Genomic DNA, 115,343 nt, shown 5'->3' on the forward strand with positions numbered 1-115,343 from the left:
TCATGTAAAAAGAAAAGTGCAGCTGCTGACAAGAGAGGGAGGAATGACAAAGTGGAGACCCGGGATTTCTTAATCAAACCGATGTTAAATCAGCAATATCCTGTGGCTGTGAGAGGAGAGGGGATTTATTTATATGATCGGGACGGAAAAAAATATATAGATGGCTCATCAGGGGCAGTCACGGCAAGTATTGGACATGGCATACAAGAGATTATTGAGGCGATGACGGAGCAAGCGAAAAAGGTGAGCTTTACGTACAGGTCACAATTTACGAATGAACCAGCGGAAGAACTAGCATATGAATTGAGTACACTTTGCCCAGGTGATCTGAACTGGTCTTTTTTTGTAGGGAGCGGTTCAGAGGCAACGGAGACTGCTATGAAAATGGCGATTCAGCATTGGCAGGAGCAGGGGAAGACGGAAAAAAATCATATCATCTCAAGATGGATGAGTTACCACGGCATTACATTAGGGGCGCTGTCAATGTCAGGTCATATTGCAAGGAGGGAGCGCTTTGAACCACTGCTTGAAAAGTACCCAGTGCTGTCTCCGCCCTATAGTTACAGGTCATGGCTGCCAAAGGAAGACAGCAAGCAGGTCGAGTGGTATGTCCAGGAATTTAAGACCGTCATCCAGCGTATAGGAAAAGAGAGGATCGCCGCATTGATTGCTGAACCGATTGTTGGCGCAGCGGGAGCGGCGCTCCTGCCGCCAGACGGATATTTCGAAGCGATGAAGCGTGTCTGTGAAGAAAACGACATTTTAATGATCGCAGATGAAGTCATGACGGGCTTTGGACGAACTGGGAAAATGTTTGCGATGGAACACTGGGGCACGGTACCAGATATCATGGTTCTCGGAAAGGGCATGAGCGCAGGTTATTCTCCAATCGCAGCAGTTGTCTCAACGGATCGTGTGATGGCACCGATTATCAGCGGTTCCGGCTCTGTCATGGCAGGGCACACATATAGTGCCAATCCGCTTTCAGCAGCCGTTTCATTAGCGGTCATTCGATATATGAAAAAGCATCAGCTTCCCGAACGGGCTGAACTTTCCGGGCGATATCTGATGAATGCTTTAAAAGATCTGCAAGTAAATCATTCCATCATAGGGGATGTAAGAGGGAAGGGATTGCTTATTGGCATTGAATTTGTCGCAGATCGTTTATCCAAAACGCCATTTCCTGCACATGCTCAGATAACCAATCTCGTCGTTGAAACGGCAAAACAAAATGGACTGCTGGTGTATCCAGCAAGCGCTGGAGAGAATGGAGTTGGAGGCGCAGCGGTTATGATCGCACCGCCGCTTTCCATCACACAGCAGGAAATGGATGAACTGATTGATAAATTCGGCCAGACCATCACACAAGTCGAACAAGAAGTAATCAATCGAGGGTTTTTCCCATCTGCTATGTAAGGAGGAACGAACATGAACAAAACTGTGGGTTTGGATGAAGTGATGACGCGATTAAAAGATGGCATGACCATCATGTTTGGCGGATTTGGTGGCGTGGGTTCACCACCATCGTTGATTGATGCCATTTTGGAAGCAAATATTCAAGATCTGACATTGATCGGAAATGATGCAGGTTTCCCGCAAATTGGTGTGGGCCGGCTCATTACAGAAGGAAGAGTGAAAAAAATCATCGCCTCTCATATCGGCTCAAATCCCATTGCCGGACAGAAAATGCAGGCTGGTACATTAGACGTTCATTTTTATCCGCAGGGCATTCTTGCAGAAAAAATCAGAGCAGGCGGAATGGGGCTGGCGGGCATTGTGACAGATGTTGGGATGGATAGCCTGAATCTCGATGAGAAACAATTGGTTCAATTGAATGGTAAGAATTATATGTTAGAGCCTGCGCTCACAGCGGATATTGCCATCGTCAATGCCTACAAAGCAGATGAAGTGGGAAACCTGATTTTTGATAAAAGCGCACGGAATACAAACCCGATTGTGGCGATGGCAGGAGACTGGACCATTGCGGAGGCAGAAGAAATTGTGGCAGCGGGGCAGCTCGATCCAGAAGAAATCGTGACGCCAGGCGTATTTGTGAATCAAATCGTGCAATCAAAAGGAGTGAACTGGACATGGGCATGGGAGACATCGATTTAAGACACCGCATTGCCAAAAGAGCAGCACAAGAAATTGAAGATGGCATGATTGTGAATCTTGGGATCGGCATTCCGACCCTAGCAGCAGATTACATTCCATCACATTACGAGGTGTGGCTGCATGCAGAAAACGGCATTATGGGGGCAGGAGCCTCGCCTCTGCAAGGGGAAGAAGATCCGAATTTGTGCAATGCCGGTGGTTTTCCCATTACGTTGACAAAGGGCGGCTCGTACATGGACAGTACGACTGCTTTTGGCATCATCCGAAAAGGGATGCTGGATATGACGATTTTGGGTGCACTTGAAGTAAGCAGCCAAGGGGATCTTGCCAATTGGATTGTACCGGGGAAAAGAGTACCGGGTATGGGCGGAGCGATTGAGCTGGCGCAAAAAGCGAAAAAAGTGGTAGTGGTGATGAGCCATCTGGATAAACACGGTCGATCTAAAGTGAAATCTGCTTGTACATTGCCGTTAACCGCTAAAGCGTGTGTCGATTTGATTATTACGGATATGGCGGTCATTGAGGTCAAGTCTCAGCTGCTCATTTTACGTGAAGTCATGCCACCATTTCAGCCGGAAGATGTCATAAGGGCGACTGAAGCGCCATTAATTTTAGCGCCTGATGTCAAATCTGTTGTGTAGAAAGGGTGAACGACTTGCAGCCAATGACACGTATTAGAAACTGGATGAAAGACCATCAGGATGAAGCCATTACGCTTCTTCAGCAAATGGTGCAATGTGACAGCACCCAAGGAAATGAAGAAGACGTGCAGCAGATCGTGGCCAATAAACTGTCCGCCATTGGCTTTGATGTAGACGTTTGGGAAATTGGCGGCGATGAATTACTAGAGCATCCTTATTTTTATTCCCCGCGCCGATTTTTTCATGGGAGTCCCAACGTTGCTGGACGATTGAAAGGAAAAGGTGGCGGCAAATCGATTTTATTAAACGGGCACGTAGATGTGGTTCCGGCAGGAGATACAAATCAATGGACATATCCACCTTACAGCGGGCATATCATAAACGGGAGACTTTATGGACGCGGGGCAACAGATATGAAAGGTGGAAACGTTTCTTTACTCTTTGCGCTTGAGGCACTGCATGCGCTTCAGATTCCCCTGAAAGGAGATGTGGTGTTTCATAGTGTCGTCGAAGAGGAAAGCGGCGGAGCAGGCACACTTGCAGCAATATTGAAAGGGTACACAGCGGATGCTGCCATCATTCCAGAGCCAAGTCATATGAACATTTTTCCGCTTCAGCAAGGATCAAAGTGGTTCAGGCTGCATATTAAAGGAAGGGCAGCTCATGGCGGAACAAGGTATCACGGTGTTTCTGCTATTGAAAAGAGCACGGTGGTCCTTTCTCATATAGTGGCACTAGAAAAAGAAAGAAATCAGCGAGTGACGGAGCCGTTGTTTCAGCATATCCCGATTCCAATTCCAATCAACATTGGGAAAATTCAAGGCGGTGATTGGCCGTCCTCTGTCGCAGATCTTGTCACAATGGAAGGCAGGCTTGGTGTGATGCCAGGTGAGACAGTTGAGCAGGCAGAGAAGGAATTAGAAAATTGGATGACTGGACTCGCTGAAAAGGATGATTGGTTTCAAGAACATCCTGTGGAGGTGGAGTGGTTTGGTGCTAGATGGCTTCCAGGGTCAATCGACTCTGATCACCCGCTTTTAGGTCTATTGAAGGAACAATATGAAGAGGTCATGCAGTACCCGCCAAAGGTGGAAGCCGCCCCTTGGGGGACAGACGGCGGATTACTGTCACAAGCAGCGGATATCCCAATCATTGTGTTTGGACCTGGAACGACAGAGCTTGCCCATTTCCCGAATGAATCTATTGAGATCAAACATGTGATTGAAGCAGCAGAAATCATTGCTGGTACGTTGGTCAAATGGTGCGAAGCAGCGGAATGATTCACACACAAAAAAAAGAAGGCTGTCTACTCAGCCTTCTCCAGCGTGCAGATAAACCCTCGCATTCGTTGTCAGGTCTGTCCGCCGGTGCTCACGAATGTAACATTCGCTCCGCTCCGGTGCTCGCCCTTCCTAGACTTCAAAGGTTTTCATGTCACGCTGAAAGGAAGACAAAGGGCTAAAAGAAAAATCATTTTAGCCCTTTGCCAACAATCTGACGAAGGCTGTCTACTCAGCCTTCTCTTTATGTGTATTCTGCTGTTCACACATATAGGTCACTGGACAAAAACGAAGAATACCAGAGCCCAATTTTAATCCGCCGAGCATGATGCCAAAAAGCAGCATTTTACTCCATGGTTTTCGAGCATATAAGGATCCAGCTACAGTACATATCGTCATTCCGCAGGCAATTCTCATGAGCGCTTCCATTAAGCCAAGATTAGGTTTCATTGCAAGTGATTCTCCTTTTTTAAATTATTTTAAGTGTGATTTCAAGAAATTGTAACGTTTCATTAATGCGTAACGTGGTTCGTTATGTTACGATAGGGCTAATACAAATGAAGGAGAGTATGTGAATGTCCGAACGTACTTTTAATTGGAGAAACAATGACATCCGCACACAAATCGATGTAGTCGACTCAAAAACAGTTCCAACACTCCTTTTAACGAATGGACTCGTGCTAAACCCGTTTTTGAAGCAATGGGTGAAGGCAAATATTTGGATACATGATGATCGAATTGTTTATGTCGGAGCAGAGCTTCCTCAAAATAAATCAGCTAAACGTGTGATTGATTGTGAAGGTAAATACATTGTGCCGGGGTATATTGAACCTCACGCGCATCCGTTCCATATTTATAATCCCCAATCACTTGCAGAATATGTGTCTCAATTTGGCACAACAACGATGGTCAGCGATAACTTATTTCTTCTTTTGCAAAGCAATGAAAAGAAAGCGCTTTCCACTCTGTGTGAATTAAAAAAGCAGCCATTTCAGTACTTCTGGTGGTCCAGATACGATCTTCAAACCGAGGTCAGGTATGAAGATGAGATGCTTCCTATTAACTATCGGAAAGAATGGATTGATCATCCCGACGTCCTTCAAGGCGGCGAATTAACGAGCTGGCCAAGATTAATGGACGGTGATGATCTCATTTTATATTGCATGCAAGAAACGAAGAAGCAGAGAAAACGAATTGAAGGGCATTTCCCTGGGGCTTCTGAGAAAACGCTAACAAAAATGAAGCTGTTTGGAGCGGACAGTGATCATGAAGCAATGAATGCAGACGATGTGCTCAAACGCTTGTCTCTAGGTTATCATGTGTCCTTACGTCATTCTTCCATCCGCCCAGATTTAGTGAACATTTTAAGGGAATTGCATGAGCGTGACTTTAGGCACTACGATCACTTTTTCTATACAACAGATGGATCAGCGCCTCACTTTTATGAAGAAGGCATGATCAATCGTCTCATTTCCATTGCCCTTGAAGAAGGCGTGCCTACTATTGATGCGTACAATATGGCGACTTTTAACATTGCGAAATACTATCAAATTGATGACTTATTAGGCGTGGTCGGTCCTGGCCGATTGGCTTCTTTGAATATTTTAGATGATCCGATGAATCCAAATCCAGAAACGGTGATTTCTAAAGGGGTAATCCTGAAATTAGAGGGGGAGAACCAGCATCAATTCCAAGAGACAAAATGGGAAAATGGTGGGCTTGAACCATTAGATTTAAGCTATGACCTGACAATGAGTGACTTGCAATTCTCAATGCCGCTTGGTGTCAAAATGCGAAATTCTGTCATCATGGAGCCCTATACAGTGGAGATTGATAACTCTGTCAATCAGCTGTCCTGTGACCATGATCAAAGCTTCTTCAGCCTGATTGATCGAAAAGGCGAGTGGCGCGTGAACACAATGTTAAAAGGATTTGCAAACAAGGTGCAAGGGTTTGTCAGCTCATTTTCAACCACTGGTGACATTTTAGTGATTGGGAAAAATAAAGATGATATGATGCTCGCTCATAAGCGAATGAAAGAAATTGGCGGAGGAATCGTGCTCACAGAAAACGGAAAGATTTTGCATGAAATCCCGCTGCAATTATCAGGCTGTGCATCAGCTGAACCGTTTGAAACGGTTCTTCAGCAGGAGCAAACGTTACGCGAGCTACTCATTGAGCGAGGGTATCCATTTGACTGCCCAATTGATACACTTGTCTTTTTCCAAAGCACACACTTGCCGTATATTCGAGTGACACCAAGAGGAATATTTGATGTCATGAAAAAAACTGTACTCTTTCCGTCTATAATGCGTTAAAATATAACAGAGTGGAGCTGTATCATATTTGCTAGATTTCTGACCGCTGTTATAGGGCAGGAGTAAGCAAAAGATCTCTTCGCTGCTAGATATGGTGACAAAGCATAGGGCTTTGACATGACGAATGAAGTGCCCAATTGTAAAATGAATCTGTCGGTTACGCTGGCCGACCAACATATTTTGAATAATTAAGCAAGGCGGGGCGCAGGTTTGTCGTCTCGCCAAGCTTTCTACACATACTGTTTTTTAGGGAAAGACTTAACAGAGCAGAAGTGTTCTAGATATCGGAGACAAACAAGTTTGTCAGATTGTCGCACAAGGAATATGACAAAACTTGTCGAATTTGTTTACGATAAAGAAGCTTCGGCTTACGAAAGAACCTGATGGCATTTTCAGCGTAGAACCAAACCTGTCATGATTCGTTCAAAGCTCATTGCTGAGGTTGAAAAAAATGAGTCAGGAAAGATACCGCTTTCTCGGAAAAGTCAGTGCGGAGCGGTGTGCCAATAGTAAAGGAGAAGATGTATAAAGATGCAAATTGATAAATTAAGGGGCAAAAGCTTAGATCAGCTATTCAACTCCATCTTATCCCTTAAAGACCTGGAAGAATGTTATCGATTTTTTGATGATTTGTGCACCATCAATGAAATCCAATCTTTATCACAGCGTCTTGAAGTAGCGCGTATGCTTCGCGAGGGAAATACGTATCACAAAATTGAGACGGAGACAGGTGCAAGCACTGCAACCATCTCACGAGTCAAACGCTGCTTGAACTACGGAAACGATGCCTATACAATGGCACTTGACCGTGTAGCAGAGCAACAAGCAACGGACGAAACAAAATAAAGCAGCTTTCACTGCAAACATTCTTTATGATTTGTCGTTTTGAAGTTGAACAAGTAAGAGCCATTTCATTTGAAATGGCTCTATTTGATGTCATCAAGTTCTCCCATAAACCATCGTTCACCTTCATAGGACACTTTATCGTCATCAGTGATCACTTCCTTAAAACCGATGGTTCGCATATTTTGTGCAACAGATAAATCCCATTCTTTTTGAATATTTCTCTGATCGGAAAGGGGAAGCCATGTCTGATACTCATCTTGTCTGTTGAAGAAATCTTTCACATAAGAATCCCCTTTAAACACAATGATTTGTGAATGCCATAATCCAGGCAGATCGACTGCGACCACGACACGATATATGTCTCCGTCGTTTGGTTTCAAATCAATGAGATGCTCAGCTCTATTCAATAGAGTTTGAATGCATAGACGTTTGATCTTTTTCGGTGTTCTGTTGGAAGTCATAAAATCATAAGCCGCTGGTAGAGGCAGGTGCCAGTAGTCAGAAACATTCGCCGGAAACGACTGCGTATTTGCGTTCATTTCTTTTATGATCTGTTGAGTCTTTCGTTTCATACCGCGGACCTTTTTTTCACGCATACTCTTTCTCCTTATCAAAGATCTATTAAGTTCTTTATACGTGATTGAGCAAGAATGTCAATGAAAAAAGGTGCGGAAACGCACCTTTTAGATTGAAGACAAAGTGCTGAAATGAACTTTATTTTAGCACTTTGTCTTCTTTTCAGCGTGATAGAAAACCTTTGAAGTCTAGGAAGGACGAGCACCGGAGCAGAGCGAATTTGACATTCGTGAGCACCGAAGCGCAGAACTGACACCGAATGCGAGGGTTTGTCTACACGCTGAAAGGTGCGGAAACGCACCTTTTTAAGCTAGACAGACTGCTCTGTGCCTGAGAACATAGGGACTTCACTTGTCTGGCCGTTTTCTTGTCTAAAAATAATATGTTTTTCGTTAAAATGAATAGGTGATTCAATTCCAGCTGCTGCGCATAAATTAAACAAACCTTCTCTAAGGGACAGGATATAATTGCAGACGCGGTATTTCTTTTCTTCAATGGATAAACCTTTTTGCAGCTTTGGATCTGTGGTGGCAACCCCAACAGGGCATTTATTCGTGTGGCATACTTGCGCGCGAATACAGCCAACCGAGAACATCAAGCCCCGTGCGATATTCACAAAATCTGCTCCCATGGAAAGGGCAATTGCAATTTTATCAGGAGAGAGAAGTTTACCAGACGCAAACAGCTTAAGTTGATCTCGAACCCCATATTTCTTCAAAATTTGATGGACCATCGGCAGTGCGGTGAAAATGGGTAGGCCTGCGGAATCAGCCAGTTCATGAAAGGAAGCACCTGTGCCACCTTCTCCGCCATCCACTGTAATGAAATCAGGATGTTTTCCGCTTTTTTTCATATAGAGAGCAAGCTCCTCGATATCTTCTTTATGTCCAACAACTAGCTTGATTCCAACTGGTTTTCCGCCGATGTTTCGCAGTTGTTCAATAAAATCAAGCATGTCAGGAATGGAGTGAAACATCTCGAACCGGTTCGGACTGTCAATGGATTGGTGTGGCGGCAGTTTACGGATTTGGGCAATTTCTTCTGTGACTTTTTCACCATCAATGTGTCCGCCGCGTGTTTTTGCTCCTTGTGCCAGCTTGAGTTCAAAGGCTTTTACTTCATCATGCTCACTTTTTTTCTTAAACTCTTCAAATGAAAATGCGCCATCCTCTGTTCGAACCCCAAATAAACCAGGCCCAATCTGGCAAATGATATCGGCACCCCCTTTGAGATGGTAAGGCGAAAGCCCGCCTTCACCTGTGTTCATCCACGTACCGCCAGCCATCTTTAATCCTGAGGATAATGCTGTAATGGCCCTGTCGCCTAAAGATCCGTAGCTCATGGCTGACTGACCAATCAGGCCTTTTACACGGAAAGGCTTTTGACATGTGTGCTCGCCTATCACTTGTACATCGTCTTGATGGAGATAGTAAGGTTTTGCTTCGACCTCTTTTGTATGTTCACTTCTTCTCAGTAAATTGTCTTGATCGATCTGATACACTTTTGTTTGGATTTTTTCAGATTGATCGATGCGTAACTCATCTCGCTGCTTTGGAAATAGGACGTTGCGAATATAGTAACCAGGCTTGTCAAAATCACGTTTTGATCCAAAGCCCATTGTCCGGCTTTTGTACTTCCCAGACATGACAGCTTGCTCGTATTCTCTTCTTGAGAAAGGAAGCTCCTCTCGATCATTTAGAAACAGATATTGACGAAGCTCAGGTCCTATTTTTTCAAAAATAAACCGTAGCTTTCCAATGACAGGATAATTTCGTAGGACAGAATGCTCTTCCTGTTTTTCATCTCGCATCCAAATCCAGATGAATAAAATGATTGGTATGATGAAAAAAATCACTAATAATGCGCCAATGACAATGAAAGTTGTTGTCACGAAAATCCCCTCTTTTCTCTATCATTACTGTTGTTATTCCACTTTTCATTGAAAGAGAAACCACTTCAACAGATTGTGACGTTTAGAAATGAAAAGGCGGGGTAACTTACAAATAAGATCATAAGGGGAGGGAACATACATGAATAAGCGTCCGAATGCGTATGTACTTGCAGGATTAGGGGTTGGTGGTGCAGTGTTATTAGCAGTGAAAAATAAACAGCATCTCAAAAAATGGGCAAGCATGTTCCGATCAGATGAAAAGGTTCCTGAAAAAGCTGGTCACCCTGATCCGTTAGATATTCAAGACAACAAGATGGTCGATGAAGGGGCCATGACATCTGTTCATTATTTTAATGAAGTGAGACAATAGTTTAGAAAAACCGTTTTGACCATTCAAAACGGTTTTTTCTTGTCTTTTTTTGATGTGATATCGAAGAGGATCGACAATCGTAAAACCGATCAACCCTTTGTGATCAGGCGTCGAGAAAAGAAATTCAATGCCCGATAAATGATAGGTTGAGAGAACTTCCTGATCCGTAAAACGTAACGAAAGCTCGTCCTCATAAACGGGTGTGTGCTTCAACACCTTGGCTTCTTCTGCAAATAACTCCAGCCCAGCCACTCGGCCCTCTTTGTCGATGTCTACGTTCACACATTCATTCACGTCTAATTCAATGGTTTCTTTGATTGTCCCGATTCGAGGCGGGATGAGATAGATGTATCCGATGTCGATCGTTTGATCATATGTGATGGTTTTTTTCAAATCATTCACCTGCTTGGTCGATAGTAAAATGTTCCTTTCATGTATAATATCATGTGATGAGATGAAGTAGCTCTCATTTCAGTTCAGCATCCATCTATTGATCTCCCTCGGCTCCTCTTGAAGTGGAGCTTTTCATATAGTCTCCATTCACCTCGCCTAAAGTGAAAATCGACTATTTTCAAAAGAATGAAACTTTTAGCTGAAGGAGGTTACCCATTTTTTGCGGTGTCTGATTTTGTTATAATATTTAAATGGAATGAAACGAATGGAGGAACGTTTTTCATGTATGATGTTACCGAGTGGAAGCATGTCTTTAAACTCGATCCAAATAAAGAGATTTCCGATGAACAACTTGAAGCGATTTGTGAATCCGGTACGGATGCCATTTTAATTGGCGGCAGTGACAACGTGACAGAAGACAACGTGCTGCAACTGATGTCAAAGGTGCGCCGCTTTCTTGTGCCATGTGTCCTTGAAATCTCGACACATGAGATGATTGTGCCTGGCTTTGACCTGTATTTTATCCCCACTGTGTTAAACAGCGCTCATCCTGATTGGATTGTTGGTCTGCATAAGGATGCGATGAAGGAATACGGTGATTTGATGTCAATGGAAGAGATTGTCCCGGAAGGATATGTCATCTTAAACGAAGAGTGTAAAGCGGCTAAGCTGACAGAGGCAAATACGGCACTGGATATAGATGACGTAAGGGCATATGCGAGAGTGGCAGAGCACTTGATGAAACTGCCCATCTTTTACTTAGAATACAGCGGGACACTTGGAGACATGGAGCTTGTGAAAGAAACCAAAGCAGTGCTACATGAAACGGTTCTATTTTATGGCGGCGGTATTGAAAGCGAAGAGCAGGCGAAAGACTTTGCACAGCACGCAGACGTTGTCGTAGTGGGAAACGTCATTTATGACAATTTTAAAGAAGCGTTAAAGACAGTCGACGCAGTGAAAAAGTCATCATAGTCAAACAAGACGAAACGGGTTAAAATAGAACATAAGTTCGAATTGGCGGTGAATGAAATGAATGAAATATCGAATCATCTATTAGAAGGGCTGAATGACGCGCAGAAAGAAGCGGTCAAAGCAACAGACGGGCCGCTGCTACTGATGGCAGGAGCAGGTAGTGGAAAAACACGAGTGCTCACGCATCGAATTGCGTATTTAATGGCAGAAAAGCATGTGGCACCGTGGAATATTTTAGCGATTACCTTTACAAATAAAGCAGCAAGAGAAATGCGTGAGCGTGTACAAGCCATTTTAGGGCCTGGTGCGGATGACATTTGGATCTCTACGTTCCACAGCATGTGTGTGCGCATTTTACGACGCGATATTGACCGTATTGGTGTGAATCGCAACTTTTCTATATTAGACACATCTGATCAGCTTTCAGTCATTAAAAACATTTTAAAAGAACGAAATATCGATCCTAAAAAGTTTGATCCACGTAGCATTTTAGGTTCAATCAGTAGTGCAAAAAACGAACTCATTGACGCAGAGGAATACGCAAAAACAGCCGGTGACTTTTACGATCAAGTCGTCAGCGACGTCTACACAGATTATCAAAAACGATTACTCAAAAACCAATCACTCGATTTTGATGATCTTATTATGATGACGATTCGTCTGTTTGAGCGGATCCCTGAAGTATTAGAACACTATCAGCGAAAATTCCAATACATTCATGTCGATGAGTATCAGGATACAAACAGAGCGCAGTACATGCTTGTGAAATTGCTCGCTCAGCGTTTTCAAAATATATGTGTGGTCGGTGACTCGGATCAGTCTATCTATCGCTGGCGTGGAGCGGATATTACAAACATTCTTTCCTTTGAAAAAGATTATCCGTCCAGTGAAGTGATTTTGCTTGAGCAAAATTACAGATCGACTAAACGTATTCTGAATGCCGCAAACACGGTCATTCAAAACAATTCAAACCGTAAGCCAAAAAACCTTTGGACAGAAAATGACGAAGGAGCGAAGATTGCCTATTACCGTGCAGATAATGAATTCGGTGAAGGTCAATTTGTCGCTGGCAAGATTCGTCAGCTCCATCAGAGCGGCAAGCGTAAGTTATCTGATTTTGCGATCCTCTATCGAACGAACGCTCAGTCACGTGTCATAGAGGAAACGTTAATGAAGGCGAACATTCAATACAACATCGTCGGCGGCACGAAGTTCTATGACAGAAAAGAGATCAAGGACATTTTGGCTTACTTACGCCTTGTGTCAAATCCAGATGACGACATTAGTTTTGCGCGCATTGTCAACGTACCAAAGCGTGGAATTGGGGCGACTTCTGTTGATAAAATTGCCGCATACGCAGAAATGAATGATCTCTCTATGTTTGAAGCACTTGGTCAGGTGGATTTCATTGGACTCAGTGCAAGAGCAGCCAATGCACTTGATGAGTTCAAACAGCTCATTGACCAAATGACAAACATGCAGGATTATTTATCTGTCACTGAATTAACGGAAGAGATCCTAGAGAAAACAGGTTACCGTGAAGCGCTGAAGATTGAAAAAACGATTGAAGCACAAAGCCGTTTAGAAAATATTGACGAGTTTCTATCGGTCACTAAAAACTTTGAAGAACAAAATGAAGATAAATCACTTGTCACCTTCCTGACAGACCTCGCCCTCGTCGCAGACATTGATAAGCTGGATGAGGCTGAGGAAGAAGATCAGGATGCGGTCATTTTAATGACCCTCCACGCAGCAAAAGGACTTGAATTCCCTGTTGTGTTCTTAATGGGAATGGAAGAAGGCGTCTTCCCGCACAGCCGTTCACTAATGGAAGATGCCGAGATGGAAGAAGAGCGCCGTCTTGCTTATGTAGGGATCACACGGGCCGAAGAAGAGCTTTATTTATCAAGTGCGAAGATGAGAACGTTATTCGGCCGGACGAACATGAATATGGAATCACGATTTATCAGAGAAATACCAGCTGATTTATTGGACAACCTAAATGAGAAAAAAGAAACGAAAACACCGTTTGGCCAAACGAGAGAAAGACCGCAAAGACGAGGGCCTGTCTCACGTCCCCAAACGCAAACCATTCAAAACACAGGCGGCGGCAGCATTGGCTGGGCTGTCGGTGATAAAGCCGCTCATAAAAAATGGGGCGTTGGCACGGTTGTGAGTGTAAAAGGTAGTGGGGATAGTACAGAGCTTGATATTGCCTTCCCAAGCCCTACAGGCATTAAGCGTCTCCTTGCCGCATTTGCGCCAATCGAAAAGCAATAAACTGATAGGACTGACAAAACGGATGAAGTGAAAGGAAGAAGCAGATGGATAAAGAAGCAGCGAAACGCCGGATCGAGGAACTACACCAGATTTTGAATCAATACAACTACGAATATCACACACTGGATCGTCCAAGTGTTCCTGACGCTGAATATGATGCGCGGATGCGTGAGCTGATTTCTCTAGAGGAAGAATACCCTGATTTAAAAGCAGCGGATTCACCCTCGCAAAGAGTAGGAGGTGCTGTTTTAGACGCCTTCCAAAAAGTACGTCACGGTACACCGATGCTCAGTCTCGGCAATGCGTTTCATGAACAGGACCTTCTTGATTTTGACCGCCGGGTTCGTCAGGCAGTCGGTGACGACGTCGCTTACAATGTCGAGCTGAAAATTGACGGACTCGCTGTTTCTCTCCGTTATGAAAATGGCGTGTTTGTCCGGGGTGCCACGCGGGGTGATGGGACAACAGGTGAAGATATTACCGAGAACCTCAAAACCATTCGTTCCATCCCGCTCAAAATCAATCGGCCTCTGTCGATTGAAGTGAGAGGCGAGGCATTTATGCCAAAACCTTCTTTTGAAGCCCTAAACGAAAAAAGATTACAAAACGAAGAAGAGCCGTTTGCGAACCCGCGTAATGCGGCTGCTGGCTCACTTCGTCAGCTTGATACGAAAATTGCAGCGAAACGAAACCTTGATATCTTCGTCTACAGTATAGCGGAGCTTGATGAAATTGGTGTTGAAACGCAAAGCGCAGGACTTGATCTTCTCGATGAGCTTGGTTTTAAAACGAACAAAGAAAGACGGATGTGCCAAACCATTGAAGAAGTGATCGACCTCATTGAAACACTGAAAACAAAGCGTGCTGATTTCTCATACGAAATCGATGGCATTGTCATTAAAGTCAATTCATTGGCTCAGCAAGAAGAACTAGGCTTCACAGCAAAAAGTCCACGCTGGGCTGTTGCGTACAAATTTCCGGCCGAAGAAGTCGTGACGAAGCTGATTGATATTGAACTAAGTGTGGGGCGTACTGGCGTCATCACCCCAACAGCGATTCTTGAGCCTGTAAAAGTGGCAGGGACGACAGTGCAGCGTGCTTCTCTTCATAATGAAGATTTGATCAAAGAGAAGGATATCCGCCTTTTTGATCAAGTGATTGTCAAAAAAGCGGGCGATATTATCCCAGAGGTTGCAGGGGTCCTTGTTGATCAGCGAACAGGAGAAGAAAAGCCGTTTCACATGCCGACTGAATGTCCAGAGTGTCATAGTGAGCTGGTCAGAATTGAAGGAGAAGTGGCGCTTCGGTGCATCAATCCACAATGCCCCGCTCAAATACGTGAAGGACTCATTCACTTTGTGTCTCGTAATGCGATGAATATTGATGGGCTAGGCGAGCGAGTCATTACACAACTTTTCAAAGAACAGCTTGTCTCTCGTGTATCAGACCTTTACCGTTTAACAAAAGAAGAGTTGATTCAGCTAGAACGAATGGGCGAAAAATCTGTCGATAACTTACTACGTTCGATCGAGCAATCGAAAAAAAACTCTCTTGAACGTTTATTATTTGGACTTGGTATTCGATTTATTGGTTCTAAAGCAGCGAAGACGTTGGCCATGCACTTTGAGGATATCGATCAGTTAAAACAAGCAACGAAAGAACAATTACTTGAAGTAGATGAAATTGGTGAAAAAATGGCCGATGCAGTTGTCACGTACTTTGAGAAAGAAGAAATACTAGATCTGCTAAATGAACTAAAAGAACTTGGGGTCAATATGACCTACACAGGGCCAAAACCGGTGAAAGTAGAAGAAAGTGATTCCTACTTTGCAGGAAAAACGATTGTGCTGACGGGGAAATTAGAAGAAATGTCTCGTAATGATGCAAAGGCAGCGATCGAAGCATTAGGTGGCAAGTTAGCAGGTAGCGTAAGTAAAAAAACAGACTTAGTCATTGCCGGCGAAGCAGCTGGAAGTAAGCTGACAAAGGCAGAAGAACTCAATATTGAAATTTGGGACGAAGCCAAAATGCTCGAGGAGCTAAAGAAATAAGAGGAGTGTTTTCTATTGAAAAAGTTGCTATTGCTGCTGACAATGCTCACACTGGTATTGTCAGCGTGTGCACCTTTTGGGGGAAAGGATGAGGAAGAGGTCACACAAAAAACGGATGAAACGAAAGAAACAGCGATCATCCCAATGTACAACATCTCTGATTCCTATTACAAAATGGTGCTGCCGTTTAAACAAGGAGCGGCAAGAGGACTAACAGCAGAGCGTCTCAATACACGCTTAGACATTGATGAATTTGAAACAGGACTCATGCGCCTGGCAACAGAATCATTCAATACAAACGACTATCTGTTCCAAGAAGGACAGCATTTAGATGAAGATACTGTTCTCAGCTGGCTTGCCCGTAAAAAAACAGGCAGTGATCTGAAAAAAGCTGAAAAAGAAGACAAAGACTTTAAGAACTTAGGTTTAAACCCTGCTCTTCCAAACTCAGGTTCAACAAAGTCAAAAAATGAAAATAGTCCAATCTACTTAGCTTCCATGCTAGAACATAATTACTTAATCAGAAAAGATAAAAATAGCTTACAGCTTGGCGGGGTTGTCATCGGTCTTGCGCTTAACTCTGTCTATTATTATCGCGAAAATATCGGGGATCCTCAGCAAGAGGTGACCATCGATTCATCGAAAAATTCAAAGAAACTTTTAGCAGAGGGCGAAAAAATTGCGGAACAAGTCATTAAACGCCTTCGTCAAATGGACGGACTGCAAAAAGTCCCAGTCATGATTGCTCTTTATAAACAAGCACCAAAATCGTCTATTGTTCCAGGAAACTTCATCGCTAAAACCGATGTAAAAGCAGGATCAGCTGATATTGGCAGTTGGGATACGATTAAAGAAGAGAATGTCTTCTTCCCTTCTGATAATGCCAAGAGCAGCTACAAAGATGATTCAGAGCGATTTGACCGCTTCAAGACAAAGGTAGAAGACTACTTCCCGAATTACACAGGTGTGGTAGGCAAAGGTTTCTATAAAAACGGGAACTTGCAAAAAATGAAAGTAGAAATTCCAATGCAATTCTACGGAAAAACAGAAGTCGTGGCATTCACGCAATACTTAACAGGTGAAGTCATGGATTACTATAAGAGCACCAATATAGAAATCAACATCACCTCTTCTGATCAGCAAGAAGCCCTCATCACAAAAAATGCTGAAGACAAAGAACCAACGGTCCATATATATGACTAAATAAAAACCGCCTTTTGGCGGTTTTTAGCGTGTAGACAAACCCTCGCATTCTTTGTCAGTCCTGCGTGCTGGTGCTCACGAATGTGAAATTCGCTCCGCGCCAGTACTCGTCCTTCCTAGACTTCAAAGGTTTTCTATCACGCTGAAAAGAAGACAAAGGGCTAAAATCAAGTTCAATTTCGCCCTTTGTCAACCATCTGAAAACCGCCTTTTGGCGGTTTTTTATTTCTAATTAGAGGAATTTTTCAACTTTTGTCAAAGTATGTGAAGAAACCAAAAGGAAAGGCAGGTATGTTGATGCTCGTATAAATGCTGATTACCGTCATGTATAAGTAAAAAGACGATAAAAGGAGAATCAGCATGCATAAAGAAGTAAAAGCACGATACGATGAACAAATGGTCTTAAAGAAAGCGGCTCTACTCTATCATTTTCAGCCAGAACAGGTCACATTTCTAGCCGATGCAGAAAATTATGTGTATGAATATACGGATGAAAAAGGGTCGAGTTATATATTGAAAATTACCCATACCATTCGCCGCTCCCGCACATATATTCTAGGAGAAATGGACTGGATTCGGTATTTATCTCAACATGGAATCTCAGTAGCTAAACCGGTTTTATCCGCAAGAGGAAAAGATGTTGAAGCGATTCCCGATCAAGCAGGAGGCGCTTTTTTGCTGAGAGTGTACGAAAAGGCGCCCGGCAGAAAAGTGACCGAAGCAGATTGGAATGGACAGTTGTTTCAAGCGTTAGGAGCCTATACTGGGCGTATGCATCAAACGACTAAACAATATCAAGTGAAAGATCCTCGCTATAAGCGTCAAGAGTGGTATGAGGAGGAGCAATTAAAGCTTGAAACGTATATTCCTTCTGATCAAACGGTTGTGTTGCAGAGAAAAGATGAACTGATGCAAAAGCTTCACCAGCTCCGAATATCCAAGGATGTCTATGGACTGGTGCATGCGGATTTACATCACGGGAACTTCCATTATCATCAGGGAGAAATCATTGCATTTGATTTTGATGATTGTGGGTATCACTGGTTTATCAATGATATAAGCATTTTGCTATACAACGTTCTTTGGTATCCGGTGATTCCGTATGAGGATAAAGCTGAATTTACGGGTGAATTTATGAGCCATTTTCTCAAAGGCTATCGACAGGAGAATGAGCTTGATGACGCATGGCTGGCGACAATACCAGATTTCCTGATGCTGCGTCATATGCTTATTTATGGGCTTTTACATCAAGCATTTGATCTCCAAACACTAAGCGCTGACGAAAGTGCCATGCTGGCGCGTTTTCGAAAGGAGATTGAGGACAAAACCCCAATTACGCCTTTTGACTTTCATCAGCTAACAACATAAATAGAAAGCCCCTTGCTGTTTCACATAGCAAGGGGCTTTTTATCCTAAACCGTATCACACTTCACACCAACAACGCCTTCTAAATCTTTAATATCAAAGTACACATCGGTTGTATAGCGGTCTTTATGTACGCGAACACGTACTTCCATGATCGGATAGTCCTTTTCCTTTAAATCATCAATACGTACAGAATGAATACGAATATTGAGTGCTTTCATTTCTTTTAAAATCTCTGTCATGCGGTTTCGATCAGAAAGTGACATTCTGATGCGGATTTCTTTTTCCTGTAAGCGAATGGGTCCAATCCGCTGGAAGAGCCAAGGTAAAAATTCCACACTGACAAGAATAAAGAAAAGACTGAGGAAGGCTTCTTTATAAAAACCTGCACCTGTTGCAACCCCAAGTCCTGCTGCTCCCCAAATCATCGCAGATGTCGTAAGACCTGAGATGACGTCATTGCTTTTGCGAAGAATCACACCTGCTCCAATAAAACCAACACCAGATATAATTTGCGCCGGTAACCTGAGTGGGTCCATTTGAAGCTTAGAGACTCGAGGGAAATTGTAGGCTGCATCAATGCTGATGATGGTTAATACGCAGGAGCTGACAGCAATGACAATACACGTTTTCAGCCCAAGCGGCTTTTTCTTAAGTTCGCGTTCAAGACCGATGATCAAACCGATTAAGGTGGCAACGGCTAATTTTAAGACCGTATCCCATTCAATTGTCCAAAACATGCGTATCGCTCCTTTCACTTCATGTACGTTTCACATCATGTATATGATCTTCTCACAGCCCATATGGCTGCACAACTTCTATTTTATTCAGAAACGGGAGAAAGAAAAGCATTTTATTTAAAAATAAAGAGAGTCATCCGCATAATGCAGATGACTCCTCATGTCTAGTTATTTTGTTTCTTCTTCGAGATGGTCTTCCATTTTGCTAAATAGCTTTTTAGAAGCTTTAGACGGTTTATTTGTTAAGAGGCTGACAATAATAGCAGTCAAACCACTTAAAATAAATCCAGGAACCATTTCGTACAATCCAGTCGTGTTGTTTAAGCCTGTTGAAATCCAAACGAGAACGACAACAGCCCCAACAATCATTCCGGCTAAAGCGCCATGATGATTCATTCGTTTCCAGTATAGACATAACAAGATGACTGGACCGAATGAAGATCCAAATCCAGCCCAAGCATAACCGACAAGGTCAAGAATAGTATCACTTGGGTTTAGAGAGAGACAAATGGCAACAATCGCTACGACTAGTACAGAGATACGTCCAATCATCACAAGTTCTTTGTCAGAGGCTTTTCTTCTAAAGAATGTACGGTATAAATCCTCTGTCATCGCACTTGCAGTGACAAGCAGCTGAGAAGAAATTGAACTCATAATTGCAGCTAAAATGGCAGAAAGTAAAAATCCAGTAATATATGGATGGAATAACACTTTAGAAAACACAATAAAGATGGTTTCTGGGTCTGCCAAAGTGGTGCTTGTTTCATGAACATACGCCACGCCGACTAAACCGACAGATAGTGAACCAATGACAGACACAATCATCCAGCTCATACCGATACGACGTGCTGGCTTTAAATCTTTTACAGTCGTAATCGCCATAAAGCGAACAATAATGTGCGGCTGTCCAAAGTAACCGAGTCCCCAAGCGAGGAAGGAAATAATGCCAATGACGCTCGTTCCTCTAAAAATATCAAGCAATTTAGGGTCAATCTGTTGAATATCATTAAATGTGGCAACAGGTCCACCTAATTGAGTAAAGGCAACGATCGGCACGAGCACTAATGCTAAAAACATAATAGCTCCTTGAACAAAATCAGTTAAACTAACTGCCAAAAAGCCGCCGAATAGTGTGTACAAAATCACGATACTAGAAGTTAAGATTAAACCAAACATATAATGAGCACCAAACGCTGATTCAAATAAGCGTCCGCCTGATACCATACCTGATGAGGTGTAAAGCGTAAAGAAAATCATAATGATGACAGCTGAGACAGCTTTCAATAAAGTAGATGAGTCTTTAAACCGTTTGTCAAAAAAGTCTGGAATGGTAATCGCATCATCAGCAACTTCTGTATACGATCTCAATCGTGGCGCTAGGAATAGATAGTTTAAGTAAGCCCCACTAATTAAACCAACAGCAAGCCATCCAGATGAAAGACCGGTTGTATACATAGCGCCTGGAAGCCCCATCAGCATCCACCCACTCATATCAGCTGCACCAGCAGATAGAGCCGTTACATAAGGACCTAACCCGCGTCCGCCTAACATATAATCATTCAAGTCGTTTGTTTTTCTGAATGCATACCAGCCAATGGCAAGCATTCCAATAAAATAAATAGATAGAGAAATTACAATCTCAATACTCATGTTTCCATATCACCTTTTTCGTATTAATTTGACATCACCTCAATCAAAATATACAAAGAACAGCCTATTGAACTGTCTGCTCACTGCTATGGTTACTTAACCTATCAGAGTATTCCCAAGTGATCAACCTTCTTAAACATCTTTATCTTTAAGAAAAAATGCACGGATCGGTGATAAGCGTCTATATGTATGCGTTTACAAAAATAAACTAAAGTAAAAATTTTCTGAAAAATAAAAAGGTACCTCGATGAATATTTTAGACACTGGCTGCACCACAATGACATATTAGGGGATAAAGCCTTTCTAGGCGACCTCGTAAAGTTGCTTTAGAACAGTAAAATTTGATATGATAAAGTGTATATGACTTATGATCATGACCACGAACACGTATCATTTTTGGAGGTGAACCTGCATGTCAAGAATTTCAATAGAAGAAGTAAAGCATGTTGCGCATTTGGCACGGCTTGCGATTACAGAAGAAGAAGCTGAGATGTTTACAGAACAGCTTGATAGCATCATTTCATTTGCAGAGCAGTTAAACGAGGTAGATACGGAAAACGTTGAACCAACAACACACGTATTAAAAATGAAAAACGTCATGAGAGAAGATGTTCCGAATAAAGGTCTTTCCATTGAGGCAGTCATCAAAAACGCGCCTGATCATAAAGACGGCTATATTCGTGTGCCATCAATTTTGGACTAAAGGAGGCCTGAGGCATGTCACTGTTTGACCACAAAATTTCTGAATTAAAAGAGCTTTTACATAAAAAGGAACTGTCTGTTTCTGATTTAGTGGACGAGTCTTATAAACGAATCCATGAAGTAGACGGGAAAGTACAAGCATTCCTAGCGCTGGACGAAGAGAAAGCACGTGCGTACGCAAAAGAATTGGACGAGGCCGTTGGTGAAAAGGACGAGCTTGGTCTATTGTTCGGTATGCCGATCGGTGTCAAAGATAACATCGTGACGAAAGATTTACGTACAACGGCATCAAGTAAAATCTTGCAAAACTTCGATCCTATTTACGATGCAACCGTTGTGAACCGCTTAAGAGAAGCGGAAGCTGTCACAATCGGTAAATTAAACATGGACGAATTTGCGATGGGATCTTCTACGGAGAACTCAGGCTTCAAAGCAACGAAGAACCCGTGGAATTTAAATACAGTTCCAGGTGGGTCAAGTGGTGGCTCAGCAGCATCTGTTGCAGCTGGAGAAGTACCATTCTCTCTTGGATCAGATACAGGCGGCTCCATTCGCCAGCCGGCATCATTCTGTGGTGTTGTTGGTCTTAAACCAACGTATGGCCGTGTATCTAGATACGGTTTAATCGCATTTGCTTCATCATTAGATCAAATTGGGCCGATTACGCGTAATGTTGAGGACAATGCATATGTTCTTCAAGCGATTTCTGGTGTTGATCAAATGGACGCAACGAGTGCAAATGTCGATGTCCCAGATTTTCTTTCTTCATTAACTGGCGACATCAAAGGCTTGAAAATTGCTGTGCCAAAAGAATATCTTGGCGAAGGTGTTGGCGAAGAAGCAAAAGAGTCTGTTCTTCAAGCGTTGAAAGTATTAGAAGGACTTGGTGCGACATGGGAAGAAGTGTCTCTTCCGCATTCTAAATATGCGCTTGCGACTTACTACTTACTGTCATCTTCAGAAGCATCTGCAAACCTTGCGCGTTTTGACGGTATTCGCTATGGCTACCGTACAGACAATGCAGACAACCTGATTGATTTATATAAAAATACCCGTTCTGAAGGCTTTGGAGACGAAGTGAAACGCCGCATCATGCTTGGCACATTCGCTCTAAGCTCAGGATATTACGATGCATACTATAAAAAAGCGCAAAAAGTCCGTACGCTGATCAAAAAAGACTTTGAAGATGTTTTTGAAAAGTATGATGTCATTGTAGGACCAACAACACCGACTCCGGCATTTAACATTGGTGAAAAGACAAGCGATCCACTCACAATGTATGCAAACGATATTTTAACGATCCCTGTTAACCTTGCAGGCGTTCCAGGAATCAGTGTGCCTTGTGGATTTGCAAATGGTCTTCCATTAGGACTACAAATCATTGGTAAACACTTTGATGAAGGAACGGTTTACCGCGTGGCTCACGCTTTCGAACAAGCAACAGATCATCATAAAGCAAAACCTGAACTGTAAGGGGTGAATCAGAATGAACTTTGAAACGGTAATTGGACTTGAAGTCCACGTAGAGCTCAAAACACAATCAAAAATTTTCTCAAGCTCACCGACGCCTTTTGGTGCGGCTGCCAATACGCAAACAAGTGTCATCGATCTTGGTTATCCTGGCGTACTGCCTGTGCTGAACAAAGAAGCGGTGAACTTTGCGATGAAAGCAGCAATGGCACTGAACTGTGAGATTGCAACTGATACAAAATTTGACCGTAAAAACTATTTCTATCCTGATAACCCAAAGGCGTATCAAATTTCTCAATTTGATAAACCGATCGGTGAAAACGGCTGGATTGAAATTGAAGTAGACGGCAAAACAAAACGAATTGGTATTACACGTCTTCATTTGGAAGAGGATGCAGGAAAACTGACGCACACAGGCGACGGTTATTCACTCGTCGATTTCAACCGTCAAGGAACACCGCTTGTTGAAATCGTATCTGAGCCAGACATTCGTACGCCAGAAGAAGCGTATGCTTACTTAGAAAAATTAAAATCTATTATTCAATATACAGGCGTCTCTGACTGTAAGATGGAAGAAGGCTCACTGCGCTGTGATGCCAACATTTCTCTTCGTCCGATCGGCCGTGAAGAGTTTGGAACGAAAACAGAGCTGAAGAACTTAAACTCATTTGCTTTCGTCCAAAAAGGTCTTGAGTTCGAAGAAAAACGCCAAGAGCAAGTATTGCTTTCTGGCGGCTTGATCGAACAAGAAACTCGTCGCTATGACGAAGCGTCTAAAAAGACGATCCTCATGCGTGTCAAAGAAGGTTCTGATGATTACCGCTACTTCCCGGAACCAGATTTAGTGGAGCTGTATATTGATGACGAGTGGAAAGAACGCGTAAGAGCATCCATTCCAGAGCTTCCAGACGAGCGCCGCAAACGCTACATTGATGAACTTGGACTTCCTGCATATGACGCAATGGTACTGACGCTGACAAAAGAAATGTCTGATTTCTTTGAAGCGACCATTTCAGAAGGTGCTGAAGCGAAGCAAGCATCAAACTGGCTCATGGGTGAAGTATCTGCCTACTTGAACTCGGCTCAAAAAGAGCTGGAAGATACGAAGCTAACGCCGCAAGGACTGGCTGGCATGATCAAGCTTATCGAAAAAGGAACGATTTCTTCTAAGATTGCCAAAAAGGTATTCAAAGAACTTATTGAAAATGGGGGCGACGCAGAAACAATCGTCAAAGAAAAAGGACTTGTCCAAATTTCTGACGAAGGTGCACTGCTCAAACTTGTCACAGAAGCTCTTGATAACAACCCGCAATCCATTGAAGACTTCAAAAATGGAAAAGACCGCGCAATTGGTTTCTTAGTCGGACAAATCATGAAAGCATCGAAGGGCCAAGCAAACCCGCCGATGGTCAACAAGATTCTTCTCGAAGAAATCAAAAAACGATAAATTGCAAAAACCGCCTCATGGAAGAGGCGGTTTTTTTGTTGATGGATATGACAGGGTCTTATCACAGATTCAGACCACCGCCGTATATCAATTCATTGGTTCTTTTTTTATAATGAAGCATAAGCTTTAGCGCATATTCGAAGGGGATAAAGGTGAACTAAAGTGAACATCGCCACGTATTGTCATTGGAGGAATAGCTTCAATTGTTCCACAGCTCTTTGGACAGCGGAGTCCTCACACGTTTCTAAATTTGTCAGCATCCCTTGAATGACCGGCTTGCGAGGCTCATCTTTGGCCAATTCTTCTTCAATAACTTCAATGGATACAAGGGTATCATCCGAAAGCAGATGCTCAGATTTTAACAATCGAAGCTCTTCTTGAAGAGTAGCGGCATTTGGCGCTTCATCATCCCAAATGTTTTGCTTTAGAATCGGCTTCGCATGAGAACGGAGAAGCCCATGCACCAAATCATCAAATCGGTCGAGAATAAAGGATGAGAGCTCATCACATGATAATTGCATCTGATCTTGCAAAAGCAGTACCTGCACATAAGATTGGATAATTCCTTGAATCATGACTGACAGGTCAGTTATATATGGTTCGATCTCCTGTCCATACGTGGTCAAAATAGAAATTTGGATTTCATCATTCATCTGTTTTTTAACCGTTTTGGAATACTTTTTAATTTGCTGGTTTTCCGGAATAATGTTCTCGCTGAGGATCAAAATGATAAAATCCTTGTTCTCAGCAAAGTGCTGGAACTGTTCAGCGATTTGTTTCTGAAAGATATCTCTAGGCGCAAGATGTTGATTTTCTTTTCGAATCTTTTCAATACTTTGCATAGACGTGTCGATATAATATTCAAACGCTCTGTTGAAAAGCTGTTCTTTTGATTTGAAATGCAAATAAAATGCACCTTTAGAAATTCCGCATTCATCTGCAATTTCCTGAATGGTCGTAGAAGAAAAACCTTTTTTCGCAAACAACTGAATGCTTGCTTTAATGATTTTTTCTTTTTTTTCGTTCATGAAATAAGGCCCCTTCAGCTTTAGAATGTTACGTCAAACGCAAGTGAAATGGTTGACGGCATTGTATATCACCGTTTATTATGATATAGAATGACCAGTCAGTCAATACATAAAGGAAAATGGAGGACATAATGAATTCGATCATCAATTTTGTATTAAAGAACAAGTTCGCTGTATGGCTCATGACGATTATCGTAACAGTTGCTGGTCTATATGCCGGATTGAATATGAAACAAGAATCAATCCCGAATATCAACACTCCAGTCATTACGGTTTCTACAACGTATCCTGGCGCAACGCCGGACGAAGTATCAGATAAGGTGACAGATCCAATTGAGAAGTCGATACAAAATCTCAATGGGGTGAATGTGGTCACTTCTAATTCTTTTGAAAATGCCTCATCGATTCAAATCGAGTACGATTACAATAAAGATATGGATGAAGCAAAGAAGGAAATTGAAGATGCCATTAGCAATATCAATTTTCCAGAAAATGCAGAAAAACCAAAAATCGCACGTTTTAGCATCAATGCGATTCCAATCTTAGCTCTTAGTGTCTCCGGTGATAAAGAATCATTACAAGACCTGACACAAAAAGTGGAAAATGACCTTATTCCTTCTCTTCAAGGTTTAGATGGTGTCTCTTCTGTCGAAGCTTCTGGACAACAAATCAAAGAAGTAGAATTTTCTTTTAAACAAAAGAAATTAAAGGAATATGGTTTAGATGAAGAAACTGTCCAAAACATGATCAAAGGCTCTGATGTCAATGTACCTTTAGGGTTATACACATTTGGCAACAAGCAAAAATCAGTCGTAGTGGATGGCAATATTTTAAGTGTTAAAGATTTGAAAAACATGCGAATTCCTGTTACACCAAGTGCAAGCGGCGGTGCGGGAAGCGCAGGAGCTGGAGCGCCTTCTAGCGGCTCAGGAAATGCAGGAGCTCAAGGTGCTGATCAACAGGCTGGTAGTGCAAGTCAGCAGCAGGCAGCAGCTCAGCAGCAAACTGGTGCAGGTGCAGCAAGCGGTCAATCGGTAGAGCTACCGACGATCAAACTTTCTGAGATTGCAGATATTAAAGTCGTGAAAGATGCAGAATCGATTTCTAGAACGAACGGAAAAGACAGTATCGGTCTGCAAATTGTCAAAGGCTCTGATGCCAACACAGTGAGTGTAGCAGAAGCAGTCACAAAAGAACTTGAAACATTCAAAAAAGACAATAAAGGAATCAAAGTCAGCACGACATATGATCAAGCAGAGCCGATTAAAGAATCTGTCAGCACAATGCTGAACAAGGCGATCATCGGAGCAATCTTTGCGATCATTATCATCATGTTGTTCCTTCGAGATATCAAATCAACATTAATTTCGGTCATCTCTATTCCGTTATCCCTGTTGATTGCTGTTTTATTATTAAATCAGCTAGATATCACATTAAATATCATGACACTTGGTGCCATGACAGTCGCCATTGGACGTGTTGTCGATGACTCGATTGTCGTCATAGAAAACATCTATCGACGAATGGCGTTAAAAGATGAACCGTTAAAAGGCAAAGCACTCGTTAGAGAAGCAACAAAAGAAATGTTTATTCCGATTATGTCTTCGACGATTGTCACAATTGCGGTATTCTTGCCATTAGCGCTAGTGGGTGGAATGATTGGTGAACTATTCATCCCATTTGCATTAACCATTGTGTTTGCTCTAATGGCTTCATTACTTGTCGCCATTACAATCGTTCCAATGATGGCTCACAGCCTGTTTAAAAAGAACCTGTACGGCAAAGCGAAAAAGGTAAAAGAACACAAACCAAGCAAACTTGCTGGTGGTTATAGACGTGTACTCAATTGGACATTGAACCATAAATGGATCACGTCAGGAATTGCGATTTTGATGCTGGTCGGAAGCTTATTCCTCGCACCACTTGTCGGTGTCAGCTTCTTACCACAGGAAGCAGAAAAAACGGCAATGGTGACATACACGCCAGAGCCTGGACAAACGAGAGAACAAGCCATTGCTGAAACGAAAAAGGCAGAAGATTACTTAATGAAACGGGATCATGTCAATACGGTTCAATATTCATTAGGCTCTTCAAATGCACTGACAGCAAGTGTTGGTGGAAACTCTAACGGTGCATTATTCTTCGTACAATACGACGAGGACACACCGAACTTTGATAAAGAAAAAGATCGTGTGGTTAAAGCCCTTCAAGACAAAACGTCTAAAGGGGAATGGAAATCACAAGACTTCTCATCTGCTGGCGCAAGCAATACAGTGACGTACTATGTGTACGGTGACAAAGCAAGTGATATTGAAGGCACAGTCAAAGATGTCGAGAACATTTTAAAAGATGAGAAGAACTTGAAAAACGTCAGCACAAGTTTATCTGAGAAGTATGACGAATATACGTTTAATGCAGATCAAGAAAAACTGGCGAAACTAGGCTTGACCGCTTCACAAATCGCACAGGCGATCGCTCCTCAAAGTAATGAAACAACGTTGACGAAAGTAACAGAGGACGGCAAAGAACTAGATGTGAAGCTTCAAACGGAAAAAGATGAATACAAGAGTAAAAAAGATCTAGAGAATAAAAAGATCACAACACCAACAGGACAACAAGTCCGAATTGGCGATGTGGTGAAAGTGAAAGATGGCACAACAGCAAACACTGTGACAAAGCGTGATGGGAAGATTTACGCTGAAGTATCTGGTGACATGACAACAGACGACGTATCAAGTGTGACACAAGATGTCCAGAAGAAAGTTGACAAGCTTGATTTAAAATCTGGCGTTACGATTGATACAGGCGGTGTAAGTGCGGATATTGAGGAATCCTTTACACAGCTAGGACTCGCAATGCTTGCAGCGATTGCTATTGTATACCTCGTTCTCGTCATTACATTTGGCGGAGGTCTTGCACCATTTGCGATTCTGTTCTCACTTCCATTTACGATTATTGGTGCACTCGTTGGATTGTTTGTAGCGAAAGAAACCATCAGTTTAAATGCCATGATTGGATTGCTGATGCTGATCGGAATCGTTGTAACAAATGCCATTGTCTTGATTGACCGAGTGATTCATAAAGAAAAAGAAGGACTTTCAACAAGAGAAGCCTTACTTGAAGCAGGTACAACAAGATTACGCCCAATCTTAATGACGGCACTTGCGACAATTGGTGCATTGCTGCCACTCGCATTAGGTTTTGAAGGCGGAAGTCAGATCGTATCAAAAGGACTTGGCGTCACCGTTATTGGCGGTTTAACAAGTTCTACACTTCTCACATTGGTCATCGTGCCAATCGTGTATGAAATCTTAAGCAAGTTTAGACGTAAGAAAAAGTACGCTGAAGAAGAGTAAGAGGAAGCCCCGCTAATAAGCGGGGCTTTTTTATGATGAAATCTGACAAACCGCTTTTCTCATTAGCTCTTCAAAGGCTTGGAAAAAGGCATCTCGATCAACGTGGTCAATGACTTGAATCGATTTTCCATCTGGATGTTCTTCAGTACGTCCTTGTCTTGGCGATTCGGTATAAACAATTGCATTCATTTCTTTTGAACGGGTAAATGAGGTGGATGCAAGAGTAATGGTTGTCAGCACATCCCATAAGTAGTAAGTCGAGTTCGTTTCGTGATGAATGAGAGGCGGACAAAAGGCATAACATTGTCCAATAAAGTCAATCCCGATGTGAGAGCGAAGGGAAGCCCATCGTTGACGGACATCGAGTGTGAGCGGGACTTGATTCGTGCTTTCCAGTGCGACCATTTCAATTGGAAAACGCTCTTGAAATACGGTGCTCACAGCATAAGGGTCCCAAAAAGCATTCCATTCTGCTGTTCCATCATGCTCTGGTTCTTCGACATTGCCTTTTTCAAGGAATGTGCCGCCCATCCACACCAGTTTCTCAATTTTATTTGAGATGGAAGGATCTTCTTCTAAGGCGCGTGCAAGGTCTGTGAGCGGTCCTGTAAAGAGCAGCGTAACAGGTTCGGTTGACTTTTTCACTGTTTCAATCAGGTGAAGATGTGCAGGAAGCTTAGATGCTTTTGTATCAACAGCGCCTTTTTCATTTAAAATCGGCAGGGCATCTACATAAAAAGCATGCATACGCCATTCCTTTGGAAATGGATTCACACCTCTAGAATTGGAAGCGGCTACTTCAATCTCATATGGGCTAAAACGATCAATAATTTTCTGAGAGGCGCTCAGCGCAGGCTCTAAATAACAATCAGCAGGAATCACAGACGTCCCGATCACTTTCAGGTGTTCCATTTGAAGAAGCAGAAATAAGGACACGAGATCATCAACACCGCCGTCATGATTGAAATAGACAGGCTTTTTCATGGCATACCATCCTTTTCATCGTTTTCTTTTATCTTATCAGAATGCTGATCTGCTGAGGGAAACGTACCGTGAGATTTCAAATATTAGGGGGTTGTTCTGTTGCCATTTTCAAATCTCATAGTATAATTAAAGGTTGTTAGTGGTGAAAATAGATTGCATAATGATAATAGGATGATGATGAATGAAACGTGCTCGAATTATATACAATCCGACATCTGGACGTGAACTCTTTAAGAAGAATTTACCGCAGGTTTTGCAAAAATTTGAACAGGCTGGCTATGAAACATCTTGTCATGCGACGACATGTGCAGGAGATGCAACACAAGCAGCCGAAAAAGCCGCACAGAGAGATTTTGATTTAATTGTAGCAGCTGGTGGAGACGGTACGATTAATGAAGTCGTCAATGGATTAGCACCGCTTGAAAAAAGACCAAAATTAGGAATCATTCCAGTTGGAACGACCAATGACTTCGCAAGAGCACTTGGCATTCCAAGAGAAGATATTTTAAAAGCAACAGATGCCATCATTGATGGTGTAGCAAAGCCGCTTGATATTGGTAAAGTGAATGGACAGTATTTCATTAATATTGCGGGAGGCGGCCGATTAACAGAGCTGACCTATGAAGTGCCTAGTAAGCTGAAAACCATGCTAGGACAACTTGCGTATTATTTGAAAGGCATGGAGATGCTTCCTTCCATTCGCCCGACAGAAGTCGAAATTGAATATGACGGCAAATTGTTTCATGGAGAAATCATGCTGTTTCTTGTTTCACTAACAAACTCAGTAGGCGGCTTTGAAAAGCTCGCACCAGATTCCATTCTAGATGATGGGATGTTTGACCTGATCATTCTAAAGAAGGTCAATCTAGCAGAAGCCATTCGAGTGGTCAGCCTTGCACTTCGAGGCGAGCATATTCATGATAACAATGTCATCTACGCAAAAGCGAATCGCGTGAAGGTAGATGTAAAAGATAAAATGCAATTAAATCTAGATGGTGAATACGGCGGCATGCTGCCAGGTGAATTTGAAAACCTGTATCGCCATATTGAATTTATTGTGCCAAAAGCAACAGCTGAAAAAATAGGGTGAAGACTGAACTTGGTTCCTTATGGCGACCAAGTTTTTCTTTGCAAATGAGGTGATAAAATTGGTGAAAATGAAACCGCCTGTTGAAAAGAATGAATACTACAATGTAACCTTCGAAGATTTAACGCACGAAGGTGCAGGTGTAGCGAAAATTGAGGGTTTCCCTGTGTTTGTACCGAATGCCCTTCCTGAGGAACAAGGGAAAATCAAAGTCACACGTGTCAAAAAAGGATTTGCTTTTGGACGACTCATGGAGCTGACAAAGGAAAGTCAGCACAGGCAAGATGCGCCATGTCCTATCTATAAGCAGTGCGGAGGCTGTCAAATTCAGCACATGAGCTATGAAGGCCAGCTGCTTTTTAAACAGAAACAAGTAAAGGACGTATTGGAGCGGATCGGCAAGCTTGATATGAGCCGTGTAAAAGTTCATCCTGTACTCGGCATGGAAGACCCTTGGAATTACCGAAACAAAGCACAAGTACCAGTTGGCGAACGGGAAGGCGGACTTGTTGCTGGATTTTATCAGCAGCGTACCCATGAAATTATTGATATGGAAAAATGCTTGATCCAGCAATCAGAAAACGATGAAGTCGTTCAAGCTGTCAAAGAAATATGCCAAGCGTTCGGTATCAAAGCATATAACGAAGAACGTCATAAAGGCTGGCTTCGCCATGTCATGGTTCGCTACGGTATTGCAACAGGTGAAATGATGGTTGTGTTTGTCACAAGAACGGCTGATTTTCCGCAAAAGCAACAAGTGATTGAGCAGATTATAGCACGCTTCCCACACGTTCGGTCAATTGTGCAAAACGTGAATTCAAAGAAGACAAATGTCATTTTCGGAGACGAAACGACCGTTTTATGGGGAGAAGAATACATTTATGACACGATTGGCGACATCAAATTTGCTATTTCAGCCCGCTCGTTTTATCAAGTAAACCCAGCTCAAACAAAGGTGCTTTACGACAAAGCGCTTGAATATGCCGAGCTGCAAGGAGAAGAAACCGTCATCGATGCGTATTGCGGAATCGGTACAATTTCCTTATTTCTCGCACAAAAAGCAGGCAGAGTCTATGGCGTAGAAATTGTGCCAGAAGCAATTGAAGACGCAAAACGCAACGCTGCCTTAAACGGAATCACCAACGTCGAATTCGCAGTCGGCGAAGCAGAAACCGTTATCCCAAACTGGTACAAAGAAGGCATCAAAGCAGATACGTTAGTTGTCGATCCGCCAAGAAAAGGCTGTGATGAAGCACTGCTTGACACCATTTTAAAGATGAAACCAAACCGTGTTGTGTATGTGTCCTGTAATCCAGGGACGCTTGCTCGTGATTTGCGTATTCTTGAAGATGGTGGGTATGTGACGGAGGAAGTGCAGCCGGTGGATATGTTTCCGCATACCTCACATGTGGAATGTGTGGCGCAACTTATTTTAAAAGAAGGCAACTAACCTGTATGGGGGTTGTCTTTTTTTTATAGTAGGGGGATTAAAAAAGTTTTAGTTGAAGTTCCCTCAAACTCTTTTTTGGTAACTATTGGTACTTAATCAGCCAATTCACAGAAAATTATTTTAACTTTTTGATATAATAGGAATATGAATAAAATGTAAAATTGGTAATTAAAAGGATGATGAGAAGGTTTGTTATTGGAATATAAGAAAAATAATGGTCGTCGATTAGGGGGGAATAATAGTGAGCATTTTAGCATATATAGCTGGAACTTTGATAGCCCCAAATTTTGCGGGTTACCTGTTGTCAAAAGGTTTAACAAATCGAAATAAAAAGAGATTAATTAAAGACATAGAAGATATAGTTACTGAATTTAATCGTAAGTTTGATAATACTGAGGTTGATAGTAACTATTTTATAGAATTTCTTGAACAGAGCAAGACTGTTGAAACAATAATACAAAGAGTATTTTATGCATATAACACTTCAAAGGAAGATTACCAAGATATATTTAAGAAACTAGCAAAAGAAGCGGTTGAATTTGTCAATATTAAAAAAGATGAATTTAAGCATACGCCTATTAAGAAACCGACCGATTTTGAAGAGTACTTCTCTGATTTGTTTGATATACTAGTAAATTTTCGAGAATCGTTATTAGACATTAAAGACAGTGCGATTGTATCAATGGTTGATGAGTCAATTGGTAAATCAGAAGGGGAAATTATCAGAACAATTGAGGAGATAAGAGACAATTATTTGTTAGGAAGGAATAAACATCTTTCGTCTAATGAACAAATCAAGCGTAGGCTAGAGGAGTTGAATCGCGAATATAAATCAGCTTTTATTCCGTTGGACAATAGTCTTATAAAGAGAAAAGAATTTTCTATATGTAGAGAAGCATTAGTCTCAGAGAAATCTCTAATAATACATGGAAAGGCTGGAAGAGGGAAAAGTGGATGTACTGAAGATATTATCAATTATTGTGAAGAAAGTGAGATACCATACTTGGCAATTAAATTAGATAAACGAGTTCCAAGTATGACTGCGGAGAAGTGGGGAGAAGATTTAGGATTACCTGCATCAATCACTCATTGTATCCACAGTGTTTCTAAAAATAAAAGGGCAGTAATTATTTTGGATCAGTTAGATGCCCTGCGTTGGACTCTGGCGCATTCTAGAGATGCTTTATTAGTATGCTCTCAGATTATTAATCAAATAGAGGTATTGAATAATGATAGAGCAAACAAGATATCTGTTGTTTTTGTGTGTCGAACTCATGATTTGGAAAACGATAATAATATTAGATCATTATTTAAAAAAGATGATTCAAAAGAGGACGTTATTCAATGGGATAGGGTTCAGGTTAATGAGTTGGACGAGGATTTAGTTGAGGGTATTGTTGGAAAGCGTTATGAACAACTAACAAGTAAACTGAAAGAGATACTAAGAATTCCAAGCAATTTATATATTTGGAAACAGCTAGATCCTGGTAAAGTATATGCAGAATGTTCTACAGCAAGCCATTTGATCTCTGAATGGTGGGGGCAGTTATCAAATAAATGTTTTGAATTTGGATTGAGAGAAGACAATCTATTTCAGATTAAAGATAAAATAGTAACTTTTCTAGAGAGGTCTAGTAAAATATTTATTCCTTTAAGTATATTAAACGAAAATAAATCATCTTTAGAATTTTTATCTTCAAATTCTTTCTTAATTATTCAAGGAAAGAAAGTTTCGTTTGCCCATCAATCTATATTAGACAGTTTTTTAGCAGAAAAGATGCTTCAGAGATATTATGATGGTGAAGATATTGTAGATATTATTGGTACTAAAGATAAACAAACACCTGGTAAAAGATATCAAGTGCAAATGTTTATGCAAAATTTATTTGAATTTGATAGCCGCGATTTTATTATTGTTGGACAAAAAATGTTTGAAGCAAAACAAATCAGATATTTTGTCAAATTTGTTTTTTTCGAAGTGCTAAATCAGATAGATAAAATAGATGAAAATATACAAAACTTTATAGTGAATAACTGTGAAAATGAAAGTTACGGCAATCACATTATTAATAACGTTATATTTTCAAAGCCCAATTATATTAAGTTGCTTAGACAATGTGGCATTTTAGAGAAATGGTTTAACACCCCATCTAAGAAAGATATGGTTATCAATTTTTTTGTAAGTATAAGCCCAAATTTTGAGGCTGAGGATATTACGTTAATTGAAAAATATTCATTTAATTCACAGGAAGACGATAATAAATTCTCTAAATGTTTTTTGCGAGATATAAATCAGGATACGGATGAGTTATTTGAATTAAGAATGAAATTTTATAAGCGATATCCGCGAATGACTGATAACTATTTTGATTTTAAGTCGATGCTTAAAAATAGTGAATTAAGAACAATACGGCTATTAACTTTTTTATTGGAAAATAAAATTAAAAGCAAGGGGAAACAAATTTATTATTACGAAGAAACATTTCTCTATGAAGACTCTGAAATTCTAATCAATAATGGAGAAGAGGTTCTTAATTTATTATTACCACTCGTTCCAATAGATAAAGACGTAAGCTTTATTTATAGTGATTGGTCTGGGAAATATATTCATAAAAGAGGGCTAGAAAGGGCTTGTATTCAAATTATAAAGAAAGCGAATGCAGCAATAATTTCTCAACACCCAGAAAAATTCTTTGATTATTATAATAAATACATGGGGAAAGGTAATGATTTATTTAATGAAATTATATTGGATGGATTATTTAGATTGTCAGAAAATTATAGTGATGTTGTAATTAATTATTTATGCACCGATTTAAACAGTAACGTATTCGATAATACAAGTGGCAATGGTGATAAATTACTTCTTGCCAAACAAATATTAGAAAAACATACGAGATACTGTAGTGAGGATATTTTCAATTTATTAGAAGAGAGAGTTCTAAGTTATCTTTCTCCGCAAGCTAAAGACGTATATCGTCGTAGAATTAATTATAATAGAGAAAAAAATGGTCGTACAGTTTATTGGAGTTTTTGGGGTGATTTTCAAAAAGAAATTTTAGAAGTTCTTCCCTATAATCGATTGAGCATTCAAGCAAAAAATTTGTTGCGTATTTTAAGACGTAAATTCCCTAAAGGGTCAATTTTATATAAATATACAGATGGACATAGCGGATCGATAAGCTCACCCGTGGCGGGGAAAAAATTAAATAACAAAAAGTGGATAGAGATTTTAACTAATAAAAAACTTATTCAAAAAGATTCTTCCAGATGGATAGAGGTTCCAGAAGGTTTTATTAGCTCTTCTATTGAAGAATTTGCAAGTAGTTTTAGTAAAGCTGTTTCCGAGGAACCTGAAAGAATGATAAATCTAGTTCTTTCAAATAAAGAGAAAGTTCTGGAATCATACGTAGATTCCTTATTTAGTGGCGTTGCATCTAGTAAGGCATTGGGGGATGTGCCGATAGAGTTATTGGAAAAAATGATTTTGACCTATCCATATGATTATACCTCATATCGGGCGAACGAAATTTGCTCAATCATTAGAGACAGGAAAAACGTAAATTGGTCTCAGGAGATTTTGGATATTCTAAAGGATATTGCGATTAACCATGATAACCCAGAATTAGGAATTGTGAATGTAACTAATAATGAGGATAAAGAAATGCGTAGCTATGCCATGCTACAAAGTAATGCGATTAACTGTGTAAGGGGTAACGCAGCTCAAGCAATAGCTGAGTTATTATGGAATGAAAGAACTTTGTTTAAACAGTTTAAAGATACAATTGAAAGATTGGTATTTGATGAAAATCCGGCAGTGAAGTTAGCTAGTTTATTCGCATTATGGCCTGCCTATAATATTGAAAGAAAGTGGGCATCAGAGATAATATTAAATCAATATGCTAAAGATTACAGGTTAGCAGGTTTCTATGATACGAAAAATATGCTCTTTTTGCTTTATCCTAAATATCGTGAACAAGTACTGAAAACTATAAAAAAATGCTACGAATCCGAAGATAAAGACCTAATTGATATGGGTGCAAATTGTCTTTCAGAAATGTTTATTCGTAATAATGAATTTTCCGAAATAATTAATAACGTAGATGCAATGAGTGAAGCACAAGCAAAAGCCATACTTCATATGGCTACTAACTATTTTAACAAAGGTGAATTTAATTCAATAGTAAAAGATTTAATACGTAAATTTAAGGCAAGTGCATTAGATCTCGAGATGCCAATTTCACGATTATTTTATGATGATCTCATTGATTTAAAGAGAGATAAGGATTTTATGATTGAAATAATGAATTCTGGTTTAAACCGTAGAATAGTACATGCTTTTGTTCATTATCTTGAAGAAAAATCAAAATCATTTGTTGATTACAAAGATATTATATTTTCAATGAGTTACCACTTACTTGGAAACGAAGTTGGTAAGTTTGAAGAGATTTGGGGAATAGAAGATGAAATTTCTAAATTGATTATTAGATTATATGACGAAACCTCTAACTCAACTATCCCTGAGATAAAAGATATTGCAAATGAATGTCTTGATATATGGGATTTGATGTTCGAAAAGGAATTTGGTCAAATTAGATACTTGAGCCAAAAACTAATGGAAAGGTAAGAAGATGTTGTATAACTCCTATGTATATCAGTTTTACTTTAAGTACTTCATTTTTCTCAAGTAATTTAAAAGAAAAAATTCAGATATCTTGAGTAATCTATATTCGTCCCTTATGTTAATTAGATAAATTCTATATATCAATAAACCCCCTTCTCCATTATAGGATAGGGGGTTCTTCTTCTATATTCTGATTTTTTTGATCTAGTGCGGAGGATATGATATCAAGTCCGATGTATAAAAAGCTAACAAAGAAAGATAAAATTAATACACCATTCCCCCATATAGAAACTTCAATTATCTTTAAATTGAGTACATATTTAATCGTGAAGTAAATAAGAGCCCACGAAGCAAAAAATTCTAAAATATAGGTTATCCATTTTGGGACCTTCAACAAAAAAGTGATTCCTTTCCCTATAAATAAAACTATAAATGACCAAAAAACTACGATGATGCTAACTAACAACGAAAAGGTAAACAAAGAAAAAAATGAATCATAAGTTATGTATTCGCCGAAAAGAAAATTCACTCCCAATGATACTAGGTAAAGCATGAAAGTTGGAAGAGCAATAGCGAAACTTAAAGAAAAAAGTAATAGTAAAATAAAAAGAATGGCAGCAATAGCGCCAGGAGGTTTATCTACAACATTTTTCTTCCTTAAAAAAGTATAAAATATGATAGATACTAAAAGGAGTATTAAAAAAGTCAGTGAAATCACATAAGAAAAAGACATGCACACCCTCCACAAAAAAGTGCTATTAGAAACTAATAGCACTTATTTTTATATTTAGATAAGAGCAATAATGAACTTTGCCAATGTTTTAGCAACATCTTTAGGCGCACCAATTTTAGTGAAAGCTTTTGTGAATTGTTTTTCAGTCCATTTTTCACCTTTATCCATTATCTTTGCGACTTTAGCAGAATGCTTTCTGACCCAAGCAGCCGCCTTTGGACTTAAGGGTTTCAATGCTCTTGATAGTAACCACCCACCAGAACGACAAGCAGCTCTGAATGCTTTATATGTCCATGAAACAGCTCCTTGAGTAGAAACTTCCCCGTTTACAGCTGTTTGAGTTGATAGTGCATTAGACTGAATAGGACTAGTCCTATTATTTGTTGCAGCTTGTTGTAAAGAAGTTTTATATACTTTCGTATGTACTGGTGCTGTTGATTTAGCCGGCTCTGCTGCAAATGCAGTAGTCGCACCAAGGCCAGAAGTCAATAAAGTTGCGCTTAGTAGTACAGGAACAAATTTTTTTCTAAAAGTCATGTTAATTTCGCCTCCGAAAATTTAATGAAGAGGCTGTTTATAAGTTAGAAAATTCTTGTTGTTCAAGCCTCAATTATAAAATACTTCTTAAGAAAATCCAGTGAAATATGACTTAAACACGTATAGGTCTTTTATATAAGAAAATCACTCCTTTTTATAACATACATAAAATTGTAACAAAAACCATATTAAGGATAAATAGTAATTTTGTTCTATATTTTTGTGGTGTGATATATTCGTGTAGCTAAGATTGCGGTTTGTTTTCAGCGTGGAGAAACTTCTTTCTTCTCAAGTTGGTATCTTGATAAATGATTACTTGCTGTCCATCGCGTGACACGTTTCCTAGCAGGAACGGCATTTACGTCTCTTCAAATTTTTGATATTTTATTAAGTACGATAGCATTTATTAATGTTCATTTTATGGTCCTTTTGCGTATAATGATTAATAATGTATATAAATGATATTTTACAGAAGGACATGCCCTTTAGGCGCTATGTCATGAGAGGAATTGGATGAAAGATGAGTAAAAATTTCTGGCGTGATTTACCACGGCCATTTTTTATATTAGCACCAATGGAAGAAGTGACAGATGTTGTGTTTCGTCATGTTGTGAGTGAGGCGGCGAGACCTGATGTTTTTTTTACAGAGTTTACGAACAGTGAGAGCTACTGCCACCCTGATGGCATTCAAAGTGTGAAAGGCCGTTTAACATTTACAGAGGATGAGCAGCCGATTGTTGCTCATATTTGGGGAGACAAGCCTGAGAACTTTAGACAAATGAGTATTGGAATGGCGGAGTTAGGATTTCAGGGGCTTGATATTAATATGGGCTGTCCTGTCCCAAATGTCACGCAAAACGGGAAGGGCAGTGGATTGATTCTTCGTCCAGACGTTGCGGCAGAGCTGATTCAAGCGGCAAAAGCAGGGGGATTACCTGTTAGTGTGAAAACAAGACTAGGGTTTACAGAGGTCGATGAATGGCGTGGTTGGCTCAGACACATTTTGGAGCAAGACATTGTGAATTTATCGATTCATCTTCGTACTAGAAAGGAAATGAGCCAGGTAGATGCGCACTGGGAGCTTATTCCTGAGATAAAAAAACTGCGTGATGAAGTAGCACCTGATACGCTTTTGACGATCAATGGTGATATTCCTGATCGTCAAACGGGCTTAAAGCTCGCTGAGCAATATGGAATAGACGGAGTGATGATTGGGCGCGGAATTTTCCATAACCCATTTGCCTTTGAAAAAGAGCCGAAAGAGCATACGAGTGACGAACTGTTAGGTCTTTTAAGATTACATCTTGATCTTCATGATCAATATTCTTCATTAGGTTTGCGTCCATTTAAGGCACTTCATCGTTTCTTTAAGATTTATGTGAAAGGGTTCAGAGGAGCGAGCTTCCTAAGAAACCAATTAATGAACACATCATCAACAGATGAAGTGCGTGCAATGCTAGATGAATTTGAAGCGAGAAATCAAGAACAATCATGATCAACAAGAGGAGGGGTAACCCTTCTCTTTTTTTATGAATAGGACTATTAAACTAGTTCTCTCAAATGATAAAATGAGATAGAAATAACAATTGGAGGTATTTTATTTGAAACCATTTTGGGACACAGACAGAGAAAGTGAAGAGACTTTTAAGAAAATCAATGAAAAAGGCATTGCAAAAGCAGAAAAGAAACTAGGCGTCACCTTGCCTGATACATATAAGAAGCTTATCCTCGAACAAAATGGCGGTTATACCCTACATAATGCTTTTCCAACAGACCAGCCGAATGGATGGGCAGAGGATCATGTGTCATTTGATCATTTAAGAGGAATCGCGAAAGGCGAAGGTATCATGGATAGTGATTATTTAATAGAAGAATGGGAATTGCCTGAGGGTCTTGTGCTTATTTGTGGGGATGGTCATACGTGGATCGCTTTGGATTATAGAGAAACAAAGGAACATCCGCCGATTCATTACTTTGATCTAGAATATGAAACGGATTTCAAATTAGCGGATTCGTTTGATGAACTAATTGCAGGGCATTATACCGCAGAAGATAGCGAAGAAGATGGGATGTCAGATGAAGAGTGGCAGGCTGAATATGAAAAGCAGAATCCGCCATTATCAAAAGAAGAAGTGAAAGATATCTTTTTAACCAAAGACCCTGAACAGCTTTCAAAAATCTCGAATTTCCAAGTGGAACAAATTGATGATATCAAGTGGATTTTTTCTGAAGTAGAAACATATATGGAAACCCTTCAGGACGAAGAAATGTTAACGACTGTTGGCTGGGCAATCAATACGATCTTTATAATGAATGACGAAATGATTAAGCAGCATGCTGATGTTGTCGAGCATGCACGTCGTTTTGCGAAGCATTTGAATCAATCAGAAATAGATGAAATGCCCCACATTGCCTTTAATATATCAATCGCATTGGAATTTGATTTAGAAGAATAAGTATCTATCATTTTTTAAATAGACCCCCTTATCAAAAAGGGGGTCACCAATTCCTTTACTCTGTACTCTCCTCAACATCACGGCTATCTTCTGTTTCACCAATATAAATAGGACCGTTTGCATGGTCGATTCGGATTGGCCATTCGTATGGGACTTGCAGGCGTCGTGCGATGGCTCTCCAAAATTTTGCAGAATCAAATTCTAGTTCTTGAAAGTCTTTAAGCAATTCTTTATAAGAAGATCCATCAAATTGAATGTACGAGTCTTGCAGACGCATAAAGGCGTAATGTCTCACTTCTAATGCTGCCGCAGCTTCCATTTCTTCTTCTGTTGCTTCGCCAATGATTGTTCCTGCGGGTGGAAGCATGTCGTATACGTTAAATTCCTCTTCTTCTTCGTGTGCTGCATTGTGCTGTTGATCTGACATTTTTTTCACTCCTTCTAGTCTTCATCAAGCTTTTATTCGTGCTTACTTCTATTATCGGAAGGAAATGCGAAATGTGGAATGAAAAAAGAAGCAGATCCACAATACTTGCTTTTTCTTCTTGAATCCTCTATGATCAATTACAGATATAAAAGGTCTACAATAGATAGAAAGGAATGTTTCTATGAAATATTCTAAAGCGACCAACTATGCGCTTCATACGATGGTCTTTTTAACCCTTGCACCAAAGGGAAAAGCAATAGGCGTCGAGCCTCTCGCCAAGATGCAAGATCTTTCACCTACCTATTTATCTAAAATTTTAACAAAGCTTGTGAAGGCGGGATTGATTGAATCAACACCTGGCGCAAAAGGTGGTTACACCATTCTGAAAAAGAAGGAGGACATTTCGTTTCTAGACGTCATTCAGGCGGTAGAAGGACAAACCCATTTATTTCGTTGTTCTTTAGCACATGATTCTTTCATGCCTCACGATGACTGTTTGATTGAACAAGTCATGCAAGATGTTGAAACAAAAATGCAGGAGACGTTAAGTCAAAAGCGGTTAGTTGATATTGCAAGCCAAATAGAGCAGACAGAAAAAAATCCATTTTTCAACATGTGATTTTTTTGAGCGAATTATAGATATTAAGAGTCTTTAAAGTCTTGGATGAAAAGGAGCGGTTTATATGATATTAGATTGTGCCATTATTGGAGGCGGGCCAGCCGGATTAAATGCAGCTCTTGTTGTGGGGCGGGGCAGAAAACAGGTCATGATATTCGATGACGAGATGCCAAGAAATCGAGTGACTCATGAATCACATGGATTTATTACAAACGATGGAATGACACCGTTTGAGATCAGACAAGCGGGAGAAGCGGATCTTCAAAACTACCCCAATATCCAAATCAAACGAAGCAGAGTTGTGGAGATACAAAATCATGAGGATAACTTCGCGTTACTGACACAAGAAGGAGAAAGATTCGAAGCGAAAAAAATCATTTTGGCCACAGGACTTCAGGACATATTACCAAAGATCAACGGGATTCATGAAGTGTATGGAAAGACGTTGTTTAGCTGTCCTTTCTGCGATGGCTGGGAGCTGAAGGACAAGCCACTTGCCCTGATTGCAGAGAACCAGCGCGCTTTGCATATGGCGAAACTTCTTTCCAATTGGACAAACGATTTGATTGTATTTACAAATGGACAGCAAGTGTTAGCTGAAGAGGAGAAAGCACTGCTATCAGCACATTCTATTCAAGTTATTGATGTGCCAATTGTAGCGATCCATCATGACAATGGTCAGCTACGCTCTCTTCAGCTTGTAAATGGAGAGATAGTGATAAGAGAAGGCGGATTTGTCGCAAGTGATTTCAAGCAGTCAACCCCTTTTGCTGAAAAACTAGGCTGTCAAATGACGAAAAATGGGGGCATTGAAACAGATATTCTTGGGCGTACAACCGTCAGCGATATTTTTGCATGTGGTGATAATTTAGGCGGACCTGCTCAGCTTGTTCTTGCAGCAGCAGCTGGAAGTCAGGCAGGAATGGGCGTCATTCATGAACTTGTGCAGGAAGAGTTTCAACAAAAAACATCTCTGTAAAAAGAGATGTTCAGCGATGAGCGATTTTCCGTTTTACTAAGACGTGAGCAGTCCATTCAAAAAGTGCGTAGATGACAAAGAAGATTAGGATCCAGCTACTGACATCGACCCATACATTGTTGATATGAATGATGTTCGCCTGATCAAGTCCAGCCTGTATCCACATCGTGATCAATGCGGTGAGGAACACCTGTAAAAACCATTTTTTCAATTGGTCACACCTCCATCTCTTTCTATCATATAAGAAATGACAGTTTATTTCCAATTGAATTTCCATCAGTTTCAACGGTAAAATAAGAAATAAAACCAATGGAAGGACATGAGATGAGCGATCAAACCAATCGTTTTTTAAAAAGTCATTTTCCTGATCTTGTCCTCACGCCGTCTCTTTTTTATAGGTGGCCTTTTGGTCTTCGCTTTGAAGTGGCAGATTGGTCATTAGGAGAAGAATCGGTTGTATTAGAAAAAGCAGGCGATCGGGCTTTGAAAATCGTTAGATATGCTTTTGATCCAGAAGACGATATTCTACTTGTCACGGATGTCTATACGCAGCATGAACATGAATTAACGAAGCAAAAGCTCCTTGTTTATCAAAAATATGCCGACCGACAAGTGCGTCACCGATTGCGTCACGAGCGTTTGACCTATATACAACCAAAACAAGAAGAAACAATGAAAATAGAGAGATTTACACTCAAGTGTCAGTTGCAAGATATTCGATTGCGCCCGCTATTACAAGCCATATGCCAAGAGGATTTCTACAAACCGAATCAAATCATGAAAGGAAAGCTTGGTTATGACATTTATCTCATCAATCTCTCAAAACAGATGATTTTCCACTTATATGATGATCGAGGCTGTGATCTTATTGCGGCAGATCCAGAACATCTGTGTCCAGTTTATGAAGGTTTACAGCACTGGCTCTTAGACTATGACCGTGCTCAGATGGATCAGTTGTTTGCCGGGAAATAAGAAAAACCGCACTTTGACAAGTGCGGCTTCTTTTTATGCTTCGACTTTATTGAAAAACTGTGGTAGATATTCTTTATGTGCTTCTAGCATTTCATCTAGGATGCTTTTTGCAATGGCATCTGATGGGACGAGCGGATTGATGGTCATGGCGACAAGTGCTGTGTTGTAGTCGCCTGTCACGGCTGCTTCAGCGGCTACACGTTCAAAGGATTTAATTTGAGAAATAAGTCCTTTGACAGCGACCGGCATTTCACCAACAGCAATTGGTTTTGGGCCGTCTTTTGTGATGACACAGTTCAGTTCAACGGCAGAATCATTTGGAATGTCACTGATGGCGCCATTGTTGATTGTGTTTACAGGCTGAATGTCATGCTTGTCGTTATAAATGGATGCGATCAAGTTACATGCTGCATCACTGTAGTAAGCACCGCCTCGTTTTTCAAGTTGTGGCGGCTTAATATCAAGATCAGGATCTTTGTAAAGCTCGAACAGGTCATTTTCTAGTGCACGGACGACTTCTGCACGAGTTCCTTCATTCTCTGCTGCTTTCTTTTCTTCAGCCAACATATCACTTGTTTTGTAATAGTAGCGGTGGTACGGACAAGGGATTACGCCAAGCCCTTTTAAGAAATCTGCATCCCACGGAATGGCGTGAATGTTGTTCATCGACATCGTAGAGTTTGGATCTGCCATGTCTTCGATCACTTGATCCATGATGCTTTTGCCATCTAAGAACACGTTCAGTCCAAATACCATATGGTTTAATCCAGCAAAGCTGACTTCGACTCTGCTTGCGTCGACATCAAGTCCTTTGGCGATGCCCATGCGAATGCCGATTGGTACGTTACATAAGCCAACGACTTTGCGGTGGTTTGAATAGCGAAGTACGGCTTCTGTGACCATACCAGCTGGGTTGGTGAAATTCACAAGCCAAGCATCCGGGCATAATTCTTCAATATCTTTCACAATCTCAAGAATGACAGGGATGGTACGCAGACCCTTGAATAGACCGCCTGGACCGTTTGTTTCTTGACCAATGACATCATATTTTAAAGGAATGCGTTCATCCTTCATACGTGCTTCCAGTAATCCGACGCGGAATTGTGTTGTGACGAAATCAGCGTCTACCAGTGCTTTCCGGCGATCTAAAGTTAAATGAACCTCGATTGGAAGTCCCGCTTTTTTCACCATGCGTTTTGCAAGATTTCCGACGATCTCAAGCTTTTCTTTACCTGCTTCGATATCGACGAGCCAAAGTTCGCTAATTGGAAATTCCTCGTACCGTTTAATGAATCCTTCGACAAGTTCTGGTGTATAGCTTGATCCTCCGCCGATTGTGACAACCTTTAATCCTTTTGCCATGTTCTGCACCTCCGAATAATGTAACGCACAATGTTATAATAGAGTGAATCAATCTTTTATCATTTGTTTGTACATCTATAGCTTATCGTGAGAGTACCTTGTGCGTAAACGGTTTCAGCGTCTTTAGGCAAGGGTGCCCTATTTAGAGATTTGTTACATAAAAGAAACGTGTTGTGTCATGTTGTTGGAGAAAGGGGAAGTCAGATGTTTTCAAGTGAGGTCATTTCCAGCTTTAATGAACTAGAAAGCGCTTTATACCGATACATTATGGAAAACAGTGAAAAAGTCGTCTATATGAGAATTCGTGATTTGGCAGATGCCGCACATATATCGACCTCATCTGTCCTTCGCTTTTGTCGAAAAGTGAATTGTGAAGGCTTTTCAGAATTTAAGGTGAAGCTCAAAATGTATTTAGAAGCAGAACAAACACCTTCTTTGAAAAGCACGCAGCATTTCTTGTATGAATTTATCGAACGGACACTTAAAGGAGATTTTGAGGAGAAGATTAAAGAGGCAGCGAAGCTCATTGCGGGTGCAAAGAATGTGCTGTTTATTGGGACGGGCAGTTCTGGTATTTTGGCGCAGTATGGGGCAAGGTACTTTTCGAGTCTTGAGAAATTTTCATTCTACATCAACGATCCGTTTTTCCCGATGAATATGCAGTATTTAGACAATAGTGTCACCATTGTGCTGTCGGTATCAGGAGAGAACAGTATTACGATTGATCATATTTCGAAACTTAAAAGAGAAGGCAGCACGATCATTAGTATTACTAACAATCAGCACTGTACAATTTCTCGTATTTCTGACTTAAATATTGCTTATTACGTTACAGACGAACGAGTCCATAGAGCCAACATTACTACACAGACACCCGTTGTGTATATCCTAGAAGCAATGGCGCGTGACATGTTTGCGATGTTAAAAGAAAAGTAAAAGAGCCGCTGCCTTAAACAGCGGCTCTTTTTTTCTGCATCATGAAAGTGGTGATGGCAATGCTTGAGCAGATGAGTACAAACAGTCCGCCTAACAAATACACAAATCTCGCTCCGAATGTATCCGCAATTAATCCAACAAAGAAAATAGATAAACTGACAGACATAGAAGAGAGAACGTATTGAGCCGAATACACCTTTGATAACTCATGGACTGGCGTTTCCGTTTGGAGGATGGTTTGCTGCGAAACATCCCGAATTTGATAGGCAGGCCCCATTAAAATACAAAGCAGCAATGCAAGCCATGGCAGGCTGTTTAGTGAAAATAGGATCGTCAGCACTGCATAAATAAAAGAGCCCGCTGCCATAAAGAGGAGAAGTTGTTTTTGAATAAACTGACTTAGCCATGCAGCCATGAGTCCGCCTATAATGGCACCTATATAATATGCGGCATTGATATATCCCCACCATTCCGCACCTTCATTTAAAACAAGTGTGACAAAGGCAAGCGTAACCGGTCCGACCCACAAAGCACCTGCAATATTTTCACTAACATCCATGAAAGTCAGGATGCGAACCGTTTTGTTTGTCCAAATGATCTTCCAGCCATCCTTGAAACCGTTCATCTTATTTTCTTTTTGAACCGTGTCTTCTTGCTTGAGTAGAGAAAAAACAGGGATGATCAATAGATAGGACAACACAATCATGAAACAAGAGGCCCACATTAAATAAAATGGACCAATCAACAGGACGAGCATTCCAGTAAACGAATAGCCGGCGATTTGAACAGATTGATAAAAAACGGAGACTGTACTGTTCGCTTTCACAAGCTGATTTGCTGATACAAGCATCGGCATGATGGCCTGTAATAAAGGGCTGATGAACCCGCCTGTGATGGAAATCAAAACGAACGCACTAAACAGCCAGATCAGGTGCTGCTGAAAGAAATCAAATTGGGTCGTGAATACGACGAGCATTCCAATACGTAAAAGAGGGACCCATTTCAATAGACGCTTGGCTTGAAAGAGTTCTGTCAAAACAGGAGAGAGGAGCCCAGCCAATAGCTGACATAGTGTTCTTATGAGCGGAAATACAGCCGCATAGGCGACAGATTGTGTATCTTGATAAATAACCAATGTGACTGTCATCAAAAATAGAATATCACTTAGCATGAGAAGGCTTTTACTGCCTGTATAACACCAAAACTTATTTCCCATATCCAACCGACTCCTTTTCAAAAACAAGTTCAGTATAGCATGAGAGTGAAGGAGCTAGAGGTTTTCCATTGAAAAATACATCTTAAGGATGAGAGGATTGTGATAAGCTAAATGAAAGGACATTGTAAGGAAAGGGGTTCAATCCATTGAAAAAATTACCAGCGCATGACTTTTTGGACAAGCATGGCATCCCGTATGACATCAAAACATTTTCTGCCGAAACAGAGAAGGGCGCATCGAATGTAGCGGCTGCTCTTGGTTTTAGAGAAAGACAAATGATCAAGACATTGATCTTTGAAACAGGGGAAGGGGAGCAGCTGCTTGTAATGGTTGGTGCTGACCAGCACATCAAATCAGGGAAACTAAAGAAAGCCGCAGGCTCTCGCAATATCAAAATGGCTTCACCAGACACGGTGCTTGAAGTGACAGGCTATCGGATTGGCTCTATTCCGCCATTTTGTTGGCAGCCTGAAGGGTTCCGCACGATTATCGAAGCATCGCTATTAGAAGAAGAGATATTAGGCGTTGGAGCGGGAGAATGGGGAAATGAAATACTCATCACACCAGAACAATTAGTGATAGCCTCAAAAGCGGTCCCATTTGATCTTGTTCAGCCATCCGAATAGAAAAAGTGCCTGTTGCTGAAGCAGGCACTTTTTTAATTGGAGTCAGGTGCTATAAAGGGTCCGATGTCTTTCATTTGCAGAAAAGCATTCACCGTCCTATTTTCCTCAAGGTCATTCGCCCGTTTGCAGACCACAACAGGTCTGATAATGTCTATTCCTTCGATATACACGCGCCCAATCTCTCCACGTTCTAAGCTTCGCTGAACAGCGTCACGAGGAACAAGGGTAATGCCATAGCCAGCTTTGATCATTTGAATGGCTTCGTGGACACCACTGAATTGTAAATCAACGGTCGGTTTTTTAATTCCTTTAGCGGTAAAAAGGGAAAAAAGCTTGTCTCTCGTCGAACTGCCTTCTTCTCGCATTAAAAAGGGTTCATGGCTTAGGCGTTCTAGGGGGACGGTTTGTCCATTTAACGGGTGATCCACAGGCACGATAAAGTCATAACTTAAATCAGTCAAGTGAGAGGTGTGAAGATCTTCGTGGTGCAGATCCTCTATTACGGCGATCGCCACATCTGATTGATATTGAAGCAGGCTTTCGATCACTTGAGCGGAGTTTCCGCTTTTTAATTCAATGTCTGTCTGTGGCGATGATGTTTTAAAAGAGGCAAGCCAATCAGGCAGCAAAAAGTTAAGTGGTACGTAGGTAGAAGCTATTCTGAGTCTTCCTTTTTTTCCGTTTTGCAGAAGAGTAATCTGATATTCTACTTCTTTTTCCGCCTCGAATACTTGCCGGGCATATGGATACAGGATCTTTCCCATCTCCGTCAGTGTAATCCCCCGGCCGTTTCGTTTGAAAAGACGAAAGCCGATCTCTCGTTCAATGCTTCGTAATTGTGCTGTCACAGCCGGCTGTGTCAAAGACAGCACGTCTGCCGTTTGTGTGACACTTTTTGTTTCGGCTACCTTTGCAAAAATACGGAGGGCATGTAAATTCATCTTTGCACCGCCTATCAATTATTTTGATGATTCAATCAAAAACATTCATTAGATTTATTATAAGGTATCCCTTATCGTAAAGGTAGCGAAGGGGGAAGAAAAAATGGATCGTCGTCAAAAGCAAGTTGTGTCAATTTCGCTCATCACAGCATTTGCCCTTATTGGGGATTCAATGCTCTATATTGTTCTCCCGGTCTATTGGAAAGAGATTGGTTTATCATCCATTTGGGAGGTGGGGTTACTGCTGTCTATCAACCGATTCATTCGTATCCCGCTAGCACCTGTCGTATGGTGGCTCTATCGATATATCCCAATGAAGACCGGTGTACTGATCGCAATTTTGATCGCGTCAGTGACCACGATATTATATGGTATGAGTGGATTTTGGATGCTATTGATTTGCCGCTGTGCATGGGGTCTCGCTTGGACGTTACTCCGTATGAGTGGGATGAGGGTCTTGGCTGAAATGGACGAAGGCTCACAAGGACATTTGACGGGTCTTTATAATGGGCTTTACCGGCTTGGCAGTTTATTTGGCATGTTATTTGGTGGAATCTTTGCCAGCTTGATCGGTTTTCAGTCCATGACGCTTGTCTTTGGCTTACTCACATTGATGGGCTGCATTTTTTATGTATCGTTGGATGAAATTGAAAAGAGAGAAGGCACGCAGGTGTATCATGGTATCAAACAAAAGTGGTTTACACGAGATGTGGTAAAAGTACTGATAACAGGCATGCTGATCGCACTGATCATCCAAGGTTTATTCGCATCCACGCTGAGTCATGTCATTGAAGCAAAGATTGACCAAGATGAATTGACTCTGTTTGGCTTTGTCATCGGAGCTTCGGCTTTAAGCGGTGTTATTCAAGCACTCAGGTGGGGGTGGGAACCATTTCTCGCACCGAGAACGGGCAAATGGTTTGATCGTCTTGTGATGAAGGAACGAATGTTATGCTGGATGTTTCTTTCATTTGGAGGGCTCAGTTTTCTTGTGATCATGCTGAAGGTAAGCGGCTGGTTCCTATTGATGCTGCTTTTGATGCAACTGATGGCAACAATTGTCACAACATTCACCGATACACTTGCCTTTCAAAAAGCTTCTGCTCAAACAGATAAGAACCGCTTTCTCGCCAGCTATTCTTTTGTTCAAGATATGGGGGCTGCTTTAGGACCTTTGTGTGGGTATACGTTGATCCAGTTTTTCGGAACAAACAGCGTCTTTTGGCTGATGCTTATCATAAGTTTCATGCTCGTCAGCATGTGGATAAAAAGCGGGCAGCATGTTTCTTCTAGTGCAGTGTAAGAAATAAAGCGTTATATAAAAAACTGCCTCATGCAGCTAATCGCAGGAGGCAGTCATATTCTCTTATTCTAAGTCTGAATCATAGGCTTTTTGCGTGAGTTGGCTGACGACCTCTTTCAAGCCATTGGGTTTATGGAATTCAACAGGTGTGCTTCCTTTTTCAAATACAATTTGATCTGCTTCAACGAGCACGACATATCGATTGTTGACCTTTGCAATATGAATCGAGTGACCGAAGTCGGCTAAAAGTCCTTTAATTTCTGTTTCGCCTAGACGCATCTTCATCGTGATATCAGGGGTTTGTTCAACAATGTGTGAAGCCGCTAGCGTGACCTGTTCTGTATCGAGTGTTTCCCGAATCTCCCGTTTTTCACTTGCTTCCCATATTTCAAGGTCCTCTTCAAATTGTTTTAATTCTTCACTTTCATCCTGAAATGTTTCAAATACATGTTCCTGCACCATATTCATGACCTGTGATTTCATGATTTCAGGCATCGATTCCCCGTATTCGACGAATTTTAGAAAGTCTTCAAAATAACGAGCGTGTGAGGATTGGTGAATTTTCACTTCGGCTTCCTCTGTCATGCCCTCTTCTGGCATAAACGGGTATTGAATCGATTTCATGTTTTTTGTTGTAATCGCCATTTCGACTTTTTTGATCAAGGTAGATGTATCAGCAATAGAAGCGACTTTCTGTTCAAAATCGCATTTCATGATAAAGACAAAAGAGTCATCGAAATACTTTTTAGGAACCGCAGATGCAACCAAAAACACGCCGCCTCTGACAGCACTTGTATCTAAATAAGTGCGAACAAATTGTTCACTGCATTCGTTAAATACTTCTTTTGTATCTGCAAATCTCGTCTGATGAAATAAATTGTAGTTTGGATTTGAATCGAGTTCATGCCCGGGTTCGACAATAAATCGGCCAATTTTAGTCGGTACTTGCTCAGACTTAGGGTGTCTGTCCACTTTTCGTTTGACGATTTTTTTAAGCTCACCGTCTAGAAAGTCTTTCAGCTCACTTTGTTCAAATTCCTCTTGGTCTAATGTTTGGTAATGTTTAAACCGTTTATTTGCTTGTTCCTCTTTGCCTTCTATTTCAACCACATAGAATGATAGAAAACGTATCGTAAAATCCACTGATTGGTCACCACTTTTTCTTCTTTGGATATGTTGAGTATAGAAAAAGGAGTGAAAATCGTCAACGAATGGAGAAATATCGTGTCATTATTTCCCGAGAAATGTTTCGTGAAAAACGCTTGATAATAATTATCATTCTTGATAGAATGATAAAAGAAAAGAAGGAACCTGCCAGTTCCTTCATCTCAGAAAATCATGTATTATTTTGTTTCAAATGTTTCGCAATCCGTTTCAGCATTGCGAGTCACGTCAGTCATTGTGCTTTTACCAATTTTAATGGTAGAAGCTGTACAGCTGTTGTCAGCCCAAAAACGGCAAGAGTTCACTTCACAAAGTACATTTTGTGCCATGGGAATTCACCTCCGTGATTCATATTAAGAATGAAGCAAGCTGCCACTTGAGTTCATTCAATCTAGTAGTCTCTTTATCGAAAGAGGCTGTTTGTGCTGTATATGCACATGTTTATCATACCATCTACCCTGAAAATATACAATTTAAACTTTGAAAGAGCGAGAATGCAAATCTCGCTCTTTTTTGTTTGTAAAAATAGTTAAATGCTAGGTGGCACCCTCTCTTATTCCGACATATGAATAGAGTAGATTCAAAACCTGATGTCGGACAAAGTATAAGGGTACATGTACTGATTTTCCGCATGAAGATAGGGTTTTCAATCAAAAATTTTCATAGAGAGATGAGGGGAGAAGATGAAAGCAGTCATTCTCTGCGGAGGAAAGGGAACGAGAATGAGTGAGGTCACACAAGCGCTTCCTAAACCACTTGCTATGATCGGAGATCGGCCTATTCTATGGCATATTATGAAAATCTATCAGTATTACGGTGTAGACGAGTTTATCTTATTGCTTGGATATAAAGGAGAGAAAATCAAAGAGTATTTTCTCAACTACGACTGGCGATATCACAGCATGCAGCTAGATATGTCGACAGGGGAAATGAAGCTTTTAGGGAAGTCGGAGAATTGGAAAATCACCTTTTTAGATACGGGTGAGGATACGATGACAGGCGGGCGGTTAAAGCAGGTACAGGATTATATTGGTGATGAGACTTTTATGATGACGTACGGGGACGGACTTGCCAATATCAATATGTTTCATTTGCTCAAGCGCCATCAAGAGCTTGGAGCAGCTGCCACTGTCACAGGAATTGAAAAGAAATCACAGTACGGCACGCTGAAGGTGTATAACGGGATGGCACAATCCTTCTCTGAGAAGACAGACAGTATCGGGATGATCAATGGAGGATTTTTTGTGTTGTCTCCAAAGGTTTTTGATTATTTAACAGATGATGATCAATGTGTGTTCGAAGCAGAGCCTCTTCAAAACTTGGCGAATGATGGAGAGCTAGCAGTCTATGAGCACCACGGATTTTGGACAGCAATTGATACGTATAAAAACTTGAAAGAAATCAACGGCATGTGGGCAGATGGAAAACAACCATGGAAGGTTTGGTGACAGCATGAGCGGATTTTGGAATGGGAAAAACGTATTTGTGACTGGGTGTACGGGATTGTTAGGGAGTTACCTCGTCAAGGAATTGATAGATCAAGGAGCAAACGTAACAGGGCTTGTACGTGATCAGGTGCCAAGATCGAACTTGTATCAAGGCAGTCAATTTGAAAAGATGAATGTCGTCCAAGGCGCACTGGAGGACATGCAAACGATAGAACGTGCGTTAGGAGAATATGAGATTGATACAGTTTTTCATTTGGCCGCCCAAGCGATTGTTGGGGTCGCAAATCGTCACCCGGTCTCTACATTTGAAGCCAATATTTTAGGAACATGGAATGTGCTGGAGGCGTGCAGAAGGCAGCCGCTTATCAAACGAGTGATTGTGGCATCGAGTGATAAAGCATACGGGGATCAAGAACAGCTTCCTTATGATGAAGACATGCCGCTTAACGGTAAGCACCCATATGATGTGTCAAAAAGCTGTGCAGATTTAATTTCTCACACGTACTACAACACATATGGTCTTCCGGTTTGTATTACGCGCTGCGGTAATTTATATGGAGGCGGGGATTTGAATTTTAACCGAATCATTCCGCAAACCATCCAGCTTGTGTTAGAGGGAAAGGCGCCAGAAATTAGAAGTGACGGAACCTTTATCCGTGATTATTTCTATATTGAAGATGCGGTCAAGGCTTATTTACTGCTAGCTGAAAAAATGGAGGAAAAAGGGCTTGCAGGAGAAGCATTTAACTTTAGTAATGAAATTCAGCTGACCGTGCTTGAGCTCGTTGATAAAATCTTAAAGGCGATGGGCAGTGAACTAAAAACTCGTATTTTGAATCAAGGAACGCATGAGATTAAGCATCAATATTTATCAGCAGAAAAGGCGAGAAAGCTGCTTGATTGGAAGCCTGATTACTCCATTGATGAAGGGTTAGAAAAGACAATTGAATGGTATCGTGAATTCTTTCAAAAATAGAGGTGTATACAGATGAACAGCATATATTGTACGGTTCTATCAAGTGGAAGACTTTATCAAGCTATTGCGTTTTTCTTATCGTTGAAGCAAGTAGAAGATGATGCTGTCATCAAGACGTTATGTATGGATGATGCTGCATTTGATTTGCTTCATCAAATGAATTTCCCGCATGTCGATCTTGTTCATGTGCGTGAGCTTGAAACGCCTGAGCTTCTAGAGATCAAAAAGGAACGAAATGATTCGGAATATTGCTGGACATTAAAACCGATTTGGATTGAGTGGCTATTTAAGCAGGACCAGGCGGAGGAAGTGACGTATCTTGATGCGGATTTGTTCTTTTATGAGAGTCCACAAGTGATTTTTCAAAACCAGCCTGATGCCTCTGTGCTTCTATCAAGAGGGGATATTGTCATTCCAAGCTTTGATCCAGAGGAAGTGAAGATGCTTCAGAAACTTTTAGGACGCTATAATTCAGGATTCCTGCATTTTAAAGGAGATGAAGCCGGCCAGAAGTGCCTGAGCTGGTGGAAAGAAGAATGTCTAAAAGAATGCAAAAATGCGCCTGGAGAAGGGAAATTTGGTGATCAAGGGTATTTGGATCATATGCCGGTGCTGTTTGAAAAAGTAGAAGATATTCAAACAAAGGGTGTGAATATTGGTCACTGGAATTATGGCCAGCATTCTTATCAGGAAGAGAATGGACGTATTTTGCTTGAGGATGGAAGCCCACTCATTTGCTATCATTTCAGTGGTTTTCGGATCTTAAGCAAAGATGATATGCAGCAAATCCATGAAAAAGGAAGAGATGACTTGCCATTTTTCCAAGAAGCCTATCGGGAAGTGCTGCGTCATGTGATTGAATCGGTAGAACAAGTCAATCCGATGTTTAACGGCTATGCCAAACTGGAGGAGGATGGCGCATGAATGAAAAGCCGAAGGTCAGCGTCATTATTCCGAGTTATAATGCGAAAGAGCGTTTAGAAGGGAGCCTTTTTTCCTTAACGCTTCAGGAAACCGATATTCCATTTGAGGTCATTGTCGCTGATAATGGGTCAACGGACGGCACGATGGAAATGCTCGAACACATTGAGGTGAACTTTCCATTCAAAAAGGTGCGTATTCCTGTCAATCAAGGAATTGCCAAGGGGCGCAATCATGCCATTCGTGAGGCAGAGGGAGACCTCTTAATATTCCATGACAGCGATATGTTGGCAGAGCCCCAATTTATTCAAAAGCACGCAGAGGCACATGCTGATCATGAGGACCGTGTCATTTGCGGTGTATGCTGGAAGCGAATCTACCGTTACTTTTACACCGGTTTTGATAAAGATCATGTGAAACGATTAAAAAAACAAGGGCTGTATCAGCGGAAAATGAAAGACAAAACGTCTCTTGTGTCGATGGAGGAAGTGAAAAGCGGCGCATTTCTAGAGAGAAGCTTCGACTTGCAGTCCGAATTTATTGATATCCTGAAAGACATTTTAAACACGTACGACTATGATTTAAGTTCTTATCAATTGCCGTGGCGATTTTTTATCACAAATAACTCTTCCGTCAAGCGAAAGCATGTCATGGAACTAGGGATGTTTGATGAAAAAATCGTTCGATACGGGTTTGAGGATTATGATTTAGGCATTCGTCTGCATCAGCTTGGCCTCTCATTTGAACTGCGTGAGGATATTTTGAGTGTGCATCAGGAACATCCAAGTAATTTAACGTCATTCGATGACATCAAATATAACATTTTGTATATGTGCGAGAAGTACAACAATATTGATTCGATTGATGTTCATTTGGCTTTCTCTGGACCATTTTCTCATACCGTGACAAATGATATCGTGAAAGACATTCGCCAGCTGCGTAAGAATGAAGCATATGATGATCTGCTCGCTTATTTTTTGGAGCTGCTTCATATGATCACAGAGCGGAATGTGGGCATTAAACGTGATCAAAAGGACGTGCTGACGGCAAAGCATTTCCCTTTGAAAAAGCTGTCAGAGGCGGCCCAACTTGCCAAGCAGGAACATGGATGCACGGTGCTGGCAGAGGCCATCCAAGGGCTCACAAAAGAGCTGCTGCATGTTGACTTGTTCCAAGTGGATGTGTTGTAGATGGCATCCTATCATTTCACAACCATTGTGTCGAATACCCATGTATTTAAGCTACTGGCGCTGATTCATTCACTTGAGCAGACGGCTCAATCATACAAACTTTCTGTCTTATGTGCTGATCCTTTGGCTTACAAGGTGTTAAATCAGTTTCCTCATCCACATGTCCAATATGAACAGCTTGAAGATGTGGAAGATGATTCGCTGCGAAAAGCAAAGGCGGATCGTACGTTCCACGAGTATTGCTGGACGCTTAAGCCTGCGTTTCTACTCAAAATTCTTGAGTCCTCTGATGCAGATTATCTTGCTCATTTGGATACAGATTTGTATTTTTATCATGATCCAGAGGCGATATTTGCAGAAAATCCACTCGCTCATGTATTTTTGACAGATCATATGAATTCCAAGCGATTCTATCACTTTTATGAATTATCTGGCCGTTTTAATACTGGGTTTGTAGGCTGTCGAAACACAGATGTGGCCAAACGAGCTGTGACGCAGTGGAAAGAGAACTGCATTGCGCACTGTACAGTAGAAATGGATACGGAAAAAAAGACATATGGTGATCAGCGGTATGTTGAAAGATGGGTCGATGATTTTGAGGGTGTCCATGTGGTGGCATCTAAAGGTGCCAATGCAGCGATTTGGAATATTGAAAACTATAAGCTCTCCGTTGTGAAAGGAGATATGTATCTCGACGAATGTCCACTGCTGTTCTATCATTTTTCTGCCTTTACGATCATTGATGAAAATACCTTTAATCTGAATTGGTATTACTATATGACAGAACACACTCTTGTGGATCATTTGTATATTCCGTATGCTGATTTGATTCATCTGAAAATTAAACAGGTGCAAAAGGTCTTTCCAGACTTTCAGCAGGGGTTTATTGCAAAGAAGCATGTTCCTGATACGCATTTTTATGAGATATGAAAAAACCGCTCATTTATTGAGCGGTTTTTACCTTTTATGATTCATTCCATTTCGCTATGGTCTGATCGCTTGGCAGTAAGAAGGCTAGGATGCCTAATATCGGTAAAAAGGCGACACCAATCATGGTAGGTGTTAAACCGACTGCATCAATTAATGAGCCGAGGGCAACGGATCCAATCGCTCCCATACCAAACGCAAGCCCAACAGTTAAACCAGACATTGTACCAATTTTCCCGGGAAATAGTTCTTGGGCATAGACCACGGTGACAGAGAAGCTTGAGGTCAGAATGATCCCAATGAGTCCAAGTAAAACATAAGCAAAAACTGGTCCGGCAAATGGGAGAAGCAGGGCAAGCGGAAAGGATGCTAATAAGGAAATTAAAATGACGGTTTTCTTGCCGAAGCGGTCTGCAAGCGGCCCGCCTAAAAACGTCCCAATCGCACCCAATATAAGAAATAAGAAAATATAAGTTTGTGATTCTTTAATCGTCAAACCATATTGCTCAATCGCATAAAACGCATAGAAATTCGAGATCGCATTTCCATACCAAGAACGTGCGAAAATAAGAAAGACGATAATGCCAAGTGCTGTGAGCGCTGATTTGCGGTGAAGTTCAGATCTTGCTGCTTTTGCAGGCGCTTTTTTCGCTTGTGCTCGAATGGTTTGAAGTCTTCCTGAGTACCATCTTGAAATATAAAGAAGGAAACCGACAGCAATCATTCCAACAATCGTAAACCAAGCCACACCTGGCTGACCGAGAGGGACGAGCATTAATGCAGCGATTAGCGGAGCAAAGGCTTGGCCTGTATTTCCACCGACTTGATAGATGGATTGAGCAAGACCCCGTCTAGGACCAGCTGCCATGTTAGCAACCCGTGAGCCCTCTGGATGGAAAATCGCAGAGCCGAGTCCAATAAAGACGACGCACAGTAGGATGGTCGCAAATGATGGCGCAAACGCAAGGCCGAGAATGCCGACAGCACTTGAAAATAATGCGATAGGCAGTGCATAGGGCATCGGCCGTTTATCTGTGTACCACCCGATCGCAGGCTGCATGACAGAGGAGACCATATTTAATGTAAAGGCGATTAGCCCTAATTGAGTAAAGGTCAGCCCCATTGAGCGTTCTAAAATAGGGAACATGGCAGGAATCACGGCTTGCAATGTGTCGTTGAGCATATGGCAAATACCAATAATCAATAAAATAGGATAAACCGTTGAACCGGTGACCGCTTTTTGAGGTTTATTCTTTGTTTGAGCAGCAATAGCCAATGAGACTTCCTCCTTTCATTCAACTTGTTTTCTTTTTTTCATTCTCCTCATTTTATTCATAAGGTGAACTATAAAACAATAGCAAATTGTCATGATTTAGAAAAAAAGAGACACATGCGCTTGATGGAGCGTGTGTCTCTTAAGGGTTATTTATAGAAAGAAGCGATGACAGGCTTCATTTTTTGAATGACAAGTCCACTGCCTCCACGGTTTTTCACACCTTCAATCATGCCGACGAGGACGTAATCTTCTTTTTTAGGATTAAACGCAAGTAAAAATCCATTTTCAGTACCGTCTGTCGCACCTTGTTTGCTCTTTAGTTCCGCTGTTCCCGTTTTAGCGGCTATATCAGCCCCTTTTATTTGCAACGAGTGAGCGGTTCCGTTTGAATTGGTGACGACTTGAGTTAGTGCGTCCTTCACCGTATTTGCTGTATCTTCTTTGATGATCTGTTTTGGTGATGCTGTTTTTTCATTCTGAATGACTCGAGGGTACACAAGCTTTCCCCCTGTTGCAAATGGAGAATAGGCATGTACTTGTTCAATTGGAGACATGAGTAATTCTCCTTGGCCATATGCTGAGTCGGCAAGTAAGATGTCTGATTGAATCCCGTCGTTAGACACTTGTGCTGGCTTCATTGTAAACGGCATGTTTAAATCATCACCAAACCCAAATGTTTTTACTTTTTTCTCGTAAGTATCTTTGCCGATTTCAAGGGCTTCCTGTCCAAAATAAATATTATCTGAGTACACGAGGGCATCGACCATATTGACTTGTTCTTTGTCATGAACCCGTGTAATGCGATAATTTCCCCATGATTGATCCTTTTGCCATTTCAGCCCATGAATGGTGCGCACTTTATTAGGTTTTGTGACACCTGTTTCCAGTCCAATTGCTGCTGTAATGGTTTTGAAAGTAGATCCTGGTGCATATCTGCTCGCATATCGAGCTTGGAATGGGAGATCAGGATTTTCACTGTATGCTTGGTATTGTTTAGGCGTGATCCCGTTGGTCATTAAATTGACATCGTAAGAAGGGGTGCTAACAAGCGCTAATAAATCACCTGATGATGGATTCATAATGGTGACAGCCCCTTTTTCACCTTTCAGCTGTTGATAGGCTTTTTTCTGTAAAGATGCATCAATGGTCAGCTTGACTGTTTTTCCGTCTTTTCGGTCTGTTTTTTGTAATGTTTCTTCAATACCTGTTTCATCATGGATAATGAGGATGCTTCCGCCATCTTGTCCTCTTAAGTTCTTGTCAAATGTGAATTCAAGGCCGGTTTTGCCGATGATTTGATCCGCCTTTAAAGCTGGATTTCTTTTGATATCATCCGCATTTGCTTTTCCCACATAGCCTGTCAGATGAGCAGCGGCTTCGTTATATGGATAGTAGCGCATTTCCTTCGTTTGATAGGTGACGCCATTTATGTCTTTTGGAATCGGCTTTTGCTCTAACATAGACTTTAGCGGGACAAATGTGTCATCTGTGACCCATGCTTGTTTCAACTGATTTTGAATCAGCTCTTCATCTATATCAAAAGCGCTGCTGATTTTTTTGATGTTGCTTTCTTTTTCCGTACCTGTCCCGAGCTTTCCAGGGATGATGCCAAGTGCGTGTCCACCAGTTGTTTCTGCTAACGTGCGCCCTTTTCGATCTACAATATTTCCGCGTACCGCAGGATCCGTTGTCACTTTGATGGTGTCACCCTTTTCCATTTGCGGGAAGATGAGATTTGGTTTCCAGTCTACTTTCCACTCGTTATCCTCTTCGGAGAGAACACCTTTGTAAGAGAGTTTGTTCAGTTTTCCAAGTGACGTTTTCATCGTGACTTCATAGGTGAATTGATACCCATTTCCTTTGTCCTGTTTTTCTACGTTGACGTTTGAGACGTTTAGATCATTCGCACCGATGCCGCTAAAGATATGATCGTATTTTTCGACAAGTTGTTTTTTAGAAAAGTCATTGGCTTTCAGAGAGCCGCTTGTGACCTCATCTGCCAATTTTGTGAATTCTTTTTTCTCCAGATGTTTCGTAAAGGATTCAGCGGCTTTCAGCGCCTCTTTTTCTTTGGAGAAAAGCGTATCTTTTAAGAAAAAGAGAGCAGCAGCAATCGCGATGATGCTAAGAAGGGGAATGATGACTTTTTTCTGTTTCCAAAATGATTTTCGTTGATCTGTATACAATGAAAACACCTCAATTTTTGATTAGATCCTCTATAGTTTACAGTTACTGTGTAGGATTTGTATAGTTTCTCCTATGAAAATAGACCAAGTCATGAAGTGGAAATATGAAGCAAGACACAGTTGCTACTTAAGGATCTCTTCATTTTTTCTTATGATTTAAAGGATTTTTTATGTGATCATCGAATGTGAAAAATTAGAAAAAATTAAAAGCGTTTTCATGAAGGAGGAATTGTGATCGTTTATAAAAAAGTGAATCTGACTGGACTTGTTCTTGGACCGATCTTCTTTTTGCTTATTTTTTTGCTCATTCCAGAAAGTGAATTGACCTATGCACCAAGAGTGGTACTGGGCGTTACGGCTTGGACTGCGACATGGTGGGTCACAGAAGCTTTGCCTATACCGGCTACCTCTTTATTGCCCATCATCCTTTTGCCAACACTTGGCGGGCTATCGATGGAGCAAACATCAAGAGCTTATGGAGACCCGATTGTTTTTATGTACATGGGCGGATTTATGATTGCCATTGCTATTGAAAAATGGAATTTACATAGAAGAATGGCCTTACATATTTTAAATATCATTGGCACAAGAAGTGACCGCATTGTATTAGGGGTTATGATGGCAACGGCCTTTTTATCTATGTGGATTTCAAATGCAGCCACAGCACTGATGATGCTGCCTGTGGCACTGGCTGTGATTAAAGAGGTGAAGGCGAACGATATTTTGTCTGGTGCATCTCTTGACCGATTCAGTAAAAGCATCCTATTATCAGTCGCTTATTCAGCCTCTATTGGCGGACTGGCGACACTCGTTGGGTCTGTGCCAAATGCTGTTTTTGCAGCGATGTCAAAAAAGCTGTTAGATCGAGAAATTATGTTTTTTGAATGGTTTTTGTTTGGTTTTCCGGTGGCGGCAGTTCTGCTCATTCTCTTATTTCTGTATTTGACCAAGATACAGTTCAAGGTAGAGCACACAGGGGAAATGGGAGCAACGTTTATACGGAAGGGTTTAGAGGATTTAGGCAAAATGAAACAAGAAGAAAAATGGGTTTTTGCTATTTTTCTTATGACGGCTTTTTTATGGATTTTTAAAATCTTTTTGTTTGGCGGGCTTCCTGTCTCGGATACGTCGATCGCAATCTTTGGGGCGATGCTGTTATTTCTCATTCCAGCGACAAATGGAGAGAGAATACTAGAATGGCAGGATATGAAGCAGTTGCCATGGGGGCTTTTGCTTTTGTTTGGAGGCGGGCTTTCGCTCGCTACAGGATTTGCGGAAACGAATCTAACAGGATGGATTGGGGAAAATTTACAGCATTTAAATGGGTTGTCGTACCTCATGCTGCTAATTATTTTAACGGCTTCTATTTTATTTATGACCGAAATTATGTCTAATACAGCAGTTGCGAACATGATCATTCCGATTACAGTAGGGCTTGGACTTGCAATTGGCATGGAGCCGTACGGCTTAATGGCTGCGGCTGCGTTAGCATCTTCATGTGCGTTTATGTTGCCAATCTCCACACCACCAAATGCGGCTGTCTTTAGTGCGGACGTGCTGAAAATATCTGATATGGTCAAGGCTGGCTTTTGGCTAAATGTGATCAGTATTGTAGCGATTGTGCTTGCGGTTTATTTCTGGCTTCCGGTCGTGCTGAGATGAAGACTTTGATCGAATGGAGACTTTTGGTGTTTTTGTTTCTTTTGGCTTCGGTACTGAAGTTGCCTTTTTGAGGTGCGGGTCCTTTGGCGTGTAATAGGTGGCTCCAATGTTGAGTCTGCCTTTAAGCTGATCAATGGAAAGCTCACCAAACTCTAAATGGTAGTCAATTTTGTCCACATGCAGTGATTCAATGTGAATGTGCGTATCCTCCGAGACAGGCGGAGCAGGTGCAGACATTTTCTGCTCAAGAGCGGTGAGTCTTTTTTCCAGCTCGACGACAGATGGGGATGGACTGGCTTCGGTTTTTTTAAAGAGTGATTGAATGAAATGTTTCAAGTGGACCACAACCTTTTCTTTCGCCTTGCTCTAGTCTATGGAAAAGCTGCCCGGTATATACTTATAGAGATACATGAAAGGGGAGAAGTGCATGCTGCCTACACGCATTCAGATTACCCATATGAAGACGAATACGATTGGTACAGGGTCCTCGATGACATTCGGTTCGACGATCGTACGAAATCACTGCTCGACGATCAAAAGAAACAATGGTTTTGGTGAACAAAATGCCGATGGCGTGATCACGATCTTGCCGATTGAAACGATTGATGATCGTGATCTAATAGACGCAGTCAGTATCAATATTCGTCATCTATGATTATCGCAGTTGCTTTTCCTTCATCCTTTTGCAGGCGAATGTATAGCACGCCGTCTTTAAAGGCCGCATTCATTTGACCAAGAATCATATCTGGGAGCCGAATTTTTCTTTCAAACGGACCATACTTCCCTTGTTTTTGGCGAAAATCCTGTTCGTTAAAAAAGGAAAAACGCTGTCCTTTTACAACTAAATATTCACCATATGACAGCACCTGAACATCTTCCTTCCGGTAGCCAGGCAGATAAATTAAGTACTGAAATTCAGTAGGGGTTTCCACAATGTCGACTGGTGGAAACGATGCATCTGTTCCTCGCTGATCTTGCTGCGAGAATGTAAAGGGAGACGGACCATTTGCCATAAAGGGAGATCTTTGCTCATCATCGAATATCATTTTCCAAAAATCATCTCCATGCATTTGCTGGGCAATGTCCATCCACTGCTTCATTTTTTCGAAGTCCATGTGAAGACCTCCTGTTAACATACTTGATGGGTGCTCGCATATACCTATAAAAAGGAGGTTTATCTGTGGTTCAACCAACTCCGTATATCAATATTAATATTTTCATGTTAAAAATTAATTCCTTTGAAAATGCGTCGGCGGTGAATGTCGGACAAAATTTGTTAGCAGAGTGGCAAAACTCAGATAAAAAAAATCAGGGGTACGGACAGAATTTTGGAGATGCCAGCGGTTTTGTCGGAACAAAGAGCCATGTAGATGATCGAGATCAAGTGGACTCACCTGCCTCTTTTTCGCCAGCAGCTAAACCTATTCCAAGGAAGTGATGTGTGATGTTATTCTCACCCTCAGTCGTCAATGTCGGTGCTTTTAAAATCAATGCAATGGATCGGGGGGCATCACTGACGCTAGGACCTTATCAGCAGATCGATTATTTTCTCTCGATGAAATTGAACCAGGGTTTTGGTGAGGACAATGGAGATTGTTCACCGCTTGTCATTCCAATTTCAAGCGTACTCGATCCAGATATGGTGGATTCGAATTCAGTGAAAAACAGTGTGATTTAAACAAAAAAGAGACCGGGATTCCCCGTGTCTCTTTTCTATTGTGTTTGATTCAGATGGCTTTTGCGTCTTGCGTAGGTAAAATACACAACGACACCAATGGCTACCCAGATGAGGAAGGCTCGCCATGTCTCCCATTTCAGTGTGGCAGCCAATATCATACAAATGACCGCACTAATGATGGGAAGGACAGGAACAAAGGGTACTTTAAACGCTGTTTTCATATTCGGATGTTTTTTCCGGAGTATGATCACAGCGATCGAGATCACTGTAAAGGCCGCAAGTGTACCGATGCTGACTAAATTAGCAAGTGTTGATAAGTTGACAAAACCAACGATACATGCCGCAACAGCGCCTGTCAGCCAAGTGTTGGCAACCGGTGTCTTCGATTTTGGATGAACGTTTGAAAAGATTTTCGGCATGAGTCCATCTCGGCTCATGGCAAAGGTTAAACGAACCTGAGCGTAGACAAGTGCAATTAACACGGTCGTAATCCCGATAATAGCACCTGCCGATATAATACCAGCGACACTATTCAGGCCAACCACTTGTAAAGCAAAAGCGACAGGGTCACTGACATTCAGCTTCGTGTAGTGAACCATGCCTGTTAAGACAAATGAAACCCCGATGTATAAAATCGTACAAACACCGAGCGCACCAATAATTCCGATCGGCATCGCTTTTTGTGGGTTTTTGACTTCTTCAGATGCATTAGCGATTGCATCAAATCCAAGGTAAGCAAAAAAGACAGTGGCCGCTCCAGCAATCACGCCATGGAAGCCCATTGGCATAAAAGGTGTCCAATTTTCAGGTTTAACGTAAGCAAAGCCTGAAATGATAAAGAGGAGGACAATGGCAATTTTGATGAGCACAATGATGTTATTCAGCTTTGTGCTCTCTTTTACGCCTCTTGAGACAATAAAGGTAATGAGTAAAATAATGAGTGCGCCTGGCAGGTTAAAGATGGCCCCATCAGCGGCTCCGGGTGCAGCCGATAAAGCCTTCGGTATGTGCAGACCAAATCCACTGAGTAGTGATTGAAAATAGGATGACCATCCGCTTGCCACAGCAGAGAGCGCAACAACATATTCAAGCATTAAATCCCAGCCCATTAAAAAGGCGAGGAATTCTCCAAGTGTTGCGTAAGAATACGTATAGACACTTCCTGACACTGGAATGGACGAGGAAAATTCAGCGTAGCAAAAAGCAGCAAGGGCGCATGCGATCGCAGCCAAAATAAAAGATATAATAATCGCAGGTCCCGCATCTTTCGCAGCCGCAACCCCCGTTATTACAAAAATTCCAGTCCCGACCACACAGCCAATGCCAAGCAAGATTAAATCAAATGTATTCAAAGAACGGCTCAGCCGCTTCGTTTGACTTTCAAGCATGAGCTGGTCGAGAGACTTTTTTCTAAATAAAGAACTCATGTTGACCTCCTAATGGATAAATCTTTTCGTAAGACGAATGTTAGTATATGCGTAAATGACAATTTAGTCAATTGGTTGAAAAACGCTTTAAATCGCTAAAGTATTAAATGTCACAAAAGGCTAATGTGTATCAAAAGACATCCGCCGTCATGTGACAGGCGGATGTGATAACAGGAGATTTACGTTTGTTCAGCAAATATTTTTTCATTGTACAGCACACTAGGATGGGTTGGGTAATGGGCTGAGGATGCAAGATGATGGGTTTTGGCTTGAGCCAAATCACCGAGCTGATAATAACAATAGCAAAGCTGAAGGTGAGGATACCATGTTTTATATTGTGTCAGTGTAAAGGCTGTTTCGATTTCAGGTGCCTTCAGTGCCTGCTCATACCAATAGATGGCCGCTTTGTATTTATTTTGTGCTTTGAAATGATCCCCAATCCGGCAGCAAAATTCTGGACGGGGCTGATCATATAAGAAGGATCGCAATAAGGAGGATAAGGCGGCTTCCTCAAAACCGACTGCATAATAGCAGTCAGCTAAATTTTGGCATGTGCGAATTTCATCCTCAATCCAGCATTGTTTTGTGGCTAAAAATTTGTGATAAAAGCGAATCGCCTTCACATGCTGCTTGTTATCTCGTAATTCATTGGCGAAGTAAAAGAGATCGCGAGGCGTCATCTCTTCGCCTTTTGCAAGCATGTTTTCATAAATGCGCAGATTGCGTCCAGGCTCTCCAGCGGTTGTTTTCTTACGCTTTTGATGGGTGACGGCGATATCAGCCGGTAAGATGTTGCCATACACCTGAAGAAACTCATGAACGGCCCCATACCACTGAAAGTTCAAGGCACGCTTGACGAGCCGATTTCTTCTATACTTAAAATTCACCTGACCGTCCTCACTAAATCCAACGTGGTAAAACATCGAGACGGCATCTACTGCGGGATCAAGCGTCTGTTTGAGCTGAAGCAGTTTTTGCTGGTCCTCTTCAAGTAGGACATCGTCGGCATCCAGCCATAAGATATACTCTTTTGTCGCATGGGAAAAAGCGAAATTGCGTGCTTTTGCAAAATGCTGGACCCATTCAAAGTCGAGTACCTTTGCTGAAAAGGAGTGAGCAATGTCCTTTGTTTGATCTGTTGATCCTGTATCAACAATGATCATCTCATCTACAATGTCTTGAACAGAAGACAGGCAGTCAGCCAAAACCTCCTCTTCATTTTTCACAATCATACATAAACTAATGGTTATCATCTTTAGATCACCTCTTCATAGTGTATCGAGCATCAAAAGGAAACATTCTTTTCAGCAGCGGGTTTTTTTAAAACTAGTTTTCTGCTACTGGCTGATTTAAAATAAAGGAAGAATCTATGTAAGGGCTGATAAAATGAGTTTATTGAATGTAGAAGGATTATATAAAACCTATGGCGAAAAAACGCTGTTTGACCATATCTCTTTTCATATAGAACCAAAGGAACGCATCGGGTTAATTGGACCGAATGGAACAGGGAAGTCAACGCTTTTAAAAGTCATTGCAGGACTTGAATCATTTGAGGAAGGCGACATCACAAAGGCAGGGACACTTGATATCGAATTTCTCGAGCAAGATCCTGAAATGAGCGGGGATGAAACGATTCTCGACTATATTTTTTCAGGAACAGCACCAATGATTCAAACGATGAAAGCCTATGAAAAGGCGCTGGCTGATTTAGAGCATGATCCACAAAACGAGGCAAAACAAGAAGCGCTTATGCGTATGCAAAATAAAATGGATCAGGACGACGCATGGGATGCGAACCTTTCGGCGAAAACGATTTTGACAAAGCTTGGCGTTAAAGATGTGAGCCGATCTGTTCATGCGTTATCAGGCGGACAGAAAAAGCGTGTGGCGATCGCAAAAAATTTAATTCAGCCTGCGGGTTTGCTGATTTTAGATGAGCCGACAAACCATCTAGACAACGCAACCATTGAATGGCTTGAAGGATATTTGAGTCAATACAGCGGGGCTGTCATTCTTGTCACCCATGATCGTTATTTCTTAAACCGCGTCGCCAATCGGATTTATGAATTAAATCAGGGGCAGCTTTACACATATAAAGGAAATTATGAAGTCTTTTTAGAAAAAAGAGCGGAACGAGAAGCAGAAGCTCAAGTAAAAGAAACGAAACGTCAAAACCTGCTTAGACGTGAGCTTGCATGGCTCAGAAGAGGGGCAAAGGCTCGAACGACAAAGCAAAAAGCACGTATCGGCAGAGTGGAAGAGCTGAAGGATCAAAAGGGACCTGATGCAAAGGGAGAGCTTGATTTTGCGATCGGTTCTCACCGGCTTGGAAAACAAGTGATTGAGGCAGAAGAGATCAGCATCACATTTGCTGGTCAAACCCTTGTGGACCAGTTCAGTGATTTAGTCGTGCCAGGTGATCGTATCGGATTTATCGGACCGAATGGAGTGGGCAAAACGACTTTACTCAATTGCCTGGCGGGTAAAATCGAACCGACGAATGGACAATTGACCATTGGACAAACAGTCCGCATTGGCTATTACACGCAGGACCATAACGAAATGAATGAAGAGCTGAATATCATTGATTACATCAAAGAAACAGCTGAAATTGTCAAAACGGCAGATGGCGTCATTGTGACAGCAGAGCAGATGTTGGAGAGATTTTTATTCCCTAGATCCATGCAGCGCACGTTTATCCGCAAGCTGTCAGGGGGAGAGCGCCGCAGATTGTATTTATTGAAGGTATTGATGGAAGAGCCGAATGTTCTCTTTTTAGATGAGCCGACGAATGATCTTGATACAGAGACGCTCAGCATTTTAGAGGATTATTTGGAGCAGTTCCCAGGCGTAGTCATCACCGTGTCGCATGATCGTTATTTCTTAGACCGAGTCGTCCATCGTCTGCTTGTGTTTGAAGGAAATGGACGTATTTCACACTTCCAAGGTGCTTACAGCGATTACATGGAGCAAGAAAAAGAACAGAAGCGGACAGAGACAAAACCAGCTGAAAATCAAGTAGAAGCTGCACCGAAAAAGAGGAAAAAACTATCCTATAAGGACCAGCTTGAATGGGATGGGATTGAAGATCGGATACAAGCACTAGAGGACAAACACCAGCAGCTCGAAGCCAGCATTGCTGAGGCTGGCAGTGATTTTGGGAAAATTCAAGAGCTGATGGACAAGCAAAAAGCCGTCGCTGAAGAACTAGAACAAGCAATGGATCGCTGGACAGAACTGTCTATGATGATTGAGGAATTAGAAAGTAATGAAAAATAAAGGCTGGTAAAAAAACTGTAGAGACATTCTACAGTTTTTTTTGATAAGAACATTTGGCATAAGCATCGTGCTGGTGAATGGATTCTTCATTTCGGCACTCAATTTGAAACCCTTTGATCCAGTTTTGTTCATATAGCTCTGCTGCAATTAACCTCGCAACATCCTCTACAAAACGTGGATTTTCATAGGCCTCTTCTGTCACGTGTTTTTCATCTGGTCTTTTGAGTACAGGGTAAAGGGGCGCACTCGCATTAGACTCGATGATCTGCAATAGATCTGCTTTCATGTCATTAGGGAGTTGACCTTGTTCAAACAGCTCTACCTGAATAGATACAGTGCCGCGCTGATTATGTGCGCCGTATTCACTGATTTCTTTTGAACAAGGACATAACGTTGTCACTTGAGCAGTGCAGCCAATATAACAAATCCATCCGTTTTCTTCATGAAAGTGGATGTCATATTGCACGTCTGCATGCATCAAACCGGACTTTCCGCTGATGGGACTCTTTTTTTCCATGTACCACGGAAAGGAAACTTGAATCGAGGCAGATGGCTGATTCATATGCTTGGCAAGCTGTGCTGTCAATTCTTTTAAGGAATCCACATCAACCGGCTTTCCGCTTTCATAAAATGAGTGAAGCTGCTCGGTGAGACGGCTCATATGAATGCCTTTTTGATGAGCTGGCAAATATGTACTCAGCGTAAAATTAGCGGAAGCGGTTTGGTGCTGTGGAGCCGTTTTAGACAAAATATGTACAGGGTACGACACACGGCAAATTCCGACCTGCTCTAGATCAAAATAAAAGTCCTGTTCGGTTTGTTGGATGTCTATCATGTCCTCTTTTTGACAAGGTTTTGTTCTAGCGCTTGGCGGGACAGAACCGAATTGTGCGTGTCGTTCTTTTTTGGATGGAAATGAACGCATAGGGTACCTCCTTTAAAACGTAATGATTCCTATTTATTCTGCATCAAACCACAATAGAAATCAAGTGATCAAACATTAACGTTTACGTTAAGGTCATAAAGGTGTATAATAAAACATGAATTGATGAGCAGGAGGCACTGGTGATGGAATGGATGAAAATTGATCAAGTGGCGAAAAGAAGCGGTCTGACGAAACGGACCATTCGTTTCTATGAAGAGATTGGTTTATTATCAGCACCAAAGCGGACAGAGGGCGGTGTCAGACTTTACTCAGAGGATGACATGGAAGAACTGGAGAAAGTGATGCAGGCCAAAGAAGTGCTTGGCTTTTCTTTACAAGAGCTTCAGTCGTTTATGGAAATTGGAAAACAGCTTGAGCTGAATAAAGAAGGCTACTTGTTGTCACTCGACCCGAAGGAACGATTAGAGAAACTGTTAGATATTGATGCGCAGCTGACTGTGCAGCATCAATTGATTACAAAAAAGCTAGAAACGATTCAATCCTTTAAAAAGGATCTTGAAATGATGAAAGAAAGAGCGGCTCATGCCATTGAGCAATTACAAAAATAAACACCTCAGTGTGTTTATTTTATTTTGTTAAACAACTGTAGGAAAGGTTCTGATGGAATGAAGGAAGAAGAAGTGTTGAAACAGCGTACGAGTTTGCTTAGACAGCCAAAGACCGTCTGGGCGGTGGCCTTTGCTTGTGTGATTTCATTTATGGGCATAGGGCTTGTAGACCCGATTTTGCCTGCCATTGCATCACAATTAGATGCATCTCCAAGTCAGGTCTCTCTTTTGTTTACGAGCTATTTGCTTGTCACCGGCTTTGTGATGTTTTTTACCGGTTTTATTTCTAGTCGGATTGGTGCGAAATGGACGTTATTAATCGGACTTATTTTTATTATTGTCTTTTCTGCTTTAGGGGGTACCTCTTCAACGATTAATGAATTAATCGGCTTTAGAGGGGGATGGGGCATTGGGAATGCCTTATTCATTTCAACGGCTCTCTCTGTCATTGTCGGCGTGTCTGTTGGAGGAAGTGCGAAGGCCATTATTTTATACGAGGCTGCACTAGGTCTTGGGATTTCGGTTGGACCGTTGCTTGGCGGAGAGCTTGGGACGATCTCTTGGCGCGGTCCATTCTTTGGCGTTGCGGTGTTAATGCTTGTTGCTCTTTTAGCCATTACGTTTATGCTTCCGCCGATGCAAAAACCCCAGAAAAAGGTGAAATTATTCGAGGCTGTCGGGGCGTTAAAATATAAAGGACTTTTAACGATGGCTTCTGCCGCTTTCTTATACAATTTCGGTTTCTTTGTGCTTTTAGCGTATTCGCCATTTGTGCTTCATCTGGATGAGCATGGTCTTGGTTATGTCTTTTTTGGATGGGGATTATTTTTGGCTGTGACATCTGTCTTCTCAGCGCCGGTCATTCATCGCAAATTGGGTACATTAACAGCTCTTGTGGTTCTCTTTGCTTCGTTTGCTGTGATTTTATTCGGCATTGGAATATGGACATCACATGTGGTCGTGGTCATTTGCGGTATTGTCATTGCTGGGGGAATCCTCGGCATGATCAATACGGTGCTTACGACGGCTGTGATGGGATCAGCTCCTGTTGAGCGTTCAATTGCATCATCTTCATACAGTGCTGTACGATTTATTGGTGGTGCGATTGCGCCTTGGATTGCGGGAGTTCTCGCTGAAACTTACACAGCAAGCACCCCTTATTATGTAGGGGCGGCTGTTGTTCTCTTAGGAATGGTCATCCTGCTTCTTGGCCGTAAGCATTTGGTGAATATCCAGGCAGGTCATTAATAGAAAAAAGCCTCATAACTGTTGAAAAGATATGAGGCTTTTTTGTCGTTATAATACTTTGGTTGTCCAGGATTCACAATTCCAAGTTTCAGTGGCCACATCTTGATAAAATTCAGGTTCGTGTGAAATTAATAGGACGCTGCCTTTATATTCTTTTAACGCGCGCTTTAATTCTTCTTTGGCATCGACATCCAAGTGGTTTGTCGGCTCATCGAGAACAAGTAGGTTGGTTTCTTCATTGATCAGCTTACAAAGGCGGACCTTCGCTTTTTCACCACCACTTAAAACAGACACACGGCTTTCAATATGTTTTGTCGTTAAACCGCATTTGGCAAGGGCGGCTCTGACTTCATATTGTGTGTACGATGGGAAGGTGCTCCACACCTCTTCGATACAAGTGTTGCTGTTTTGCTCTTTTACTTCTTGTTCAAAGTAGCCTATATGCAGGAATTCTCCGCGTTCCACCTCACCAGAAATGGGGGAGATTTCTCCAAGAAGACTTCGGAGCAGTGTCGTTTTTCCGATACCGTTGGCACCGTATAACGCAATTTTCTGCCCGCGTTCCATTTTTAAATTCAATGGACGAGAGAGCGGTTCCTCATACCCAATGACTAAATCCTTCGTTTCAAAAATCAATTTCCCTGATGTGCGTGCAGGTTTAAAGTGGAATTCTGGTTTTGGTTTTTCCGCTGCTAATTCAATCATGTCCATTTTATCGAGTTTCTTTTGACGAGACATCGCCATATTTCGAGTGCTGACACGTGCTTTGTTTCTCGCGACAAAATCCTTTAATTCAGCCACTTCTTGTTGCTGCCTTTTATACGCAGCCTCTAGCTGCTGCTTTTTCACTTCGTACACTTGTTTAAATTGATCATAATCACCAACGTATCGCGTGAGTTCTTGATTTTCGACATGATAAATCAAGTTAATGACACTGTTTAGGAACGGGATATCATGTGAAATGAGGATAAATGCATTTTCATATTCCTGCAAATAGCGCTTCAGCCACTCAATATGCTGTTCATCTAAATAGTTGGTCGGCTCGTCAAGAAGAAGAATTTCAGGCTTCTCTAACAGCAATTTCGCAAGCAGTACTTTTGTACGCTGTCCGCCGCTCAGCTCTGTCACATCACGATCGAGCCCGAGATCTGTTAACCCAAGACCTCTTGCAATTTCCTCTACCTTGGAATCAATGATATAAAAATCATTGTTCGTCAGGGCATCCTGAATGACGCCTACTTCTTCTAAAAGCTTTTCTAGCTCATCAGGATCTGCTTCACCCATTTTTTCGTAAATGTCATTCATTGCGGCTTCCATTGAGAATAAATAATGGAATGCATCTTGAAGGACTTCACGAATGGTTCTTCCTTTTTCAAGCACGGTATGCTGATCGAGGTAGCCGACACGGACATTTTTTGCCCATTCGACCTTTCCTGCATCTGGCTCAAGCTTGCCAGTAATAATATTCATAAACGTTGACTTTCCTTCACCGTTGGCGCCGATCAAGCCGACATGCTCGCCTTTTAATAACCGGAAGGAGACTTCGTGGAAAATGGCTCTGTCGCCAAAGCCATGACTTAAATCTTTAACAGATAATATCATTTTTTACACCTCAAATAGATTCAAAACGGCTAGTGCCTCTCATGATTATATCGAACTGTACGGCTCGATAAAAGCATCAAAAGAAAAATTGCGTTTCAAAGCTGATTTTGAGATACTTAAGGATAGATTGAATGAGGATAAAGGAGATCAACATGACGGAAAATTGGGCATTTTTGAAAGAAGCAAAGCCATTTATTCAAAAGAACTTTGAAGCGGCTGGCTTTGAGAAGCCAACAGCGATACAAGAACAAACAGCAGAGTGGATTACGGAAAAACGCGATGTGATCGCAGAATCACCGACTGGAACAGGGAAGACCCTAGCGTATGTTCTGCCGCTTTTAAATAAAATTGATGTGAGTATCAAACACCCGCAAGTCTTAATCTTGGCACCTTCAAGAGAGCTTGTGATGCAAATTTTTGATGTCGTGCAAGAGTTCAAACAAGGTTCAGACATCAAAGCTATTTCCTTAATAGGCGGGGCAAACATCAAGAAGCAGCAGGAAAAGCTAAAAAAACACCCGAATATCGTGGTGGCGACACCGGGTCGCGTACAAGAGTTAATCAAAATCAAGAAACTGAAAATGCATGAAGTGAAAACGATCGTGTTAGATGAGGCAGACCAGCTTCTTGTCCCAGAGCATATGAAAACGATCCAAGCGATCATTAAATCCACATTAAAAGAAAGACAAATCCTTTGTTTCTCTGCGACGTTGAAAGAGGAAACCGTTCAACAGATTAAAGACATTGCATCTGAACCAGAGGTATTGAGAATTAGCAGAAGCCAAGAAGAAGCGCAGAAGGTAGGGCATTATTTCCTGTTATGTGATCAGCGTGACAAGGTGAAATTATTGCAAAAGCTATCACGGCTTGAGGACATGCAGGCACTCGTCTTTGTGCGAGATATTACGAATTTGAGCATTTATGCAGAAAAATTAGCGTATCACCATGTCGACCTTGGTGTGCTTCACAGTGAAGCGAAAAAAGCAGAGCGTGCTGTCATCTTAAAGGCTTTTGAACAGCGTGAATTCCCGCTTCTTCTTGCAACAGATATCGCAGCAAGAGGGATCGATATTGACGATCTGCCTTACGTGATCCATGCCGACCTGCCAAACGAAGAAGGCTATATCCACCGTTCAGGCAGAACCGGCCGCGCAGGAAAAGAAGGGGCTGTTATCAGCCTAGTCACACCTCAAGAGCATTCAATGCTTAAAAAAATGGCGAAAAAGCTAAATCTTTCGCTTCAGGAAATTGTTTATAAGCAAGGTCAGCTGCACCTTGCGCCCAAGCAAGCATAAAAAAAGGACCCGCCAAACGGCAGGGTCCTTTTTGTGTTATGAAATTTTGACAAGTTGTTTTCCGACATTTTCCCCTTTGAATAGTCCAAGGAATGCATCTGGAATATGGTCAAAACCTTCGATAATGGTTTCTTTGTAAGTCAGTTTGTCTTCTTTTACCCATTGTGCGAGATCTTTTGCCGCCTCTTCAAAACGATCAGAGTAGTTGGCAACAATGAAGCCCTGCATCAATGCACTTGTTTTAATGAGTTTTGTTTGCACACGAGGGCCAATGTCTTCGCTTGCACTAATGTTATAAGAAGAAATGGCGCCGCAGACTGGAATACGTGCAAAACGGTTCAAATGATTCATCACAGCATCAGAGATTTCGCCGCCCACATTGTCAAAATACACATCTACACCGTTTGGACAGGCTTTTGCAATGGCGTCATCTAAATCATTTGTTGTTTTATAATTAATGGTTTCATCAAAGCCCAGTTCTTTTAAATAAGCCAGCTTATCATCAGATCCGGCAATTCCAACGACGTGGGCACCTTTGATTTTAGCGATCTGTCCGACAACAGAACCAACGGCACCTGCGGCTCCAGAAATGACAACAGTTTCGCCTTCTTTTGGCTGACCAATCGCAAGAAGTCCAAAATAGGCGGTTTGTCCTGGCATGCCCAAAATCCCTAAGTAATAAGATAACGGCGCAATGGATGGATCAATTTTTGTCAGAGACTCTGCTTTGGCAGTAGAATATTCCTGCCAGCCAAGGAATCCAAGTACAAAATCACCTTTCTCAAATTGAGGAGATTTGGACTCGACGACTTCTCCGACCACACCACCTTGAATGACTTCATTCAGCTTGAACGGAGGTGTATAGGATTTTGTATCTTGCATTCGTCCTCTCATGTAAGGATCTACAGACACATATTTCGTTTGAATCAAGACTTCGCCATCTTGCGGCGTTGGTATATCAACTGTTTCAAAATGAAAAACATCTTTAGTAGGTAACCCTTTTGGACGTTTTGCTAATTGAATTTGTTTTTGTTGACTCATGTCAAATCCTCCCTTTCACTTGCAACCTAGATTTACATTAACATGATGCTTCTTTTCGTTCAAAACATACGGTCTTTTCCAAGCACATACAAAAAAGCAGCCACCATCTAAAAGAAGGGGACTACTTTTTTTGAAGAGAGACAGAAAGGAGCGGCGGGAGACAACCAAACAGTTGATACTCATCCGCATCACGTTCTTTTAATAAATATTCATTTGCATTTTGCATGGAGGCTTTCATCATATCGTGCGTCACAAAAGGAAAAAGGATATTTAAATATGAGGACAACAGGTCTTGTGGATCTTGTTCGATTGACTCGATATCTCCAATGTTAATAATAATAGAAAAGAGATAATCGATGCAGATGTGAAAGTGCTGTTCAGCAAACAAAGTAAGCGGCTTTGCTTTTGATTCTTCAGGATTCCATTTTTGAAAAAGCTGTTTCACCAAATCACTGACAACCCATGCATTAAACTGCTGCTCAGCTGAAAAATAATACATCAGCTCCACCCCATTTCTAGCCTCCAGTATAAGAATTGTACAACAAATGACAAGGAATGAATACGATTTTTCAGAAAATTTAGTCATATTCACAGTCTTTTTGTCAAAAATAAGTCCATAGACGCATTAAGTTCACAGAGTAAAAATGGATGTGCTGGAGGAAGGTTTAATGACAAAAGTGACGGGTAAAAGATTCGTAAGACGTTAAAGGAGGAATAATAAATGAAACCTGTTGTAAGAGAGTATTCAAATGATGAAACACTTCAAAGAGATGTGGAGCAATTAAAACAACTCGGTGTTGCAAGAGAGGACATTTATGTTCTGTCCCATGACGATGATCGAACTGAGCGTATTGCAAGCAACACAGATGCCAATACGATAGGTCCAAAAGAAGTTGGACTCAAGCATGCGGTTGGAAACATCTTTAGCAAAAAGGGAGATGAACTCCGCAATAAGATTCACGAAATTGGTTTCTCAAAAGAAGAAGCTGAGACATTTGAAGAACATTTAGACGAAGGAAAAGTTCTTCTCTTTGTGACTGACCATGAAAAAGTGAAAAATTGGGCATAAACGCCATCGTAAAAAGCCTCTTACTTTTGTAAGGGGCTTTTTTTCATGCTGCGATAATTAAAATCTACCATCTGTCTTTTTCACTATAATAAGAAAGGTTGAAAAATTGGGATAAACAGTAAAATGTCTAATTGAAAATATAGAAATATCAAAGGGTACCATCAAAAAATGAAAAAAGTAGTGAAAATATCACAAAAAACCATTCGGGAAATAATTATGATATCTTTATTTTTATTTCAAAATGAAATAAAAATCTTGTGTAATTTAGTAGATAAATTTCTTAGTTCTATTGGTTTAAGTTGTATTTTTGTGTAGAAATAAGTGTTTTAAGGTCAAAAAACCACGAAATATACCTGTATTTTCAATTAGAAAATCATTCTAATGTTTAGGAAATAATTTGTTGACAAAATAATCTAAAAACAATATATTTGGCTTAATCAAGTCATTATGGAAGTAGTTGTTAAATTTTCGATAGGTGGATTTCAGGATCAATTCTGTAAATGATGATGCATTAAGACCTAAGGAAGAGCGCTTCTGAGGCAAAGCGATACTGAAGAAATATCTATTAGACAAAAAGAAATGGATGATAGATAGCTTAGAATGGTAGATTCGTTTTTCTACTATGCCTATTTCTCAATGATATGATTCAGGATATTCAGAGGATCATCTTAAAGAAAGCGCTTTCTAAACGCTGTTAAGGAGGTGAACCCATATGAAGAAAATGTATAACAAACTGAGGCGCTGTAATAGTTGAATGGCTGTGGTTGTATGTGAAGATGAGTGCTGAAAAAGAAGAGTGACATGTGGGATGCTTCTCTCCTTTTTCAGAAAACAGATTTCCTAAAAAATCCATCTTTCATTTTATCATAAGGCTTTTTGCTTGAAAACCACCTTTGTTAGGAAAGGTGATTGTGAATTGAAGGAGGTCACGTGATGAAAAAGGCTTTGTATCATGAAGACAGCGGGTTGTATTTAGAGAAAATGCGCATGGCTTTTCAAGAACACTATGAGCAAAGAACAGATATGTGGTCCACTGATCCATCATTAACAGACGCTGCTGTGATGTCTCTGAAAGCATGGCGTTCCAGGGAAAAGGATGCACTTGCTTCTGTGCTGGATATCGGCTGCGGGAACGGCAGGGCTCTTGAACATTTACAAGGACTGTCGGCATACACCGGTATTGATCTTTATGAGCATGAGGAATGGCAAGGATTAAAGAAGAGAAAAGAGGTTCCTGTCCATTTTTATCATCAAGATTTTATGTCCTGGTCGATGAATCAAGGGCGCGAGCTGACGTTTGATCTGATTTTAGATCATGGCTGCTTTCACCATCAGCACCCTGATGACCACGAACGATACTTAAAGCAGATTTCCTCGCTGCTTCATGAAGGTGGTGTGTTTTCCCTTGTTGTATGGGGAGAAGAGTGGAAAACAGGCTTAATCGGAGAAGATGGACGCTTCCATTTTTCATTCTCAGATACTCAGCTTGGAGAAAAGATTTGTACATCAGGACTTGAGCTCGTTTCGATTACACCATTACAAGCGAAGGCTGGGATCAGCCAGCATCATGTCATTGCTGTCAAAATCTAGTGCAAAGGAGGATAAACGCGATGTTTGATGTGATGGTTCTTGGTGCATACCTAGGCGGGTGTCATGCTTCAATCAATGTAGCTGAATTGAAGTACGGACTATTCATCCAATCAAAGGGTACAACCGGATGACGTGCATTTGAAGAACCAGAGCTTCTAGTAAAGGAGAAAGCAGCTCGAAGCTAGCAGAGATATTCTTTTAGAGAAAGAGCATGTCAGTTTCCATTCAAGAATCATCCAATGGTGTTGCTCTCTTACAGAGAATACAGCGTATGAAGCTCGATTTCTGCTCCTTTGTACTGGACAAGTGACAGCCTAAAAAGAGTCTTTATGAAAGGTACTGATGGATGATTGGCATCGCACATCTATTCAGCCAGTATGACAGGAAATTTCTCCTGAGCCATGATTCTAGCTGGAACCGGTGCTCAGGATGCAAAGGGAGTGCATACACATATTCATCACGCCATCACTGCGCTGAGAGAGTTCAATGGGGTGCAGTGATGAATAGGGGGAGACAAATGAACAAGTTTGTAGCTGAACTACAATCAATGATTCATCATTTTACATTTCAAGAAAAACACTATTTGCTCGTGGGGCCAGTGAACCTGCCGATCTCTATTGAACATGAAGAAGTGCAGTTTACATGGTATGCCTTTGCGTCTGTAGAAGCTGATACAACGCCAACGGTTGAGTCTATTGTACAAATGAGTACCGAGCAGCAAACATTTTCCTCTTGTCTCCTTTTTGGCGACTTTGAAAATGAAGTGCCGCCGCTTGTGCGAATTCATAGTGTCTGCCAAACAGGGGATGTGTTTGGGTCACTGAAATGTGATTGCGGTCCACAGCTTGCATCATCGCTAAAAAAAATCACCGATTACGGAAAAGGCATGCTTGTGTATATGGCCAATCAAGAAGGGCGCTCTATTGGGCTAATGGCCAAAGCCTTCACGTATAAATTACAGGAATTGAAACTGGATACATTTGAGGCGAACAGGTTGATCGGCTGCGGAGATGATGATCGGCATTACGAGGAAGCAGCGGCTGTCTTGCACTATTTAAACAAAGGTAAACCATTGCATCTCTTAACCAATAATCCAGATAAAGTCGATTCCATTGCTGCTTACGGTCTTCCGGTTTTACGGTTTGATCATACGGTAGAAGCCTCTCTCTATAATGAGGCGTATTTAAAGGCAAAAGCAGCATCAGGGCATATGGTCGATGAGAAGAAATTAATTAATCAGTAGATGAGTTTATTTAAAGAAGGCGGGAGAAAAGCGTGAAACCTGATATCAATTGGATTCAAATCCCAAGCGGCTATGCGACGATTGGAAGTAATGAAGAAGATATGAAAAAGGCATCAGAATTTTGGAAGGACAAACTTCTGAATCCAGCCTATGGCCGTGAGAAAAAATTTCAAAAATGGCTGTACAAAGAATTTCCATCTTATCAGCCGTATATGAGCGAATTTTTCATCTCAGATACGGTCGTCACCAATGAATGGTATCAAAGCTATTGCGACGAGACAGGAAAGCCTTATCCAGAGAGCTTGACGAACCTAGAACTTGGCGGGGGAAAAGACCATCCAGCTTGGGGCATGGACATCGAGGAAGCTTTCTCATTTTGTCAGTGGCTGAGCGGGAAGCTTGGATATGAGGTATCGATCCCTACTGAGGAAGAATGGGAATATGCTGCCCGGGGCAATACGAGACATCAATATCCTTGGGGAGATGAGTTTGATCCCTCTTACTGTAATACGCACGAATCAAATATTGAAAAAACGACACCTGTCCGTCATTACGAAAAAGGAAGATCTCTATTTGGACTATATGATATGGGTGGCAATGTCGAAGAATGGGTCAACACCAAGTATCACATATATGAAGGCGGAATTGAGGTTGTAGATGATTTAACCGAGACACTCGGCAGTGATTACTACATTTTAAAAGGTGGCTCCTTCGCAAGAGGCGGAGATTTATGCAGAGTCGCAAGAAGACACGGGAAACACCCAGACCCTGTTTTTCGATTTACTGGTTTTCGTGTAGTTACTCGTCAAAAACAACATATAAAGGTGGGAGTGTAAAACCATGCATAGAGGACCGATTACATCCGTTTTATCAACTCAGCATGACCAAATTGTCTACACAGGTGGCTATGACCGCTGTATTTATAAATGGGACCGTGCCACGGGAGAAGGAACATTCATTGGTAGTCACGAGCATATCATCAACTCTTTATCCCTTTCGGAAAATGGAACGTATTTAGCGAGTGCATCGTCAGACTATACCATTCAATTATATGATACTAGCACACATACAAGAATTCGTACGCTATATGGTCATGCGGATGACGTGGAAGCTGTCGCATTTGCAAAGCAGGATACGCTTCTTGTATCGGTGTCCAGAGACAGAAGATGCTTAGTTTGGGATATTGAAACGGGAGCCATTTTAAGAGAATTTCATGGACATAGCAAGGATGTATTAGCTGTATGGATTCATGAGGATAAAGCTTATACAACTGGTGACGATGGCTATGTCCTTGTATGGCTCTATGAAACAGGAGAAATTGTAGGTGAAATTGGCCCGTTTGATTATGAGCTGGATACCATCAGCGGCAGCAATCAAAAAGAAGTATTCGCCCTTGGTAGAGACGATGGCACGGTCATCATTTATGATGCCGCTACATTACAGGAGAAAAAAATCATCAAAGCTCATTTACAAGGTGTGAAACGTGTGAATTTTTCGCCGAGCGGTAACTACTTGCTTACAGCGGGTTATGACCATCTAATTAAGCTGTGGAATTATGAAACCGGTGATTTAATTGATACGTTGCTGCCTCATAAATATCAATGGGAACGCTCGCTTGTTTGGACAGAAGACGAGCAAGCCATTTTAGGAGCCAGCTTTGGGAAAACGTATTGTGAATGGTCAATTCAAGAAGGAAAAGTGATCTCTGATGAGCAGGAATTGGCGACACCTTCTATTAATGATATTGCGTTGACTGAAGCGGGTGATATTATCACTGCATCAGATGACGGAAAATTCAGAAAGAATGGAATCGAAATCGCAAAATCAACAGGTGTTCTCACAAATGGAGTGGCTGTTGCACGGGATGGAAGCTATTATGCATGGGGCGATCATGCGAGTCAGGTGCATATTGTACACGAGTCATTGCAGCAAATGGTCTCTTTTGATCTCAACACAGGTCCTGTCAATAGTGTGTATTTCCATGAGGAGGATCGTCAATTTTATATCGGCACTTATGGCGGTTATGTGCATGTCATTTCGACAGAACACTTAAAGGAAATCGGCCGTTCTAAAGCACATGATTGCGCAGTCAAAGCATTAAAGGTAGAAGGAGATCATATCATCACAGCGGCAGTTGAAGGAACAATCTGTCTTCTCGATAAAAAGAGTTTGTCCTTAACAGCAGAATATATCGGGGCGACAGAGCTGTTAAATGATGTATTTATTGATAGCAAAAGAGATCGTATTGCCATTGTCAGCCGTGATAAAAACGTCCGATTGTTTGATTTGCATACAGGCAGAATTTTAAATCAGCACAACGAGCATCAATATTCCATTAAATCCATCACTGTGACAGACTCTGGCTATATTGTGAGCGGAGACTATTGGGGATATATTGTGGTATGGAATCCAGAGCTAGATGTCAATACAGGTCCGATTCGAATTGCTAAGAATGGTATTAGTGCCATTAGACAACTAGGAAATGATGTGTATGCAAGCTCATATGACGGTGGTATTTATCATATTCGAGAAGATGGCACACATACGGAAGTACTGCGCTTATTTGAACAATTTCCGAAAGAAGTAATCTCTCATTAAGAAAAAGAATGTAAGCGGGGGATTCTCATGATAAGTGTTTGCAAGGAACATATGAAAAAAGGTCTGACTGTACTCAATTGTCCGCATGTGCTCCTCATTAATAAATATGAATGTCGCAAATGCTGTTTTTGTAAACAACGAGCATCATATAAACTGTTTTATTCCTTGCCTTACTATGATCGATCTGAAAAGAAACGGCTTGAGACAGTATAGCACATGAGAATAGAACTCCTTCATTTTCTGAAGGAGTTCTTTCCCTTGAGAGAAGAAAGGAGTCCGAGATGAAAGACGATGTTTTTTATATGAAGCTGGCGATTGCTAACGCGAAGGCGATGAAAGGACAAACCTCACCCAATCCGCTTGTTGGTGCAGTGATTGTTCAGAGCGGTGAGATCGTTGGGATTGGTGCGCACATGAAGGCGGGCGAGCCTCATGCTGAAATTCATGCGCTGCAAATGGCAGGAGAAAAGGCGAAGGGAGCTGACATGTATGTGACACTCGAACCTTGTACACATCACGGAAAAACAGGCCCTTGCACCGAAGCGATCATCAAAAGTGGAGTGAAGAAAGTGTTGATTGCCACCCAAGATCCGAATCCGGTTGTTGCAGGTAAAGGAATTGCCTTTTTGAAAAAGGCTGGAATTGAAGTGGAGCAAGGTATATGTAAACAGGAAGCAGATCGTTTAAATGCGCCTTTTTTTCATTTGATGCAAACGAACCTTCCTTATGTCATCTTAAAATCAGCTATTTCGATAGATGGGAAAATTGCCACGGCTGATCAAGAAAGCAAATGGATCACTGGAATAGAAGCGAGAACAGATGTGCAGCGCTTACGTCAAGAAGTAGATGCGGTGCTGACAGGAGTGGAAACGATTATTCAAGATGATGCCGGCTTAATTGTAAAGGATTCATTCAACCATCAGCCCATTCGTGTCATTTTAGATTCAACATTAAGGATACCGCTTCATGCCAAATGCTTAACAGATCATAGGGCAGAAACCATAATTTGTACATCACAAGATTATGATCATCAAAAGTATCAACAGTTGATACAAAAAGGTCATCAAGTATTTGTCACAAGCGGAGAACACCGGACAGATCTTCAGGATGTGTTACACCTGTTGAAGAAGCGCTCTGTGATGTCAGTGCTTGTAGAGGCAGGTGGCAGTGTGAGTGCGTCATTTTTAGAAGCATCCCTTGTGAACGAAGCTGTTATCTATATGGCACCTTTATTAATCGGAGGGAAAGATGCACCTACTTTTTTTGAAGGAGAAGGTGTGAAGAAACTAAAAAAGGCGATCCGTCCAGCGGATATTGAATATAGTATGGTAGGAAAAGATTTAAAAATGACGATGACATTTTAACGATGGAAAGAGGTCCTTGCACGTAGAGTGCAAGACCTTTCAAATTTTTTGATAAAAATAAAATTGTACATACACCTTTATCGATCATGATGAATACGATGGATGGGGGTGATTCTATGAGAAAATGTAGACAATGCGGAAAGATATACCCAACTCATTCGACAGACCACTACCAAAAAGGAAGCTGGTATGATGCGTATAAGGATGATGGCTGGGAATGTGATAGTTGTAAGAAAGGTAAATCAGACAAACCAAGGAAACCAGTAAAAAATCCATGCTGCGGAAAAGATCCTTGTGTGTGTGTCATTCAAGGACCGCCAGGGGGAAGAGGAAGGAGAGGCCCAGCAGGTCCGGCGGGTCCAGTGGGTCCAGTAGGCCCAGCGGGTCCAGCCGGCCCGGCAGGTCCACAAGGCCCAACAGGCGTTGGGTTAACAGGGATTGTAGCATTTGATCCAGCGGTAGCCCCGGCGTATCCAGTAGGTCAAGTGGTGACATATGATGGCAGTACGTATGTGGTAAATTCAGCACCACCAACAGGTACGCCTGATACATCGCCGGATTATACGCTTTTAGCAGCTGCGGGCGCAACAGGTACAGGACCAACAGGTGTCACCGGAGATCCAGGTCCGACGGGTGCAACAGGAGCCACTGGTGTAGGTCTAACTGGAGTCGTTCCTTTTGATGCGGCAGCGGCACCAGGATATCCATTGGGTCAAGTAGTGACATATGAAGGTGGAACGTATCTTGCAAACACAGCATCACCAACGGGTACACCGGATACATCACCAGATTATACGCTTCTAGCCGCTGCGGGTGCGACAGGAGATACGGGTGCAACCGGAGCAACAGGAACAGGAGCAACAGGAGATACAGGCGCAACTGGAGCGACCGGAGCCACAGGAGATACGGGTGCCACAGGAGCAACAGGAACAGGAGCGACTGGCGCTACTGGAGATACAGGCGCAACCGGAGCGACCGGAGCCACAGGAGATACGGGTGCCACAGGAGCAACAGGAACAGGAGCGACTGGCGCTACTGGAGATACAGGCGCAACCGGAGCGACCGGAGCCACAGGAGATACGGGTGCCACAGGGGCAACAGGAACAGGAGCGACCGGCGCTACTGGAGATACAGGTGCTACTGGAGCGACCGGAGCCACAGGAGATACGGGTGCCACGGGAGCAACAGGAACAGGAGCGACCGGCGCTACTGGAGATACAGGCGCAACCGGAGCGACCGGAGCCACAGGAGATACGGGTGCCACAGGGGCAACAGGAACAGGAGCGACCGGCGCTACTGGAGATACAGGTGCTACTGGAGCGACCGGAGCCACAGGAGATACGGGTGCCACAGGGGCAACAGGAACAGGAGCCACGGGAGCGACTGGAGCAACCGGAGCCACGGGTGCAACGGGAGATACAGGAGCGACAGGAGCAATCGGAGCGACCGGTGCAACGGGAGATACGGGAGCGACCGGAGTAACCGGAGCCACAGGAGTAACGGGAGATACGGGAGCGACCGGAGTAACCGGAGCCACAGGAGCAACGGGAGATACCGGGGCAACCGGAGTAGGGTTAGCTGGTATTTTGGCATTTGACCCAGCAACAGCTCCAACCTATCCAGTAGGTCAAGTGGTGACATATGAAGGTGGAACTTATATCGTAAATACAGCGCCACCAACTGGCACACCAGATACGTCTCCAGATTATACGTTATTGGCAGCCGCAGGTGTGACAGGCGCCACGGGAGATACAGGAGCGACCGGAGTAACCGGAGCCACGGGTGCAACGGGAGATACAGGAGCGACCGGAGTAACCGGAGCCACAGGTGTAACGGGAGATACGGGAGCGACCGGAGTAACCGGAGCCACGGGTGCAACAGGAGATACGGGAGCGACTGGAGTAACCGGAGCTACAGGTGTAACGGGAGATACGGGAGCGACCGGAGTAACCGGAGCCACAGGTGCAACAGGAGATACGGGAGCGACCGGAGTAACCGGAGCCACAGGTGTAACGGGAGATACGGGAGCGACCGGAGTAACCGGAGCTACAGGTGCAACAGGAGATACGGGAGCGACTGGAGTAACCGGAGCCACAGGTGCAACAGGAGATACGGGAGCGACTGGAGTAACCGGAGCCACAGGTGCAACGGGAGATACCGGGGCTACCGGAGTAGGGTTAGCTGGTATTTTGGCATTTGACCCAGCAACAGCTCCAACCTATACAGTAGGTCAAGTGGTGACATATGAAGGTGGAACTTATGTCGTAAATACAGCACCACCAACTGGCACACCAGATACGTCTCCAGATTACACGTTATTGGCAGCCGCAGGTGTGACAGGCGCCACGGGAGCAACCGGTGTCACAGGAGATACAGGTCCAACAGGAGCGACCGGAGTCACAGGCGCCACAGGTGTCACAGGAGATACGGGTGCAACAGGGGCTACAGGAACAGGCGCCACGGGAGCAACCGGTGCAACAGGCGCCACAGGTGCAACAGGCGCCACAGGTGCGACAGGTGTAACAGGAGATACGGGTGCAACAGGGGCTACAGGAACAGGTGCCACGGGAGCAACCGGTGCAACAGGCGCCACAGGTGCGACAGGATCAAGTGCGATTATTCCATTTGCATCTGGTACACCAGCTGTTTTAACCACAATCGCAGGCGGTCTAGTTGGAACATCTAGTTTGGTCGGATTCGGTAACTCGGCGACAGGTGTCAGTATTGTAGGAGGAATCATTGATTTAACCGGAGCAGCAGGAACATTGTTAAACATGGCATTCTCCGTTCCAAGAGCTGGAACCATTACGTCATTTGCCGGCTATTTTAGCACGACTGCAGCCCTTTCTTTAGTTGGCACGAGTATTACTGTAACTGCTAGTCTGTTTGCTTCACCGACACCAAATAACAGCTTCACTCAAGTAGCGAGCGTCACATTGGCTCCAGCGTTAACCGGGATTTTAACGCTAGGGGCTATTACAAACGGCATCGCTACTGGTTTAAATGTACCAGTCACACCAGAAACAAGATTACTTGTCGTATTCTCGGCATCAGCTACAGGTCTTTCTTTAGTGAATACTGTAGCAGGCTATGCAAGTGCTGGTTTATCCATCACGTAATAGGCACACAGGGATGACTCAATACTGAGTCATCCTTTTTTTGTCTGTGTGAATTTTCTCTTAACTTCATGAGAAAAAATGATATGATTTTCTTAGAGTCTATTCGGGTGAATCTACTGAATTAGGGGTTGTGGCGGTGAGGATGGGCAAAAGGAAAGTCACTTTACAAACAAAAATTTTGGGGTTAATTATTGGTCTTTTACTTGTTGTTATTGCCTTATTGACCATTTGTTTTGGTTTTTTGCAGACATCAGAAAGGCAGAGCCAAGCTGAACAGCTGGCGGTGCAAACTGCTAGAACGATATCTTATATGCCGCCCATTAAAACATCGGTGGCTACGGGAGATTCGCAAAATGAAGAACAGGCTGTGCTTGAGCAAATGAAAGAGCAAGTAAGAGCGCATGCCATTTTTATCACCAATCAAAAAGGAAAGGTTCTTTTTCATACGAATCATGAGGATGTAGGGAAAACCATCAGTGTGTCGGAAGGAAGAAGTACACTGCTATTTGGAGGAACTTCCATATCAACGGGTGATTCTGATGGTGAAACCGTTGTCAGAGGAAGTGCTCCGATCATGAAAGAAACTGGCAGTTATGAAGAGATTATTGGGACAGTCAGTGTCGAATTTTTAAAAAGAGATATCGACCAAGCGACAGCTCATCAACTCTTCAAATTAAGTTATATTGCCCTTCTTGTGCTCTTGCCTGGGGTTTTTGGAGCGATTTTTTTAACAAGGAGTATTCGAAAAGATATATTAGGGCTTGAACCGCATGAAATTGCTTCATTATATCGAGAAAGAGAAGCGATGCTGCATGCGATTAAAGAGGGAATCATTGCATTTGACCGTAAAGGTGCCATTACGATGATGAATACGTCAGCTGAACAGATGCTACGCGTCTCTTCAACGCTGCCTCTTCATATTGATCAAGTGTTGCCAAATGCCAATCTTCTTTTCTATCTAAAGGTAGAGACGATTGAACCTAACATAGAATCAGTCGTCAATGATAAAACCTTCGTGCTAAATGTCAAAAAAGTGGTGCAGGACAATCGAGTATTTGGAGGAATTGTGAGCTTCAGGGAGAAAACCGAGCTGACAAAGCTGTTGGATACATTGACAGAGGTCAGTCAATATTCAGAAGACCTTAGAGCACAAACACACGAATTTTCGAATAAGCTGTACGCTATTTTAGGCTTGCTTGAGTTGAAACAAGTGGATGAAGCCATTGAGTTAATTAAAGAAGAGTATACACTTCAAAATCGCCAGCATGATTTACTCATGAAGCAAATTCGCTCTCCGAAGATACAAGCCATTTTACTTGGGAAGTTAGGAAAGGCATCTGAGAAAAAGGTTCATTTTCACATTGATGAAAATAGTTCATTGGAGCCGCTCCCAGCCCATTTAAGTTTATCTCACTTTATTACCATCATTGGCAATCTCGTAGACAATGCGTTTGAGGCTGTATTGAATAAGGAGAAAAGAGAAGTCAGCTTGTTCATCACAGATATTGGATTTGATATTATCATAGAGGTATCTGATTCAGGGGACGGTGTAGATGAAGGAGCCATTTCACAACTTTTCACAAGAGGACATTCATCAAAGGGAGAAGGGCGAGGTTATGGACTTGCCAATGTCAAAGAAGTGCTAGATGAACTTGGGGGCTGGATTGAAGTTGCGAACCAAAAAGAAGGCGGTGCCATCTTCACTGTTTACATACCGAAAGGCACAAAGGGGGAATAGGTTGTGATAAAGGTACTCATTGCGGAAGATGATTTTCGAATCGCTGCGATTCATGAATCTTATATCCAAAAGGTACAAGGCTTTCAAGTGGCCGGCAAGGCAAAGAGTGCAAAGGATCTGTGGGAGGCACTTCAAAAAGAACAAGTGGATCTCATTTTACTTGATGTCTACATGCCTGATGAGCTCGGCACGAACCTTTTGCCGCTGTTAAGAGAGCGCCATCCTGAAGTGGATGTGATCATTATCACGGCTGCAACGGAAACGATGCTGTTAAGAGACGCATTGCATTATGGAGTGGTTCATTATTTAATCAAACCAGTGACCGCCCAAAAATTCACGCAGGTTTTAACCGAATATAAAGAGAAGAGAGAGTTAATCAATTCAAAAGAGGAAGTCAATCAAACGATGATTGATCTGTTTTTTGGTCAAATACAGGAAGAATCGCAGCAAAAGGATGAGCGAGACTTGCCAACAGGCATTAATTCATTGACTTTGGACAAAGTGAAAACATTCATGGCAACAGAGATGAACGGAATTACAGCGGAAGAACTCGGAGAAAAAATGGGCGCATCACGCACAACAGCAAGACGATACGTAGAGTATCTTGTGACAACGGGAGAATGCCGGGCAGAGCTGGCGTATGGAATCATTGGTAGACCAGAACGAAAATATTATCCCGCCAAAAAACAAACGGAGTCATAAAAATGAAAAAAGGAATACTCTTACTCATTTTGGTCTGCCTTTGTACAACGCTCACCTTTAATGAAAAAACAGCAAAAGATTCTTTCCTGAAGCACAGCCCATTATATATTGTGGTATCAGGTGTACCTGATGGCGGATTTGACCAAACAGCTCAAGTGATGAAAACCGTGCTAGAAGAAGAAAAGCTAGTGGAAGAGCCTGTGCATATTCTTTATCAAAGAGGCGGAACGGTTGATAAAGGATGGACCTATATGATGGAGCGAGATGCCAATTATATTAGTTTAAATTCGAGCTTATTATTAAGCCGTAATTTGCTGGGCAGCAGTAACGTGACCATGAATGATGTCACCCCGCTTGCTATTCTTGCGGAAGAGTGGCAGGTAGTCGCAGTGCCAGTTGATTCTCCTTTCTCAAATGGAAAGGAGCTATTACACGCATTAAAAAAGAAACCAGATTCCTTAAAAATTGGGTTTGCCCCGGACTTTGGAAATGATGATCAAATCTCATTCGCACGGGCTGCCGAAATGGCAGGAATTGATCCGTACCGCATTCAGTTTTTAAAATTTGATAGTGCAGATGATTTATTCCAAGCGCTCATTGACCATGAGGTAGATGCGGCAACTACGACCATTACGGAGGTTCGCCATGATTATGAAAAGAAAAGACTGAAGCTTGTTGCGACCACAACGAATCAGCGTTTAGAAGGATTCAAAGACGTGCCCACTTGGAAAGAACAGGGGATTCCGCTCATCTTCTCTCATTGGCGTGGTGTGATGGGACCAAAGCAAATGAATCAGCACGACATTCGAGCATGGGATCAGCTTCTTCAAAAAATGACGCAAACGAAGTCATGGAAAAATCAGTTAAAACAAAAAGGCTGGACAAGCCGTTATATGAACAGTAAAGAAGCAAAGGTCTTTATGGAAGATCAATTAAGGCGATATGAGCAATTTATACAAGGAGAACAAGCGGTCAAATAAGACCGCTTTTTTTCATGGAACCAACAAACAACAACAATTGCACAAAATGAACAAAAAGCATTTATCGATCAAAAAAGAATTAAAATTCATAATATTTACTTCAATTCAGGCGTCAGATATCATGACAGAAAGGGTTGGAAATGGGATACCAACATTTAATGAAAGCGTATACAACATAAGGGGTGAACAAAATGTTAGCGATCTTAGGATTTCTTATGATGGTTGTATTTATGGTTTTAATTATGACGAAACGTATGTCAGTTCTAACGGCATTAGTATTAACACCGATTGCATTTGCTCTTATTGCAGGTTTTCATTTTACAGAAATTTCAGACATGATTGTCAAAGGTGTACAGCAAGTTGCACCAACGGCGGTCATGATCATGTTTGCCATTTTGTACTTCGGGATTATGATTGATGCAGGTTTATTTGATCCGATGGTGGCAAAAATTTTAAATATCGTCAAAGGCGATCCATTAAAAATTGTGGTCGGAACAGCTGTCCTGACGATGCTTGTCGCACTTGACGGTGATGGAACCACAACGTACATGATTACAACAACAGCGATGCTTCCGTTATTTACACTGCTTGGCATTCGTCCGATTATTTTAGCGGGTATCGCCGGAGTCGGCATGGGGATTATGAATACGATTCCATGGGGAGGGGCAACACCTAGAGCGGCAAGTGCGCTTGGCGTTGATCCATCACTTTTATTTGGCCCGATGATTCCAGTCATTGGCGCAGGGGTTTTGAGCATGATTGTGGTGGCATATTTTCTTGGGAAGTCTGAAAGAAAACGTCTTGGTGTTATTGAGCTCGAACAGCCGATTCATGCCAATGAAATGGCAGCGGCACTGCAAGATGATATTAAGCGACCGAAACTTTGGTGGTTTAACCTGACACTGACTTTGCTATTGGTTCTCTTGCTAGTGTCTGGAAAAGTAAGCTTAACGGTTCTGTTTGTTCTTGCCTTCTGTGTTGCCATTATCGTGAACTATCCGAATTTAGAGCAGCAGCGTGAGCGGATTGCGGCTCATTCCACAAATGTTTTGGCGATTGCTTCGATGATTTTTGCGGCAGGTGTTTTTACAGGCATCTTAACTGGGACGAAAATGGTTGATGAAATGGCGATTTCGATTGTTTCAGCTATTCCAGAGCAGCTTGGCGGGTTTATTCCAGTCATTGTCGCACTAACAAGCGGGATCTTCACTTTCTTTATGCCGAATGATGCATACTTTTATGGGGTACTGCCGATCCTATCAGAAACAGCGGCAGCATACGGTGTCGATAAAATTGAGATTGCGAGAGCATCTATCATTGGTCAGCCGATTCATATGTTAAGCCCACTTGTTCCATCGACTCATTTACTTGTTGGACTCGTTGGGGTATCACTAGATCAGCATCAGAAATTTGGCATGAAATGGGCGGTTCTTGCAGTCGTCGCCATGACAGTGATGGCGGTTCTCATTGGGGCCATTTCGATCTGGTAATGAGAAGAGTGTCTGCTGCTTATGCAGGCGCTCTTTTTTAGGTCCTATTGCAGGGCAAGCTCCATTCATTTGCCCTATATAAAGCCATACATGATTCCTCCAAAAGATATATTTTTGAAAAATGCTGACACTTTTGCTGTTTTTTTCTTTATAATGCAAATCAACGAAGGGAGAGGATAGCATGTCCAAACAGAAAAGTACCATTCTTTTTGCTGCTGTATGCCTCATGGCAGGAAGTTTGTCGATGGTGATCCCAGCTTCAGCGAATGCAGAGACCCCTTATTATGGAAAAAGCTATGAGCAGCCAGCCTCGGTTCAAAAACTGTATCCTGAGCCTGATGAAACGTTTGATACCCCTGCTTTTCAGAAAAAAGGAAAAGCATTTACCACACAAGAAGAGCTTCAAGATTTTTTACGTGACATTGTCAGTAAAAGTCCTTACGCCACGCAGAAACAGATTGGAACATCCATTGAAGGCAGGTCCATTCCAGCCCTCTATTTTACAAAGGATCGCCACATCTCTCCACTGTCAAAAAAGCCAACGATCTGGCTTCAAGCACAAATACACGGAAATGAACCAGCCTCCGGTGAATCTGCCCTTGTCATCGCCAAACGACTAGCAGGTGATGAAGGAGAGCGTATCCTGAGCCATGTCAACGTCATCATTGTCCCAAGAATCAACCCAGATGGTTCTTATGCATTTGACCGCAGACTTGCAAACGGAATGGATGGCAACCGTGACCACATGACATTAGAATCTTCAGAGCTGACAGCCCTTCATCAAGAATTTAATCGCTATGCGCCCGAGGTCGTCATTGATGCCCATGAATATGATGTCGGTCAAAAGCAGTTCGAAGATATCGGTGCATCAGGTGCTCTCAAGTATCACGATTTGCTGATATTATCCGGTAAGAATTTGAACATTCCTGAAAGCATTCGTTTCACGTCAAATGAATTGTACGTCAACGGAGTGCGTGAAGCATTGACGAATAAGGGATTTTCCAACGATTTATATTATACAAACACAAGAGGAAAGGACGGAAAGATCGACCTTTATGAAGGCGGAACCGATGCACGAATTGGCCGAAATGCCCTGGCGCTTTCACCAGCTTTATCCTTTCTTGTAGAAAGTAGGGGGATTGGAATTGGTAGAGAGGACTTTACTCGGCGTGTGGCAGCACAAGTCACCACTCATGAAAAAATCATTGAGACAACGGTGAAGCATGCTAAGCAGGTGAAGCAGCAAATGGTGACGGAGCGGCTGAAACTTGTGAAAAAAGGTCTTCAACCAAATGATGATGATCAAGTAGTCATTCAAGATGCTTTCAAGGCGCCTGTGAACGATTCACTTGAAATGGTGGATATTGAGAAAGGACAAACCACCAATGTCCCAGTGCGTTTTCATAGTGCAAGTGATGCGGTTCCTGTATTGACAAGAGAACGACCGACAGCTTATCTCATTCTCCCAGGACATGAAGGAGTAGATAGAAAGCTCAGAACTTTAGGGTTAAAAAGTGTGACATTGCCTGTTGGCATGAAAGTGCCAGTTCAAGCCTATGAGGTGACAAAACGAGTGGAAACAAGCAAAACAGATATTCAGCTTGAAACGAGACTCGTTGAAAAGAAACGTCAACTGCCAAAAGGAACAAAGGTATATGTGACTGCACAGCCAGAGACCAATTTGTTGTCACTTGCCCTTGAACCAGAATCAAAAGACAGCTATATGTCATCAGGTTTTATTGCATCGAAAGTAGGCGATGAACTACCAGTTTACCGATTCTTGTTATCTCAAAAGACGTTAGGTATAAATAAAAAGGACTAAAATCAAGTTCATTTTAGTCCTTTGTCAACCACCCTAGAAGCGGCACAGTGCGTGCCGCTTTTTCTATTTTCGTCCAGCTCTGATCTCATCGGTCATGCCTTCATACGGTGCTTCTGCGATAATCGTTTCATCGTTTACCCCAGCATGGTGGATGTACGTAATGTCTGCGAATTCTGGTACGACATACTTCGGATAGGTTTCATATTTTTCACGGGATTCTTTCATGAGGTCGATATAGTCATTTTGATAGCAAACGGTGATATCTGGACGTTCATGCACCCATTTTGGGAAGAAAATGACGCCATGCATGCGTTTTTCCTCAGGCATAAAGTTTAAAGACACGTCTGTCCCAGTCGGTTCCGTCCAGGAAACTTTGTATACCCCTTTTGTCAGTTTCACAATATTCACTTCTTGATCACGAACCCAGCGGCCTCCAACCATTCCGCTATGAATGCGGTAATCAATGGTGTGATCATTTTTAATGTAAATCTCATATTCCCAGCCATTTTCATACGTATAAATCATATGAAGTCCAACGAATTGATCCATGTTTATTCCTTCTTTCAATTAAAATGATGTTGTTTCAAACATGTCATGATTTACATGTTTATTTTAGGGTGTATGGTATACTATTGTCAAAGAATATGCGTTGGAGGCATGTCATGAGAGTACTGAAATATGCCATTCTTGGCTTACTAGATCAGCGTGAGCTGACGGGATACGATATGAAGAAACACTTTGAAGATTCCCTTGGACAGTTTTGGAGTGCGAAGCATAGTCAAATATACCCTGAATTAAAGCGGCTAACAGAAGAGGGTTTTATTGAATTTGATATTCACATACAAGGAAAGAAGCTAGAGAAGAAGGTTTATCAAATCACTGATGCAGGAAAAAGAGAACTGCATGAGTGGTTAAGGAAAAAAGGCCCGATTCCAGACACAACAAAAGATGAATTTATGTTAAAAACGTTCTTTATCTCATCTATGGATCAAAAAGAAGCGGCCGGTCTCTTCTCACATCAGCTGCAGGAGCGAACAAAGAAAGTAGAGATGCTTGAACAGAAACTGAACGTTTTAACAGAAGAAGATCCATCTGCCCAATCACCGCATTCAACACAATTCGGGCATTATTTAGTGCTGACAAGAGCAATTGAAAGGGAAAAAGGGTATGTTCGCTGGCTCCAAAAGACCCTTGAAGTCATTGATTCATCCATTGTCTAAGGACAATCGTCGCACGATATGATAAAAAATGGTTTGAAACAAGTGAATTTATCATTAGAAACCGCTACAATGGATATATTCGTATTAAAGTGAGGCGAGTATGTTTGAGTAACCAAGAAGCGTTGTGGAATGAAGCAGAAGCTTTTATTTCTGTATGCTATGAAGAATTAGGCAAGTCAAATGAAGAAAAAGCAGCACGTCTGCATGAAATAAAAAAAGAAATTGAGTCTGACGGTATGTATACTCATACGCAGGAAGAATTAGCTCACGGGGCAAAAGTGGCATGGCGCAACAGCAACCGGTGCATTGGGCGCTTGTTTTGGTCAACACTGCATGTGCATGACTGCCGGCACGTGACAACAGAAGATGAGGTGAAAGAGGCACTCTTTCATCATATTGAGTATGCGACAAATGGGGGTAAAATCAAACCGTCCATTACCATCTTCCCACCAGAGAATAAGGGACGGAAGGAAGTCGTTATTTATAATCATCAGCTCGTTCGTTATGCGGGATATGAGTCGGAATATGGCATCATTGGGGACGAGGCATCACTTGAATTAACCAAGTTGTGTGAAGCGCATGGCTGGAAAGGCGAAGGCACGCATTTTGACCTTCTGCCTCTTATGTTTCAGCTAAAAGATCAGCCGCCGGTTTTGTATGATCTTCCGAGAGAGATCGTTCAAGAGGTAGAGATCACCCATCCTGAATATGATGGATTCGGTGATTTAGGACTGAAATGGTATGCTGTTCCGATTATTGCTGATATGAAATTAGAAATTGGCGGCATTCATTACAATGCGGCACCGTTTAATGGATGGTATATGGGAACAGAAATTGGCGCACGAAATCTAGCTGACGAAAACCGCTACAATATGCTGAAAAAAGTTGCTTCTATTTTAGGACTGGACACGACAAAGAATGCGTCACTTTGGAAGGACAAAGCCATTGTCGAGTTGAATGTGGCGGTTCTTCATTCTTACCGGGAAGCAGGGGTGACCATTGTGGATCATCATACAGCTGCCCATCAGTTCAAACAATTTGAAAAACAGGAAGAAAAGGCTGACCGTAAGCTGACTGGTGATTGGACATGGCTGATTCCGCCAGTATCACCAGCTGCTACGCATATCTTCCATCGTCACTATGACAATACGATCGTGAAACCGAATTATTTTTATCAGGAAAAACCCTACCACGGGACGGAAAGAGCCTAGCGAAAAGCTAGGTTTTTTTGTATGAAATGAGTCTTTTGAATGTTGTTTGATTTGGAAAATGATGGTTTAATGGCGGTGGAATCAAAAAGGGGGAATAGAGATGAAAAAAATGACGTTGCTCATATTTTTGGCTGTATTCGGTTTCAACGGATTTCTACTGCTAGGTGATGAGAGAGCTAAAGCAACTACTGGAACAATGGTTCAGAATGTCATTGATTTAAAGGTGACAACCGATCGTTCAACTTATACTTCGCTTCATCCTCAGGTCAACGTCAACATGACCGCAACAACAAATGAAACACTTTATTATACAGCTGCTATTCGAAAACTTACTTTCCCAGTGACACCAGTCTTTACACACGAAGGGTCTATCTCTGGACAAAACGCTTTCGCAGCACCTACTCGTTTATTACTTCCTAACAGTGGATCAGCCAACTATGATGTTCATGTGAGTCTCTACAAAGATGCTTCACGTACAACCTTGATTGGTTATTATGTTGCAAACCCATTTACTGTTGTGAAATAAAGGACACATATCAACTATCCTCTGATCCGAAAGTCTTGATAATGAGCGAACTCGGCGAGCGGCTCCATGTCCAAATGTTTGACTTTTGAAAAAGGACTGCCTTTACGGACGGTCTCTAAAAAGTCAAAAACCTCCTGCTGCTCTCCTTCTACTTTTAACTCCACGTGACCCTCATCTGTGTTGCGTACCCAGCCTTTTATCCCTCGATTGACGGCCTCTCCTTGAACAAAATATCGAAAACCGACTCCTTGCACTCGTCCTTTTACAATAGCGTGATAATGAACCAATGTCATCTCTCCTTTTTTCTCATCGTACCATAACCTGCCTCGTTCCTTCACGTACCGACTATGATTTGACTGTCAAACCATGTAAAATAAAAGCAATCAGACAATCAAAGGAGATGGCGAGAGTGGGGCAGACAAGGTACGACATCGAAGGAATTCAAGTAGGACAACCTATCACCACCTATGTGAATGGTAAAGAAATCAAAACAGCCATCAACAAAAAGCGTATTCACGAGCCTGTTTATTTGAGTAAGCTCAATTTTGATGGAGATGGCCAGGGTGATTTGGTCCATCACGGAGGTGATGATAAAGCCATTTGCGTCTTTCCATATGATCACTATACTTATTTTGAGCAATTTTTAGGAGTGTCGTTACAGGAGGCAGCTTTCGGTGAGAACGTGACCGTGCATCAGCTTGTAGAGACAGAAGTCCGTATTGGAGATGTATTTCAGTTTGGGGAAGCGATTGTTGAGGTCAGTCAGCCAAGACAGCCGTGTGTGAAGCTCTCTCTTAAGCATGGAAACATGAAGCTTGTGAAGGAAGTGCAGCAAACGGGATATACCGGTTTTTATTTGCGTGTGCTGAAAGAAGGAATGGTCTCTCCTGATGAAGCTCTTGTGTTAGTCGAAAAAGCGCCCCATCCCATCACAGTCCACGAAGTCAATGAAGTCAAATACCGTCAAGTAGATCAAAACAGGCTGAAAGCAGTTCTTGAAGTAGATGCCTTAGCAGATGTGGTCAGAAAATCTTTAGAAAAACGTGTTCAGCCCATATAAAAAAGCCGTACATCTGCTATGGATGTACGGCTTTTCAACATTTAAGAGCTCGTTTTCTTTTGCTCAAGAAGATTTGCAAGGAAATAAGTTTTAAAGCTTTGAAGCTTTCTTCCTTCATGCTTGGTCACACCAAGCTTCTTTAATTCTTCGACATACCAGCCTTTGCTACCATAATGCATGATAGAAAACTCCTTTCAATGGAAACTGCCTGCATTGTAACATCTCAAAAAAGGACGTGAAAAGTGTGCAGGTGTTTAGAAATGAAAACTGATTCTATCTGCCTATGATCCATGTATATGCTGGAAATAATTATTTATGAATTTGGCGGGTTGAGGGTAACGATGATCATGCCGACTGTCATAATCATGATGACAATACCGAGGTAGGTCATCATGGATTGTTTTTTCTTAATACCTACAACCGTTAAAATAATACTTTCAATAAAGAAGATAACACCGATGATGATGAACCACATATCAAATAAGACCCCTTTCGCATATCTTTGCCTATTTTACCACAGGCATTTTTGTTTAGTCGTGACAGATTCGTGAAACGAGCATGAAAAAATCCCCTCCAGTGAAGGAAGGGATTGCAGCGTGTAGACAAACCCTCGCATTCGGTGTCAGTCCTGCGCTTCGGTGCTCACGAATGTCAAATTCGCTCCGCGCCGATGCTCGTCCTTCCTAGACTGCAAAGGTTTTCTATCACGCTGAAAAGAAGACAAAGAGCTAAAATAAAGTTCATTTTAGCCCTTTGTCAACAAACTGAAATCCCCTCCAATGAAGGGAGGGTATCTGCTTGCTTACAGCTTTGTTAAAATAATCGGTTCGTCTTTTGTGATCACCATCGTATGTTCAATCTGTGCGACCAGGCTCTTATCAGGTGTTTTAAATGTCCAGCCGTCATCCGCTTGATATATCGATTCAGCATTTGTTGAAATGAAAGGTTCAAAGGCGATGACTGTCCCATTCTTAAACAAAGCATTATCGAATGGATCATAATAGTTCAAAATATGGTTAGGTGCTTCATGCAGGCTTTTCCCAATGCCGTGTCCTGTCAAGTTCTTAATGACGGTAAATCCTTGTTCTTTCGCTGTATTGTAGACCGCACGGCCAATTTGATTTTGTCTTTTACCGGCTTTCGCATGCTTTAATCCTTCAAGGAATGCATCCTCTGCACACTGGCATAATGCTTCAAGACGAGCATCTCCTGTACCTAAAACGAATGAAATCCCAGTATCGGAATAATATCCATCAAGCTCTGCTGAGATATCAATATTAATGAGGTCGCCCTCTTGTAAAATGGTTTTTTCACTTGGAATGCCATGTGCGACTTCATCATTGACACTGATGCAAGTCGTACCGGGGAAATCATATTCTTTTTCAGGAGCTGAATTGGCTCCATGCTCTTCTAATATTTTTTTCCCAATCAAATCTAATTCTTTTGTAGACATGCCTGGTTTCGCTTGGCTTTTCATTTCTTCTCTTGCCAAAGCGACAATTCGGCCGACTTTTTTTAAGGCTTCTAACTCATGATCATGTTTGACAATCACTGTTCATTCCCGCTTTCTATAACTTCATTCTATTCAATAGCTTACCACATTTTACGCCAAAAGACTAAAGGCTGAGATTCGGGTGAGATGTGGACAAATTGGTATAGATAACTAGATGTGCATATGATATATTTTTTATGAACATCATGAGAGATTTGTTCATGATGATGACGAAGGGGGGAGAAATAAGATGGTGTTTCAGTTTTTTCAAAAGTTAGGAAAATCATTTATGCTTCCAATCGCTGTGCTTCCTGCAGCGGGTATCATTTTGGCTATTGGGCGAGAAGATGTATTCAACATCCCGTTTATTCATGCAGCAGGAAATGCAATTTTTGCGAATTTGGCTTTAATTTTTGCTATGGGTGTAGCGATTGGTATTTCAAAGGACGGTAACGGGGCAGCGGCGTTATCTGGAGCGATCTCTTATTTTATTTTGTCAGCTGGTACCACGTCGATCAATTCGACCAACAATATGGGGGTATTGGGTGGTATTTTGTGCGGACTTTTGGCAGGTTACGTTTACAATAAATTTAAGGACACGAAACTGCCGGAATACTTAGGTTTCTTTAGTGGAAGACGGCTTGTGCCAATTATGACAGCACTTTTTACCATTCTATTAGCAGCCGTTTTTGGATATGTATGGCCTCCAATTCAAAGTGTGATCAATGATTTGGGAGAGTGGATTTTAAGTCTTGGAGCAACGGGTGCCGGGCTGTTTGGCTTCTTTAACCGCTTGCTCATTCCATTAGGACTTCACCATGTGTTGAATAATCTATTTTGGTTTCAATTCGGTGAATTCAGCGGAGCAACAGGTGATTTAGCGCGGTTCTTCAAAGGAGATCCAAGTGCAGGTGTCTTTATGACTGGTTTCTTCCCAGTGATGATGTTTGGGCTGCCGGCGGCATGTCTCGCGATGGTTGTGACCGCAAAGCCTGAAAAACGAAAAGCAACAGCCGGTCTTATGATTGGAATGGCACTGACGTCATTTATTACAGGAATCACAGAACCAATTGAATTCTCATTTATGTTTTTATCTCCACTTTTATATGGTGTTCATGCGATATTAACTGGTCTTTCGCTCTTTATTGTCAACACCTTAGGCATTCATAGCGGTTTCGCTTTTTCAGCCGGTGCGATTGATTACGTTTTAAGTTTTGGAATTGCGCAAAAGCCCATTCTGTTACTTGTAGTTGGGATCATCTATGGCGTGATTTACTTTGTTGTTTTCTATTTCCTGATTAAATTGTTAAAGCTAAAAACACCGGGCAGGGAAGATGATGACATCGAAGATATTTCAGGTGATGATACACATACTGCTGGAGCAAGTATGCTCGTAGAGGGACTAGGCGGCAAAGACAATATCACCACAATTGACCATTGTGCGACCCGTCTTCGTTTAACAGTAGAAGATACCAATTTATTAAATGAAGGTACATTGAAAAAAGCAGGTGCCAAAGGGGTACTGACGTCAGGAAAAACTTCCGTACAAATCATCATTGGAACAAATGTCGAATTTGTCGCCGATGATCTTCGTAAGGAAGTCGCTCAGGACTAAAAAAAGCGTTCAGCCAGATCAAATGGGCTGAACGTTTTTTTGTTTTCGCTGTTCGATCACCAGTACAATGCTGATGACAACAAGTAAAAACCATGAACTGATTTTACCAAGATGGACGAGAGACCAAGCATGCTGCTGATTTGGATATTGCCATGCTCCTAAAAAGGTCGTGACATTTTCGGCCACCCAAATAAAAAAGCCAATCAGCAAAAACGAGATAACAAGCGGCATACGAAAGGTCGATGAACCGACCTGAAAGGACACGGTTGTTTTTCGAAACACAACCAATAGGAGTAATGTCAGCCACCAGCGTAGATCATAAATCCAGTGATGAGTAAAGAAATTGAGGTAAATACATAAACTGATCCCCACTGAAAGATAAGGGTGAGGCCACGCCTTCACCTTCACGCGAAGCCGAGTCAGTGCCTGATAAATATAGCTTGCCACGCTCGCATACATAAAACCGCTATAGAGCGGAACCCCAAAAATTTTCGAATAAGCCTCTTCAGGATAGGACCAAGAACCCATATGTACTTTGTAGATTTCTAAGCCTATTCCAATCACATGAAAGAGACAAATAACCTTCAACTCTGTCAGTGTCTCAAGCCGCAGCATCAGCATGAGGAGCTGTGCGATAAGGCAAAGCAGAAGAATAACATCATATCGAGGAAGAAAAGGAATAGACACGATCTTTGATAGGGCAAGCGATGTAAAGATCATGACGGGGAATAGACATGAAATAGCCTGTAAATAAGCAAAATGAAATAATGTTTTCATACAAAATGTAACCCCTTTTTACTGTCTGAAATAACTAAGACGGAAATAGCAAGGGAAAAGTTTACCTCGACTAGATATTCATGAACAATTTGTGAATATATATGTGAAAAGGATCACAAATGATATTTACATAGTATAATAAGATCATAAAGAAAATGTGAAATAATTCACATAATTTAAAAGGAGGCATCATCATGTTTACAAAATTCTTACAAACGAATGTATGGGCAGCGGTTATCCTTTTGGCAGCAAGACTTTATATCGGATGGACTTGGCTGACATCTGGTATTGGAAAACTAACAGGCGGATTCGATGCATCAGGATATTTGCAATTTGCCATAGCTGAACCTGTTGTGAAAGATGGTCATCTTGTTTATCCGTTCTATGTTTGGTTTTTAGAAAATGTCGCGTTGCCAAATGCCGGACTCTTCAGTGTCATGGTCATGTGGGGAGAAATCTTAGTTGGTCTAGGACTAATTGTTGGATTGTTCACAACAACAGCAGCCTTTTTTGGAAGCGTGATGAATGTCTCTTTCTTACTAGCTGGAACCGTCTCTGTTAACCCGCTTCTTCTTCTGATCGCCGTCTTTATCATAGCAGCGAAAGGAAATGCCGGAAAATTTGGTCTTGATTATGTAGCAGGTCCAATCCTTAAGCGAAAACTGAAAAGAAAGCCGCATTTAGAAGTGGCATCATAATAAAGAAAAGCATCCTGAGCAAAAATTCAGGATGCTTTTTATTTAGGAACCGGCTTTGATGAGGTTAATATGCACCACAGTCAGCTCGTGCTGACTGATATCTGGATCATGTCCGACGATAAATTCGAGCTCATAATCACCGGTCTGATAAACGTATTTCTTCTCTTTTGTTTGCGGGATGGTGCTGACTGAATCTGCTGGTCCAAGCTGTTTCTTTAATAGGGAAGGAGTCATTCCTCCGATATTCGTTTCTTTTTCTACATTTGTTCCAAAATAACGGATTTCGTTAATCTTGCCTTTTTTGTCATAGTGAAAAGCAAATCCTGGGTTCCCCATCTCAGCATGATACAAATCAAAGCCGTTTTGACCCGTTTCTGGATAAGGCTGTCCTAGTTTATGCCGAACGTCTTTTTTTGTTTGAACCCCTATTTTGAGTCCTTCTGCATAGTATGGCATTTGTCCTTGATGTGCTAGCTGATAAATGCTGTTTAGCGCTGCTTTCGGACCTTGAGGAATGGACTGTTCTGCCTGCGTTTGGGTCAGGGCGTGCGCTGAAATCGCCGGGCTAAAACCGAATAAGGTAGAAGAAGCGAGTGAAGCGGTCACGACAAAAGCTGCTGTTTTTTTCATGATTAATCAATCCCTCCTTCTTCAACTATACCCGGTGCCATGTGGATCAAACGTAAAAAGCCCCAGCTGATCTTGGATCGGCTGGGGCCTTAAATGAGAAAGTTATTTGGAAGACGAGCTGGATTCATCTTTGGCGGAAGAGGAATCTTTTTCATCCTGTACTTTCTTTGTGTAGTCATAATCATTGCGTTCAATTGGTGTAAAGCCTTTAGGTTTGTAGAAACGGAGTAAATCTTCCGTGACAATCTTATCAGATGTCTCTAGCATCTTTTTCACCGTTTCGTTTTCTTGTGATGCCTTTTCAGTCGGCTCGATTTTTTCACCTGTTTTGTTGCTGTAATAGTTGTTGCCTACTTTCGTGTAGTCCTTAGACACGAAGTCTCCATTTCTAAATGGCACAAGCTCTTTAAAGTTCTTCGATAAGATATCAGAACCAGACATTAAATAGTTCTTCGTATCATCTCCGAGCAGGTGGAGAAGGGTAGGCGCAACATCGACTTCACCAGAGTATTTATGAATCTGTCCGCCTTTTACGCCTGGCACATGGATAAAGAGCGGCACACGCATAAGCTGGGCATTTTCATAGTCTCCAATTTTTTCGCCAGTCACTTTTTCCATCGCTTCATTATGGTTTTCTGAAATGCCGTAGTGGTCACCGTACATAATGACGACGGTATTGTCATAGAGACCAGATGTCTTCAAGTCATTAAAGAACTGTTCAATGGCTTCATCTAAATAATGAGCAGATTGGAAGTAGTTATCAACGACGGGGTCTCCGAAGTCGCCAGGTTCAAAATCAGTATCACCTTCATCCATACCAAATGGGAAGTGGTTTGACAGCGTAATGAATTTTGAATAAAACGGCTGTTTCAGATTTTCAAGCATTGGCATGGATTCTTTGAAGAACGGTTTGTCTTTCAATCCATAGTTCTTCGTATCTTGTTCATTCATATCGTAGTACTCAGAATCGTAAAATCTGTCATATCCAAAGGACTTAAACATTTCATTTCGGTTCCAGAACGTTTTCGTATTCCCGTGGAATTCTGCGGACGTGTATTGGTCCTTTTTCAAAATGCCAGGAAGCGCCTGATATGTGTTTTGAGCTTTGTTAATAAACACAGAGCCTTGTGATAATGGGAAAAGCCCCGTATCCATCATAAATTCCGCATCAGATGTCTTTCCTTGTCCTGTTTGATGGAAGAAGTTATCAAAATAAAACGTTTTGTTGTCATGGGCTAATGAATTTAGGAAAGGAGTGACCTCTTTTCCATTCACCTTGTAATCAATGACAAAGTTTTGCAGTGATTCAAGAGAAATCGTAATGACGTTCATGCCTTTCGCTTTCCCGTAATAAGCTGGGTTAGGATCAGCGCTGTTCGCCTTTAGATAATTCTCTACATCTGTTACGTCACTTGAATTTGCCAGGGCACGCTGGCTGTTTGATTTCACATTTTGAATGGCATCAAACACCGTAAAATTATAAGCACCCAAGTATTTGACTAAATAATTGCGGTCGAACGATCTTGATAAAAGCTCTGGGCGATCAATTTCTGCTGCGATTAAGTTGACAACAAAAATCAGAACAGAGGACACAAGAACGAGTCTAAACGATTTTGTTTTTTGAACAGGTACAGTCGCTGTACTTGTTTGCTGCTGTCTTTTCATGCGGACTGCGAGTACGATCAAGATGATGGTATCGAGAAAGTAAAACATATCAGTCCAACGCATGAGTGAAAATGCACTATCACCTAATTGTCCGCCATTCGTTCCTGCCTGCATCACTGTAGGCAGCGTGATAAAGTCATTGAAGAATCGATAGTACACGATGTTTGCGTAAAGTAAAAAAGACATGAAAAAGTGAATCACAATGATAGCGGCAGGCTGCCATTTTTTCTTGAACAATAAAGCAAAGCCAAGAAAGAACAAGCTGGAGCTAATAGGATTCACAAAAAGCAAAATATGCTGAAGCACATTTGATATACCAAGTTTAAATTCGATTAAATAAGCTGTATACGTCTTGAGCCATAACAAGATGGCTGCAATTACAAAGAAGCCGAGGCCCCTTTTTTGAATAAATGTTTTCATTTAAACACTCCTTTTCTCCGTTAAACGGAAGAGGCGGAACGAAAGAAAACGAACCATTAGAATATACCATGAAATGCACAAATAGAAAAGTCATAACTGGTGAGCACCTAAGGCAGCCTGTCCGAGCTAGAGTTGGGAAGACATCGAAAACATTCGATTTCCGAAAAACTTTTTGTGAAATCTATCCTAATAATTACAGAAAATTCTGTATTTTACCTGTTGTTATATCAATAAAACAGGTAAAAAGACACAAGTCTAAAGAATTAATTTGATTTCTACAATGGTGCATTTAGGCGGATTTCCAGTGTTTATTAATGTTTATGCAGGTTAAGTAAAAAAAATGAATGAATAAGCAGCTGAATTGTCTGGATAATAATTCCTTCATGGAAGTATATTAATATATTTTATTGTTTCACAAACATAATGGTTTTGATGTGTATTGTAGGGGTTTTATTCGTTTTGACGAGCGAACAAATTATCTAAATATACTTAAGCGAACAGTTCGACACTATAAACTTTTGAAACGGGGTCGATATAGACAGTGACAGGAAATCTTCCATTGAAAGGATTGATAGTATATGACTGTACGAGCACAGAACCTCGTTCAGAACTGGTTTCCGAGTGAGGACGGAAATGCAGAAGAGCGGAAAGAACTCATTAAATTAATGGAACAGATCATTTCAGGGGTCGATGACCTGAAGGATCCGAACCGTGCTCACCTAAAAGGTGAAAAGAATCGTGAGGAGGACTTTTACAAAAAGCTCACTGAAACAAGTCAAATTCCGATGAACGGACAACAAGCGGAACTTGTGAATGAAGAATTACTGAAGCTTTTACATAATCATCCATACCACACGAAGTATTTCTTCACGAACATTTTGCCAATGGCAAGTACACCAGGAATTCTAGGCATGCTGACGGCTATGCTGGTTAACGGAAACAACCTATGGGATGTGTATGGACCAGCAGGCGCAGAAGCTGAGGTCAGAGTGGTCTCAATGATGTCTAAGCTCATCGGATATGATCCAAATGTGAGCGGGGGCTACACAACATGGGGAGGTCAAGGGGCTATTTTCTCGGGGCTTCGTTTAGCAATTTCGAAAGTTGCACCGGAGTCATTACGAAAAGGTGTCCCGCAAAATCTTTATGCGTTTTGTTCTGATGCAGCACATTACAGCTTATTTAAGTCAATGGAAGCAACAGGGCTTGGCACAGACAACTTAATCAGAATTAAGACGAATAAAGATCATTCGATGGATATGGAAGATTTGCGTTGTCAAATGGAACGTGTTGCCCAAAATGGCGGAATTCCCGTTTATATTGTGGCAACAACCGGAACAACAGATGCCATTGCAATTGATGATGTAAAAGGGGTACGTGAAACGGCAGAAGCCATTGCTGAGGAGTATGGTCTCAAGGTGCCGCATATTCATGCAGATTCGGCGCTTGGTGGATTCTTTGCTTTCTTTAATGAGTATGATGTATCTGAAAACCCGCTGCAATTCTCAGACGGTGTTCTTCGTATGCTAAAAGAAATCAAAGCGAAATTCCAGCATCTTTCTCTTGCTGACACGATGTGCTTTGACTTTCAAAAGCTCGGCCAAACGCCTTACACATCTAGTTTATTCTTAGTGAAAAACGCAGCAGACCTAAAGCGTTTAGATCTGGAAGAACAAGAGACACCATACGTTGGTCATAGAGGCTACGGCGAATACCATACGGGTTATACACTGGAATGCTCAAGAATGGGAAGCTCCATCAGCATGCTAAGTGTGCTGTTAACGTTTGGAATTGAAGGATACCAGCGCTTGCTCGGTCAATTTTTAGAGGTGAACCTTGCATTTAGAGAAGCACTTCGTCAGGAAATTCCACAAGCAGAAGTCGTCAATGATGACAATGTCGGAATGGCTACATTGTTTAGAATTTACCTAGACGGCTCTCCTCGTTTTAAGGAAGAAGTGTCTGGAGAAGCAACTGCTATGGAAATTGAGCGCAACAATGATTTGAACAAAATCCTCTTTGAAAAGCTTGGAGAGAAAAGAGACGAAATGTTCTTTGGCGATACAACGAAGTTTTTACAAGTCAATGCCAAAGAAGGTCAAGAATTCTATCTAAGTGTGAGTAAATTTTTTGTGATTTCACCTTATACGTTACCGGAGCATATCCCTCATATCGTATCTTATTTAAAAGATGTCATTGCATCTGTTTGTGGACAATTTGAAAGTGTAGAGGCTTAAATTAAAATTGAGAGTGGAGATGTAGAAAAAAATGGCGAAACAAAGGAAGTTTGGAGGACTTACGATATCCTCCAAAATCATGTCAGTCGTTGTCGTAACATTACTCGCAACCGTTGCATTATTCGTTCTAACATTTTATTTAGTCAGCCAGGATTTATCTTCCCAATTATTAAAGCAATTTGATTATCGATTAACAACAGATATTGATACAGCGAAAAAAGAAATCGATAATATGGATGGAAATGTCCTTAGCATTAGCGGGAAGGATGATCCTATTTATGTGGAGATCAAAAAGAAATTCACAGAGCTGAAAGAAGATCATACGCTTGAGAACTTATACGTGTTATCAAATAAGGGCGGCAAAGAAAGAATCATCGTACTAACAGGGGAAGACAATGATTTTGATCAAGATTATGTCTTTTCAGATGAAATGAAACAAGCTCTTTCTGAAGATAAAATGGTCAAAAGTGACATTTACGTTGATTCGTATGGGACTCATAAATCCGTCTTTTTACCAATTAAAGATTCAGGCGGTGAACTCACGGGGATTTTAGGAATTGACTTAGATGCGTCTGTTGTTCCAGCAACAACGAAAAAGCTGACAATTTATATCACAGTAGCATCTGCGATTGTGCTCATCGGTGGATTACTCTTCTCATTCTTCATGGGAAGAAGAATTGCAAAACCAGCACGTTCATTAATGGAATCAGCAGATCGAATTGCAGATGGTGATTTAACTGGCATGGTAGAAGTTCAAAGTAAAGATGAGATCGGTCAATTAGCAGCTTCCTTCCAGAAAATGCAGGGACGGATCAAAGAGCTTATTGGAAAGATCTCAAACTCATCAAGTGAAGTGTCGAAAATGTCTTCACAGCTTCGCACAGTGACAACAGAATCTAGTCAAAGTGCACAACAAGTGTCAGAAGCGATGACGAATATGAGTGAAGGAATCAATGATTCAGTCGCAAACATTACAGACTGCACAACATCTGTTGCGGAAATCGATACTCAAATCGAAGGCGTGACAAAAGAAGTGGATGAAATGAAATCTGTTTCATCAGAAGTACAAGAGCAGTCAGAATCTGGTCAAAAATTGGTGCAGCATGTGCTTGAACATCTCAACATGTTACACGACATGATGACAAGCTCAAAGCAGGCGGCAGAAGAATTGCAATCACATTCAACAGAAATTGAAAGTGTCATCTCCATTATTACGGACATTTCAGCGCAAACGAATCTGCTTGCACTGAATGCTTCTATTGAAGCCGCACGTGTAGGAGAAGAAGGAAAAGGATTTGCTGTTGTGGCTGATGAAGTCCGTAAGTTAGCTGAACAGTCAGCTGATGCAGCTAAAACGGTCTCAGACTTAGTCATTGGCACACAGGAAAATAGTCAGCGTGTCCTTGAAAGCGTGGAGGAAAGCAGTAAAGCAGTGGAAGAAGGCCGTGAGCAAATGAAAGGCACCTCGCAGAACTTCGCTGGTATTTATGATGGAGTGTCTCAATTTGCAAGCAGAACGAACAATTTGCTTCAATCTATTAAGCAGGTAGAACGCGCTTATCAAACAATTTCTACATCGATTGAACAAATTTCGGTCGTGTCAGAAGAACATGCGGCAAGCTCTCAAGAAGTAGCGGCAGCAACAGAACAACAAAGTGCTGGCATGCAGCAAATTTCAAGTGCGATTGAACAGCTCTCTGACATGTCAGAGGACTTGGCACAAATGGTATCTACTTTTAAAATCGACAAAAAATAACGAGAAAGCTGGCTCTTGTGAGAGAGTCAGCTTTTTTGCTATGCTTAACCAAAATATCAGACGATCTGAAAGGAGACGTGTCATGGATTTTGCGCAGAGATTGTCAGAAGAACGGATCAAAAAGGCGATGGACCATGGAGCTTTTGAAGGACTATCAGGCTTTGGGAAACCTCTGCCAAAGGATGATGCTGCTCATGTACCAGAAGAGCTGAGGATGGGCTATCGAATCATGAAAAATGCTGGCTTTGCCGGGGAAGAAACAGCTTTGAAAAAAGAACTAATGACGGTCAAAGAGTTACTGAAAACGAGTATAGATGGAGAAGAAAGAAAAAAACTCTCTCTCGTATGTGAGGAAAAACAAAAACGCCTTGATGAACTCACATCCAAGCGCCAAACGTTTGCTCGACCAGCCTCCTCCTTTTATAAGAATAGGGTCTACGAAAAACTAACGGAGCATAAAAAAAGATGATGACACGCTGCCTCTCTGAGCACATTGAGGGAGCTTTTTTTATGAAAGCGCTACATTTTCTTGTTGACTACATGTATATACAAATATAAAATATGAAGTGAACATGTATATACAAGTTTTGATTCTTTTTTCTTATAAAAAAACGGTCTCGGAGGGGATAGCATGGCTGATTATCAGGCAGCGGCAGATCAGATTGTAAAAGCCATTGGTGGGAAAGAAAACATTGATCAAGCCACACATTGTGTGACAAGACTTCGTTTTGTGCTAAAAGATGAAGGTAAGGTGGATGAGAAAGCACTAGAACAAATTGATGAAGTGAAGGGATCTTTCTCAGCGAATGGCCAATACCAAGTGGTCATTGGTCAAGGAGTGGTGAATCGGGTTTATGCCGAAATGGTCAAACAGACGGGAATCGGCGAAGCGACAAACGAAGACGTCAAGCGTGCCTCTGATCAGAAATTAAACCCACTGCAGCGCGCGGTGAAAACGCTTGCAGATATCTTCATTCCAATCCTTCCAGCTATCGTGACAGCCGGTTTATTGATGGGGATTAATAATATTTTAACAGCTCCTGATATTTTCTTTGATCAAAAATCCATTGTGGATGTGTATCCGGCTTGGGCGGATTTAGCGAATATGATCAACTTGATTGCAGGCACTGCCTTTACCTTTTTGCCAGCATTAATCGGCTGGTCGGCTGTCAAGCGGTTTGGAGGTAATCCACTTTTAGGGATGGTCCTCGGACTGATGCTTGTACATCCAGATCTGTTGAATGCGTGGGGATATGGAGCTGCGGAAAAGACAGGTGACATTCCTGTCTGGAATTTGTTTGGACTTGAAGTACAAAAGGTAGGTTACCAAGGGCAGGTTCTTCCGATACTTGTCGCCTCCTATTTACTCGCAAAGCTCGAATTATTTATAACAAAAAGGACACCTGAAAGTATTCAGCTGTTAGTTGTTGCACCAATTACATTACTACTCATTGGATTTTTATCATTTATCGTCATTGGTCCCGTTACATTTGCGATCGGAAACGTTTTAACATCTGGACTCGTCACTGTATTCCAGCAATTCGCAGCACTTGGTGGCCTTTTATATGGCGGATTGTATGCAGCGTTAGTCATTACAGGCATGCATCATACATTCCTAGCGGTCGATATTCAGCTGATTAACTCAAAACTGCACGGCACGTTCCTATGGCCAATGCTCGCACTATCTAATATTGCTCAAGGATCAGCGGCACTTGCGATGATGTTTGTCTTAAAAGATGAAAAGCAAAAAGGGCTCTCGCTGACATCAAGTATTTCTGCTTACTTGGGGATTACTGAACCGGCGATGTTTGGGGTGAACTTGCGCTATAGATTCCCGTTTATTTTTGCCCTGATCAGTTCAGGGATAGCTGGTATGTTTATTGCCTCACAAGGGGTACTGGCAAGTTCAGTCGGCGTTGGAGGCATTCCAGGAATCTTCTCGATCATTCCGAAATATTGGGGGGCATTTGCCATCGGAATGGTGATTGTGCTGATCGTCCCATTCATTGGTACCCTTTTATATGCAAAACTTAAAAAGAAGGATGTATCACAAGAACTTAACTAGTGGTGGTGAAGGAAATTGAATCAACAAACAAACGAACCGTGGTGGAAAAAAGCCGTGGTCTATCAAATCTATCCGAAGAGCTTTTTAGACACAACAGGCTCTGGTACAGGTGATATCAATGGCGTGACGAAAAAGCTCGACTATATTAAAGAGCTAGGGGCGGATTGTATTTGGCTGACTCCTATGTATGAGTCACCACAGCATGACAACGGTTATGATATTAGTGATTATACAAAAATCCATGACATGTACGGCACAATGGCCGATTTTGAGCACATGCTGAAAGAAGCACATGAACGAGGGATTCGTGTCATCATGGATCTCGCTGTGAACCATACATCTATTTTCCATGAGTGGTTTCAAGCCTCCCGAGAGTCGAAGGAAAACCCGTATCGAGACTATTATATTTGGAAGGAGCCGAAAGCGGACGGCTCTCCTCCGAATGACTGGCAGTCAAAGTTTGGCGGGCCAGCGTGGGAATTAGATGAAGCGACAGGTGACTATTATCTTCATTTATATGATGTTACCCAGGCAGACCTCAATTGGGAACATGATGAAGTGCGCAGGAAAGTATATGCCATCATGCACTTTTGGTTTGAAAAAGGGATCGATGGATTCAGATTGGATGTCATCAATAACATTTCAAAGGATCAACGCTTTTTAGATGATGCCGGGCAATCAGTGCAAGGTGACGGGCGTATGTACTATACAGATGGGCCGAGAATTCATGAATTCTTGCATGAAATGAACCAGGAAGTGTTTTCGAAATACGATAGCATGACCGTGGGGGAAATGTCTTCAACGAATATTGCAGACTGCATTCGGTATACAAGACCTGATCGGCAGGAGCTGGATATGACGTTTAATTTTCATCATTTAAAAGTTGACTATCCTAACGGTGAAAAGTGGGCCATTGCGCCATTTGATTTTCTAGAGTTGAAATCAATTCTGTCAGAATGGCAGACGAAAATGCATGAGGGCGGCGGCTGGAACGCACTCTTTTGGTGCAACCATGATCAGCCACGCATCGTGTCTAGATACGGTGATGATGGCACGTACCATCAGCAATCAGCGAAGATGCTGGCGACCACCATTCATTTGATGCAAGGCACTCCTTATATTTATCAAGGTGAAGAAATTGGGATGAAGAATCCTCGTTTTGAGGACATTTCGTCATACCGCGATATCGAATCACTTAATATGTACGAAGTCATGCTTGAAAAAGGGAAAACAAAGGAAGAAGCTTTGGCGATTTTACAGGTCAAATCAAGAGATAACGCAAGGACACCTATGCAATGGACGTCGGAAAAAAATGTGGGGTTCTCAAAAGGTACGCCTTGGATTGAACCAGCTCAAAACGGCATTTCAGTAGAAGCTGCCTTAAAAGATGAGACGTCGATTTTTTATCATTATCAAGCCCTTTGTAGACTTCGCAAAGAACTTGATGTGATCACCTATGGAAGCTTTACTTTACTGCTTTCAGATGATCCAAAGGTGTTTGCATATGTCCGAGAAGGCAAAGATGAGAAGATCCTCGTGATCAACCATTTTTATGCAGGCGAGACGGACTTTACACTTCCAGATGAGCTTGCAAAGGATGTCAATGAAATGGAAGGGCAAGTCTTGCTGTCCAATTATGAGGATGTGCCGGCAGATATCAAGGGATTTACGTTGCGCCCATATGAGTCAATCGTTTATCATTTAACCAAACGCTAGTAAATGGGGCGGAAGGAAAATGAAAGAGAATAAGTTTCGAGTGATTTATGATCAGCTCGCAAGACGAATTGAACAAGGTGAATGGCAGGATAAAGGCATCCTCCCATCAGAACATGAGCTATCTGTCATGTATGACACATCCCGTGAGACGGTGAGAAAGGCATTAAACATCCTTGTGCAAAATGGCTATATCCAAAAAATTCGTGGGAAAGGCTCAGTATTGCTGAATCGAGAGAAAATGCAGTTCCCAGTTTCGGGTCTTGTCAGCTTTAAAGAGCTTTCCCAAAAGCTTGGGCGAAAGACGGTAACAACGGTTCATGAGTTCGGTTTAATCAAGCCAGATCAGTATATTCAGTCTCAGCTGAAAATCAGTGGGCAGGAGGACGTTTGGGAAGTCATTCGCTCTCGCAATATTAGCGGAGAAGAAGTCATTTTAGACAAAGATTACTTCTTGCAAAAACATGTGCCGTTCTTGTCTAAGGACATTTGTGAAGGATCGATCTACGAGTATATTGAAGGAGAACTTGGGGTCTCGATTAGTTATGCTCAAAAGGAATTTGTGGTCGAGCCATGTACTGAAGAAGATGAGAGGTATCTCGATTTGAACGGGTTTGATCATGTGGTGGTGGTGAAGAATTATGTGTTCTTGGAGGATACGAGTCTATTCCAATACACCGAAAGCCGCCACCGGCTAGATCGTTTCAGATTCGTGGATTTTGCTAGAAGAGAGAAGTAGACAGGGTCGAGGCTCTGTCTATTTCAGGTTTTAGGGAAACAAGGGATTAAACAATAGCGAGAGCAACATCTCAGGAGGAAAAATGATCAGACTGAATAGACCACTCAAATTACGAGATTTAGAAATTTTTAGCGTGATGAAAGATCACAGGATTTTATGTTATGTCATCATTGAAGACACGCGAAAACCGTTTACGGAAGAAGATAGAAAATTAGAGCCATTATGTTATATGGATGAAGAAGACATTCAAGCGATTTTGAATGTATTTCATATTTCAATTATCAGTGATGAAACATTAAATGAAGAAGATTTAGCCCTTGTGAAATCGTACTTTGCTGAATTTGTGAATAACACGAACTTAACGAATTTCATTACGAGAGAATATGTTCAAAAGGATTTATATGCCGTTGATGATGAAGATGATATCACGTTCTTTAATAGAATGCTGCGTCATATAGGGTCAGATGAAGTGAAAGAATTTGATGACCGTAATTGGATTTATTTATCCCAAGATTAATAGTGAGATGCAAAAAAGGACAGAGCAAATGCTCTGTCCTTTTCTATTAAGATGATACTTTGTTTCGTGTGCGCTTGCGCTGGTAGTAATAAAGGATACCGCCTGAGGCGAGCATGAGCAAGCCAATTAATACCGCTGTATACATCATCGTTGCCGTATTCGGCAGTGTGCCGCCTGGTAAGCCGCTTCCATCCTGACTTGGATCCGAACCGCCTGGAGCAGAAGTTCCACCGTCTCCGCCAGTTTGGTCTGGAGCTGTTCCAGCCGCTTCACTTTGATTGAGTACGGTGTATTCACTAAAGTGCTCCGTTTTACCTGAGACAATCCCGTTTTCGAATGAACCGTTACTTGTTTTGGCATAGCGGTTTTTCTCACGATCGACATAATAGACACCTGGTTTTTTCGCTTTTTCAGGCGCATCTAATGTAAAGAACAGTGTGACGGGATCTTTAAAGGTAGACACATTTTTCTGATCTTGTTTGATTTGGAAATCGTATGTGTCGGTTAATGCGTTTTTCACTTTATTTGTTTTTGCCATTGATATATCTGCTTGTTGCTCTGACAAATTGGAGAGCGGTAATGCTAGACCGACTTTGTCATGATAGATGGTGACGTTTGGATCTTGCTCTCGTTTCTTCAATTCAGCTACTTGCCCTTTTGATAGAGACAATCGAACCTTTTTCGCTTCGGTTGCTTTGTCTAAATAGAGCAATGCTTTGTTCGTATGCTGCACATACGTTTGGAATTTCTCATCATCTTGAATGTCATAGACGCCTTTTCCTTTCAAGCGAGGAAGGAATACTTCTTTCACTCGATGGTCGATGACTGGAGAAATATGACCGTCTGCCTGTTCAATTTGCTCTTTGAAAATTTCATAGTCAACATAGCCTAAGTCTTCACCATGAGACGCTTCTGTAAAGACGCTGTAGCCATCACCGCCTGTGCCGACAAATGCGTTAGTCGCCACGCGGTATGTTTTCTGATCATCAATGTCAGTCAGATTGCCCTTTTGATCTTTCAATTTGACATCAATCAGTCTACTGCCAGCTGGTTTACTCAGTGTAAACGTATATTCAATACCGGCTACATGAGGGAATGCGCCTCCGCCTTCTTCAATGCCTGAAAGACCTTGTTCAAGCGCTTTTTTAATTTGACTGCCTTTTAAATCTGCGACATATAGTGTGTTTCCAAAAGGCATCACGGTTAAAATATCCCCTAATGTGATATCTCCTTTTTCAATGCTGCCTCGAATACCGCCGCCGTTTGTAATGGCAAGGTCAGCCCCAGCAGATTCTTGTGCTTTCTTTAACATGCCATCTGCAATAAAGTTTCCAAGGTTCGTTTCCTTTGCACGGACGTGTTCACGCTGTCCATCTAAGAAGACATCTGATGTCCCGACTTTTTCGGTTTTTAAATCTTGGATATCTGCCTTGTACTGATCAAGAATCGCTTTTGCGTCCGCATCTTCTTTCACAGAGTCGTCGATCGTGATGAGGTCAAAAGTAGATTCTTTTGGCTGTACGACGCCTTTTTTGTCAAAGGCCACGTCTACTTTTCCTAAAAATTGTCCGTAGTCTTTTACTTGCGCAACAATCGTTGGTTCTTTTTTATTGATGACCTTTAATTTTTCAACAAGGGTGTGGGTGTGACCACCAATGATGAGATCAATGCCATCTACTTTTTGAGCCAGTTCTAGATCACGGTTATAGCCGATATGTGTGAGCGCAATAATTTTATTAATTTTTTCTTCAGTTTGAATGGTTTTGACTGTTTCTTTTGCTTTTTTGTATGCATCTTGAAATTGAATGTTGGGACCACTGCTGGATGTAATGGCTGTGTCTTCAGTGGTTAGACCGAATACAGCGACCTTTTCACCATTTACATCAAGTAGAATGTAAGGGTAAATGCCAGCTTCTTTTTTCTCACCAGCTTTAAATGTTGCTGGTTTTTTCACTAAGTCGCTTAACTGTTTTTCCTTAGAGACATTCACGTTTGATGACACGATCGGGAAGTTCGGTTTTTCAAACTGATGACGGTTTTTAGCATCTACACTGGATGCGTCACCTGTCAGGAATTGACGAAGGACAGATGGACCTTTGTCAAATTCATGATTCCCAAACGTCATGGCATCGTATTTCATTAAGTTCATCAGTTTCAGATCGGCAAGTCCTTGCCATTTTGTGAAATAGAGATCACCAGAGAAGACATCTCCAGCGTCTAATAAAATATTGTTTTCGCTTTGGGCGCGAACTTCTTTGATCTTGGTTGCGCGTCTTGCTGCATCATCCAGATGGGCATGTGTATCGTTTGTATGCATCACCGTTAAATGCCAATTGTCTGTTGCAGGTGGTTCTGTTGTACCATCATCTTTAAACGCTAGCTTGTACACGCCAAGTCCGTCTGTGCTGGCATTCCGAATAAAGTCGACGCTGCTTGATTTCTCTGCGAACGGTTTTGCTAAAAGAGAAGATTCAAAAGTGACGGTTGCGCCTTTTACTGGTGCAATGGACCAGTTTTGATCTGC

Annotated in this window: 101 protein-coding genes (1 of these 101 running past the window's edge); 65 read left to right on the forward strand and 36 right to left on the reverse strand. The window is 41.8% G+C overall.

The window, feature by feature from the left end; translation table 11 throughout:
• The first annotated feature begins 51 nt into the window (after positions 1-51).
• Genes NSQ70_RS03370 through NSQ70_RS03385 form a run of 4 tightly spaced genes read left to right on the forward strand, consistent with a single transcriptional unit; the run spans position 52 to position 4,036 of the window.
• Positions 52-1,416: an aspartate aminotransferase family protein gene (locus NSQ70_RS03370; RefSeq protein ID WP_144667846.1), complete on the forward strand. Its 1,365-nt coding sequence runs from the start codon at positions 52-54 to the stop codon at positions 1,414-1,416.
• A 12-nt stretch (positions 1,417-1,428) separates the two neighbouring features.
• Positions 1,429-2,115, forward strand: a complete 687-nt coding sequence (locus NSQ70_RS03375; RefSeq protein WP_039168513.1) for a CoA transferase subunit A — start codon at positions 1,429-1,431, stop codon at positions 2,113-2,115.
• A complete protein-coding gene (locus tag NSQ70_RS03380) occupies positions 2,091-2,756 on the forward strand; it encodes a 3-oxoacid CoA-transferase subunit B (protein WP_008344276.1) in 666 nt (221 codons plus the stop codon). Before NSQ70_RS03375 ends, NSQ70_RS03380 begins: the two co-directional genes overlap by 25 nt.
• Before the next feature lie 14 nt (positions 2,757-2,770).
• Positions 2,771-4,036: a peptidase gene (locus NSQ70_RS03385; RefSeq protein WP_144667849.1), complete on the forward strand. Its 1,266-nt coding sequence runs from the start codon at positions 2,771-2,773 to the stop codon at positions 4,034-4,036.
• A 228-nt stretch (positions 4,037-4,264) separates the two neighbouring features.
• Here NSQ70_RS03385 and NSQ70_RS03390 read toward each other — a convergent pair whose 3' ends face one another.
• Positions 4,265-4,486, reverse strand: coding sequence for a DUF2892 domain-containing protein (locus tag NSQ70_RS03390; RefSeq protein ID WP_008344274.1), 222 nt, complete (start codon positions 4,484-4,486; stop codon positions 4,265-4,267).
• A gap of 125 nt (positions 4,487-4,611) precedes the next feature.
• Here NSQ70_RS03390 and NSQ70_RS03395 point away from each other — a divergent pair, with 125 nt between their 5' ends.
• On the forward strand, positions 4,612-6,354 hold the full coding sequence (locus NSQ70_RS03395; protein WP_024719407.1) for an adenine deaminase C-terminal domain-containing protein: 1,743 nt from the start codon (positions 4,612-4,614) through the stop codon (positions 6,352-6,354).
• Between the two features lie 531 nt (positions 6,355-6,885).
• Positions 6,886-7,200 carry a YerC/YecD family TrpR-related protein gene (locus tag NSQ70_RS03400; RefSeq protein WP_007496879.1) on the forward strand — a complete coding sequence of 105 codons (315 nt, stop codon included), beginning with the start codon at positions 6,886-6,888 and terminating at the stop codon, positions 7,198-7,200.
• Between the two features lie 80 nt (positions 7,201-7,280).
• Here the strand turns inward: NSQ70_RS03400 and NSQ70_RS03405 are convergent, their stop codons facing one another.
• Both NSQ70_RS03405 and NSQ70_RS03410 read right to left on the reverse strand, forming a co-directional pair.
• Complete coding sequence (locus NSQ70_RS03405) at positions 7,281-7,796, reverse strand: DUF3916 domain-containing protein (RefSeq protein WP_041506658.1); 516 nt, start codon at positions 7,794-7,796, stop codon at positions 7,281-7,283.
• Between the two features lie 290 nt (positions 7,797-8,086).
• Positions 8,087-9,667: an FMN-binding glutamate synthase family protein gene (locus NSQ70_RS03410; RefSeq protein ID WP_024719408.1), complete on the reverse strand. Its 1,581-nt coding sequence runs from the start codon at positions 9,665-9,667 to the stop codon at positions 8,087-8,089.
• A 139-nt stretch (positions 9,668-9,806) separates the two neighbouring features.
• Between NSQ70_RS03410 and NSQ70_RS03415 the strand changes: the two genes are divergently transcribed.
• Positions 9,807-10,037: a hypothetical protein gene (locus NSQ70_RS03415; RefSeq protein ID WP_017366762.1), complete on the forward strand. Its 231-nt coding sequence runs from the start codon at positions 9,807-9,809 to the stop codon at positions 10,035-10,037.
• Here NSQ70_RS03415 and NSQ70_RS03420 read toward each other — a convergent pair.
• Positions 9,960-10,430, reverse strand: a complete 471-nt coding sequence (locus NSQ70_RS03420) for a DUF2283 domain-containing protein (protein WP_342502449.1) — start codon at positions 10,428-10,430, stop codon at positions 9,960-9,962. The genes NSQ70_RS03415 and NSQ70_RS03420 overlap by 78 nt on opposite strands.
• Positions 10,431-10,712: 282 nt before the next feature.
• Between NSQ70_RS03420 and NSQ70_RS03425 the strand changes: the two genes are divergently transcribed.
• The 5 genes from NSQ70_RS03425 (at position 10,713) to NSQ70_RS03445 (ending at position 18,307) form a co-directional block, all read left to right on the forward strand.
• Positions 10,713-11,405: a heptaprenylglyceryl phosphate synthase gene (locus NSQ70_RS03425; protein ID WP_144667855.1), complete on the forward strand. Its 693-nt coding sequence runs from the start codon at positions 10,713-10,715 to the stop codon at positions 11,403-11,405.
• 57 nt (positions 11,406-11,462) lie between these two features.
• Positions 11,463-13,685, forward strand: a complete 2,223-nt coding sequence (gene pcrA / locus NSQ70_RS03430; protein ID WP_138278189.1) for a DNA helicase PcrA — start codon at positions 11,463-11,465, stop codon at positions 13,683-13,685.
• Positions 13,686-13,729: 44 nt separating this feature from the next.
• A complete protein-coding gene (gene ligA, locus NSQ70_RS03435) occupies positions 13,730-15,736 on the forward strand; it encodes an NAD-dependent DNA ligase LigA (protein ID WP_327872509.1) in 2,007 nt (668 codons plus the stop codon).
• 42 nt (positions 15,737-15,778) lie between these two features.
• A complete protein-coding gene (locus tag NSQ70_RS03440) occupies positions 15,779-16,939 on the forward strand; it encodes a CamS family sex pheromone protein (protein ID WP_223255677.1) in 1,161 nt (386 codons plus the stop codon).
• A 360-nt stretch (positions 16,940-17,299) separates the two neighbouring features.
• Positions 17,300-18,307, forward strand: a complete 1,008-nt coding sequence (locus NSQ70_RS03445; protein WP_255836114.1) for a phosphotransferase — start codon at positions 17,300-17,302, stop codon at positions 18,305-18,307.
• A 44-nt stretch (positions 18,308-18,351) separates the two neighbouring features.
• Here the strand turns inward: NSQ70_RS03445 and NSQ70_RS03450 are convergent, their stop codons facing one another.
• Both NSQ70_RS03450 and putP read right to left on the reverse strand, forming a co-directional pair.
• Positions 18,352-19,050 (reverse strand): MgtC/SapB family protein, encoded by a 699-nt coding sequence (locus NSQ70_RS03450; protein WP_169476135.1) that lies wholly within the window; start codon positions 19,048-19,050, stop codon positions 18,352-18,354.
• Positions 19,051-19,212: 162 nt separating this feature from the next.
• Positions 19,213-20,694 carry a sodium/proline symporter PutP gene (gene putP / locus NSQ70_RS03455; RefSeq protein ID WP_061418249.1) on the reverse strand — a complete coding sequence of 494 codons (1,482 nt, stop codon included), beginning with the start codon at positions 20,692-20,694 and terminating at the stop codon, positions 19,213-19,215.
• A gap of 412 nt (positions 20,695-21,106) precedes the next feature.
• Here putP and gatC point away from each other — a divergent pair, with 412 nt between their 5' ends.
• From gatC to gatB, 3 genes are read left to right on the forward strand one after another with little or no spacing between them, the layout of a single operon-like run.
• Positions 21,107-21,397 (forward strand): Asp-tRNA(Asn)/Glu-tRNA(Gln) amidotransferase subunit GatC, encoded by a 291-nt coding sequence (gene gatC / locus NSQ70_RS03460; RefSeq protein WP_003213898.1) that lies wholly within the window; start codon positions 21,107-21,109, stop codon positions 21,395-21,397.
• A gap of 14 nt (positions 21,398-21,411) precedes the next feature.
• Positions 21,412-22,869, forward strand: a complete 1,458-nt coding sequence (gatA, locus tag NSQ70_RS03465; RefSeq protein WP_007496857.1) for an Asp-tRNA(Asn)/Glu-tRNA(Gln) amidotransferase subunit GatA — start codon at positions 21,412-21,414, stop codon at positions 22,867-22,869.
• Positions 22,870-22,882: 13 nt separating this feature from the next.
• The gene (gatB, locus tag NSQ70_RS03470; RefSeq protein ID WP_007496855.1) at positions 22,883-24,313 is read left to right on the forward strand and encodes an Asp-tRNA(Asn)/Glu-tRNA(Gln) amidotransferase subunit GatB; all 1,431 of its coding nucleotides are present in this window, start codon (positions 22,883-22,885) and stop codon (positions 24,311-24,313) included.
• A 182-nt stretch (positions 24,314-24,495) separates the two neighbouring features.
• Here gatB and NSQ70_RS03475 read toward each other — a convergent pair whose 3' ends face one another.
• Entirely contained in the window at positions 24,496-25,341 is an 846-nt protein-coding gene (locus tag NSQ70_RS03475) for a TetR/AcrR family transcriptional regulator (protein ID WP_017359798.1), read from the reverse strand.
• Positions 25,342-25,472: 131 nt separating this feature from the next.
• On the opposite strand from NSQ70_RS03475, the gene NSQ70_RS03480 reads away from it, so the two are divergent.
• Positions 25,473-28,697 (forward strand): efflux RND transporter permease subunit, encoded by a 3,225-nt coding sequence (locus NSQ70_RS03480; RefSeq protein ID WP_061418256.1) that lies wholly within the window; start codon positions 25,473-25,475, stop codon positions 28,695-28,697.
• A gap of 30 nt (positions 28,698-28,727) precedes the next feature.
• Here NSQ70_RS03480 and NSQ70_RS03485 read toward each other — a convergent pair whose 3' ends face one another.
• Positions 28,728-29,681 carry a nucleoside hydrolase gene (locus NSQ70_RS03485; protein ID WP_342502450.1) on the reverse strand — a complete coding sequence of 318 codons (954 nt, stop codon included), beginning with the start codon at positions 29,679-29,681 and terminating at the stop codon, positions 28,728-28,730.
• A gap of 181 nt (positions 29,682-29,862) precedes the next feature.
• Here NSQ70_RS03485 and NSQ70_RS03490 point away from each other — a divergent pair, with 181 nt between their 5' ends.
• From NSQ70_RS03490 to NSQ70_RS03500, 3 genes are all read left to right on the forward strand, one after another.
• Entirely contained in the window at positions 29,863-30,771 is a 909-nt protein-coding gene (locus NSQ70_RS03490; protein WP_007496845.1) for a diacylglycerol kinase, read from the forward strand.
• Between the two features lie 61 nt (positions 30,772-30,832).
• Positions 30,833-32,218 (forward strand): 23S rRNA (uracil(1939)-C(5))-methyltransferase RlmD, encoded by a 1,386-nt coding sequence (gene rlmD / locus NSQ70_RS03495; protein ID WP_342502451.1) that lies wholly within the window; start codon positions 30,833-30,835, stop codon positions 32,216-32,218.
• 241 nt (positions 32,219-32,459) lie between these two features.
• The gene (locus NSQ70_RS03500) at positions 32,460-36,845 is read left to right on the forward strand and encodes a hypothetical protein (protein ID WP_342502452.1); all 4,386 of its coding nucleotides are present in this window, start codon (positions 32,460-32,462) and stop codon (positions 36,843-36,845) included.
• Between the two features lie 157 nt (positions 36,846-37,002).
• On the opposite strand, the gene NSQ70_RS03505 is transcribed toward NSQ70_RS03500, so the two are convergent.
• Positions 37,003-37,575, reverse strand: coding sequence for a hypothetical protein (locus NSQ70_RS03505; protein ID WP_309173760.1), 573 nt, complete (start codon positions 37,573-37,575; stop codon positions 37,003-37,005).
• Positions 37,576-37,629: 54 nt separating this feature from the next.
• A complete protein-coding gene (locus NSQ70_RS03510) occupies positions 37,630-38,112 on the reverse strand; it encodes a hypothetical protein (RefSeq protein ID WP_309173759.1) in 483 nt (160 codons plus the stop codon).
• 520 nt (positions 38,113-38,632) lie between these two features.
• Here NSQ70_RS03510 and NSQ70_RS03515 point away from each other — a divergent pair.
• Complete coding sequence (locus NSQ70_RS03515) at positions 38,633-39,607, forward strand: tRNA-dihydrouridine synthase (RefSeq protein ID WP_035391414.1); 975 nt, start codon at positions 38,633-38,635, stop codon at positions 39,605-39,607.
• A 106-nt stretch (positions 39,608-39,713) separates the two neighbouring features.
• A complete protein-coding gene (locus NSQ70_RS03520) occupies positions 39,714-40,568 on the forward strand; it encodes an SMI1/KNR4 family protein (protein WP_217967462.1) in 855 nt (284 codons plus the stop codon).
• 55 nt (positions 40,569-40,623) lie between these two features.
• Here NSQ70_RS03520 and NSQ70_RS03525 read toward each other — a convergent pair whose 3' ends face one another.
• On the reverse strand, positions 40,624-40,995 hold the full coding sequence (locus tag NSQ70_RS03525; RefSeq protein ID WP_217967461.1) for a hypothetical protein: 372 nt from the start codon (positions 40,993-40,995) through the stop codon (positions 40,624-40,626).
• A gap of 181 nt (positions 40,996-41,176) precedes the next feature.
• Between NSQ70_RS03525 and NSQ70_RS03530 the strand changes: the two genes are divergently transcribed.
• Both NSQ70_RS03530 and NSQ70_RS03535 read left to right on the forward strand, forming a co-directional pair.
• On the forward strand, positions 41,177-41,614 hold the full coding sequence (locus NSQ70_RS03530; RefSeq protein ID WP_039168549.1) for an Rrf2 family transcriptional regulator: 438 nt from the start codon (positions 41,177-41,179) through the stop codon (positions 41,612-41,614).
• A 64-nt stretch (positions 41,615-41,678) separates the two neighbouring features.
• Positions 41,679-42,593 (forward strand): NAD(P)/FAD-dependent oxidoreductase, encoded by a 915-nt coding sequence (locus tag NSQ70_RS03535; RefSeq protein WP_342502453.1) that lies wholly within the window; start codon positions 41,679-41,681, stop codon positions 42,591-42,593.
• A gap of 10 nt (positions 42,594-42,603) precedes the next feature.
• Here NSQ70_RS03535 and NSQ70_RS03540 read toward each other — a convergent pair whose 3' ends face one another.
• Complete coding sequence (locus NSQ70_RS03540; protein ID WP_024718613.1) at positions 42,604-42,804, reverse strand: hypothetical protein; 201 nt, start codon at positions 42,802-42,804, stop codon at positions 42,604-42,606.
• Positions 42,805-42,917: 113 nt separating this feature from the next.
• On the opposite strand from NSQ70_RS03540, the gene NSQ70_RS03545 reads away from it, so the two are divergent.
• The gene (locus tag NSQ70_RS03545) at positions 42,918-43,565 is read left to right on the forward strand and encodes a DUF3885 domain-containing protein (protein ID WP_342502454.1); all 648 of its coding nucleotides are present in this window, start codon (positions 42,918-42,920) and stop codon (positions 43,563-43,565) included.
• 33 nt (positions 43,566-43,598) lie between these two features.
• Here the strand turns inward: NSQ70_RS03545 and NSQ70_RS03550 are convergent, their stop codons facing one another.
• Complete coding sequence (locus NSQ70_RS03550; protein ID WP_056408143.1) at positions 43,599-44,927, reverse strand: 6-phospho-beta-glucosidase; 1,329 nt, start codon at positions 44,925-44,927, stop codon at positions 43,599-43,601.
• 204 nt (positions 44,928-45,131) lie between these two features.
• On the opposite strand from NSQ70_RS03550, the gene NSQ70_RS03555 reads away from it, so the two are divergent.
• On the forward strand, positions 45,132-45,863 hold the full coding sequence (locus tag NSQ70_RS03555; RefSeq protein ID WP_045034443.1) for a MurR/RpiR family transcriptional regulator: 732 nt from the start codon (positions 45,132-45,134) through the stop codon (positions 45,861-45,863).
• A 13-nt stretch (positions 45,864-45,876) separates the two neighbouring features.
• Here NSQ70_RS03555 and NSQ70_RS03560 read toward each other — a convergent pair whose 3' ends face one another.
• Positions 45,877-47,079, reverse strand: coding sequence for an MFS transporter (locus NSQ70_RS03560; RefSeq protein ID WP_342502455.1), 1,203 nt, complete (start codon positions 47,077-47,079; stop codon positions 45,877-45,879).
• Between the two features lie 146 nt (positions 47,080-47,225).
• Here NSQ70_RS03560 and NSQ70_RS03565 point away from each other — a divergent pair, with 146 nt between their 5' ends.
• A complete protein-coding gene (locus tag NSQ70_RS03565) occupies positions 47,226-47,705 on the forward strand; it encodes a YbaK/EbsC family protein (protein ID WP_047946791.1) in 480 nt (159 codons plus the stop codon).
• A gap of 32 nt (positions 47,706-47,737) precedes the next feature.
• On the opposite strand, the gene NSQ70_RS03570 is transcribed toward NSQ70_RS03565, so the two are convergent.
• On the reverse strand, positions 47,738-48,646 hold the full coding sequence (locus tag NSQ70_RS03570) for a LysR family transcriptional regulator (protein ID WP_019743938.1): 909 nt from the start codon (positions 48,644-48,646) through the stop codon (positions 47,738-47,740).
• A gap of 103 nt (positions 48,647-48,749) precedes the next feature.
• Between NSQ70_RS03570 and NSQ70_RS03575 the strand changes: the two genes are divergently transcribed.
• Positions 48,750-49,949 (forward strand): MFS transporter, encoded by a 1,200-nt coding sequence (locus NSQ70_RS03575; RefSeq protein ID WP_286067079.1) that lies wholly within the window; start codon positions 48,750-48,752, stop codon positions 49,947-49,949.
• A gap of 63 nt (positions 49,950-50,012) precedes the next feature.
• Here NSQ70_RS03575 and NSQ70_RS03580 read toward each other — a convergent pair whose 3' ends face one another.
• Together NSQ70_RS03580 and NSQ70_RS03585 are read right to left on the reverse strand one after the other, a co-directional pair.
• Entirely contained in the window at positions 50,013-51,092 is a 1,080-nt protein-coding gene (locus tag NSQ70_RS03580) for a DUF3900 domain-containing protein (RefSeq protein WP_017360425.1), read from the reverse strand.
• Between the two features lie 200 nt (positions 51,093-51,292).
• Positions 51,293-51,442, reverse strand: coding sequence for a DUF1540 domain-containing protein (locus NSQ70_RS03585; RefSeq protein ID WP_008344201.1), 150 nt, complete (start codon positions 51,440-51,442; stop codon positions 51,293-51,295).
• A 354-nt stretch (positions 51,443-51,796) separates the two neighbouring features.
• Here NSQ70_RS03585 and rfbF point away from each other — a divergent pair, with 354 nt between their 5' ends.
• Genes rfbF through NSQ70_RS03610 form a run of 5 tightly spaced genes read left to right on the forward strand, consistent with a single transcriptional unit; the run spans position 51,797 to position 56,578 of the window.
• Entirely contained in the window at positions 51,797-52,561 is a 765-nt protein-coding gene (gene rfbF, locus NSQ70_RS03590) for a glucose-1-phosphate cytidylyltransferase (protein WP_251211104.1), read from the forward strand.
• Positions 52,562-52,565: 4 nt separating this feature from the next.
• Entirely contained in the window at positions 52,566-53,537 is a 972-nt protein-coding gene (locus NSQ70_RS03595) for a GDP-mannose 4,6-dehydratase (protein WP_342502456.1), read from the forward strand.
• Between the two features lie 12 nt (positions 53,538-53,549).
• Positions 53,550-54,461, forward strand: a complete 912-nt coding sequence (locus tag NSQ70_RS03600) for a putative nucleotide-diphospho-sugar transferase (RefSeq protein ID WP_251211105.1) — start codon at positions 53,550-53,552, stop codon at positions 54,459-54,461.
• The gene (locus NSQ70_RS03605) at positions 54,458-55,648 is read left to right on the forward strand and encodes a glycosyltransferase family 2 protein (protein ID WP_039168570.1); all 1,191 of its coding nucleotides are present in this window, start codon (positions 54,458-54,460) and stop codon (positions 55,646-55,648) included. Before NSQ70_RS03600 ends, NSQ70_RS03605 begins: the two co-directional genes overlap by 4 nt.
• Positions 55,649-56,578 (forward strand): putative nucleotide-diphospho-sugar transferase, encoded by a 930-nt coding sequence (locus NSQ70_RS03610; RefSeq protein ID WP_056408123.1) that lies wholly within the window; start codon positions 55,649-55,651, stop codon positions 56,576-56,578.
• A gap of 34 nt (positions 56,579-56,612) precedes the next feature.
• Here NSQ70_RS03610 and NSQ70_RS03615 read toward each other — a convergent pair whose 3' ends face one another.
• Together NSQ70_RS03615 and NSQ70_RS03620 are read right to left on the reverse strand one after the other, a co-directional pair.
• Complete coding sequence (locus NSQ70_RS03615) at positions 56,613-57,851, reverse strand: MFS transporter (protein ID WP_342502457.1); 1,239 nt, start codon at positions 57,849-57,851, stop codon at positions 56,613-56,615.
• A gap of 146 nt (positions 57,852-57,997) precedes the next feature.
• On the reverse strand, positions 57,998-60,037 hold the full coding sequence (locus NSQ70_RS03620; protein WP_338704732.1) for a penicillin-binding transpeptidase domain-containing protein: 2,040 nt from the start codon (positions 60,035-60,037) through the stop codon (positions 57,998-58,000).
• 231 nt (positions 60,038-60,268) lie between these two features.
• Between NSQ70_RS03620 and NSQ70_RS03625 the strand changes: the two genes are divergently transcribed.
• Complete coding sequence (locus NSQ70_RS03625) at positions 60,269-61,699, forward strand: DASS family sodium-coupled anion symporter (protein ID WP_212361129.1); 1,431 nt, start codon at positions 60,269-60,271, stop codon at positions 61,697-61,699.
• Here the strand turns inward: NSQ70_RS03625 and NSQ70_RS03630 are convergent.
• Entirely contained in the window at positions 61,631-62,035 is a 405-nt protein-coding gene (locus tag NSQ70_RS03630; RefSeq protein ID WP_138278211.1) for a hypothetical protein, read from the reverse strand. The genes NSQ70_RS03625 and NSQ70_RS03630 overlap by 69 nt on opposite strands.
• 91 nt (positions 62,036-62,126) lie before the next feature.
• Here NSQ70_RS03630 and NSQ70_RS03635 point away from each other — a divergent pair, with 91 nt between their 5' ends.
• Positions 62,127-62,354, forward strand: coding sequence for a hypothetical protein (locus NSQ70_RS03635; protein ID WP_017360415.1), 228 nt, complete (start codon positions 62,127-62,129; stop codon positions 62,352-62,354).
• Here the strand turns inward: NSQ70_RS03635 and NSQ70_RS03640 are convergent.
• A complete protein-coding gene (locus NSQ70_RS03640) occupies positions 62,335-62,814 on the reverse strand; it encodes an Hsp20/alpha crystallin family protein (protein ID WP_008344182.1) in 480 nt (159 codons plus the stop codon). The two genes, NSQ70_RS03635 and NSQ70_RS03640, sit on opposite strands and share 20 nt — an antisense overlap.
• A 65-nt stretch (positions 62,815-62,879) precedes the next feature.
• On the opposite strand from NSQ70_RS03640, the gene NSQ70_RS03645 reads away from it, so the two are divergent.
• Together NSQ70_RS03645 and NSQ70_RS03650 are read left to right on the forward strand one after the other, a co-directional pair.
• Positions 62,880-63,137, forward strand: a complete 258-nt coding sequence (locus tag NSQ70_RS03645; RefSeq protein WP_008344180.1) for a hypothetical protein — start codon at positions 62,880-62,882, stop codon at positions 63,135-63,137.
• A 6-nt stretch (positions 63,138-63,143) separates the two neighbouring features.
• Positions 63,144-63,377 (forward strand): hypothetical protein, encoded by a 234-nt coding sequence (locus NSQ70_RS03650; protein ID WP_008344178.1) that lies wholly within the window; start codon positions 63,144-63,146, stop codon positions 63,375-63,377.
• A 35-nt stretch (positions 63,378-63,412) separates the two neighbouring features.
• Here NSQ70_RS03650 and NSQ70_RS03655 read toward each other — a convergent pair whose 3' ends face one another.
• On the reverse strand, positions 63,413-64,804 hold the full coding sequence (locus NSQ70_RS03655) for an amino acid permease (RefSeq protein ID WP_008344176.1): 1,392 nt from the start codon (positions 64,802-64,804) through the stop codon (positions 63,413-63,415).
• A 179-nt stretch (positions 64,805-64,983) separates the two neighbouring features.
• A complete protein-coding gene (locus tag NSQ70_RS03660) occupies positions 64,984-66,057 on the reverse strand; it encodes a glycosyltransferase family 2 protein (RefSeq protein WP_041090656.1) in 1,074 nt (357 codons plus the stop codon).
• Positions 66,058-66,190: 133 nt separating this feature from the next.
• Here NSQ70_RS03660 and NSQ70_RS03665 point away from each other — a divergent pair, with 133 nt between their 5' ends.
• Complete coding sequence (locus NSQ70_RS03665) at positions 66,191-68,083, forward strand: ABC-F family ATP-binding cassette domain-containing protein (RefSeq protein ID WP_342502458.1); 1,893 nt, start codon at positions 66,191-66,193, stop codon at positions 68,081-68,083.
• Between the two features lie 28 nt (positions 68,084-68,111).
• Here NSQ70_RS03665 and folE2 read toward each other — a convergent pair whose 3' ends face one another.
• The gene (gene folE2 / locus NSQ70_RS03670; protein ID WP_342502459.1) at positions 68,112-69,008 is read right to left on the reverse strand and encodes a GTP cyclohydrolase FolE2; all 897 of its coding nucleotides are present in this window, start codon (positions 69,006-69,008) and stop codon (positions 68,112-68,114) included.
• A 143-nt stretch (positions 69,009-69,151) separates the two neighbouring features.
• Between folE2 and NSQ70_RS03675 the strand changes: the two genes are divergently transcribed.
• Both NSQ70_RS03675 and NSQ70_RS03680 read left to right on the forward strand, forming a co-directional pair.
• The gene (locus tag NSQ70_RS03675) at positions 69,152-69,577 is read left to right on the forward strand and encodes a MerR family transcriptional regulator (protein ID WP_017366797.1); all 426 of its coding nucleotides are present in this window, start codon (positions 69,152-69,154) and stop codon (positions 69,575-69,577) included.
• 57 nt (positions 69,578-69,634) lie between these two features.
• The gene (locus tag NSQ70_RS03680) at positions 69,635-70,825 is read left to right on the forward strand and encodes an MFS transporter (protein ID WP_342502460.1); all 1,191 of its coding nucleotides are present in this window, start codon (positions 69,635-69,637) and stop codon (positions 70,823-70,825) included.
• 48 nt (positions 70,826-70,873) lie between these two features.
• Here the strand turns inward: NSQ70_RS03680 and NSQ70_RS03685 are convergent, their stop codons facing one another.
• Positions 70,874-72,427: an ABC-F family ATP-binding cassette domain-containing protein gene (locus NSQ70_RS03685; protein WP_100325635.1), complete on the reverse strand. Its 1,554-nt coding sequence runs from the start codon at positions 72,425-72,427 to the stop codon at positions 70,874-70,876.
• 152 nt (positions 72,428-72,579) lie between these two features.
• Between NSQ70_RS03685 and NSQ70_RS03690 the strand changes: the two genes are divergently transcribed.
• Positions 72,580-73,722, forward strand: a complete 1,143-nt coding sequence (locus NSQ70_RS03690) for a DEAD/DEAH box helicase (protein WP_327861801.1) — start codon at positions 72,580-72,582, stop codon at positions 73,720-73,722.
• A gap of 36 nt (positions 73,723-73,758) precedes the next feature.
• Here NSQ70_RS03690 and NSQ70_RS03695 read toward each other — a convergent pair whose 3' ends face one another.
• The gene (locus tag NSQ70_RS03695; RefSeq protein ID WP_024718590.1) at positions 73,759-74,763 is read right to left on the reverse strand and encodes an NADP-dependent oxidoreductase; all 1,005 of its coding nucleotides are present in this window, start codon (positions 74,761-74,763) and stop codon (positions 73,759-73,761) included.
• A 121-nt stretch (positions 74,764-74,884) separates the two neighbouring features.
• Entirely contained in the window at positions 74,885-75,262 is a 378-nt protein-coding gene (locus NSQ70_RS03700) for a YfmB family protein (RefSeq protein ID WP_017366799.1), read from the reverse strand.
• Positions 75,263-75,484: 222 nt separating this feature from the next.
• On the opposite strand from NSQ70_RS03700, the gene NSQ70_RS03705 reads away from it, so the two are divergent.
• From NSQ70_RS03705 to NSQ70_RS03760, 12 genes are all read left to right on the forward strand, one after another.
• Positions 75,485-75,832 carry a general stress protein gene (locus tag NSQ70_RS03705; RefSeq protein WP_017360406.1) on the forward strand — a complete coding sequence of 116 codons (348 nt, stop codon included), beginning with the start codon at positions 75,485-75,487 and terminating at the stop codon, positions 75,830-75,832.
• A gap of 933 nt (positions 75,833-76,765) precedes the next feature.
• Positions 76,766-77,422 carry a methyltransferase domain-containing protein gene (locus NSQ70_RS03710; protein ID WP_008343184.1) on the forward strand — a complete coding sequence of 219 codons (657 nt, stop codon included), beginning with the start codon at positions 76,766-76,768 and terminating at the stop codon, positions 77,420-77,422.
• Positions 77,423-77,939: 517 nt separating this feature from the next.
• Complete coding sequence (locus NSQ70_RS03715) at positions 77,940-78,665, forward strand: GTP cyclohydrolase II (protein WP_327861802.1); 726 nt, start codon at positions 77,940-77,942, stop codon at positions 78,663-78,665.
• 32 nt (positions 78,666-78,697) lie between these two features.
• Entirely contained in the window at positions 78,698-79,501 is an 804-nt protein-coding gene (locus NSQ70_RS03720; RefSeq protein ID WP_024718589.1) for an SUMF1/EgtB/PvdO family nonheme iron enzyme, read from the forward strand.
• A gap of 4 nt (positions 79,502-79,505) precedes the next feature.
• Positions 79,506-81,263, forward strand: coding sequence for a WD40 repeat domain-containing protein (locus NSQ70_RS03725; protein ID WP_035391378.1), 1,758 nt, complete (start codon positions 79,506-79,508; stop codon positions 81,261-81,263).
• Between the two features lie 281 nt (positions 81,264-81,544).
• Positions 81,545-82,627: a bifunctional diaminohydroxyphosphoribosylaminopyrimidine deaminase/5-amino-6-(5-phosphoribosylamino)uracil reductase RibD gene (ribD, locus tag NSQ70_RS03730; protein ID WP_039170352.1), complete on the forward strand. Its 1,083-nt coding sequence runs from the start codon at positions 81,545-81,547 to the stop codon at positions 82,625-82,627.
• A gap of 116 nt (positions 82,628-82,743) precedes the next feature.
• The gene (locus NSQ70_RS03735; RefSeq protein WP_342502461.1) at positions 82,744-85,746 is read left to right on the forward strand and encodes an exosporium glycoprotein BclB-related protein; all 3,003 of its coding nucleotides are present in this window, start codon (positions 82,744-82,746) and stop codon (positions 85,744-85,746) included.
• A 142-nt stretch (positions 85,747-85,888) separates the two neighbouring features.
• Entirely contained in the window at positions 85,889-87,484 is a 1,596-nt protein-coding gene (locus tag NSQ70_RS03740; RefSeq protein WP_096881119.1) for a sensor histidine kinase, read from the forward strand.
• 3 nt (positions 87,485-87,487) lie between these two features.
• A complete protein-coding gene (locus tag NSQ70_RS03745; RefSeq protein WP_138278222.1) occupies positions 87,488-88,186 on the forward strand; it encodes a response regulator in 699 nt (232 codons plus the stop codon).
• Positions 88,187-88,188: 2 nt separating this feature from the next.
• Positions 88,189-89,166 carry a tripartite tricarboxylate transporter substrate-binding protein gene (locus NSQ70_RS03750; protein ID WP_138278223.1) on the forward strand — a complete coding sequence of 326 codons (978 nt, stop codon included), beginning with the start codon at positions 88,189-88,191 and terminating at the stop codon, positions 89,164-89,166.
• 191 nt (positions 89,167-89,357) lie between these two features.
• Positions 89,358-90,656 (forward strand): citrate:proton symporter, encoded by a 1,299-nt coding sequence (locus tag NSQ70_RS03755; protein WP_024719341.1) that lies wholly within the window; start codon positions 89,358-89,360, stop codon positions 90,654-90,656.
• Between the two features lie 181 nt (positions 90,657-90,837).
• Entirely contained in the window at positions 90,838-92,478 is a 1,641-nt protein-coding gene (locus NSQ70_RS03760; protein WP_138278225.1) for a M14 family metallocarboxypeptidase, read from the forward strand.
• Between the two features lie 63 nt (positions 92,479-92,541).
• Here the strand turns inward: NSQ70_RS03760 and NSQ70_RS03765 are convergent, their stop codons facing one another.
• Positions 92,542-93,027: a phenolic acid decarboxylase gene (locus NSQ70_RS03765; protein ID WP_008341777.1), complete on the reverse strand. Its 486-nt coding sequence runs from the start codon at positions 93,025-93,027 to the stop codon at positions 92,542-92,544.
• Positions 93,028-93,140: 113 nt separating this feature from the next.
• Here NSQ70_RS03765 and NSQ70_RS03770 point away from each other — a divergent pair, with 113 nt between their 5' ends.
• From NSQ70_RS03770 to NSQ70_RS03780, 3 genes are all read left to right on the forward strand, one after another.
• Positions 93,141-93,698, forward strand: a complete 558-nt coding sequence (locus tag NSQ70_RS03770) for a PadR family transcriptional regulator (protein ID WP_138278226.1) — start codon at positions 93,141-93,143, stop codon at positions 93,696-93,698.
• 104 nt (positions 93,699-93,802) lie between these two features.
• Complete coding sequence (locus NSQ70_RS03775) at positions 93,803-94,909, forward strand: nitric oxide synthase oxygenase (protein WP_327861805.1); 1,107 nt, start codon at positions 93,803-93,805, stop codon at positions 94,907-94,909.
• 100 nt (positions 94,910-95,009) lie between these two features.
• Positions 95,010-95,435: a hypothetical protein gene (locus NSQ70_RS03780; RefSeq protein ID WP_342502462.1), complete on the forward strand. Its 426-nt coding sequence runs from the start codon at positions 95,010-95,012 to the stop codon at positions 95,433-95,435.
• Positions 95,436-95,449: 14 nt separating this feature from the next.
• On the opposite strand, the gene NSQ70_RS03785 is transcribed toward NSQ70_RS03780, so the two are convergent.
• The gene (locus tag NSQ70_RS03785; RefSeq protein WP_058336534.1) at positions 95,450-95,722 is read right to left on the reverse strand and encodes an acylphosphatase; all 273 of its coding nucleotides are present in this window, start codon (positions 95,720-95,722) and stop codon (positions 95,450-95,452) included.
• Positions 95,723-95,844: 122 nt separating this feature from the next.
• On the opposite strand from NSQ70_RS03785, the gene NSQ70_RS03790 reads away from it, so the two are divergent.
• Positions 95,845-96,495, forward strand: coding sequence for an MOSC domain-containing protein (locus NSQ70_RS03790; protein WP_045034466.1), 651 nt, complete (start codon positions 95,845-95,847; stop codon positions 96,493-96,495).
• A gap of 41 nt (positions 96,496-96,536) precedes the next feature.
• Here the strand turns inward: NSQ70_RS03790 and NSQ70_RS03795 are convergent, their stop codons facing one another.
• The 3 genes from NSQ70_RS03795 to map all read right to left on the reverse strand — a co-directional run bounded on the left by NSQ70_RS03795 (position 96,537) and on the right by map (position 98,047).
• A complete protein-coding gene (locus NSQ70_RS03795) occupies positions 96,537-96,674 on the reverse strand; it encodes a YflJ family protein (RefSeq protein ID WP_008341771.1) in 138 nt (45 codons plus the stop codon).
• Between the two features lie 134 nt (positions 96,675-96,808).
• Complete coding sequence (locus NSQ70_RS03800) at positions 96,809-96,970, reverse strand: hypothetical protein (RefSeq protein ID WP_008341770.1); 162 nt, start codon at positions 96,968-96,970, stop codon at positions 96,809-96,811.
• A 327-nt stretch (positions 96,971-97,297) separates the two neighbouring features.
• Positions 97,298-98,047: a type I methionyl aminopeptidase gene (map, locus tag NSQ70_RS03805; protein ID WP_342502463.1), complete on the reverse strand. Its 750-nt coding sequence runs from the start codon at positions 98,045-98,047 to the stop codon at positions 97,298-97,300.
• 190 nt (positions 98,048-98,237) lie between these two features.
• Between map and nagE the strand changes: the two genes are divergently transcribed.
• Entirely contained in the window at positions 98,238-99,602 is a 1,365-nt protein-coding gene (gene nagE, locus NSQ70_RS03810) for an N-acetylglucosamine-specific PTS transporter subunit IIBC (RefSeq protein ID WP_217967439.1), read from the forward strand.
• A gap of 18 nt (positions 99,603-99,620) precedes the next feature.
• Here the strand turns inward: nagE and NSQ70_RS03815 are convergent, their stop codons facing one another.
• Positions 99,621-100,379, reverse strand: coding sequence for a DUF817 domain-containing protein (locus NSQ70_RS03815; RefSeq protein ID WP_342502464.1), 759 nt, complete (start codon positions 100,377-100,379; stop codon positions 99,621-99,623).
• 194 nt (positions 100,380-100,573) lie between these two features.
• On the opposite strand from NSQ70_RS03815, the gene NSQ70_RS03820 reads away from it, so the two are divergent.
• A complete protein-coding gene (locus tag NSQ70_RS03820; RefSeq protein ID WP_058336532.1) occupies positions 100,574-101,077 on the forward strand; it encodes a DoxX family protein in 504 nt (167 codons plus the stop codon).
• Positions 101,078-101,119: 42 nt separating this feature from the next.
• Here NSQ70_RS03820 and NSQ70_RS03825 read toward each other — a convergent pair whose 3' ends face one another.
• On the reverse strand, positions 101,120-101,707 hold the full coding sequence (locus NSQ70_RS03825; RefSeq protein WP_138278236.1) for a YjgB family protein: 588 nt from the start codon (positions 101,705-101,707) through the stop codon (positions 101,120-101,122).
• A gap of 102 nt (positions 101,708-101,809) precedes the next feature.
• A complete protein-coding gene (locus tag NSQ70_RS03830) occupies positions 101,810-103,792 on the reverse strand; it encodes an LTA synthase family protein (protein WP_286068318.1) in 1,983 nt (660 codons plus the stop codon).
• Positions 103,793-104,370: 578 nt separating this feature from the next.
• Here NSQ70_RS03830 and NSQ70_RS03835 point away from each other — a divergent pair.
• From NSQ70_RS03835 to NSQ70_RS03865, 7 genes are all read left to right on the forward strand, one after another.
• The gene (locus NSQ70_RS03835; RefSeq protein ID WP_008341763.1) at positions 104,371-106,029 is read left to right on the forward strand and encodes a pyridoxal-dependent decarboxylase; all 1,659 of its coding nucleotides are present in this window, start codon (positions 104,371-104,373) and stop codon (positions 106,027-106,029) included.
• Between the two features lie 31 nt (positions 106,030-106,060).
• On the forward strand, positions 106,061-107,785 hold the full coding sequence (locus NSQ70_RS03840) for a methyl-accepting chemotaxis protein (RefSeq protein ID WP_024720238.1): 1,725 nt from the start codon (positions 106,061-106,063) through the stop codon (positions 107,783-107,785).
• 82 nt (positions 107,786-107,867) lie between these two features.
• Complete coding sequence (locus NSQ70_RS03845; RefSeq protein ID WP_035391356.1) at positions 107,868-108,254, forward strand: DUF1992 domain-containing protein; 387 nt, start codon at positions 107,868-107,870, stop codon at positions 108,252-108,254.
• A 162-nt stretch (positions 108,255-108,416) separates the two neighbouring features.
• Positions 108,417-109,850: a PTS system trehalose-specific EIIBC component gene (treP, locus tag NSQ70_RS03850; protein ID WP_342502465.1), complete on the forward strand. Its 1,434-nt coding sequence runs from the start codon at positions 108,417-108,419 to the stop codon at positions 109,848-109,850.
• 15 nt (positions 109,851-109,865) lie between these two features.
• Positions 109,866-111,566 carry an alpha,alpha-phosphotrehalase gene (treC, locus tag NSQ70_RS03855; protein ID WP_135010359.1) on the forward strand — a complete coding sequence of 567 codons (1,701 nt, stop codon included), beginning with the start codon at positions 109,866-109,868 and terminating at the stop codon, positions 111,564-111,566.
• 19 nt (positions 111,567-111,585) lie between these two features.
• Positions 111,586-112,302 carry a trehalose operon repressor gene (gene treR, locus NSQ70_RS03860; protein ID WP_342502466.1) on the forward strand — a complete coding sequence of 239 codons (717 nt, stop codon included), beginning with the start codon at positions 111,586-111,588 and terminating at the stop codon, positions 112,300-112,302.
• 82 nt (positions 112,303-112,384) lie between these two features.
• The gene (locus NSQ70_RS03865; protein WP_217967438.1) at positions 112,385-112,819 is read left to right on the forward strand and encodes a terpene synthase; all 435 of its coding nucleotides are present in this window, start codon (positions 112,385-112,387) and stop codon (positions 112,817-112,819) included.
• Positions 112,820-112,865: 46 nt separating this feature from the next.
• Here the strand turns inward: NSQ70_RS03865 and NSQ70_RS03870 are convergent, their stop codons facing one another.
• Positions 112,866-115,343 carry the 3' portion of a multifunctional 2',3'-cyclic-nucleotide 2'-phosphodiesterase/3'-nucleotidase/5'-nucleotidase gene (locus tag NSQ70_RS03870; RefSeq protein WP_342502467.1) on the reverse strand. Its footprint extends 1,803 nt past the window's final position, so the window shows 2,478 of its 4,281 coding nt (coding positions 1,804-4,281); its start codon lies off the right edge, out of view; its stop codon occupies positions 112,866-112,868.

The sequence above is a fragment of the Bacillus sp. FSL R5-0397 genome, assembly GCF_038593395.1.
Lineage (GTDB): Bacteria > Bacillota > Bacilli > Bacillales > Bacillaceae > Bacillus > Bacillus altitudinis.

Coding starts and splice junctions, on each gene's coding strand:
- NSQ70_RS03375 (WP_039168513.1), top strand. CDS start 1,429: ATGAACAAAACTGTGGGTTTGGATGAAGTGATGACGCGATTAAAAGAT.
- NSQ70_RS03380 (WP_008344276.1), top strand. CDS start 2,091: ATGGGCATGGGAGACATCGATTTAAGACACCGCATTGCCAAAAGAGCA.
- NSQ70_RS03390 (WP_008344274.1), bottom strand. CDS start 4,486: ATGAAACCTAATCTTGGCTTAATGGAAGCGCTCATGAGAATTGCCTGC.
- NSQ70_RS03395 (WP_024719407.1), top strand. CDS start 4,612: ATGTCCGAACGTACTTTTAATTGGAGAAACAATGACATCCGCACACAA.
- NSQ70_RS03400 (WP_007496879.1), top strand. CDS start 6,886: ATGCAAATTGATAAATTAAGGGGCAAAAGCTTAGATCAGCTATTCAAC.
- NSQ70_RS03405 (WP_041506658.1), bottom strand. CDS start 7,796: ATGCGTGAAAAAAAGGTCCGCGGTATGAAACGAAAGACTCAACAGATC.
- NSQ70_RS03415 (WP_017366762.1), top strand. CDS start 9,807: ATGAATAAGCGTCCGAATGCGTATGTACTTGCAGGATTAGGGGTTGGT.
- NSQ70_RS03425 (WP_144667855.1), top strand. CDS start 10,713: ATGTATGATGTTACCGAGTGGAAGCATGTCTTTAAACTCGATCCAAAT.
- pcrA (WP_138278189.1), top strand. CDS start 11,463: ATGAATGAAATATCGAATCATCTATTAGAAGGGCTGAATGACGCGCAG.
- ligA (WP_327872509.1), top strand. CDS start 13,730: ATGGATAAAGAAGCAGCGAAACGCCGGATCGAGGAACTACACCAGATT.
- NSQ70_RS03440 (WP_223255677.1), top strand. CDS start 15,779: ATGCTCACACTGGTATTGTCAGCGTGTGCACCTTTTGGGGGAAAGGAT.
- NSQ70_RS03445 (WP_255836114.1), top strand. CDS start 17,300: ATGCATAAAGAAGTAAAAGCACGATACGATGAACAAATGGTCTTAAAG.
- putP (WP_061418249.1), bottom strand. CDS start 20,694: ATGAGTATTGAGATTGTAATTTCTCTATCTATTTATTTTATTGGAATG.
- gatC (WP_003213898.1), top strand. CDS start 21,107: ATGTCAAGAATTTCAATAGAAGAAGTAAAGCATGTTGCGCATTTGGCA.
- gatA (WP_007496857.1), top strand. CDS start 21,412: ATGTCACTGTTTGACCACAAAATTTCTGAATTAAAAGAGCTTTTACAT.
- gatB (WP_007496855.1), top strand. CDS start 22,883: ATGAACTTTGAAACGGTAATTGGACTTGAAGTCCACGTAGAGCTCAAA.
- NSQ70_RS03475 (WP_017359798.1), bottom strand. CDS start 25,341: ATGAACGAAAAAAAAGAAAAAATCATTAAAGCAAGCATTCAGTTGTTT.
- NSQ70_RS03480 (WP_061418256.1), top strand. CDS start 25,473: ATGAATTCGATCATCAATTTTGTATTAAAGAACAAGTTCGCTGTATGG.
- NSQ70_RS03485 (WP_342502450.1), bottom strand. CDS start 29,681: ATGAAAAAGCCTGTCTATTTCAATCATGACGGCGGTGTTGATGATCTC.
- NSQ70_RS03490 (WP_007496845.1), top strand. CDS start 29,863: ATGAAACGTGCTCGAATTATATACAATCCGACATCTGGACGTGAACTC.
- NSQ70_RS03505 (WP_309173760.1), bottom strand. CDS start 37,575: ATGTCTTTTTCTTATGTGATTTCACTGACTTTTTTAATACTCCTTTTA.
- NSQ70_RS03510 (WP_309173759.1), bottom strand. CDS start 38,112: ATGACTTTTAGAAAAAAATTTGTTCCTGTACTACTAAGCGCAACTTTA.
- NSQ70_RS03515 (WP_035391414.1), top strand. CDS start 38,633: ATGAGTAAAAATTTCTGGCGTGATTTACCACGGCCATTTTTTATATTA.
- NSQ70_RS03525 (WP_217967461.1), bottom strand. CDS start 40,995: ATGTCAGATCAACAGCACAATGCAGCACACGAAGAAGAAGAGGAATTT.
- NSQ70_RS03530 (WP_039168549.1), top strand. CDS start 41,177: ATGAAATATTCTAAAGCGACCAACTATGCGCTTCATACGATGGTCTTT.
- NSQ70_RS03535 (WP_342502453.1), top strand. CDS start 41,679: ATGATATTAGATTGTGCCATTATTGGAGGCGGGCCAGCCGGATTAAAT.
- NSQ70_RS03545 (WP_342502454.1), top strand. CDS start 42,918: ATGAGCGATCAAACCAATCGTTTTTTAAAAAGTCATTTTCCTGATCTT.
- NSQ70_RS03550 (WP_056408143.1), bottom strand. CDS start 44,927: ATGGCAAAAGGATTAAAGGTTGTCACAATCGGCGGAGGATCAAGCTAT.
- NSQ70_RS03555 (WP_045034443.1), top strand. CDS start 45,132: ATGTTTTCAAGTGAGGTCATTTCCAGCTTTAATGAACTAGAAAGCGCT.
- NSQ70_RS03560 (WP_342502455.1), bottom strand. CDS start 47,079: ATGGGAAATAAGTTTTGGTGTTATACAGGCAGTAAAAGCCTTCTCATG.
- NSQ70_RS03570 (WP_019743938.1), bottom strand. CDS start 48,646: ATGAATTTACATGCCCTCCGTATTTTTGCAAAGGTAGCCGAAACAAAA.
- NSQ70_RS03575 (WP_286067079.1), top strand. CDS start 48,750: ATGGATCGTCGTCAAAAGCAAGTTGTGTCAATTTCGCTCATCACAGCA.
- NSQ70_RS03585 (WP_008344201.1), bottom strand. CDS start 51,442: ATGGCACAAAATGTACTTTGTGAAGTGAACTCTTGCCGTTTTTGGGCT.
- rfbF (WP_251211104.1), top strand. CDS start 51,797: ATGAAAGCAGTCATTCTCTGCGGAGGAAAGGGAACGAGAATGAGTGAG.
- NSQ70_RS03595 (WP_342502456.1), top strand. CDS start 52,566: ATGAGCGGATTTTGGAATGGGAAAAACGTATTTGTGACTGGGTGTACG.
- NSQ70_RS03600 (WP_251211105.1), top strand. CDS start 53,550: ATGAACAGCATATATTGTACGGTTCTATCAAGTGGAAGACTTTATCAA.
- NSQ70_RS03605 (WP_039168570.1), top strand. CDS start 54,458: ATGAATGAAAAGCCGAAGGTCAGCGTCATTATTCCGAGTTATAATGCG.
- NSQ70_RS03610 (WP_056408123.1), top strand. CDS start 55,649: ATGGCATCCTATCATTTCACAACCATTGTGTCGAATACCCATGTATTT.
- NSQ70_RS03635 (WP_017360415.1), top strand. CDS start 62,127: ATGCTGCCTACACGCATTCAGATTACCCATATGAAGACGAATACGATT.
- NSQ70_RS03640 (WP_008344182.1), bottom strand. CDS start 62,814: ATGGACTTCGAAAAAATGAAGCAGTGGATGGACATTGCCCAGCAAATG.
- NSQ70_RS03650 (WP_008344178.1), top strand. CDS start 63,144: ATGTTATTCTCACCCTCAGTCGTCAATGTCGGTGCTTTTAAAATCAAT.
- NSQ70_RS03655 (WP_008344176.1), bottom strand. CDS start 64,804: ATGAGTTCTTTATTTAGAAAAAAGTCTCTCGACCAGCTCATGCTTGAA.
- NSQ70_RS03660 (WP_041090656.1), bottom strand. CDS start 66,057: ATGATAACCATTAGTTTATGTATGATTGTGAAAAATGAAGAGGAGGTT.
- NSQ70_RS03665 (WP_342502458.1), top strand. CDS start 66,191: ATGAGTTTATTGAATGTAGAAGGATTATATAAAACCTATGGCGAAAAA.
- folE2 (WP_342502459.1), bottom strand. CDS start 69,008: ATGCGTTCATTTCCATCCAAAAAAGAACGACACGCACAATTCGGTTCT.
- NSQ70_RS03675 (WP_017366797.1), top strand. CDS start 69,152: ATGGAATGGATGAAAATTGATCAAGTGGCGAAAAGAAGCGGTCTGACG.
- NSQ70_RS03680 (WP_342502460.1), top strand. CDS start 69,635: ATGAAGGAAGAAGAAGTGTTGAAACAGCGTACGAGTTTGCTTAGACAG.
- NSQ70_RS03685 (WP_100325635.1), bottom strand. CDS start 72,427: ATGATATTATCTGTTAAAGATTTAAGTCATGGCTTTGGCGACAGAGCC.
- NSQ70_RS03690 (WP_327861801.1), top strand. CDS start 72,580: ATGACGGAAAATTGGGCATTTTTGAAAGAAGCAAAGCCATTTATTCAA.
- NSQ70_RS03695 (WP_024718590.1), bottom strand. CDS start 74,763: ATGAGTCAACAAAAACAAATTCAATTAGCAAAACGTCCAAAAGGGTTA.
- NSQ70_RS03700 (WP_017366799.1), bottom strand. CDS start 75,262: ATGTATTATTTTTCAGCTGAGCAGCAGTTTAATGCATGGGTTGTCAGT.
- NSQ70_RS03705 (WP_017360406.1), top strand. CDS start 75,485: ATGAAACCTGTTGTAAGAGAGTATTCAAATGATGAAACACTTCAAAGA.
- NSQ70_RS03710 (WP_008343184.1), top strand. CDS start 76,766: ATGAAAAAGGCTTTGTATCATGAAGACAGCGGGTTGTATTTAGAGAAA.
- NSQ70_RS03715 (WP_327861802.1), top strand. CDS start 77,940: ATGAACAAGTTTGTAGCTGAACTACAATCAATGATTCATCATTTTACA.
- NSQ70_RS03725 (WP_035391378.1), top strand. CDS start 79,506: ATGCATAGAGGACCGATTACATCCGTTTTATCAACTCAGCATGACCAA.
- ribD (WP_039170352.1), top strand. CDS start 81,545: ATGAAAGACGATGTTTTTTATATGAAGCTGGCGATTGCTAACGCGAAG.
- NSQ70_RS03735 (WP_342502461.1), top strand. CDS start 82,744: ATGAGAAAATGTAGACAATGCGGAAAGATATACCCAACTCATTCGACA.
- NSQ70_RS03740 (WP_096881119.1), top strand. CDS start 85,889: ATGGGCAAAAGGAAAGTCACTTTACAAACAAAAATTTTGGGGTTAATT.
- NSQ70_RS03750 (WP_138278223.1), top strand. CDS start 88,189: ATGAAAAAAGGAATACTCTTACTCATTTTGGTCTGCCTTTGTACAACG.
- NSQ70_RS03755 (WP_024719341.1), top strand. CDS start 89,358: ATGTTAGCGATCTTAGGATTTCTTATGATGGTTGTATTTATGGTTTTA.
- NSQ70_RS03760 (WP_138278225.1), top strand. CDS start 90,838: ATGTCCAAACAGAAAAGTACCATTCTTTTTGCTGCTGTATGCCTCATG.
- NSQ70_RS03765 (WP_008341777.1), bottom strand. CDS start 93,027: ATGGATCAATTCGTTGGACTTCATATGATTTATACGTATGAAAATGGC.
- NSQ70_RS03770 (WP_138278226.1), top strand. CDS start 93,141: ATGAGAGTACTGAAATATGCCATTCTTGGCTTACTAGATCAGCGTGAG.
- NSQ70_RS03780 (WP_342502462.1), top strand. CDS start 95,010: ATGAAAAAAATGACGTTGCTCATATTTTTGGCTGTATTCGGTTTCAAC.
- NSQ70_RS03795 (WP_008341771.1), bottom strand. CDS start 96,674: ATGCATTATGGTAGCAAAGGCTGGTATGTCGAAGAATTAAAGAAGCTT.
- NSQ70_RS03800 (WP_008341770.1), bottom strand. CDS start 96,970: ATGTGGTTCATCATCATCGGTGTTATCTTCTTTATTGAAAGTATTATT.
- nagE (WP_217967439.1), top strand. CDS start 98,238: ATGGTGTTTCAGTTTTTTCAAAAGTTAGGAAAATCATTTATGCTTCCA.
- NSQ70_RS03815 (WP_342502464.1), bottom strand. CDS start 100,379: ATGAAAACATTATTTCATTTTGCTTATTTACAGGCTATTTCATGTCTA.
- NSQ70_RS03820 (WP_058336532.1), top strand. CDS start 100,574: ATGTTTACAAAATTCTTACAAACGAATGTATGGGCAGCGGTTATCCTT.
- NSQ70_RS03825 (WP_138278236.1), bottom strand. CDS start 101,707: ATGAAAAAAACAGCAGCTTTTGTCGTGACCGCTTCACTCGCTTCTTCT.
- NSQ70_RS03830 (WP_286068318.1), bottom strand. CDS start 103,792: ATGAAAACATTTATTCAAAAAAGGGGCCTCGGCTTCTTTGTAATTGCA.
- NSQ70_RS03835 (WP_008341763.1), top strand. CDS start 104,371: ATGACTGTACGAGCACAGAACCTCGTTCAGAACTGGTTTCCGAGTGAG.
- NSQ70_RS03840 (WP_024720238.1), top strand. CDS start 106,061: ATGGCGAAACAAAGGAAGTTTGGAGGACTTACGATATCCTCCAAAATC.
- NSQ70_RS03845 (WP_035391356.1), top strand. CDS start 107,868: ATGGATTTTGCGCAGAGATTGTCAGAAGAACGGATCAAAAAGGCGATG.
- treP (WP_342502465.1), top strand. CDS start 108,417: ATGGCTGATTATCAGGCAGCGGCAGATCAGATTGTAAAAGCCATTGGT.
- treR (WP_342502466.1), top strand. CDS start 111,586: ATGAAAGAGAATAAGTTTCGAGTGATTTATGATCAGCTCGCAAGACGA.
- NSQ70_RS03865 (WP_217967438.1), top strand. CDS start 112,385: ATGATCAGACTGAATAGACCACTCAAATTACGAGATTTAGAAATTTTT.